This is a genomic window from Pseudoalteromonas sp. XMcav2-N, assembly GCF_024124545.1.
GTDB lineage: Bacteria > Pseudomonadota > Gammaproteobacteria > Enterobacterales > Alteromonadaceae > Pseudoalteromonas.
In genome coordinates, this window is record NZ_JAMXSF010000014.1 from 57,672 (window position 1) to 157,719 (window position 100,048).

Annotated in this window: 76 protein-coding genes (1 of these 76 running past the window's edge); 37 read left to right on the forward strand and 39 right to left on the reverse strand. The window is 49.2% G+C overall.

Going from position 1 to position 100,048, the window contains the following annotated elements; translation table 11 throughout:
• From NH568_RS17165 to NH568_RS17180, 4 genes are all read right to left on the reverse strand, one after another.
• Positions 1-1,253, reverse strand: the 5' portion of a protein-coding gene (locus NH568_RS17165) for an ABC transporter permease (RefSeq protein WP_253049174.1). Its footprint begins 1,141 nt before the window's first position; only the first 1,253 of its 2,394 coding nucleotides appear in the window; its start codon is at positions 1,251-1,253; its stop codon lies beyond the left edge, outside the window.
• A gap of 14 nt (positions 1,254-1,267) precedes the next feature.
• A complete protein-coding gene (locus tag NH568_RS17170) occupies positions 1,268-1,984 on the reverse strand; it encodes an ABC transporter ATP-binding protein (protein ID WP_253049177.1) in 717 nt (238 codons plus the stop codon).
• 55 nt (positions 1,985-2,039) lie between these two features.
• Positions 2,040-3,284, reverse strand: a complete 1,245-nt coding sequence (locus tag NH568_RS17175) for an HlyD family efflux transporter periplasmic adaptor subunit (RefSeq protein ID WP_253049180.1) — start codon at positions 3,282-3,284, stop codon at positions 2,040-2,042.
• 314 nt (positions 3,285-3,598) lie between these two features.
• On the reverse strand, positions 3,599-5,728 hold the full coding sequence (locus NH568_RS17180; protein ID WP_253049183.1) for a calcium-binding protein: 2,130 nt from the start codon (positions 5,726-5,728) through the stop codon (positions 3,599-3,601).
• Between the two features lie 595 nt (positions 5,729-6,323).
• Here NH568_RS17180 and NH568_RS17185 point away from each other — a divergent pair.
• From NH568_RS17185 to NH568_RS17195, 3 genes are all read left to right on the forward strand, one after another.
• Positions 6,324-6,656: a helix-turn-helix transcriptional regulator gene (locus NH568_RS17185; protein ID WP_253049185.1), complete on the forward strand. Its 333-nt coding sequence runs from the start codon at positions 6,324-6,326 to the stop codon at positions 6,654-6,656.
• 1,716 nt (positions 6,657-8,372) lie between these two features.
• Positions 8,373-8,531, forward strand: coding sequence for a hypothetical protein (locus tag NH568_RS17190; protein ID WP_253049187.1), 159 nt, complete (start codon positions 8,373-8,375; stop codon positions 8,529-8,531).
• 353 nt (positions 8,532-8,884) lie between these two features.
• Entirely contained in the window at positions 8,885-10,717 is a 1,833-nt protein-coding gene (locus tag NH568_RS17195; protein WP_253049189.1) for a PKD domain-containing protein, read from the forward strand.
• A gap of 113 nt (positions 10,718-10,830) precedes the next feature.
• Here NH568_RS17195 and NH568_RS17200 read toward each other — a convergent pair whose 3' ends face one another.
• The 6 genes from NH568_RS17200 to NH568_RS17225 form a co-directional block, all read right to left on the reverse strand.
• Positions 10,831-13,689, reverse strand: coding sequence for a hypothetical protein (locus NH568_RS17200; protein ID WP_253049192.1), 2,859 nt, complete (start codon positions 13,687-13,689; stop codon positions 10,831-10,833).
• Between the two features lie 104 nt (positions 13,690-13,793).
• Positions 13,794-14,033 carry a hypothetical protein gene (locus tag NH568_RS17205; protein ID WP_253049194.1) on the reverse strand — a complete coding sequence of 80 codons (240 nt, stop codon included), beginning with the start codon at positions 14,031-14,033 and terminating at the stop codon, positions 13,794-13,796.
• A gap of 97 nt (positions 14,034-14,130) precedes the next feature.
• Complete coding sequence (locus tag NH568_RS17210; RefSeq protein ID WP_253049196.1) at positions 14,131-15,426, reverse strand: ATP-binding protein; 1,296 nt, start codon at positions 15,424-15,426, stop codon at positions 14,131-14,133.
• A complete protein-coding gene (locus NH568_RS17215; protein ID WP_253049198.1) occupies positions 15,416-16,780 on the reverse strand; it encodes a sigma-54 dependent transcriptional regulator in 1,365 nt (454 codons plus the stop codon). Before NH568_RS17215 ends, NH568_RS17210 begins: the two co-directional genes overlap by 11 nt.
• 243 nt (positions 16,781-17,023) lie before the next feature.
• On the reverse strand, positions 17,024-17,875 hold the full coding sequence (locus tag NH568_RS17220) for a D-hexose-6-phosphate mutarotase (RefSeq protein ID WP_253049200.1): 852 nt from the start codon (positions 17,873-17,875) through the stop codon (positions 17,024-17,026).
• Positions 17,876-17,980: 105 nt separating this feature from the next.
• Positions 17,981-19,939, reverse strand: coding sequence for a methyl-accepting chemotaxis protein (locus NH568_RS17225; protein ID WP_253049201.1), 1,959 nt, complete (start codon positions 19,937-19,939; stop codon positions 17,981-17,983).
• Positions 19,940-20,179: 240 nt separating this feature from the next.
• On the opposite strand from NH568_RS17225, the gene NH568_RS17230 reads away from it, so the two are divergent.
• Positions 20,180-21,451 carry an OprO/OprP family phosphate-selective porin gene (locus tag NH568_RS17230; RefSeq protein WP_253049202.1) on the forward strand — a complete coding sequence of 424 codons (1,272 nt, stop codon included), beginning with the start codon at positions 20,180-20,182 and terminating at the stop codon, positions 21,449-21,451.
• 256 nt (positions 21,452-21,707) lie between these two features.
• Positions 21,708-22,103 carry a YbaN family protein gene (locus NH568_RS17235; RefSeq protein ID WP_253049204.1) on the forward strand — a complete coding sequence of 132 codons (396 nt, stop codon included), beginning with the start codon at positions 21,708-21,710 and terminating at the stop codon, positions 22,101-22,103.
• A 30-nt stretch (positions 22,104-22,133) separates the two neighbouring features.
• On the opposite strand, the gene lspA is transcribed toward NH568_RS17235, so the two are convergent.
• Complete coding sequence (gene lspA, locus NH568_RS17240; RefSeq protein WP_253049207.1) at positions 22,134-22,637, reverse strand: signal peptidase II; 504 nt, start codon at positions 22,635-22,637, stop codon at positions 22,134-22,136.
• 199 nt (positions 22,638-22,836) lie between these two features.
• Between lspA and NH568_RS17245 the strand changes: the two genes are divergently transcribed.
• From NH568_RS17245 to NH568_RS17275, 7 genes are all read left to right on the forward strand, one after another.
• Entirely contained in the window at positions 22,837-23,595 is a 759-nt protein-coding gene (locus NH568_RS17245; protein WP_253049209.1) for a transporter substrate-binding domain-containing protein, read from the forward strand.
• Positions 23,596-23,848: 253 nt separating this feature from the next.
• Complete coding sequence (locus NH568_RS17250; protein WP_253049211.1) at positions 23,849-25,159, forward strand: tetratricopeptide repeat protein; 1,311 nt, start codon at positions 23,849-23,851, stop codon at positions 25,157-25,159.
• Positions 25,149-26,414, forward strand: coding sequence for a FecR domain-containing protein (locus NH568_RS17255; RefSeq protein ID WP_253049213.1), 1,266 nt, complete (start codon positions 25,149-25,151; stop codon positions 26,412-26,414). Before NH568_RS17250 ends, NH568_RS17255 begins: the two co-directional genes overlap by 11 nt.
• Before the next feature lie 12 nt (positions 26,415-26,426).
• A complete protein-coding gene (locus NH568_RS17260; RefSeq protein WP_253049217.1) occupies positions 26,427-32,204 on the forward strand; it encodes an Ig-like domain-containing protein in 5,778 nt (1,925 codons plus the stop codon).
• 33 nt (positions 32,205-32,237) lie between these two features.
• Positions 32,238-33,056 carry an MBL fold metallo-hydrolase gene (locus NH568_RS17265; RefSeq protein WP_253049219.1) on the forward strand — a complete coding sequence of 273 codons (819 nt, stop codon included), beginning with the start codon at positions 32,238-32,240 and terminating at the stop codon, positions 33,054-33,056.
• Positions 33,053-35,278, forward strand: a complete 2,226-nt coding sequence (locus tag NH568_RS17270) for an adenylate/guanylate cyclase domain-containing protein (protein ID WP_253049221.1) — start codon at positions 33,053-33,055, stop codon at positions 35,276-35,278. Before NH568_RS17265 ends, NH568_RS17270 begins: the two co-directional genes overlap by 4 nt.
• Before the next feature lie 10 nt (positions 35,279-35,288).
• A complete protein-coding gene (locus tag NH568_RS17275) occupies positions 35,289-36,941 on the forward strand; it encodes an HD domain-containing phosphohydrolase (protein WP_253049223.1) in 1,653 nt (550 codons plus the stop codon).
• Positions 36,942-37,929: 988 nt separating this feature from the next.
• Here the strand turns inward: NH568_RS17275 and NH568_RS17280 are convergent.
• The 3 genes from NH568_RS17280 to NH568_RS17290 all read right to left on the reverse strand — a co-directional run bounded on the left by NH568_RS17280 (position 37,930) and on the right by NH568_RS17290 (position 42,765).
• Positions 37,930-40,116, reverse strand: coding sequence for a winged helix-turn-helix domain-containing protein (locus tag NH568_RS17280; protein ID WP_253049226.1), 2,187 nt, complete (start codon positions 40,114-40,116; stop codon positions 37,930-37,932).
• Between the two features lie 463 nt (positions 40,117-40,579).
• Positions 40,580-41,770, reverse strand: a complete 1,191-nt coding sequence (locus tag NH568_RS17285) for a hypothetical protein (RefSeq protein ID WP_253049228.1) — start codon at positions 41,768-41,770, stop codon at positions 40,580-40,582.
• Between the two features lie 95 nt (positions 41,771-41,865).
• Positions 41,866-42,765, reverse strand: coding sequence for a response regulator (locus NH568_RS17290; RefSeq protein ID WP_253049230.1), 900 nt, complete (start codon positions 42,763-42,765; stop codon positions 41,866-41,868).
• A 99-nt stretch (positions 42,766-42,864) separates the two neighbouring features.
• Here NH568_RS17290 and NH568_RS17295 point away from each other — a divergent pair, with 99 nt between their 5' ends.
• The 3 genes from NH568_RS17295 (at position 42,865) to NH568_RS17305 (ending at position 47,934) form a co-directional block, all read left to right on the forward strand.
• Positions 42,865-43,635 (forward strand): chromosome partitioning protein ParA, encoded by a 771-nt coding sequence (locus tag NH568_RS17295; protein WP_253049232.1) that lies wholly within the window; start codon positions 42,865-42,867, stop codon positions 43,633-43,635.
• Positions 43,636-43,720: 85 nt separating this feature from the next.
• Positions 43,721-47,635 carry a two-component regulator propeller domain-containing protein gene (locus tag NH568_RS17300; RefSeq protein ID WP_253049234.1) on the forward strand — a complete coding sequence of 1,305 codons (3,915 nt, stop codon included), beginning with the start codon at positions 43,721-43,723 and terminating at the stop codon, positions 47,633-47,635.
• 86 nt (positions 47,636-47,721) lie between these two features.
• The gene (locus NH568_RS17305) at positions 47,722-47,934 is read left to right on the forward strand and encodes a hypothetical protein (protein ID WP_253049236.1); all 213 of its coding nucleotides are present in this window, start codon (positions 47,722-47,724) and stop codon (positions 47,932-47,934) included.
• Positions 47,935-48,030: 96 nt separating this feature from the next.
• On the opposite strand, the gene NH568_RS17310 is transcribed toward NH568_RS17305, so the two are convergent.
• The gene (locus NH568_RS17310) at positions 48,031-48,726 is read right to left on the reverse strand and encodes an ERAP1-like C-terminal domain-containing protein (RefSeq protein ID WP_253049238.1); all 696 of its coding nucleotides are present in this window, start codon (positions 48,724-48,726) and stop codon (positions 48,031-48,033) included.
• A gap of 54 nt (positions 48,727-48,780) precedes the next feature.
• Entirely contained in the window at positions 48,781-50,541 is a 1,761-nt protein-coding gene (locus tag NH568_RS17315) for a M1 family aminopeptidase (RefSeq protein ID WP_253049240.1), read from the reverse strand.
• Between the two features lie 265 nt (positions 50,542-50,806).
• Between NH568_RS17315 and NH568_RS24055 the strand changes: the two genes are divergently transcribed.
• Positions 50,807-52,807, forward strand: coding sequence for a S8 family serine peptidase (locus NH568_RS24055; RefSeq protein WP_290444317.1), 2,001 nt, complete (start codon positions 50,807-50,809; stop codon positions 52,805-52,807).
• 43 nt (positions 52,808-52,850) lie between these two features.
• Here the strand turns inward: NH568_RS24055 and NH568_RS17335 are convergent, their stop codons facing one another.
• A complete protein-coding gene (locus NH568_RS17335) occupies positions 52,851-53,219 on the reverse strand; it encodes a helix-turn-helix domain-containing protein (protein WP_290444318.1) in 369 nt (122 codons plus the stop codon).
• A gap of 176 nt (positions 53,220-53,395) precedes the next feature.
• Here NH568_RS17335 and NH568_RS17340 point away from each other — a divergent pair, with 176 nt between their 5' ends.
• On the forward strand, positions 53,396-54,403 hold the full coding sequence (locus tag NH568_RS17340; RefSeq protein WP_253049242.1) for an MBL fold metallo-hydrolase: 1,008 nt from the start codon (positions 53,396-53,398) through the stop codon (positions 54,401-54,403).
• A gap of 66 nt (positions 54,404-54,469) precedes the next feature.
• On the opposite strand, the gene NH568_RS17345 is transcribed toward NH568_RS17340, so the two are convergent.
• Positions 54,470-54,973, reverse strand: a complete 504-nt coding sequence (locus NH568_RS17345) for a nuclear transport factor 2 family protein (RefSeq protein WP_253049244.1) — start codon at positions 54,971-54,973, stop codon at positions 54,470-54,472.
• Between the two features lie 53 nt (positions 54,974-55,026).
• Positions 55,027-56,001: an alpha/beta fold hydrolase gene (locus NH568_RS17350; protein ID WP_253049246.1), complete on the reverse strand. Its 975-nt coding sequence runs from the start codon at positions 55,999-56,001 to the stop codon at positions 55,027-55,029.
• 181 nt (positions 56,002-56,182) lie between these two features.
• Here NH568_RS17350 and NH568_RS17355 point away from each other — a divergent pair, with 181 nt between their 5' ends.
• A complete protein-coding gene (locus NH568_RS17355; protein WP_253049248.1) occupies positions 56,183-57,085 on the forward strand; it encodes an AraC family transcriptional regulator in 903 nt (300 codons plus the stop codon).
• A 13-nt stretch (positions 57,086-57,098) separates the two neighbouring features.
• Here NH568_RS17355 and NH568_RS17360 read toward each other — a convergent pair whose 3' ends face one another.
• Together NH568_RS17360 and NH568_RS17365 are read right to left on the reverse strand one after the other, a co-directional pair.
• Complete coding sequence (locus NH568_RS17360; protein ID WP_253049250.1) at positions 57,099-57,959, reverse strand: NAD-dependent epimerase/dehydratase family protein; 861 nt, start codon at positions 57,957-57,959, stop codon at positions 57,099-57,101.
• Between the two features lie 100 nt (positions 57,960-58,059).
• Positions 58,060-58,665 (reverse strand): hypothetical protein, encoded by a 606-nt coding sequence (locus NH568_RS17365; protein WP_253049251.1) that lies wholly within the window; start codon positions 58,663-58,665, stop codon positions 58,060-58,062.
• 361 nt (positions 58,666-59,026) lie between these two features.
• Here NH568_RS17365 and NH568_RS17370 point away from each other — a divergent pair, with 361 nt between their 5' ends.
• The gene (locus NH568_RS17370) at positions 59,027-59,569 is read left to right on the forward strand and encodes a nuclear transport factor 2 family protein (RefSeq protein WP_253049253.1); all 543 of its coding nucleotides are present in this window, start codon (positions 59,027-59,029) and stop codon (positions 59,567-59,569) included.
• A gap of 407 nt (positions 59,570-59,976) precedes the next feature.
• Here the strand turns inward: NH568_RS17370 and NH568_RS17375 are convergent, their stop codons facing one another.
• From NH568_RS17375 to NH568_RS17395, 5 genes are all read right to left on the reverse strand, one after another.
• Positions 59,977-60,774, reverse strand: coding sequence for a hypothetical protein (locus NH568_RS17375; protein ID WP_253049255.1), 798 nt, complete (start codon positions 60,772-60,774; stop codon positions 59,977-59,979).
• Positions 60,775-61,143: 369 nt separating this feature from the next.
• Complete coding sequence (locus NH568_RS17380) at positions 61,144-62,034, reverse strand: LysR family transcriptional regulator (protein WP_253049257.1); 891 nt, start codon at positions 62,032-62,034, stop codon at positions 61,144-61,146.
• Between the two features lie 197 nt (positions 62,035-62,231).
• Positions 62,232-62,804 carry a hypothetical protein gene (locus NH568_RS17385; protein WP_253049259.1) on the reverse strand — a complete coding sequence of 191 codons (573 nt, stop codon included), beginning with the start codon at positions 62,802-62,804 and terminating at the stop codon, positions 62,232-62,234.
• Positions 62,805-62,818: 14 nt separating this feature from the next.
• Positions 62,819-62,980: a hypothetical protein gene (locus NH568_RS17390; protein ID WP_253049261.1), complete on the reverse strand. Its 162-nt coding sequence runs from the start codon at positions 62,978-62,980 to the stop codon at positions 62,819-62,821.
• A gap of 69 nt (positions 62,981-63,049) precedes the next feature.
• Entirely contained in the window at positions 63,050-63,298 is a 249-nt protein-coding gene (locus NH568_RS17395; protein ID WP_290444319.1) for a helix-turn-helix transcriptional regulator, read from the reverse strand.
• A 234-nt stretch (positions 63,299-63,532) separates the two neighbouring features.
• Here NH568_RS17395 and NH568_RS17400 point away from each other — a divergent pair, with 234 nt between their 5' ends.
• The 7 genes from NH568_RS17400 to NH568_RS17430 all read left to right on the forward strand — a co-directional run bounded on the left by NH568_RS17400 (position 63,533) and on the right by NH568_RS17430 (position 70,055).
• Positions 63,533-63,754 carry a helix-turn-helix transcriptional regulator gene (locus tag NH568_RS17400; RefSeq protein WP_125718556.1) on the forward strand — a complete coding sequence of 74 codons (222 nt, stop codon included), beginning with the start codon at positions 63,533-63,535 and terminating at the stop codon, positions 63,752-63,754.
• 713 nt (positions 63,755-64,467) lie between these two features.
• Positions 64,468-65,619: a PfkB family carbohydrate kinase gene (locus NH568_RS17405; RefSeq protein ID WP_253049262.1), complete on the forward strand. Its 1,152-nt coding sequence runs from the start codon at positions 64,468-64,470 to the stop codon at positions 65,617-65,619.
• 1 nt (position 65,620) lies between these two features.
• Entirely contained in the window at positions 65,621-67,033 is a 1,413-nt protein-coding gene (locus NH568_RS17410) for a toll/interleukin-1 receptor domain-containing protein (protein ID WP_253049264.1), read from the forward strand.
• Positions 67,030-67,737 (forward strand): hypothetical protein, encoded by a 708-nt coding sequence (locus NH568_RS17415; protein WP_253049266.1) that lies wholly within the window; start codon positions 67,030-67,032, stop codon positions 67,735-67,737. Before NH568_RS17410 ends, NH568_RS17415 begins: the two co-directional genes overlap by 4 nt.
• Positions 67,728-68,315: a 7-cyano-7-deazaguanine synthase gene (locus tag NH568_RS17420; RefSeq protein WP_253049268.1), complete on the forward strand. Its 588-nt coding sequence runs from the start codon at positions 67,728-67,730 to the stop codon at positions 68,313-68,315. The genes NH568_RS17415 and NH568_RS17420 overlap by 10 nt, the downstream gene beginning before the upstream one ends.
• A gap of 2 nt (positions 68,316-68,317) precedes the next feature.
• Positions 68,318-68,779, forward strand: coding sequence for a TIR domain-containing protein (locus NH568_RS17425; protein WP_253049270.1), 462 nt, complete (start codon positions 68,318-68,320; stop codon positions 68,777-68,779).
• A gap of 13 nt (positions 68,780-68,792) precedes the next feature.
• Positions 68,793-70,055 carry a tetratricopeptide repeat-containing protein gene (locus NH568_RS17430; protein WP_253049273.1) on the forward strand — a complete coding sequence of 421 codons (1,263 nt, stop codon included), beginning with the start codon at positions 68,793-68,795 and terminating at the stop codon, positions 70,053-70,055.
• 158 nt (positions 70,056-70,213) lie between these two features.
• On the opposite strand, the gene glmS is transcribed toward NH568_RS17430, so the two are convergent.
• On the reverse strand, positions 70,214-72,034 hold the full coding sequence (glmS, locus tag NH568_RS17435) for a glutamine--fructose-6-phosphate transaminase (isomerizing) (protein WP_253049277.1): 1,821 nt from the start codon (positions 72,032-72,034) through the stop codon (positions 70,214-70,216).
• A gap of 31 nt (positions 72,035-72,065) precedes the next feature.
• Positions 72,066-72,836, reverse strand: coding sequence for a DeoR family transcriptional regulator (locus NH568_RS17440; RefSeq protein WP_253049279.1), 771 nt, complete (start codon positions 72,834-72,836; stop codon positions 72,066-72,068).
• 898 nt (positions 72,837-73,734) lie between these two features.
• On the opposite strand from NH568_RS17440, the gene NH568_RS17445 reads away from it, so the two are divergent.
• From NH568_RS17445 to NH568_RS17460, 4 genes are all read left to right on the forward strand, one after another.
• Positions 73,735-74,487 (forward strand): LytTR family DNA-binding domain-containing protein, encoded by a 753-nt coding sequence (locus NH568_RS17445; RefSeq protein WP_253049281.1) that lies wholly within the window; start codon positions 73,735-73,737, stop codon positions 74,485-74,487.
• A gap of 147 nt (positions 74,488-74,634) precedes the next feature.
• On the forward strand, positions 74,635-76,602 hold the full coding sequence (locus NH568_RS17450; protein WP_253049283.1) for a TonB-dependent receptor: 1,968 nt from the start codon (positions 74,635-74,637) through the stop codon (positions 76,600-76,602).
• An 85-nt stretch (positions 76,603-76,687) separates the two neighbouring features.
• Positions 76,688-77,587, forward strand: coding sequence for a retropepsin-like aspartic protease (locus tag NH568_RS17455; protein ID WP_253049285.1), 900 nt, complete (start codon positions 76,688-76,690; stop codon positions 77,585-77,587).
• A gap of 74 nt (positions 77,588-77,661) precedes the next feature.
• Positions 77,662-78,135, forward strand: coding sequence for a YbaK/EbsC family protein (locus NH568_RS17460; RefSeq protein WP_253049287.1), 474 nt, complete (start codon positions 77,662-77,664; stop codon positions 78,133-78,135).
• 44 nt (positions 78,136-78,179) lie between these two features.
• Here the strand turns inward: NH568_RS17460 and NH568_RS17465 are convergent, their stop codons facing one another.
• Complete coding sequence (locus NH568_RS17465) at positions 78,180-78,485, reverse strand: DUF6482 family protein (RefSeq protein WP_138552233.1); 306 nt, start codon at positions 78,483-78,485, stop codon at positions 78,180-78,182.
• Between the two features lie 171 nt (positions 78,486-78,656).
• Here NH568_RS17465 and NH568_RS17470 point away from each other — a divergent pair, with 171 nt between their 5' ends.
• From NH568_RS17470 to NH568_RS24235, 4 genes are read left to right on the forward strand one after another with little or no spacing between them, the layout of a single operon-like run.
• Positions 78,657-79,928, forward strand: a complete 1,272-nt coding sequence (locus NH568_RS17470) for a LysM peptidoglycan-binding domain-containing protein (RefSeq protein WP_253049289.1) — start codon at positions 78,657-78,659, stop codon at positions 79,926-79,928.
• Positions 79,929-79,952: 24 nt separating this feature from the next.
• Positions 79,953-80,744: a hypothetical protein gene (locus tag NH568_RS17475; RefSeq protein WP_253049291.1), complete on the forward strand. Its 792-nt coding sequence runs from the start codon at positions 79,953-79,955 to the stop codon at positions 80,742-80,744.
• A 4-nt stretch (positions 80,745-80,748) separates the two neighbouring features.
• The gene (locus tag NH568_RS17480; RefSeq protein WP_253049294.1) at positions 80,749-81,402 is read left to right on the forward strand and encodes a hypothetical protein; all 654 of its coding nucleotides are present in this window, start codon (positions 80,749-80,751) and stop codon (positions 81,400-81,402) included.
• Entirely contained in the window at positions 81,393-82,460 is a 1,068-nt protein-coding gene (locus NH568_RS24235; RefSeq protein WP_253049296.1) for a helix-turn-helix domain-containing protein, read from the forward strand. The genes NH568_RS17480 and NH568_RS24235 overlap by 10 nt, the downstream gene beginning before the upstream one ends.
• Here the strand turns inward: NH568_RS24235 and thpR are convergent.
• Together thpR and NH568_RS17495 are read right to left on the reverse strand one after the other, a co-directional pair.
• Positions 82,427-82,948, reverse strand: coding sequence for an RNA 2',3'-cyclic phosphodiesterase (thpR, locus tag NH568_RS17490; RefSeq protein WP_253049298.1), 522 nt, complete (start codon positions 82,946-82,948; stop codon positions 82,427-82,429). The two genes, NH568_RS24235 and thpR, sit on opposite strands and share 34 nt — an antisense overlap.
• 80 nt (positions 82,949-83,028) lie before the next feature.
• A complete protein-coding gene (locus tag NH568_RS17495; RefSeq protein WP_253049300.1) occupies positions 83,029-83,757 on the reverse strand; it encodes a helix-turn-helix transcriptional regulator in 729 nt (242 codons plus the stop codon).
• Positions 83,758-84,047: 290 nt separating this feature from the next.
• Between NH568_RS17495 and NH568_RS17500 the strand changes: the two genes are divergently transcribed.
• On the forward strand, positions 84,048-85,352 hold the full coding sequence (locus NH568_RS17500) for a serine hydrolase domain-containing protein (protein WP_253049302.1): 1,305 nt from the start codon (positions 84,048-84,050) through the stop codon (positions 85,350-85,352).
• Here the strand turns inward: NH568_RS17500 and NH568_RS17505 are convergent.
• The 8 genes from NH568_RS17505 to glmU all read right to left on the reverse strand — a co-directional run bounded on the left by NH568_RS17505 (position 85,286) and on the right by glmU (position 98,376).
• On the reverse strand, positions 85,286-87,052 hold the full coding sequence (locus tag NH568_RS17505; RefSeq protein ID WP_253049304.1) for a hypothetical protein: 1,767 nt from the start codon (positions 87,050-87,052) through the stop codon (positions 85,286-85,288). The two genes, NH568_RS17500 and NH568_RS17505, sit on opposite strands and share 67 nt — an antisense overlap.
• Positions 87,053-87,146: 94 nt before the next feature.
• Positions 87,147-88,205, reverse strand: coding sequence for an AraC family transcriptional regulator (locus NH568_RS24240; RefSeq protein ID WP_253049305.1), 1,059 nt, complete (start codon positions 88,203-88,205; stop codon positions 87,147-87,149).
• 41 nt (positions 88,206-88,246) lie between these two features.
• Complete coding sequence (locus NH568_RS17515; protein WP_253049330.1) at positions 88,247-88,756, reverse strand: hypothetical protein; 510 nt, start codon at positions 88,754-88,756, stop codon at positions 88,247-88,249.
• Positions 88,757-88,884: 128 nt separating this feature from the next.
• Positions 88,885-92,031 carry a lantibiotic dehydratase gene (locus NH568_RS17520; RefSeq protein WP_253049307.1) on the reverse strand — a complete coding sequence of 1,049 codons (3,147 nt, stop codon included), beginning with the start codon at positions 92,029-92,031 and terminating at the stop codon, positions 88,885-88,887.
• Between the two features lie 10 nt (positions 92,032-92,041).
• The gene (locus NH568_RS17525) at positions 92,042-93,256 is read right to left on the reverse strand and encodes a lanthionine synthetase C family protein (RefSeq protein ID WP_253049309.1); all 1,215 of its coding nucleotides are present in this window, start codon (positions 93,254-93,256) and stop codon (positions 92,042-92,044) included.
• A gap of 182 nt (positions 93,257-93,438) precedes the next feature.
• Positions 93,439-95,583, reverse strand: coding sequence for a peptidase domain-containing ABC transporter (locus tag NH568_RS17530; RefSeq protein WP_253049311.1), 2,145 nt, complete (start codon positions 95,581-95,583; stop codon positions 93,439-93,441).
• Positions 95,584-95,613: 30 nt separating this feature from the next.
• The gene (locus NH568_RS17535; RefSeq protein WP_253049312.1) at positions 95,614-96,858 is read right to left on the reverse strand and encodes an HlyD family efflux transporter periplasmic adaptor subunit; all 1,245 of its coding nucleotides are present in this window, start codon (positions 96,856-96,858) and stop codon (positions 95,614-95,616) included.
• 156 nt (positions 96,859-97,014) lie between these two features.
• The gene (gene glmU, locus NH568_RS17540; protein ID WP_253049314.1) at positions 97,015-98,376 is read right to left on the reverse strand and encodes a bifunctional UDP-N-acetylglucosamine diphosphorylase/glucosamine-1-phosphate N-acetyltransferase GlmU; all 1,362 of its coding nucleotides are present in this window, start codon (positions 98,374-98,376) and stop codon (positions 97,015-97,017) included.
• Positions 98,377-99,757: 1,381 nt separating this feature from the next.
• Between glmU and NH568_RS17545 the strand changes: the two genes are divergently transcribed.
• Positions 99,758-99,865, forward strand: coding sequence for a class III lanthipeptide (locus NH568_RS17545; protein ID WP_253049316.1), 108 nt, complete (start codon positions 99,758-99,760; stop codon positions 99,863-99,865).
• Between the two features lie 35 nt (positions 99,866-99,900).
• Positions 99,901-100,008, forward strand: a complete 108-nt coding sequence (locus NH568_RS17550; protein ID WP_253049316.1) for a class III lanthipeptide — start codon at positions 99,901-99,903, stop codon at positions 100,006-100,008.
• Positions 100,009-100,048 lie beyond the last annotated feature (40 nt).

Genomic DNA, 100,048 nt, shown 5'->3' on the forward strand with positions numbered 1-100,048 from the left:
TTGCCTGAGCCGCTGAGCTGCTGCCTCAGGCCTCGCAAATCGACAAAGAGAAATACACTGCGGACAAACCCCCAGGCCAGGCCTAAAGCCACCAGCCACATAGCCAGATACGCCGACCATGACACATTCAGCCAGGTAATGCTCCCTAATACGGCATGACCCCAGTATTGCACCAGTGCCAACAATACCGGCGCTAACGCTGTCGCCACCAGGGCAGACAGCGCAAATAAGACTATGGCATGCATCAGCACCTGACGAAATAAACGAGACTGGCGGGCACCTAGCGCCAAATGCAGCGCCAGTTGTGACTGACGGCTTTTAAAGTCTAATAGATATAGAGCGAACAAATTACACAGCGTCACTACAATGACACCGATCGCAGCGCCGAGCAGCCAGCGTCCGGTTTCCTGAAGCGCCCCTTTGAGCTTAATCGTGAGCGGACGAAGCGCCAGCGTCAGCTTTGTCTCCCCAAAACCATATTGCTTTGCCAGTTCATTGACCTGAGCGCTGAGTATCTGAGCCTGCTCCTGCAATGCTGCACTGGCCTGTGGCAAGGTCCGGCCAACCAACATCACATTATTGCGGATCGCCATATGCGCAAAGGGCGTCATATCCGTTGCGGTATGACTGAAAAAAGGTAAGAACACATCGCTTTGTTGCGCAGCCCGAAAGAGCTCAGGCTGCTGATTGGTTTCAGCGAGGATCCCCACCACCTGAAAACGCCGGTCATCGAATTGAAGTATCTGTCCCGTAGCTTGTTGCGTTGACAAATACTCGCGGGCAAAACGGGCACTGACAACGGCCTGGGCGACGCTCTGAGGCTGCTGGCCTTGTATGGTCGAGGCTGAAAAGTAGTGTCCGCTTTGCAGCGGCATCGTAAATAATGAAAAGTAACCGGGTTCAACCAAAGCCGCTGAAATACGAGGCTGCTCTGCGTGATTAAGGTACAACATATCGGTGTAAAATACCGGGGAAGACACCTCGAATAAATCCGGCGTCTGGTGCAAGACCCAGGCTGCGGGCGCCGACAAAGACGCACTCAACGTGATTTCACCCTGCTCATTAAACAGCGTCCCTTCTACCCAGGCTAGTCGCTCAGGCTCATCATAAGGTAAAGGGCCATGGGCCTGCCAGGCGACAACTCCGGCGACCAGCAAAGCCGTCATCGCACTGGATAGTAAGGTGACAAAGACCAGGGTCATTCGCCAGCGGTTATACAGTGCCTGCAGTGCATTCTGAAGATCTAACAACATCTCGCCGCGCTCCCTCAGGCAGTCGCAATATGTGCTGACTCGCGCGTATGGCTGCCACCCACGATTTCACCATCCAGCAAACGTATCTGCCGGGGCGCCATGTCTGCATATCTGGGATCATGCGTCACCATGCAAATGGTGGTGCCCTGTTGATGTAACTGCGCAATCAGCTGCATCACCGCATCACCACTTTTTGAGTCCAGGTTGCCCGTGGGTTCATCGACCAACAAAATACTGGGGTTGGCCACCAATGCACGGGCAATGGCCACCCGCTGCTGCTGACCACCAGAGAGCTGATCGGGCTTATGAGAAGCACGATGAGACAATCCGACTTTTTCCAGACAAGTGTGCACTGCGTGCTGCACCGCCTCACGCGACCTTTTCTCGCTGCTATAACGCAGTGGTAATGCAACATTATCGAATACCGACAACTCATCTATCAGATTAAAAGACTGAAAAATAAACCCGATATGACGGTTTCTTAACTCTGCACCCTGATCTGCGGTCAAGGTACTCACTTCGGTGCCCTGGATCAGGTATTGCCCGTCACTGGCTTCATCCAGCAAGCCCATGATAGACAATAAAGTGGATTTACCACACCCCGAAGGGCCTGATATTGAAACGAACTCTCCTTCATCTATCGTCAGGCTCACCTGTCTTAGCGCATGGGTTTGCAATTCTTCGGTTTCAAACACTTTGCTGATGTGCTTCATTTCTATTATATGTGTCATATTTTCCCCGCTGACAAACCGGCACCCCATTGTGCCATATTTGACCCTTAAAACCTTAATCCAGTGCGACTTGCACACCCTGCTGCGCCAGATTACTCAGATCGGAAATTATCAGACGTTCATCTTTTCCGACCCCCTGTTCAATCACCACAAAACGACCAGCCGTTGCGCCAAAACGCACGGTTTTCAGCTCGGTCGAACCATCCTGCGATAATCTGTACATCTGAGCTGTTTGTTGTTCACGCACATTTGCCGGACGGCGGATATACAGCGCCTGCTCGAGCTGCGCCACAGTAATGCTTGCATCTATGCTCAGCATCGGCCGGGCTGCTTTCGGCAGCGCCTGGGGCAACACCACTTCCACCTTGACACTGTTATCAATCACCACAGGATCGATACGACCTACCGTACCATTCACCTGCTGGTCGCGGATCCTCACCGTCACTGCCTGACCTGGTGCGACTTTTTGTACCTGGGATTGCGGCACTTGCAGCTCGGCGAGTAAATGCGTCTGGCTGCCAATCAACGCAGTTTCGTCGCCTACACTCAATCGCTGACCCACAGCCAGGGGCATACGCTCCAAAATACCCGCAACGGGCGCCGTGATCGTCAGTGCAGCTAACCTAGCACGGCTGCGCACCAGCTCCTGGCGTCGGATAACAATGCGCTGCGATGCCAGCTGCTGCGCACTGGCATGAAGCTTTTTTAGCTGCTCCAGACGCTGTTGGGCGCTGCGCATTTGACGGGCGAGATTGGCAACTCGCGACTGAGTCTGGGCAAACGCCAGTTGTGAAATGATCCCTTTTTCAGCCAGTCCCTGCTCAGCCTGCTGCCTTAGCTGGGCAGTTGCCAGATCCCCGGTTAGTTTATCCAGTAATGTCTGTTCACTGAGAAATTCCCGCTGCTGATTGAGTGTCAGCTGTTGCAGCGCCATATCACTGTCCTGCAAAGCCTGTTGTGCCTGCGCCACCGCCAATGACAGATCCGGGTTGTCGAGCGTTGCAATAACCTCTCCGACGGATACCGACGCCCCCGCTTTAAGGAGGATCCGTTTCACCACGGCATCACTGTCGGCAGTGATCAAGTGCTGCTCTGCACTGCGAAGCACACCAAAGCTGTCGACGCCAATCGCCAGCGGTCCATATTCCACTGTCGCTATCAGTACTTCGTGACGTCCCAGTCGGGTGATCTGATCGCTGGGGCCGACCAGCCACACACTCACTGCAAAAAAAACGCTCACCAGAGCCCACTTCCAGCGACGCCAGCGGCTGGTAGGTTTAGGCGGTTTAATTAGATCCATATTTCGCTCCGGATATCTTGATTCTATCCCCCTGGAGCCAATTTCATGCCAGAAATTTATCCATTAAATATCAGCACCTTACTGTTTGTGAGAGACGTATTTTGGCAGAACCGGACGGATTTTCCGGAATTGAAACGCAAACCGGCCAGATGTGGCACAATGAACTGAAACAAGTTGGGCGGGGCGGGAAAGTAAATAGGGAAGTCACGCAGACTTCCCTCGGTCTCGGGCTTAGATGGCCTTGTCACGGGCCATAAATGATTAAAACCGCTACCTGACGCCTACCCTCAGGTAAGTGTCAGGTAGCGGTGGATTTACTGTAAGTCGTACACACTCTTGCTGCGGTTGTTCAGCCAGGCTTCAAAGGTCGTTTTGTCTACCAGATCGGCAATTTGACCCTTAAAGGTGCTATAGCCACGCCGTTCATTGAAGTACCTTAATCTGAGCACTTCTTCATGGCGCGATGACATACCGCGGGCTGCTTTGCGTATTGCGGTGTCTAAATAGCCCGATTTATGATCCGCACTCGACAGATAACCACTGACATCTCGGTCACTCCACTCGTTGTACGCAAAATCTTTGCCGCTGCCGCCGCCACCCGACGGAATTTCATCGCCGCGAACAAACAGAATATCACCACCGCCACCACCATTGACGCTGATATCTGAAAAAGTAGAAATGGCCGCTAAAAAGTCTTTGCTACCGCCGCCATTGAGTTCACAATGGCCCCACTCACAGACAATGATATCCTGACCGCTGCCACCCCAGGCTTTGGCCCGGTTGCCCCACGACCCGCCGCCGGAATCAACCAGCAGATCGGCCCCTGAGTTACCGTACAAACGGTCTTTATTACCATCGTTGCCAAAAATAATATCGTCGCCGTTGCCGCCGCTCAGGTTATCACCATCTTTGTTGCCAAACAGCACATCGTTGCCATTACCGCCTTCGATCCTGTCCGCACCATCGCCATTGGTCCCACTGAGGTTTACTCTGTGTACCACGCCGTCATGATCGGTCTCAATCTCTGAGCCACCGGCAATCCAGTCGTTGCCATCGCCTGCTTTAATGGTATCTTTACCATCACCGCCAAAGATCAGATCATTGCCGCGTCCGGTATAAATCTTGTCATTACCATTGAGGCCATAGACGGTCATATCGCGACCAACCCCCGTCGCCAGCAGCGTATCGTTACCATTTGACAACTCAACCTCAACTTCTTCTACGGCGTTACTGAATGCGCAGTGCTGATAGCCTGCAGTGTAAGCAAACACATACTCATCGTGCTCTTCCACAAATAAAGCAAGATTGCTGTCCATTGCACGTACTTTCCACACGCCATTATTCAGTTCACTGTCAAAGCTGCCGGTTTGCATATGGCAGTGCTGGTAGGCCGCTGTCAGGCTGGCTGGCATATCACCAGTCGGCGTACACGAGTATTGCTCTATACCACTGATATTGCTTTGAATACTGCCACTGGAGCCTTCGGTCAGGCAATCCATACCTGTGCCACCATCTACTTTCTCGAAGTCGCCATACGTGTAAATGGTGTCATCGCCTTTACCGGCATAGACATAGTCCACTTTATTACCGGTTAAGATGGTGTCGTTACCATCGCCGCCATACACCAGCTGGTGCCAGTTCAGCGCTGTACCGTCGTATTCTTCACCGCTATCTGCCAGGTTAACCTGAAAACCATTGTGATTGCTGACATCAAAGGTCTCACAGCTGCCGGCATAATATACGGTTACCAGGGCATCATCCCCCTCGGCCGTGAGCTTCTCACCATTCACATTGGGTGACACCGCCAGGTAAGTCATATACGGATTAGCAGAGTTATCATCCGCGATGCCGATCTTGCTGCGGTCCAGGCCTTCACAGCTTGCTGGTGCGTAGCTGACACAGCTGGTTGCTTCTACATTGGCAATATTACTCTGGATCGCACCTTCGCTGCCCTGCTCTGCACAGTCTGCCCCTGCACCACCGTCTATACGCTCAAAGTCGCCAAACGAGAAGATCTGATCGTTACCGCCATTGCCGTAAATGTAGTCTACTTTGTTACCGGTGCGGATCTCGTCGTTCCCTTCACCACCGAATACCTGTTGGTGGAAGTCCAAGTTCATGCCATTGTAGGACTCACCGCTGTCCGGCAAATTAACGTGTAGTCCGTTGTAGTCGCTACCATCTAGCACTTCACAGCGGCCATTGTACGACACCACAACCGACGACTGGCTGCCGGATACGCTCAGCGCGGTATCGGCTAGTTTGGGGCTCAAAGCCAGATACGTCATAAATTCATTTTCGACATGCTCACCAACCTCTATTTGAGTCCGGTCCAAACCATTACAGAAGCTGCCAGGGGCAGCCAGACGTAGCGCCTGAGCATTGTTTGGCATCAGAGTCAGCGAAAGCGCCGCTGCCAGGAGTGCCTTTTGATAAACCACCATGTTAGTCTCCATGAGTTAAGTAAAGATTTGCGCAAAGAAATCTTGATCATGGAATTTATAAGCCACAATTGTGCAATGACTATGGACTCAGACTGGGTAATAAGGATGAGTTTTACTGCCAACAAAGCAGGTAAGAGCACAGACCAGCATACCGTATTGGCTAGATGAAACTGCCTGAATAATACAAACAAGCAAGCCAAAAGTGAAAAGCCAAATCCAAAAAATGTGACGTTTAATTCACACTGAGCCCCGACATACGGGGAGTTGAAAAAGCTTCATCGTAAAATAACGCACAACAAAAATCTGAATCTGTTTACATAATAATATCTATGCACTATGAATGCATTCATAAAGTTTCAATAATGTACCGGCTAATCTGGTAAGGCATTTATCCAGCAAAGCCTTTATAATTCATGATTTTTACCTATTAACATGCCACTTATACACACTTTCGTTGCGTCGCGATAAAAATTTTCGGGTACAAATCAACCCTTTAACACTTTACATTTTTTAAACAGCTGTTAAATTACACTGGGTAAAATAATAAGCAACAAAATGTAACTTCACTGTTTTAATATTCATATACGGATGTACAATGAATACACGTCAACGATTGAACTGGCTAAACAGCGCCCGACGGGACATTCAGGCGTCACTGCGTAGTCTGCGAATACAACAAAAAATGTCGCAAGCCGAGCTGGCCAAAAAAATGTCCGTTCCGGTAGACCAATCCACTATCTCAAACTGGGAAAGTGGTAAAACCATTATGGACCTGGAACAGCTGCTGGATATTCTGATGATCTTCGGCAAAGACTGGAAAAGCTTTTTTGGTTTTTTAGCCGATAACGCCGAAAAAAGAACAATAAAAAAACCGCAACAGAAAGAAACACATATGGAACCAAAAGCAGAAGACAAGGGAGAAGACTGATGCATTTTATTGAATTAGCACTTTCGTCAGTTACGCTATTTGGGCTCATCCTTACCTGGAAAAACCACAATGTTAGGTGGATGTTTCTATTGCTTGGAGCTGTTCAGATTTTTGAGTCTGCGGCCAAACCATACACCATCCAGTGGACCCAGCACTATTATCTGTGGTGCTCTTTTTTAAACATACTTTATTTTCTCGCGATACTATCTCGTGGAGTAATCGCCGACGTTCTATACTCTTTAACGAAGATTAACTTTTTTAAACAAGCAAGAAGCCAATACTCCTTAACTATTCCGGAATGTGCATTTTGTCTGCTTTTAGCTCTTTCGCTACTCTTAACATTATCTAGCTGGGTAGAAATTCAATTGTACGTCCATAAGGTAATAACTTACCCATTTATCTATCATCACTTATGGGTACCTGTGCAGTACACTGTCCATATTTTAGAATCCCTGGCGCTAGTTACTTTTATAAGCAAAATAATACGTTCAAATGGAGCTTTAATACATGAAAATAATTAACGACGACCTTCTAAAAAAAATAAATGGAGGGGGTATCGGTGATCCAGACCAACCACCTCTGCCTACATTCGCCTCACCAGACCCTAGTTTTGGGAAAAAAACTCCCCCTCCTGTTCAAGGATAAACAGGCTGATTTATTAATTTATTCATTGAAAATGAAGAGCACTATCGTTAACAGAGGCAACGCACCAAACTTACCAAGTTGCTCCACTAGCCTCTGCTAAAGTTAATAGCACAACATAGGCGCATTGCGATTTAAATGAGTAGTAAATCAGGTGATGTCAGAAATACATTAAAATAACTAAGTGCACTTTTTAGTTGTTTTAAATTATGAATTGATTCATAGATAAGATATTTCACAGCTCAGTGTTGCCGCTAAGTAGATCCCGTATCAAGTACGGGATGACGGCTCAGTGTTGTCGTCGAACTGTGCTTGAATAACGGCTCGGTGCTGTCGTCGGGCTGTGCTTGTATTAAATACGGATGACGACTCGGTATTGTCGTTGGGCTATGCTCGTATCAAATGTGGATAACAGCTCTGTGCTGGCGTTGGGCTAAGCTCGTCTTAAATATGGGATATTATCTCGGTGCTGGCGTAGGGCTATGCTCGTATCAATGCGGATAACGGCTCGATGTTGTCGCTGGACTGTGCTCGTATCAAATGCGGGATATTAACTCAGCGCTGACATCGGGCTATGCTCGTATCAATGCGGATAACGGCTCGATGTTGACGTCGGGCTGTACTCGTATCAAATGCGGGATATTATCTCGGTGCTGGCGTCGGGCTATGCTCGTATCAAATGCGGGATAATATCTCAGCGCTGGCGTCGGGCTATGTTCGTATCAATGCCGATAACAGCTCTGTGCTGGCGTTGGGCTGTACTCGTATCAAATGCGGGATATTATCTCGGTGCTGGCGTCGGGCTATGCTCGTATTAATGCGGATAACGGCTCGATGTTGTCGCCGGGCTATGCTCGTATCAAATGTGGGTAACAGCTCTGTGCTGGCGTTGGGCTAAGCTCGCCTCAAATGCGGATAACGGCTCGATGTTGTCGCCAGACTGTGCTCGTATCAAATACGGCATGTCGGTCTGGCATGCTTGCTATATAAACTTCCCTGCCGGACGGTGCGGGAGACTAGGTGGAACGAATTCGAAAGCACGCCCCGACGTTATCGTAAACGTATCCAACGTCAATGACAGCCACATCACAACAATCAGCATTAATGCGCTTTTTTCTCACTCATCTACCCAACAGCCAGGCTGGTGCCAGACGTGCAACCCTGGCAGATCTGCTCTCTTACGTTATTACCCCGGCATTACACCCTATTGGTCATCCACTGATGCACATGTAAATTAACCGTTAAACTTTATGCTTTGCACCTATGAGGCCCCGCTGACAGTGTGACTGAACGTTCAGAGCAGTAAAACTGCCAGCATAATGTAGAAAATTGACGGAAAATCAGTCCCTTTTTTAGCTAAAAGAGGGATAAATACGAAAAATACAGCCGCCAGGAATAAAAATTTTCGCCCTCGATTGTACGGGATAGCAGTGTTTAGCACCGCAGTGGAGACTCACTTGATTAAATTTTTATTATCACTTTCTTTACAAAAATAATATTTATGATTACCTTTGTACCTGTGCGAAATTTATTCAATAACTTTTTATTCTAAAAAATCATTCAACAACAAGTGAAAAGGAACAGCAATGAAACTAACCTATCTTGTCTCTGCGCTAGGCTTACTCTCAACCGCAGCACTGGCACAAAACACCGCGCCACTCACAGAAGCACAAATGCTGCAATATACCAGTAAGGCTAACAAAACCATCATTGGTGCACGTGCCGACGCAAACCTGTCTCTCTCTCAGGAATTTGCGACAATGAGCAGCACGGGCAGTGCAGTGATCACCCGCACCATTACGCACCCGGATGCCAGCTACATCAAACTACACTTTAAAAATGTGAACCTGGCAAATGGTGGTAAGTTGGTTGTACGTTCAAAAGACGGCAGCGAGCGTTACGAGTATACCGAAGCGAATATGCGTGCCGCGACGGTCAATGCCAAACTGGGCGATGACGGCGTTAGCAGCTTCTCTGCAATGTCAATTTCTGCAGATACCGCTGTCGTTGAATACACACCGGGTACAGCGTCAAACTCCACCCTGATGTCTGCACAAACCATTGCACCTGCTGTGATTGATTTTTATGACCATGGCATTGAAAACACGCCTATGCTGGAAACCATGAACGCATCAACAGATGTGGGCATTGAGTCAACTTGTGGTGTGAATGAGCGCCGCGACGTACAATGCTGGGCAGGTTCAAACCCAACTGAGTTTGAGCGTTCACGCCCGGTTGCCCGCCTGCTGATGAATGGTAGCGGCCTGTGTACTGGCTGGCGTGTTGGCCCGGACAACCGCATGTTCACCAACGAACACTGTGTGGGTTCTGCATCTGAACTGGCTAACACTGAGGTGTGGTTTAACTACCAGCACACCAGCTGTAATGGCTCAAACCTTGAGACAGTGGTCAAAGTAACCGGTAAAGACTTCCTGTCTTCTGACTACACGCTGGACTACACCCTGTTCACCATCAATGAATTCAACAAAGCACAGCCATTTGGCTACTTTGGTCTGGACGTACGTGACGCAACACAAGGCGAGCGTATCTACATTCCTCAGCACGGTGCAGGTAACCCGAAAGAGCTGGCTATCGAATCAGATCAGAACAGCAATGGCCTGTGTCAGGCAGATGTTGTTACAGCAAATGGTCGCGGCACAGGGACCGACATGGGCTACTACTGTGACACCATAGGTGGTTCTTCAGGTTCACCGGTTCTGGCAGCTGCCAGCAACAAAGTCATTGCCTTGCACCACTTTGGTGGCTGTACTAACCAGGGCGTTAAGATCAGCAAGATCTGGCCTGAGGTATCAAGCCACTTCAATGGCATCCCGGATGGCGACAACAACAGCGATCCCATGCCTACCGCTGACTTCACGTCCAGCTGTACAGAACTGGCTTGTAGCTTTGATGGCAGCGCCTCAAGCTCACCAAATGGGTCAATTTCTCAGTACGAGTGGAGCTATGGTGACAACGGCACTGGTTTCGGTGCGACCGCCAGCCACACCTATGCGGCTGCGGGTAACTACAGTGTTTCACTGACTGTCACCGACAACTCAGGTGCAACTGCAACCGTGACTAAGCAAGTGCCTGTATACGGCCCTGGTGGTGAAGATCAGCTGCAAAAAGGCGTTGCCAGAACAGACCTGTCTGGTGCTCGTGGCGAAATGACTTACTTCTACTTCGATGTACCAGCGGGTGCAACCAACATCACCTTCGATATTTCAGGTGGCAGCGGTGATGCGGATCTGTATGTACGTAAAGGTGAGCAACCAACCACCTCGACCTATGACTGTCGTCCTTACCGTTGGGGTAACACTGAAAACTGTACACGTAATGACGGTGCAGGCCGCTACTGGGTTGGCATTCGTGCCTACAACGCCTACTCAGGTCTGAGTCTGGTTGCGGATTACCAGTAATCCCAGTTACTATTTTTCTCCCTAAAAAGGCAGCGCAAGCTGCCTTTTTGTTTATCCGCGAGCAGCGCCTCAATGCCGCACACCTCGTCAGTCAGCCCATGCAATATATCCGTTTACAACGCATACCACAGTCCCAGCCAGGCTCGCAGATCATCCTCTGCCAAATCACTCTCAACCCGGGCAACACCCAAATCAAAGCGCAGATCGGTAACACCAGCCGGTGCGAACCAGTTTGCCCACCCAAGTGCCTGCTGGCTCAGATCAATTTGCCACTTCACACCATAACTGGTCGCGCTGCGCTGACCATCAAATCGGTGTTGCTTCATAAAGAACCTGGGCTGATTCAGCGCCCAGCTCGTCGCCAGCTCATAGCCGTAATAATGTCGGCCAGAGGCAAACTGGAACGGCAACTCAGGACTGAGCACCAGATCGCTGCGTATGCGGCCGCTCAAAATATTGTTATCGAATCCGCCCAAGCGCAGTAACTGTGACTCACGGTACTGAGACTGTACGCCAGCAAGCCAGGGCCAGTTCCAGACCTTACCAAACCCTTGCCAGTCATAGCCATGGCCCTTGGCATCGCCACTGAGGATGCCGGCTTTGACGCGATAACCAAGCGCAAAATCCTGTCGGTAGCTGTGCCACCCTTGTTCCAGTCCACTCCATTGCGTGGTTATGGCATCCCGGCCCTGATCATCGTAATGGATAAGGGCCACAAACGGCGACACCGACCAGGTATCGGAGCGCCATTCATAGGCCAAACGGCCACTCACCGCGCTACCTGTCAGCTTTATCTGTTCTGCCTGTACATGCTGTCGGCGACTGTCAAAGCGATAGTCGCTCAGATGGGCATCAAAGCGCCAGTCACCAGCGCGATAACGTAACGCAGCATAGCTGCCATCCAGCACGTTGTCGCCGCTTTGAGCCAGCCCCAACTGCCAGGACAAATGCTGAAGCAGATCGCTGCCTTTGACCCCGACACTCAGTAACTCGCTGACCGCACTGCTGGCCTGCAGCGATAATGTCGCGGAGGCATCTTGCGCCAGCCATTGGTACTCACTCTGCGTGATGTCCGCGCCCTCGGCCATATAAATTTGTGCATCAGGTAGCACAAAGGTATCGGTTTTACCCAGTGGCACGGCCGCGCTGCTGCTGAGTTTAGTCACACGCTGCTCACTGATCTGGTCATCCAGTTCATGCAACCGGGTACCTGAAGGTGCGGTATGCAAGTACAGCAGCGGTGCATTTTCACGCGGTAGTAGCTGCTCGAATACGGCCTGGCCGTGTGCAACCTGATATAAAGCATTTTGCTGCAAGTCGTAACGATACACGCCCACCTCACCGTGCAGACCGGCGATAAAATAAAGCCCCTGGCCTTGATGCTGCCAGGCAGGCGCTGTCAGATACTGATAACCCTCAGGCATAGGAACTGTGCGCACTTCAGCGCTTTGCAAGTCTTGTATATACAACTGCCAATTACCATTTAGCGTGGTTTTAAGGTACGCCAGCTGACGTTTATCGGGCGCCAGCTGCGGATAGTCATAGACAGTACCCAGGTCGCGGGCAAACAGCGGCGTTACCGTATTGCTGCTGATCTCCACCCGTACCAGTTCAGAAAACCCACTGCGCACTTGCTCTGCATACAGGGTGTCAGCATCCAGCAGTGTAAAACGCCTTATCCCAAGTGACTGGGTTAACCGGGTAACCGCACCACTTTGTATATGCCAGCGATACAGATCGTTAACCCGGTTATCCCGGGTTTCATCGACCCGGGCGCGCGCCACAAAGTATAAGGTGTCTTTATCGGCCCATTGCGGATACAGAATGCCGGAAAAATCGCTGGCTGCCAGCTGTGCTACCAGCTCACGGTTAAAAACCTCTGGCGGTTTATCGGCAATGTCTGCCGGATCAGCCGCCAGTATCGCCTGCTGAGCTTTCTCAAAGGCCTTTTTTGCTTCTTCATTGTCTTCTGTTTTATAGACTCTGAGCCAGGTCTCTCCCTCCCGATCGCGTTCAGTCATGGCAATTTGCTGTCCATCTGGCGACAGCACCGCATTACTCGCCGCAAAGTCAGGCTCAAACCACAACGGGCTGTTTAACAGGGCCAGGTCGCGCTCCTGCGTCATCGCCTGGTATGTGAACTCAGCAATAAAGCGCCGATACAGCTGACCTGCACTTTGTCCGAAAGCCCCTTTAAACGCCGATTCAAAATTGCGTTTTTGAACCCCGTGTACGCGGGTCCAGACGGCATCCAGCGTTTCTTTGCCGTGGTTGTCTTCAAGCCAGGCCAGAAACCGTACACCCAACAGATAAGCCATGGCACCGGAACGATAGCTGCCGTCGCCATTGCTCAGTGCGCCATACGATAGCAATGCGCCCTGACGGGCAAAAGCGCGCAGCAGTGCTTCGCTGTAGTTGTCATAGAGCCGCCCCCGGCCGGTCAGTCGTGACTCCAGCAACGTGGCATACCCTTCAGCGACCCAGCGCGGCAACACCGCACTGGATAGATCATAGATATCAAACCAGTCACGCAGATGCTGACGCCACCGGCTGCGACTGGGCTGGGATAGGTGCACCAGGTGAATGTATTCATGGAGGATAAGCAACTGCTGCCAGCCCGGGCTGTTTGCAATCACCGAGTCTGATTGAGGCGGTGTGGTAAATAACGCCATCAAAGGCGTGTCTGTACTCGGCAGTGCAAAACCATTGGCACCATTGATGGGATCAAACACCACGACATCGGCTATGCTGTCCAGTGCCCGGCCCTGTTGCTGCAAAACCAGCGTTCTGACCAGCTCTAACTCGACAGCGGCTGAGCGCGCCCAATCCTGTTGTGCAGGCGTATAGTGCACCCTGAAATGTTCAGTGTGCAGGGTCTGCCAGTCCCCGGCACGTACCAGTGTGGTATAAAAAAGCAGTAAAAACGCGCCGCACAGTAACGCAGCGGGTGAGTTCATCAATCGCACAGCCATTCTCATCCTCGATGAAGTGATCCGAATCAGGACCTAGTATGGCAAATAATGTGCTTGAAAATCAGCGGGTATTTATCTTTTGAAACACTTTTAAACAACAAGGTTCAGGTGTCGTGAGTGGGATCCAGAGCACTCACCAAATGCAAAATGCCTCCGGCCACAATGAACACAGCCAGTGCTGAAGCCAGGCTCAGACCTGCATAAACTTTTGCCAGTGCCAGTATACCTGCGCTACCCCAGGCCAGCACTATCCTGAGCCGGGCCGTCATCAGGCTTGCCAGCTTGAGTTGGCTGACGCACGCAGCCGCAATGATAAATACGATTAAGGGGATTAACACCAACATAGTCCACTCCCGGGTCACTGTTTGCCGCAAAAGATATACGGCCCCAGTGCCATTAGAGATCACGGTAATGAAGATTATACGCAAATGATAATTATTATCAACTGGGAAGGGTTACCTTAATCACCGCACCCATTCGCTCCCCAGATTCATCATTGCTCACTTCAAGCTGGCCATCGTGACTCTCGATCACATGCTGACTCAGTGTCAGCCCAATCCCCTGTCCGTCTGGCTTGGTGGAATAAAAGGGCGTTAGCACATTATCGAGGTTGGCAAACCCGCCACCTTCGTCGGCAACTTCAATCACCACCGCGGGACTAAGGTAGTAGCTTCGCAGCTCTACTCGCTGACCAGGTGGATCCGCCGCCTGATTGGCCTCAATGGCATTCTTAACCAGGTTGATCAATACCTGCTCAAGCAACTCGGGATCGCAATGGCATTGATGCGCCTGACAGTGCAATTCAATGTGTTGTGCCGGATGCTGTGATGCAAACAATTCCCGGACAGAGTCAAACAGCGCTAGCAACTGTGTGGGTTGGATCTGAGGCTCAATGGCCTTGCTGAGCTGACCATAACGTGCCACAAAATGCTGCAAATGCTGACAGCGCTGCTCTATCACCCCCAAAGCCTGACGTTCCCTGCTACTGGCCGCACGCTCGCCCAAACTCTGAGCAAGGGAGCTAACCGGTGTGAGCGAATTACGTATTTCATGGCTGATCACCCGGATCAGTTGTTGCCAGGCAGCCAGTTCTTTTTGCCGCAATGCTTTAGTGATATCCAGCGCGACCAGTAAACTGTGTCGCTGACCCTGTTCAAAAAAATAGCTGCTGTGGAGCTGCCAGCGTGCTGACTGTGCATTGCTGATAAACCGCCAGCCATGCGGTGTCTCTTCCAGCCCCAGAGAGGTTGCCAAGGCACCTTTGTAATGCTGCCAAGGTTGTCTATACAAGCTTTCAAACGCCTGATTTGCATAACTTAAACGTGTATCTTCGGTAAAGACCAGAATCGGTGTATTGAGTTTATCTATCAGCTGATAGATAACAAAAATTTGCGAATTGTAGCGCGATTTCTGACGATGAAGCTGCTCGCCCAGCGCTATCAGCTGCTGCTCAAAAGCGGCCACCTGACCCGAGGAAAAATGTGGCCGGATCTGCTGACTAAAATCAGCCTGCAGCATGGCTTCGAGCTGCCAGTGAGCACGGGAAAAAATGCTATGTAGCTGGGCCAGCCGCTGCTTTTGCAATCGCCACAATACCCAGCTGACGGCGCCACAGATCAGCCCTATCTGCCACCAGGGCAGAGCAAGTTGCCACAATACCCCCACCAGCAAAGCAATCACCAGACCAGCCAGCAGTGTAAAGTGGCAGCGTACCGTCCACTCAAAGTTAGTCTTCACTTCGCAGCCCGTACTTATCCAGCCGACGATATAATGAAGATTTAGTCAGCCCCAGCGCTTTAGCTGCCTCACTGACCTGGCCCTGGTGTAAAGCCAACGTCTGTTCAATCAGGTTTTTCTCCACTTCTGCGAGCGTCGTTCCCGCTGGCTGTGGTTTAGTGCCCGGTTGTTGCTCCGGTGCAGGGGCTGCCAGGCGTAATTGACAATCGGAAACGGTGATCTGCGCTCCTTCGCTCAGTAAGAGTGCTCGCTCCATCACATGACTGAGCTCACGAATATTGCCGGGCCAGCGGTATGCCAGTAAGGCAGCTTGTGCTTCACTATCCAAAGACTTAGCGGCCAACTTGTAACGTGCAGCATGACGCACCAGCAAGTGATTTGCCAGCGGCACAATGTCATCCAGTCGTGCACGCAGTGGAGGCAATTCAAACGTAAAAGTATTGATGCGATAAAACAAATCACTGCGGAAACGACCTGCCGTCACATCCTGCTCTAAATCACTGTTGGTGGCACAGATAAGGCGGATATCAGCATGCTCAGTTCGGCTACTGCCAACTCGCTCATACTCACCACTTTCCAGCACCCGCAGCAGTTTTGCTTGCTGCGTCAAAGGTATGGTTGCCACTTCATCGAGAAACAAGGTACCACCGCCAGCCAGCTCGAAGCGGCCACTGCGCTGAGACTTAGCATCGGTAAACGCGCCTTTGGTATGACCAAACATCTCACTTTCAAACAGGCTTTCAGGAATGGCACCCATATTGACGCTGACAAGGGGGCCAGTGCGCCTTGAAGACTGTCTGTGCAGTGCTTCAACCAAATGGCTTTTACCACAGCCACTTTCCCCACACAGCAGTACGCTGGCATCTGTGCTGGCAATGCGCGACAGCTTGTTCAGCAAGGTTTTCATGGCCGGGGAACGCCAGGTATAGCAAGGGATTTCAGTTTCTGTGCTCTGTACATCCCCCTGCTTTGCCTGCAGCAGGTTGAGCTTACTTTGCTTGCGAATAGCATCCAGTAGTTGCGCATTTTGCCAGGGCTTTTCTATGAAGTCTGCCGCTCCCAGACGCATCGCCTCAACGGCAAGCGACACACTACCCCAGCCGGTCAGGCAGATCACCGCAGGGGAACTGGACTGAGACTGCAACCAACGCAAAAAAGTCAGCCCCTCGCTACCTGAGGTTGTATCCCGGGTAAAATTCATATCCAGTAAGATCAGGTCAACAGATTTACAACTCAAAAATTGTTTTGCGACCTCAGGGTGTTCCGCTTCATATACTTCAAAGCCATGATCTTCTAGCAAAAAAGCGGCGCTTAACCGCACCTCAGGATTATCATCTACAACGAGTACTGCCATTTTGTTCCCTGTTCGTTTATCACTGCACTCAGAATACGGGAATTTGACGAAGACGAAAAGCGCGAGCGCGACGGTCATTCAAGCTAAACAGCGGAGTTCACGTCACGTAAAAGATACAGAAGCACCAGCTCATCGAGCTCTGCATAGCGTTCGGTCTGAGTTGAGGTACGAGTTGGCACGCATCTATGTGGAGGGCATCCGTGCCCTCACTTCAGTAAGCTGCGAAGCGTTGCTTCGGCCTTACTAAATCCAACGGATTTTGGTGGTGAGGGTATGGGATTCGCCTGGTGCCAGTGTGACGGCGTCGTCCATCACATTCGCTGCTTCCAGGCACAGCATCACGTGATACTCATCATCGCGGAAATTGCTCAGACGTTTGGATTTTTCTATCCAGGGGTTCCACAGGACACATGAAGCAGAGTGTTCACGGCCAACCTCAATTTTGCCATCTGGTGTATCGATGATTTGCACTTCAGGCGCCCGGGTATACACCATGTCCGTTTCACGGGCGAAAGAGACGACATCATCTTGCGTAAATGGCCCTTCGCCAAACTCAATATATTGCGCGCCTTGCAGACCATCCACTCGGGTCTGTTCAATTTCTGGCGTTGGAAAATACGTATGCAGCGCCTGGGTAAGCGAGAAAGTTTCTTTGCCGGTATTCACGTTGGTCAGCCTGACTTCTAGCTGATCACTCAATATAAACTCCACAGTCAGACCTGACTCATGTGGCCAGAAGGTGCGGTCAATACTGGTCATCGGCAAAGACAATACAATCCGGATTGCGGTCTCATCTTCCTCAACACGCTCCGCGCGCCAGACCAGTTTGCGCGCAAATCCGTGGGCTGGCCAATCCGCTTCGGCATGAACACCAAACCAGGGCCAGCAAATTGGAATGCCACCACGAATAGACTGGCCTTCGAGATAGGTTTCGTTCTGAGATACCCACAGCAGGTTCTTCTTGCCTGTGGGAATGAATTCGGTGATCTGAGCACCCTGGAGATAAATTTTAGCCTGACACTGTGGGCCGTTAACGTCAAAATACTCCAGGCCGGACTCGGTACGTGCCAATTTTACTGAGGCAGAAAGTTCCATATAACACCTATTTTTAAACTAAACTGGCACTACCTTACCTAAAATGCACTGACGGTGTAAGAGCCACCCACCGAATATGAGTGATCTTCATCAAGGGGGCGTTAATCACACTCTGAACTGACCCACTAATTTTGTCAGCTGCTCAGACAATCGCTGCATCTTATCGCCATTTTCGCTGGTGTTGTTTGCCACATCACTGACAGTGTCTGCCGCATGCTTTATTTCTATCACATTACGGTTAATATCCTCTGCAACATGCTGCTGTTCTTCTGCGGCGGTTGCTATTTGCGTATTCAAATCACTGATGGTCTGAATAGACTGAGTGATTTCGCTAAACTGACTTTGCGCAGATCCCGTAAGTTCTACCGTTTTGTCGGTACGGGTTAAGCTACTGCGCATATCCTGAGATACGCCTTCCGTCATTTTTCTCAACTTGTCGAGCTGCGATGCTATCTCTTCGGTCGATTCCGAGGTGCGCTGCGACAATGCCCTTACTTCGTCTGCCACCACCGCAAACCCCCGCCCATGTTCGCCTGCTCGGGCCGCTTCAATTGCCGCGTTCAGTGCCAGCAAATTGGTTTGCTCGGCGATCCCTCTGATCACACTGAGGATCGACATGATATTTTCACTTTCACTGTCGAGTTGATTGATATCTGAGGTCGCCCGTTTAATCACATCCGACAAGGCAGCCACACTGTCAACCGCCTCGGTCATAACAGACTGACCCAGCTCAGACGCCTGCTGGGTCTGAGTGGCTAAGTCGGCGGCATTGGCGCAGCTAGACGCCACCTCGTTCGCCGTGGCAGCCATTTCATTGATAGCCGTTGCGGCCATTTCAAGCGCCTGCTGCTGTTGTGCCGTCGAGCTGGTCAGCTCCTCAGACTCCGTGGCGGTTGCACAGGCCGTTTGATTCAGTTGCTGAGCACAGGCATTAATATCCATCACCAGTTGGGCAATGAGGTCTAAAAAGCTGTTAAAACTGTCCGCCAGTTTGCCCGTTTCGTCTTTGCTGTCGACCTCCAGCCGCTGGGTCAGGTCGCCTCCCCCCTGAGAGATGACTGTCAGCCCATCGCTCACCTCAACAATCGGCCCAGACAGTACATTGGCAATGTAATTCGCCAACACAACAAACAGCGCAACCAGTACCACGCTCAGGATCACCAGCGTCCAGGTCATCGCATTCGCCGCCGCCATCACCTCTCCCTGCTCCACAAAAGCAATGAATTTCCAGCCCAGTTTCTTCGACGTGTAGATACTGGCAAAGTAGTCCGTGTCATCAATCCGGATTTCATATAAGCCGGACTGATTACTGGCTACAGTACGATACAGGCCGTTGTCCACCTGGTTAACATCCTTAAACCGATAATCACTGTGCTTGGCATCGACCAAAATTTTACCTGTGTCTTCCACCAGCATCAGATAGCCGGTTTCACCGAGCTTAACCTCACGGATTATCTTGGTCAGGCCCTGTAAAGACACATCCATGCCTGTTACACCTATCTCTCGGCCATTCGACCTGACCGAGCGTACCGTGGAGACAATGGCCATATCATCCGGGGCCCAGTAATAAGCATCGGTCATCACAGTTTTGCCATTGGCTGCTTGTCCACTGCGATACCAGGGTCGGGGCCGTGGGTCATAATTAGCACTGACCTCACCCTGAGGCCATTGAACATAGCCTCCTTCGGTATTGCCGAAGTAGATATAGGCAATCCCCGGGTGGGTATCGCCAAAGCGTTCGAACAAATCGTATATCGCCTGCTCAGTCTCACTGCCTGAGCGTGAATTCAGCTGTGTGGCAGTGCCTTCATCGGTGTAAATCTTGACTTCGCTCTGGGCACGGGTCAGTTTGGGGTTAGTGGCCAGAAACTCAACATTCTTGGCTATTTCATCGAAAAACATGCCAATCCCGTTGTCGACCTGTAACGCCTCCCGGCCACTCATCTCGACAAACTTATCCAGCGCCAGCTGCCGGGTCTGGGACACTATCAGAACGGCAATGATCAAAATAGGCGAGACGATAGCAACGATAAAAGCCAGCCTGAGCTTTTGCGAAATAGTCATAGAGTGGATTCCTCACTGGACTGATTGACTGCGCCAACACGCTAAGACATCGGCTGCCTCGCGTTAGTATTCAAATTGCACGATACTGCTCAAAAATATAGTTGATAGTTGCGCAACTATCCAAAGGATCAAGAGAAATTACTGTTGTTCATGGCAGATTACTTGGAACCTGAGAATGGATGGTCTAGGCTGTTTAGAGATAATTTATTCTTACTAACTCAAACAAACGGGTGTTCTCCCATGCTAAAACTCTCTCGACTCATGACGGCTCTGTGCGGCGCTATGATGTTGTCTTCTGGCCCCGCCATTGCCAGTGAAGATGAACTGGCACAGCTGAAGAAGCAGCTTGAACTGCTCCAGCAGAAGGTTCATAAAATGGAACGTGAACAGGCACGTGAAAAGGCACAAGCCAAGGCCGATAAAAAGGCCAAACAAACGGCGCCTGCCAAACCCAGTATTAAGGTCGGCGGGGCGGTACGGACTAACCTCAGCCATACTTCCTACGATGACGACAACAAAAATCGCGGCGGCGACTTTGACTTTGACATTTTCCGCCTGAATTTCTCCGGCAACGTTGGCGGTTTTGGTCTCAATGCCGAAATCCGCTTTTTTGACTATATGACCGCCGTGAAATACGCGTATTTACACTACGACTTTGCCAAAGACTGGCAGGCACAGCTGGGCATGACAAAAGTGCCATTTGGCAACTGGCCATACAATTCACACAATTACTTTTTTAACACGACTTATTACATCGGGTTAGAAGACGATCACGACATGGGCGTGTTATTTAAGCGCAAAGTCGCGGATAACTGGCAGATAGATCTGGGTTTTTTCAAAAATGATGAACTCGGTGGCGTAGACGGCTATGTGGAAGATCGCAGCGACCGCTATTCCTACGATATTGTGGGCTTTCGTAAGGCCTCAGACGGGGTATACGATGATCCGGCTCAGCCCCTCGGTGAATATAACACCTTTGCCGGTCGCTATGCTTACCACTTTAAACACAAAGGCGGCACCACTGAGGTTGGGGTGTCTGGCTTGAGTGGCGGTCTGCACGATGGCGTTGATAAAGCGGGTGATTACATGGCCTGGGCCATCCATCTGAATGGCAACTATGGTCCATGGAACCTGCAACTACAGCATGGCGAATATGAATATGACGTCGATACCCCGGCAACACGAATGGCCGTTGGTGCTTATGCATTTTTCGACTCCATTGCAGCGGAAGCAACCATGAGCAACGCCAATATTGCCTACAGTTTACCCGTAGAATTTGGCCCAATCACGGGCTTACAATTCTACAATGACTACGGCATTATTTACGACAAATCGGATGATACCGAAGACACCTGGATGAATGTGACCGGCGTCTCGCTATCCGCGGGTGCTTTCTTTACGTACATTGATTATGTGCTCGCAAAAAACCAGCCTTTTGTGGGTGGCTCCATTGCGGGGAACAGCGATGAGACGGAGCGCCGCTTCAATATCAACATCGGCTACTATTTTTAGCACTGAGTCACGGGAGCGGCCAGTGCGCCGCTTACCGTCTATGAACAGCCCGGTTCAAGCCCCCTTTAAACAGCAGTTAAAACACCGCTCAAAAGTAAGTGCACACTTACACACAGTATTAGTTATCTTCCACAAAGAAATATTACAGATCACATAAAAATATTACGCCTGCTATTCGTCCGTCGGTTTTTGGCTATAATGAAAAAGTTAGCCAATGCAAAAACGATGACGTTGGATATTTCCGGGAAGGATAGCGATGAAAAAACACGCTCAAAAACTATTTAACCGCTGCTTCTGGCTGCACGTTGCAGGAATACTGTGTGTTGCGCTGGGGTTTATCGGAATGGCACTTCCGGTCATGCCGACGACGATCTTTTTTATCCTGGCACTGGCTTGTTTTACCCGCTCTAATCCCAAACTCGCAAACTGGTTGCTATCTCACCCGAAATTTGGCCCGTCATTGCACGCCTGGCAAACACACCAAGTTGTGCCAGTTAAAGGGAAATGGGGCGCAGGCCTGGGTATGCTACTTGGCTTTGTGATCCTTTGTACCACGTCTGCCCCCTGGTATGTGCTGATAGGTGTCGCCCTCACCGAGCTACTGGTTATGGCCTATTTACTCAGTAAACCCTCACACCTGCCGGTCAGCTAAGCACCTTCGCAGCAGCAGGAACGTCTCGCATCAGGTTTTCTGCGGTGCAGTAGTCTGGTTGTGGGTGGTATACACTATCAACATCACAGCCCCCAGCATAATCGCGACATCTGCAATATTAAATACACCCGTTCTAATCTCACCAATACCCAGATTTAGAAAGTCGATCACAGCACCATTATTAAGGAGCCGGTCAATCAGATTACTTACCCCTCCTGAGAGCACCAGAGACAAACCTGTGATCTGATGGCGGTTAAGATCCTCACTTTTCAATGTGTACACCAGTATTGCAATCAGCAACAGCGCAATGACACCTATAAACAACACACTCCTTAGCGGTGCAGGCAGATCGCTGCCCAGACTTAAGAAGGCGCCTGCATTTTCCCGGTAACCAATGCGCACCAAATCATGCCAGTAGCTGGTCATCTGCCAGCCGTGGAGATAGTTACCAGCAAACCACTTTGAGAGCTGATCCAGGCACATACCCACCACACAGATCATCAAGACCCAGTGTATACGTTGTTTTGTTGTCATAACTTGTCGTCGTTTCAGTTGGCCGTATATCACTATAAAACTGTCATTGTGACACCTGCATGACACTTTACTGAAAATGACATTGTTTAGCACAAACACGACAAAAGAGCACATTTGCGTTGCAGTGCGACCCAGGCATACCAATTCGGGTTTTCTAAACTAGACTTAAGCATGGTCGGTCATAAAGAGGGGGTGAGTTTTGCGCAAGTTGATGCCTATCATCTTAATTTATTGCCTGATGCTCACCCTGCCTCTGATGGCAAAACCCATGCTGCTTGGTAGCCACAGCGTCTGGCCGCCTTACGTACAGAATGACGATAGTGGCCTCAGCTACGATATTGTCGCTGCGGCATTTGCGCGCAGTGGCGAAACATTTGCATTGCAGACCGCACCATTTAGCAGAGCCATGCGTCTGGCACACAATGGCAGTATCGATATGATCCCCGCACTGTGGTTTACTCAGGCACGTGCAGAACACTTTTTGTTTAGCCAGCCCTATCTGCACAATGAACTCATTTTCATCTCTCAGGCCACTCAGCCGGTCTCTTTTTCTGGACTCGCATCACTGGCCGGAAAAAACGTCTGTATGATCCGTGGTTTTGCTTATCAAAACCTGCTGAGCGGGCACCCCACAGTCAACGTAATCACCCAACTACATTTGAGTGAATGCCTGCGACAGCTGGCACGAGGCCGGGTCGATGGCATGATCGCAGACAGGTTTGCAGCTGCGTACACCATCACCCATCATTTTCAGGCACAGACATTTACCTTGCATCCACAGGTCGTGGCCTCCTGGCCCCTGCACATCGGTATCATCAAAACCCATCCTCGCGCTCAGCAGCTTATTCAGCTATTTAATCAAGGACTGGCTGAGATTATCGAGGACGGCACCTACAACCACTTACTCTCACACTATCCTATGATTAGCTCTGACCTGAGAGCAATTCAGTCGCAGTAATCATTTGTACCCGTAACTTAGAGTGAAATATTGAAAGTGCTGACTATAATTTAATCACACTCTCTTGGTCCGTTAACTTAAAACTGATAGAGATTAGTCTGTTAGGCTGTTATCAGTGATATCACAGCGCCTTGAACTGCGCTCGTACTCATGCTGTATGAGCGCCCTGTAAAGATGTCTGGGTATGAAATAATGCTTACAAACAAAGTTGACTGGCAGTACCAGAGAATAATCGAACTTTGGGTGATCTGTTATGCAGCTATTACTTCAACGCGCGTTTATTCCGGTCGTTTTGCTCCTGGGCCTACACACCAGTACCGCCCTGGCATCAACGTCGCTTACACAACTCAAATCAGCACTGGATCAGGGCCAGTTTGAACAAGCTTATGCATTGGCACAGTCGCAGTTCGAAGATGCGGCAGGCGACCCCGAATTTGACTTTTTATATGCCAGAGCCGCATTGGAAACCAACCGCTTTAATGAAGCCGTTTTTGCGCTTGAACGCGTCCTCGCTGCAAAGCCAAACCACCAGCCCAGTTTGTTCTTATTGGGCCTGACCTATAACAAGCAAAAGAACTACCCTCAGGCCGCCAGCACCCTCAATAATTTGCTAGCCACACCACTCAGCGATGAGTTTCGTCAACGAGTAGAGCGCGCACTTGACGCGATTGAAGAAAACCTGGCCAGTTTGAAACAACAACTTAAGCACCGAGTATCACTGGCGCTGGGCCATGACAGCAATGTAAACAGTGGCACGACAGACGATCGCATTGTTATTGGCGGCTTGCCTCTGTTTATCGACGAGACCAGTCGCGAAACATCCGATGGCTTTGCCCGTGCCAGTTACCGCTTTGATGGTCGCTGGCAGCAAACTCAGCATCAGGCTTGGCGGGCAAATATTCAGTTGTCGAACCAGGTTCACCAGGACAGTGATGAGTTCGACAGAACGCAGCTCAGCGCCAACATCAGTTATATTCGGGATATAGACGCATTCCAGCTCCACCTGGGGACCCAGCTTGGCGTTATGTCTCTGGATTCAGGCACCTATCAACAAGATGCCGGCGTGTTTGGCGCGCTCCGTTACACCATCAGCTCGCACTGGTCTGCTACATTTAATATCAGTGCATTTAACCTCAATAACGTGCGTGACAGCGCACTGGACAGCCGGCTATATACATCCGGATTGGCACTCAGCAGAACCAGCCGCAACTGGCTAGTCCGCTTTACTGCAGGTTACACCTGGCAGCCTGCACAGGAGGCGTCGGGGGAGCACTATGCGCGCGATTACAGCCACTTAGGAGCTGCGCTGATTTATCGGCTGAACGACGCCCACCGACTCAGCGCCAGAGTACAATATCGAGATATAGCACACCGCGCTGCCCACCCCTTTTTCTTGCAGGTACGTGACGAAACACTCCACATCGCCCAGTTAGGCTGGCTCTATCAGATATCACCCGCCTGGGGCGTGGAAACAAAACTGGCTTATTACGACAAAGACAGCTCGCTGCAGCTGTACAGCTATGATCGCACTGAGTGGTCCTTAGGAGTACATTATGATTTCTAAATCCCGTACTGTTTGGCAGCTTTTCGGGCCACTCAGACAATCCGCACTCTCAGCAGTGTTACTGCCCTGTTTATTCGCAGCCCAGTCGAGCCTGGCCGCACCGGCAGGCAAAACCCTGATGTCACGGGGACAAGTGGTTGCGACGGCTAGTGATAGTGAGGCCCAGCGCGCGTTAAAACGGCGCAGCCCTGTCTTTGATGTTGATGTAGTGAACACAGGTCAACAAAGTAATGCGCAGCTGCGCATGCAAGATGGTGCACTTATCGCGTTGAAAGAAAATACTCAACTCATTATCAGTGAATACTCAGGCTCTTCTGAACAGGATGGCTCAGTTGTTATGGAGTTGGTTACAGGTGGTTTGCGTACCATTACCGGTAAAATCAAAGGCAATAAAGACAATTACCAGCTAAAAACACCTGTGGGCAGTATCGGGATCCGTGGCACCCACTACGAGGTCGAATGGCAAGGTGATACGCTGTTATTAGCGGTCTGGGATGGCACCATTGAAGTCAGTGTCAATGACCAGCCACTGTTACTCGGTCAGGAAGGTAACTATTCGTTTGCCAGCGTTAGCCAAAGCGGCGAAGTGACAACTTTACTTGCCCCACCACAACAACTGTCGCGACTTACCCCCCAAAGCCAGGCTTCCGGCAGCGATTCAGAGCCAGATACACAGGCTGATCAAGGCGACACATCATCCGAGTCCGGCGAAATAACCTCCGAATCGACATCTCTGGCCATCGCACAAGCCCCCGTTGCAACAGCTCCCGCTTCTCAGGCGGCCTTTGAAACAGCTTTGCCAGATGTTGGCCGTGATATCTCAGACAACGACTTTATTAGCGAGGAGAGTCTCGACACCTTTGGGGTGGAGCCAATTGAAGACCTGATCGCAGAGCGCACTGGTACCGCGCTTTACACCGTCCTTGAGCGCGCAGAATTTAGCGCTTCTGCTGGGGCAGTGAGTGATATTCAGATGCAAATCAGTGTCGATTTTGATAACGGTACAGTCCCTCAGGGGGTGCTGTCATTCAACGATCCACAAGGTGAATGGTTTGCAGCCTTTAACGGCTTGATAGACGCCAATGGCATGACCCTGGGCGTGAATTTTGCGTCTCATGGACAGAACCTGGCACAGGGGACCATAGAAACACTGTTTAGCGATGAGCTGAGCAAGTTACGTGGCAGCTTTAATTTGAATGAAATTGACGAGCCAGATGTAACCGCCTCGGGCTTGTTTACTTTGAGCCAACCTTAAGGGGGATGCGGGATGAAGCGCTCGCAATTACACCAACTGGGCTTACTGACGCTGATCTGTGGCGCGCTGATAACGGGTTGCTCAGGCGATGGTGACAACGCAACAACACCGAACAATGACAGCATAGGTGTACCACCCACGCAGGACCAAAACACGGATCAGCCTGACACACCGTCAGGACAAGCAACTCTGATCCCCTTTGACTATCAGCCCAAACTCGCCAGCCGCAACCTGGCCGCCCGACAGGTGGTGAATACAGAATTTGTAAACGGGACAGGTACCGTGCTGTTCCCCGATACACAGCGTACTTATCGGGGAAACATCACCGTGTCACTGGGATCCATTACCGATCCGGATGGGGTTAGCCGGGTCTTGCTGGGCTTTGAGAATGCCGAGCTGGCACAGGTGCTGTGCGATGGGAATTGCAGCGACCCCTTTGCCTTTACCGAAACCGGTATTAATCCAATGAATTTCGGACAGCAACCCGGAAGTGTGCAACTGCAAGTCTGGGTCGAAGACAACGGGGGCAATCTGAGCACAGTTGCCACCCAACAAATCACCTGGCTCCCACGCAGTGTCGTATTTAATAGTACACTGCGCAGCGACGGTACCGCTTCTCTCGATTGGCAGCCTCAGTCAAACTTTTTACGGTATAACGCCTACCTTGCCGAGTCGCCTATAGATGATGTACGAACCGTCACCACCTTACCAGGGGGTCAGCGGGCGATCGCCTTAACGGATTCAACCCATGTGTTTAACGGGCTCGACCCACAAAAGCACTATTACACCCGGATCTCAGCCATTGATGGCAGCGGTGAGAGTGCCTTCAGTGAGTCTCGCATGCTGGCGGCCTCGAACCTGGTCACACCGACAGCCGTCTCGGACAGCTTTAGTGGTATCCAGTTTGAGTCTGTCTCTGGCAATCTGCTGACCAATGACGACGCCAATGGCCTGCCCCCGTTGACTTTGGTAACTACACCTGTCAGATCACCACAAAATGGAACCCTGACGCTCTTTGCGGATGGTCGCTTTACCTATATCCCCAGAGACACCTTCTTTGGCTCAGACAGTTTTCGCTATCGGATAGTCAACAGCCAGGGCGCGACCGCCGAAGCCGAGGTTTCCCTGCTAATTGAGCAAGTCAATCAGGATCCCATTGCCTTTGATAACCGCTATGCGCTTGAACAAAATAGCGAATTAACCATCAGTGGGGCCGGACTTCTGGTCAATGATATTGATTTTGATGGCGATCCATTGACCGTCGACACAACCCCGGTAACCGACGTGCAGCACGGCATACTGACTCTCAGTTCAGACGGCAGCTTTAACTATCAGCCCGATACCGACTTTATTGGAACCGATAGCTTCGAATATCGGGTTGAAGATGGTAAGGGTGGCTCAAATACCGCCACCATCACCCTGAGCATAGAAGTTGAAGTCAGCAACTTTCCGCCTGTCGCCGTCAATGACAGTTACCAGACCAATGAAGATGAGCAGTTGTTTGTTGACATCCCGGGGGTACTGAGCAACGACAGTGACGCCGATGAAGACCCGCTTGCGCTTTCAATCATTGAACAACCAACCATGGGCACGTTAGAGCTCAGTGATACAGGCAGTTTCCGCTACACCCCACAACAGAACAGTTATGGGCAGGATTATTTTGTTTATCAGGTGAACGACGGGGCAGCCAGTGTACAAGCCTTTGTTGTAATAGACGTTATAGAAGTGAATGATGCACCTCTGGCCAATGATGACAGTATAGAGGCCACGCAGGGACAAGCTGTTAGCATCTTGGTAGCCGCCAATGATCAGGACATTGATGGCAGTTTGAATCTGACCAGTCTGGCCCTGGTCGAGGGGCCCAGCCATGGCACTGTAAACCTCAGTAATGACAATACGCACTTTATTTACCAAAGTGATGCGGATTATCGTGGCAGCGACAGCTTCACCTATCAAATAAAAGATGACAGGGGCGCCCTGTCCAATATCGCAAATGTGTTTATTGAAGTGACCGGAGACAATATCCCGCCGGTCGCGACCAATGACAGCGCAACAACACAGCAGAATGTGCCAGTCACCATTGATGTCCTGGCCAATGACAGTGACGTCGACGGTAGTCTGAATTACAACAGCTTAACCGTTGTCACGGCACCAACCAATGGCAGTGTCACGCTCGATCTCGTCGGTCTGGGTGGCTTTATCTATATGCCGCAAAGCAGCTTCTTTGGTGTCGATACTTTTTCCTATCAGGTGCAAGATACAGAAGGTGGTATTTCAAATACAGCGACAGTCACCATCACCGTTGAACGGCTCAATCTGGCTCCCGTGGCTGACAACGACACAGCCACACTGGAAATTGGTCAGTCCGTAACCATTGCGGTCCTGGAGAACGATAGCGATAGCGACGGAACATTACAAACTGACAGCATAGAGATAGTAGAGCCCGCTATGATGGGCTCCACAGAAGTAAACAGTGATGGTTCGATCAGCTATTTCCATACCGGCACTTCTGAAGGAGAAGACACTTTTACTTATCGCGTCAAAGACAACGACGGCGTCTTCTCCAATACCGCGACTGTGACAGTCACAATTACCGCTCCCGACACCACGCCGTTGGCCATTAATGACAGTGCTGAAACCGACAAAAATGTGGCCGTGAACATCGCCATTTTAAACAACGATCAGGCGAAAGGCCGAAGCCTGATCATCAGCAGTATCACTTTTGTAACGCCACCAAGTCATGGCAGCGTCTCGATTGACAGTGTGAGCGGTTCAGTCCAGTACACCCCGCAGTTTAATTTCGTTGGCGGCGATAGCTTTAGTTACACCGTGAACAACGACTTGGCTGAAACGTCGAATGTCGCGACGGTCACATTGACCGTAAACGACAAAAACTACGCGCCGACCGTGGAGCCTGGCTCGGCAGAAATCGACACAAATGTCAGCAATGGGACTGAGATAGTGCAGATCAGCGCTTCAGACCCCGATGGCGACACTCTGAGCTATGCGCTGTCCGGGACAAATTCAACCTTGTTCTCCGTTGATAGTAACGGCAAAGTGACCGTGGCAAACGCCGATCAGATTGCCAGCAATGGTGCACAAACCTACCCCCTGACCATCACGGTCTGTGATTCTGGCACCCCACCCTTGTGTGCTGAAAATGAGCTTAGTATTGTTGTTACACAAGCAACTCCAAGCTATGTGGCCAGTAAACGCAGTAACTTTGGTAACGACGGCAGCTTAATGGTGGCACTCAATGCCAGCCTGGAATTTCACAGCCCGGGGCAAACCGTCCTGCAAAGCGATGGCAAGCTGGTAAGTGTAGGGGCCGTTGGCCATTTTAATGACGCCGCTGGTCGCAACATCCACCGGGCCTATGTGAGCAGGCAACTCAGTGATGGTCGCCCGGATAATGGGTTTGCCGAGGCAGGGAACTTCCAAAGTGGCTTTAGTATAGAGATTGAAAGCATTCCACAGGATGTCTGGGCTAAGGTCGCTGCTGTTGATACACAAGGGCGCATTTATGTAGCCGGGTACGTTAATTTCACCAATTCACAGCAATTGCTGGTTTTCCGCCTGCTGGGCGATGGTTCTTTGGATACCAGCTATGCCAATGGCAATGGATATATGACCTTGCCCCTGGGCAGCGACGTCTTTGTGACGCCTGTCGCCATGGCACTGGAAGATAATGAGACAGTGACCGTACTGAGCAATATCAGGGCCACAAGCAGCGCAACCACGGGCACTGTCACCCTGTCCAGGATCACACCACAGGGAGAAATCTCCATTACTCAGGCGCTCGCAGACACCCCCACTAAAAATGCTCGGGGCATGGTCACTTTGCCTTCCGGTGACTACCTTGTGTACGGAGAGATCACTTCCAGCGAAACCGGTGAAGATATCATGCTGATGCGCCTCACACGAAGCTCACTGGCTCCGGATAGTGGCTTCCAGAATAATGGTCTGTTACAAATCAATATTACTCCGGTACCGGATGGTGCCAACGGTAACCAATTCAATGACACAACGCGTCATGTGCAGATCAAAGACAACAACACTCTCTTGGTTACTGGACTGACAACATTGGATGAGTCTGGGGAAGAGCGCTCGGTGTACTTGCTGCAAATGACTATGGATGGTGTATTAGACACCGCATTTGCAGGCACAGGTAAGCGCACTTATATGCTCAGTGAACTACCGACTGATTCTGCCAATGATATATCCGACTACTCTGCGACGGGTATCGGTATCGTCGCAGATAGTGATACCTACTATCTGGCTTTACAACGCAGCTTTTTTGGCAGTGAGCAGGTCGTACAGATAATAAAAGTAGGTCTCAATGGCGATGTAGACACCAACTGGTTGCCGGGCAACAATGGTTTCAGTGTTTATCATGGCACGGGGCTCAAGGTATCCGGCTTGCTTGAAACCCAAGGCGGGCTGCTGCTCAGTGGTCAGAAGTTTAATTATCTTGGCAATAACTATCTGTCTGAGCATTGGCTGGGCGAAGTAACCACAACCGCTGAGTTTAACCAGAACTTTGGTTCATTTGGCCAACGCACAGTCAGTGTCGGCCGTCGAGATGAAACATTTGTCGCTGGACACACTTCCGGTTTTAGCGCATCGGCGGGGCATTTGCTGCTCAGTGGCCAGGCTAACAACTGGCAAAGCACTCCGCAGGCGGTGCCGTATGTACTGAAACTGGATGGCGTTGGCCAGCGGACCAGTGCTTTCGCTAACCTGGGTTTAGTCTCCACAGTCCCTGTAACAACGATGGGGACTATGTCCAGTGCCACTGTAGGGGCCATTACTGAAGACAGTACCGGTGCTGTTTTGCTGAGCGCCTCGGGCACGGTATCCGTGTCTGCAGGTGATGAGCAAGCCATGGCAACGATTAGCAAACTGAGTAATTTGGGAACTCTGGATACCAGCTTTGCCAACAGTGGCGTATTCAGTCTGACCGCCAGTGAGTACAAAGCAGAGGCCTCAACTCTGGATTTAACACAGCTTACGGTGCTGCCCTCAGGGGATATTCTCGCTCTGGGGCAAGCGACAGCCAGCTGCTATACCCACAGTATGGCCTTCATCGTGTCCAGCTCAGGTACTTTGTCGAGTTTCTTCGAATACACGATTCCAGGTGAACCCAGTTGTAGCCCTAATGCACATAGAGTATCTATGATCCATACTGTAGGTACTAGTCTGGTTGGCATTGGTCAAAGTCAACCAGGCCCGGTTGCCCCTCAGTTACTACTGGCCAAAGCCAGTGCAACCGGCGTCCCGGATACCAGCTTTGGAACAGGTGGTTTGGCATTACTGGACATTGGGCTGAGTGCAGGCGACGACATCACCATTAAAGGGTCTATGGTTGATGCCAGTCAGGGCTTTATTGTCTTTGGCTACGCTGGCACCAATAACTTTGTCGTTCGGGTGACCAGTTCTGGTGCACTGGATACCAGCTTTGCAGACGGCGGTGTTTTGAAGTTTACACAGCTCGAAGGCGAAGCCGTGCTGATAAATCAGGCCTGGATTGAAAGCAATGGTAAGTTACTGCTATTTGCACAGGCAAGCAGCTCGAAATCCTTGTATGTCGGTCAGCTGTTGCTCAGCGAATCTCCCGGAAGCTGGGATAGTAGCTTTAATGACACCGGTGCACAGCTTTTCAGTAGTGCAGTGACAGGCAATTTGGTCACCGTACTAGCACAAAGCAGCAGTACTGAATTTGTCTTTGTGTTGCAGCAGTCGGCGCCAGCCAGAGTGAGTTTACAAGCCGGCCAGGTCGTTCAACAGTGATGGTAATCAGTATCCATCACCAAAGGGTTAGGTATGAAAATAAAGTTTTACGGTGTGCGGGGGTCGACCCCCACACCCGGTCCAACCACCGTGCACTATGGCGGCAATACGGTCTGTGTAACCCTTGAGAGTGACGAAGGAAAGCGCTTGATTCTGGATGCGGGGACTGGACTTAGAATACTAGGCCAGGAACTGATGCATACCCGTCAGCCCTTCTATATATTACTGAGTCACAATCATTGGGATCATATTCAGGGCTTTCCCTTTTTCATTCCTGCCTACATCGCCAAACGCCAGATAACCATAGTGCCGGGCGTAACAGAAGAACACGCCCCTGATGCCATCCTAAAACAAATGCTGGGCAGCTATTTTCCTGTGCCACATACGACCTTAGCTGCAGATATTCGAGTGGAGCCACAAACCCAGGATCAGTGGCAGTACGAAGACTTTGACATTCAACGCTGCGCCATGAACCATCCAGGTGGTGGCAGTGCTTATCGCATAAGTGCAGATGGTATAGACATTGTCTATGCCACAGACAATGAACTTAACCCACCAGGTTTGCCTGTTACCTCGTTTCAGCAATGGGTGGACTTTGTCAAAGGGGCAGATTATCTGATCCATGATGGCCAGTTTATTCCGGATGATTATCCATTAAAGCATGGCTGGGGACATTCACTTATTAAAGACGCTTTGCTGTTGGCAGATCAAGGAGCTGTGAAGCACCTGGTGCTGATAAGCCATGATCCGGATCGCAGCGATGCAGAACTTGACCAGATAGCCGCTGATATCAAAAGCCAAAACTGGTCATTTGCGACCATTTTAGCCAGAGAAGGGCTGACACTCCCATGAACCTCCCGCAACTATGGCGCAAATACTATCAGCAGTGGGTGTGCGGTTGCTTTTTGATTGTTCTGTTTATGGCTTTACAGCTGTTAACCCTATCCCCCGCCTCCCCCTACGGCGATGCGTTTAAACGACTCGAAGGCTTGGGCTATGACCTGCGCCTTAAATCAACACTCCCATTGCAATCACGTTCTTTTCTGCCCATTGTGATTGTCGATATCGATGAACCCAGTCTGAAGCAAGTAGGCCGCTTTCCCTGGAGTCGCCATGTTATGGCACGTTTACAGTCTCAACTAGCAGATGCCGGCGTGGCGGTTATTGCCTACGATATCCTGTTTTCAGAGCCAGAACTCAACCCCGCACAGCAAGTGCTCAGTCACCTCACTGACACTTTACCGGCCGTGTCTCAGACACTACAAACGCTGGCACCCACCATAGATGCCGATAGCGCATTCTCTGCCCGCTTGCAGGATACAGATACCGTACTGGGTCTGTTATTTGAGCATCAGCCGGATATCCGGGTCGGGACCTTGCCGGAAACGATTTTTTTCAGCACAGTGCCAGCCTCTTCATTACCAGTTCCAGCCTTTGCCGGACACGTTGCCAACGTGCCTGAACTGCAGCAGCAAAGCCCGGGAAGCGGCTTTATCAACAGTGCCCCGGACAGCGACGGCTTTATTCGTAATTCCATGTTACTGGCTAAACACCAGGGTCAGCTTTATCCGGCGCTGGCGCTGGAAGCGGCCCGACTCTACACCATGGCCGAACAAGTAGAAGTGGTCACCAAACCGTTTGGTGAGGGGCACAGTGTAGAAGGGATCCGCCTGGGAACCCAGCTGATCCCAGCGGATGATTACGGCCGGGTTAATGTTCCCTACAGGGGCCCCGCTTTTAGCTTTCCCTATGTTTCTGCCGGTGACGTATTGAGCGGCAATATCGATACTCAACTATTTGATCAGGCGATTGTTTTTGTTGGTACATCGGCGGTTGGTCATGCCGACTTGCGAACCACGCCTGTCGGCGTCCAGTACCCGGGTGTGGAAGTGCACGCCAATGTACTTGAGGGACTGGTATTCCCCGAACTGCTGCCTAGCCGGCCAAACTGGATGGATGGGGCGGTTATAATGCTATTGCTGATCTCAGGGTTACTCTGTGTGATTATCTTGCCTCGGCTTGAAGTCCTGGGGATCGCGGTATTTACACTGTGTCTGAGTGGGTTATTTATCACATTCAGTGTCTATTTGTGGGTCAAATTACGACTGGATTTGCCACAGGTTGCGATGCTGTCCATGTTGATCAGCCAGGCTATGATCCTGGGCAGCCTTGGCTTTGTTCGCGAGCATAAAGAGCGACTGCAGATAAAGTCGATTTTCGACCAATATGTACCACCGGCCCATATACAGGCAATGCTGGACAACCCGGACAGTGTGTCCATGGAGGGGGAAAAACGTGATATTACAGTGTTGTTTGCAGATATTCGCTCATTTACCACTATCTCTGAGTCATTGGATGCAGGACGGCTCAAGTCCTACCTCAACCAATATTTTTCACCCATTACACGCATTATTTTTGAACACCAGGGCACCATAGACAAATACGTTGGGGACATGGTGATGGCGTTCTGGAACGCTCCCTTACCCGTTGAGCACCATCCGGAGCTGGCAGTACGGTGTGCCATGGCCATGCAGGATCAGGTGGATGCGCTACAAGAACCAATGCGTCAACAAGCATTACCGCCTTTTAAAATTGGTATTGGGCTCAATACCGGAGACATGAACGTGGGCGACATGGGCTCAGAGTATCGCCGCGCTTATACCGTGCTGGGTGATGCCGTGAATCTGGGCTCACGTCTTGAGGGCCTGACAAAATACTATGGGGTCGGGATATTGATTAATGAAACCACACAGGCACAGTGCCCCGGGCTCGTTTGTCGCCCTATCGACAAGGTGAAAGTAAAAGGTAAAAACCAGGCCGTCACTGTGTATGAGCCCATATGTAGCAGTGATGCACTGACCCCGGCGCTGCGCATTGAATTAGAGTCACATCAACAAGCCTGGACACTATATTTATCACAACAATGGCAGCAGGCACTGGCAGCTTTTACTAAACTTAAAGAGCTGTCACCAGAGCGAAAAATCTATGCGCTAATGTACGAGCGCATCCTGACATTGCAGGCGCAACCGCCCGGTGAAGAATGGGATGGCAGCTACACCCATACATCGAAATAGCAGGTAAGTTATGGAACAGCATATTCGAAACATTGCAAATAAGTTTGAGCAGGCAGGCTCACAGGTGGCGTTACAACACTTGCTTAAGCTGGCCATTGAACTGGCGTCAGAACACGACACCAACAGACTACTTGAAAACATCCTGCTATCCGCCATGGAATTAAACGCCACAGACGGTGGCACGATATACTCAGTGTCTGAAGATATGCAGCTGCACTTTGCCACGCTCATCAACGGGCCCTTGGATCTTCATATGGGCGGCACATCAAATCAACCTATCCCGTTTGCACCAATCCCCATTTATCTCGAGAATGGTCAATGCAATGAAAGTGCTTTGGTAGCACTGGCAGCAGCAAAACGAGAGGTGATCCGGATTGATGATGTGTATCAGTGCAGTGAGTACGACTTATCCGCAGCGCGAGCCATGGATGCAAAAACGGGTTACCACACACAATCAGTGCTCACGATCCCATTACTCAATCACGAAAATGAACTCAATGGTGTGCTGCAGCTGATCAACCCGCATAGCAAAGGGGAAATTGTGCCTTTCTCTGCCCAACAGACCGATATGATCTGCTCGATCGGTGCACTCGCAGCCGTTGCATTAACTAACCGGCAGCTGATTGATGGCATGGAAATGCTGTTTCAGGCCTTTACCCGCTTGATTGCAAAAGCCATTGATGAAAAGTCTCCCTATACCGGCGGACATTGTCGACGAGTTCCGGAACTTACCATGATGATTGCAGAAGCTGTTCATGACGCAAAATCGGGCCCAATGGCTGAATTTTCAATGACAGAAGCCGATCGAGCCGAGCTGTCATTGGCCGGGTGGCTGCATGACTGTGGCAAAATCGCCATCCCTGAATATGTTATGGATAAAGCCACAAAGCTAGAATCCGTTAATGATCGTATTGCACTCATTGATGCCAGGATAGAAATCGCAAAGCGTGATCTCGAACTGGATTACACCAAGCGTATTTTACGCTTTGAACGAGATGGTGATGAGGCACAGGTATGTCACCTGAGCGCGGAACTGGACGAGAAACTGGCGCAATTAGAGCAAGATCGTCAATTTTTGCGCCACGCCAATATCGGCGGAGAGTTTATGCGCGAAGAGGATCAACAGCGTGTGAAACAAATTGCTGAACAAACCACGGTCAGGATTGGCACCGAATTACACCCCTTACTCAGCGAAAATGAGGTGTATAACCTCAGTATTGCACGCGGCACTTTGACTACAGAAGAAAGGCAAATCATTAATCGTCATATGGACATCACGCTGGAAATGTTAGAAGCATTGCCCTTTCCTAAGCACTTGCGTCGCGTTCCGGAATTTGCCGGGGGTCATCATGAAAAAATGGATGGCACAGGCTACCCAAGGGGACTGACCCGTGAGCAAATGTCCGTTCCAGCTCGTATCATGGCGATTGCTGATATTTTTGAAGCGCTGACGGCAGCAGATCGCCCCTACAAAGATGCAAAAAAGCTCAGTGAATGCTTGTTTATCATGGGGAAAATGAAGCTCGGAGATCATATAGACCCCGATTTATTCGATGTGTTTGTCAACTCTAAGGTGTATTTAAAGTACGCACAGCAATTCTTAAAGCCAGAACAAATCGATGAAGTGGTACACGAAAAGATCCCTGGATATGAGAAAAAATAGGGCCGAAAAATAACTGCCAATAATGGTGTGCATTGACAATGTAGCTGTGACGACTTGTTATCTCTGCGGCCCTATATCTAGGGGTAACATATTTGTTGTTATTATTATTTAGTACGGAATACAATCATCCTGTTACAGCACGGGTATCCTGTGAATGGTATTGATGAATCTAACCAGCGATGCAGCAGCAGTAGGACCACTGCATCGCTGGAACTCAGTCCTTGATAATCATCGACCTTTCCTTGTGAACGTCTGGGACACATAACTGCGGGTGGCAGGTGCTCACCCTATGCTTCCAACACTATTCCTGTTGCTCTCCTTGTGTTGGTCCAGACCTGTTTATTATTATTGTTATTATACCACCTGCTTGTTGCAAAATAAGCAACTAACGTACCCGAAACAACTACAAGATGATTTCGCAGTACATTCTGAGCTAACACCAGACATTCCTTTCTCGATCCTTCGGGGCCTGGTACCTACTCCTTCCTTTCCTTGCAAGCAGTATTGTCCGTCAATCACTTACCTCCCTTGGTTGTGCTGGCAAACTGCGCCAGATTACAGACTAAGTTACAACCATTCATCAGTCCTTGTCCGGTTGTTGTTAACTCGGTTGAAACTATAAAAATTTATCTCAAGTTTCGAAACAACTGTTACATCTCTTTTTTATAACCAAAAAAATAAGCCTTTATATCAAAGGCTTATTTCGTTTATCTGTTCAAAAATAATGATGATGCTATTTCTTCGCATTAACTATTTCAAAAGGCCATTCACAAAACGGCCCAACGCGACACTCTTTTACAGGGCCTATATCATCTTCCCTGGAGGCCTCAGCGGTAGACGATGTCATTGATACACACACCACAGTCAACGCATAGGCAATGCTTTTAATTGCTTTAGTCAAAATGATGATCCTTTTATTTGATTGGGTAAAGTACAAACAGAGGTCAATAATAATTATTAGAAAGAGGACCTCTTTCAGGGATCTATGTTAGTGGTTTATTGTCATTCCGACAACAGCGGTATCATTTATTTGTACAGATAAGGCTAAGACTTTGCTGCCAGTAGCATCTGTGGATATGGTGGGATAAAATGCGTAAAAGCGATGTGCATCTTGGCTATATTCGCCGGTACGCCAGTTAAGTGTGTGAAGGTAAGTTTTGCGGGCATCAAATGTACTCCAGATAACCACATCGCCCCTGACATACCAGCGGCAGATATATCTGAAGTCAATTTTATGATTAAGGGCAATTGCATCACTGTCCAAATCACTGAAGTAATAAAGTGAACCATCACCTGTGGTTGCTGCAGCTGCTATATATCCATCGCCAACCGGGCGGATAGAGCGGTACTTAGGCAACAGTAAAGCGCTCATTTTAGTCTCGATACTGTAACTCTGTATTTCCCATTCTCCGGCGACATTCACTCCATAGTAAATGTACTTGTTATCCATACTAAACACAGCATCACTGGTTATTTCTGATGAGGAAGTGATGTACTCGACCTGTCTGTCTTCCATCGATAAGAGTGCTAATTTTCCCCCTTGCTTCAGCAGTATGCCTTTAGCAGTGTGAGAAATGCTTAACAGCTCCAGCATTTCTTTACTGACCAAATAAGGTTCTACTTCACGTGTATCGAGTGACAGCCGGCCTATCGTAAATGTCTCATTGTGCAGGAGTAAAACCCATTTATGCGCTTCAGAACTGTCATCGTAGTACATGTTTACAATCTGAGGCTCCGCATCGATGACATTCAAAACCTGACTCTGTGCCCCAAGCGATTGCTCCAGATACAAACGATTGGCCCGAGTTAACGCCTGTTGAGTCAGTAAAATATCGGTCCCATTGTGCGAATCTAATGCGCGCAGCAACGTCTCGTTATCTTCAATTAGCCTGATTTCTTCCCCCGTCTCCAGATCGAGCTGGATCAGACTTGTTCTACCCAGTAGCAATATAGTTTGCAGGTTCTTCCATTCCACATGGCGAATTGGTGCCTTCCTGCTATATATCAGTGTTTGCTCTTTGTTTTCCAGGTTTAGCAGCACCACGTGATGATGCCCCTGGCCTTCTTTTAACAAGGCTAACTGTCGCAGGTCCGGAGAAATACTAACATCATACAAGATCTCATTAGGCTCACTGAGGGTGAATAACCGAGAATATTGGCGAGACTGCAGATCCAGTGCGTAAAGCATACTATCCTCTGCCCCAGCCTGGATCATGGGAAACAGCACTTCTGAAGGGTGTCGCCCCTCTGAAATGTAACCGATAGATTCGACACCTTCAAGCAGGGTTATCTGACCCTGTTCCGGTTCCGCCATGGTCAGTGGAAGCAAACGCAAGGCAGTGCTTCCGTTTACAAAATCAACATACACCAAGACCTTATCATTCTGAGCAAACTGTACAGCAAGAACATTTTCTGCATTATGTGTCAGCTGCCTGGTGGTACCATTTTGTCTGTCAAAAATATATACCTGACGATCTTCTTCTATCGATGTACGTCCGCTAAAAGCAATATAACGACCATCGCTGGAAACCGAAAGATCCAATTTTTCGCCATTAAAAGACGTAACCTGATCTAAATCGGCCACCTCCACCACTTGGGTTTCCTTAATAAAGGTGCTAATTGCATCATACTTTACCCAGCCCACAACCATCGCCAACACCATGGCAAACGCCAGCCAGGTCGCGAACCATCTGTCACCAGCGGATTTATCAGGCTCAGAGATTAATTCAGCAGCGCCAATACTTTGATCAGGTTGCGTTTGTGCACTATCACCTGTCTCTCCTGGTAATACATCATTGGTTCGTACGTCATTGGGTGGCACGTCGTCTGGCTCGAGGCTTTCCACAGGCGCAACCTCACAGACCAGTTTATAACCCCTTTTAGAAACCGATTTCACATAACGTGCGTTGGCAATATCGCTGTCACCCAGAATCAACCTGAGTTTTTTTACGGCACTACGCACGGCAGTATCAGAGACAATGCGATCTGACCAGACTTGCTGATGTAATTCTTCGATGCTCACATATCTGTCTCGATTTTCATACAGATACAGCAACAACGCCATGACCTTAGGCTCAATGGCAACCTCTACGGCATCACGGTATAGAACCTGATCGCCGAGATCCAGAACAAATGCCCCGAGTGTTGTCAGTTTAAGCTCTTTTAACGAAGACATGGCATCCAATCAAAGTGGTCAAAATTCCAATTATTGATAGGCGAGAAGGCCGCCTGGCCCAGTATTACAATAATACGTTGAGTGCTATTGCAGGCGCCACAGGCAAGCTTTACTTCAATGATAATAGTATTTTACGATTTCAAATCGTCACAATTGACAAGATTAGCAGGGAAGAGAAACCAAGTTCAACTAAAACCTGCCAAACACATTTCAGTGAACGTTAAAACTTGTTGCAAGTGTGTCTAATTATTTCGAAATATACAATTCTATAGATAGAAACTCATTTACACGCATAAATAATTCAATGTTCAACATTCTTTTCCCCTGTTAGTATTAACCTCTAATCAGCCAGTTTCCCAACCCCAAGCTCCTCAGGAAAGTCAGTCAAGAGGCAATACGATGAGGCAAACCCAACTGCGCAATAAATATCACTTTATGCTCTGTGCGAAACACAGTGTGATGATCAACCACAAATATTCGCATAGATATATATTGCGTCACTGCGGGCAAAGCTCAGTGCAACCTTGCCAGATGAGATAAATGCAACAGAGGTGGGCGCCTGTCTATTCTGCACATCAAGCTGAGATAAAAACTGCCATTGATCACCCCTTACCCGGGAAAATGTATAAACCTGACTGGAGGACTCCGACAAAGCCAGCATACATTGTCCTGTGGGATCAAAATCCAGACGAGAAATGGCGGCCAGTGACAGACCTTCAGGTCCTCTTAGTTCAACAGAGTGTTTATAATGACCCTGTGGATCAGGGCTATAAACCAATACCCCGTGTTTTTGTGCCACCAGCAACTCCTCGCTCTGTGGCACAAACGCCACGAACATAGGCGCTGTCAGCGCCACTTGATGGGCTAACGGCAATGTTTGTTGCAACACCAGCGACTGTGTATCAGAGCCATCAAAGATAGCCACCTGATTAGCCTGCATACCCGCAACCGCCACTTTGCGACCACTGCCGGAAAGCGCGACAGAAACGGCTCCGCCCAGTGCGCTCACCTGCTCAGCCCGAACGGTGTGACTGATCCGTAACAGCCCCTGTGAGCTCAGCTGCACTAAAGCCTGCGACACATTAGCAGCAACGTAACTGATCCCATCGGTACCACCTGCAATCGCATATGGACCCAACAGTGCCAGCTGGTCTTCGGCGGCAGTGATTGGCTCGCCCTGTCTGAATACCCGTTTCGCATCTATCCGATCGGATAAATAAGAGAGCAAAACCAGTTTATCATCATGCTGCAGGCGGAACTGCGCGACGGCACCGCTGTAGAAGCTGACCACCTGAATGTCCCGATTCATACCGGTAAACGTCATATCCGACGCCCCCACCAACATTCCCTCAGCCTCACTGCCTGAGATTATGTCCAGCATAGTCAGTGACCCGTCATCAGCCACACGATACGCAGCCAGAGCATCATCATCCGCACTGACCGCATATAGCACTTTTCGGGACTCATCGAATAGCAGGCGTCGTACATTATCCAGCCCGTCGATGCCATTTTGGTTGTCTACATAGCGATGTACCAAAGCAGTACCGGGCGAGCGCTCTTTGACTGCGGCGCACCCGGCTAACGCACAGCTCAAACCAGAGAATATAAAGAAGTGGTGCAGCCAGTGCCTTACTGCGACAGAGTTAAATATCATCGTCCCTCCTGCGGACAGTTGGTTATTCCGTTGCTTTGCGATAGCATCTTTGAAGACCTGCCCACATACATGATTGCGAATCGAATCACCCGGCATTAAACCCCGACAATCAGCATTTTTCCCTGAGCCATACCCTCGCGCTCACAGCTCAAGTCCAGGCGACTATCGAGTGGGTACTGATACAAACGTTCCAGCTTGGGGTGGCGCTGGTACAAAAATGTGCAACTTCGGACAAACAGGCTCATTTTGCTCTGTTTATCCAGAAATGCATAGGCCGTTTTAGACAATGCCTCTTTACAGGCCGTCATGATTTCCGGATTTACCTGATTTAAATGAATGGCATTGTGTGCCTCTTCTTCGGGGATCACTTGCAAACTACTGGCTAATACACAGGCTGCGTACACATCCAGCACCCCAATTACCCTGGGTTTTTGGCTGCCACGCTCTGCATACACCACCATCACACAGGGGACTTTGCTTTCATCCAACTGTTGCGCCTTGATGGGTTTTAAAATCAGAGAGTCGCTGATATTTTTCTGCATCAGGCGCTCCAGCATATCGGTTTTTGGTAATGCCAGCTCTTCTCGAAGTGGTACTGCCTCATCCTCAGCAATCACTTCATTGGCCTCTAGTTCTAGCACCAATGGCATAATCGCACTACGCAGCGCATCGTCACTAAAGGGTTTGGACAGAAAAAACGCACAGCCCAAAGAGTTCGCGTATTCTATCTGTGCTGTGTCATCAACGGTAGAAATCATCGCTACCGGCAGCTCTGGGTGACTAACGCGCAGAGTTTCAAGCAACTCGATGCCTGTTTTGTCCGGCATATGCCAGTCAGTCAGGATGATCTGCGGTTGCCAGCTATCAATCTGTTCCAGTGCATCATCCACACGACTGGCACAGCGCAAAAACAGCTTTCGGTATTCAAACTGTTGTAGAGCACGCCGGATGATTTCACAGGTCGCATGGCTATCGTCAACGATCAGAACTTTCACTCTTTACCCTAACGCAATTATTCTTGTTAAGTATAGGCAGAATTTTCAACGAAAACTAAACTTATCTTATTGATAAACAAAAGCGGCGTATCACAGCTTATGGTTCCTCTCGAAGTTTACCAATACGTAGCGCTGAATGTCGGGCTGCTGATCCTGGCAGCCTGGTTCTATATTTTATTATTGATTTTAAGAGAGTTTCGTCAGTTTGCCGGGACTTTTTTAAACCACAAACAAGCCGCACCAGACAACGACGAACTGCTTGCACAGTGCCGCGAATCGGTGACCCGGGCCAGTCAATTTACACAGCAGCACAGCAAAACCATTGCGGAACTTTTGCAGGTACAAATGACACTCGAAAATCAGCTCTCCCAGATCCGAGCATCAACTGCGGATCACATTACCAAAGAAGAGCAGGGGTCAATCAATGAGCTGAACAAAAAGCTCATCCGCTCTCATAAACTCATCAAGCGACTGAAAGGTGAACTGGATAACAGCGGTAAAAAACTGCGCCATGTCAGCTCCAAACTGGAACATCAATTCCAGTCTGCCGACACTCTGCGCCAGGCAAATACGCAGTTACAGGAAGAGCTGGAACAGCTTAAGCAGGACAAAACGGGCTCATCCGCTAACGTTATGAGCGACCAGCAAACCCAAACTTTACTTAATCAGTACAAGCGGCAAATCGAGGAACAAAATCAGCTGATAGATCAACTCTCTGTAGAACATGAGGGTGACGGCAGCAGCGCAGAAGTCGCGGCCCTCAAAGCGGAGCTGGAACAGACCCGACAAAAACTAACCCACCTGAGCAAAGAGAAAAACTTTGTAGAGAGCCGCTACCTTGAAGCCATCAAGCAAAATAAGCCGCAATAAACCCGGCGCACATCGTGTCGGGTTATCTATACTGGATAGGCATATACCGGTATTACCTCAGCGCACTCAATCTGGGGGAGCATAAGTGATTCGATTACCTGGCCTGCAGCGCGTAGCGGCTTTATTCTTAGTGTTATGTACTTATCTGATGACTGCTCATAGCTATGCAGCGGTTGCAGTAACTGAGATAAACGCACATCAGAGGCAACAACCACCGACTGGCGGCGCGTTTTTCGATCTCGGCGAATTGATTTTTCAAACCATAGGCGACAACGAACAAATTCCCCAGGGGGTGGTGACCGCACTGGCGCAGGACCGGGACGGGTTTATCTGGATCGGCACCCAGTTTGGTCTGCTGCGCTTTGATGGCTACCGCTTTGTGTCATTTCTGCATGACCCGAAGGATGATACCAGCCTGTCCGGCAGCTTTATCAGGTCCTTATGGGTAGCACCGGATGGCCGTATCTGGATAGGAACTTTCACTGATGGAATATCCGTCTACAATCCTGCAACAGAACGCTTTAAACGTTTTGAGCATAACCCCTCCGATAACAATAGCCTGTATAACAATACTGTCCGTGCGCTAAGCGGAGATGATCAGGGTAACATTTACGCCGCAACGGATAACGGCCTGAATCACATCGAGGCCACAACAGGTCGGGTCTCACGGCTCAAAATAACCGGCTGCGACCAGCCACTTGTACAACCACGCCTGCGTTCACTGTTACTCAGGGGTGCAAACACACTGTGGGTGGGCAGTAAAACGGGCCTCTGCCGCGTCACCTTACCAAACGGGCACGCCTCCGGGGAGGCCGATTGGCAGCAACCACTGAGTGGTGAAACCCTGGCAGCATTTAATCAACAAAATGTGTTTCGCCTGTTTCAGGACGCCAATCACGCTATCTGGGTTGGTACCACAGATCATGGGGCTGCTTTTTTCATGCCGGGTTCTGATCAGGTGACCCGTATTCTCCATCGTCCTGGCGATCCAACCAGCCTCAGCCACCACTGGGTGAATGGCATAATACAGCCAGATCCCGATCATATCTGGCTCAGCACCTCCGGAGGCGGGATCACTGTGGTGAATGCCAACAGCGGTGCGGTGATCCGACATATTCGCCATGATCCGCTTAACCCCTATAGTATCAACCTCGACTCTATGGGTGCCCTGCTTGTTGATGCCTCCGGGTTGATCTGGGCGGGCACCTGGGGCAACGGGCTGAATCGCCACAACCCGCACAACGGTGCGTTCAGAACGTTTGTCCGGCGATTATCCTACCCCCACTCGCTCAGTCATGAAGATGTTCGCAGCATCACGGAGCTGGACAATGGCCAGATCTGGGTTGGTAATGCGCAAACAGGGATCGACATCATAGATCCCAGCATTGGCGTTATAGCCGGTCACCGGCCTGATCCTGGCGATCCAGGCAAGCTTGCCGACGGCTATGTCCGGGTGATCCGGCAAACCTTTGATGGCAGCATCTGGACCGGCTCAGCCAATACCGGATTGCACCACTTCGATCCTCTGAGTCAGCAGTTTACACGTTACAGCAAAGCCGATGGTCTGCCCGGTTATCAGGTTGTGATGTTACAGGAAACCGCCAATGGACAGCTATGGGTTGGCACCGACGAAGGGTTAGCGCTGATGGACATTCAAACCCGCCAGCTACAGCCACTGAGCGCCTTTAAAAATCATACCCTGCTAGCAGGCAAGCCAGTCCTGACGATGGCCTATATGGCCCCGGACCTTCTGTGGGTCGGCACCCGCATTGGTTTATTGGTACTTGATCTGACGGCGAAAACCGTGACCGAGATCAGTACTCAGGCACTGACCACTGACACACTGTCAGACAGTTACATCAAAAGCTTACTGATTGATAACCAGGGCCGCCTGTTGGTCGCGACCCCGCACGGGCTCGACAGGCTGGTTCATTTCGATGGCCATCAGGCACAGTTCGAGTCACTGGATCAACTGGCAGGCAGACCGACTGGTACCGCGGGGAACCTGATGGAAGATGCGCAAGGACGGATCTGGAATGGCTATGGCTGGCTGGACCCGTCAGCGCAAAGCTTTGAAGATCTCGGCGTTGCTGATGACTGGGACACGGGGACCATGTGGACGGGTTCCTATACTAAACTGCGCGATGGCACCCTGGTGTTTGGTGGCACAAAAGGGATCCTGTTGCTGCGCCCTGAACGCTGGACGCATTGGACCTATCACCCGCCACTGGTGATAAGCGAGCTAGCTGTCAATAATCAGCCCGTCACAGTACCCAAACAACTGGTGCTGCCTCCTAGCACCCGCAGCTTTTCGGTCGAATTTGCCGCACTGGACTTTACTGCCCCACACAGCAATCGTTACGCCTATCAGCTGGCCGGTTATGACGAGCAGTGGATCCCGGTCGATGCCAGTAAACGCCATATTACCTACACCCGATTGCCGCCCGGTCGTTATCAACTCAAGATCAAAGGCAGCAACCGCAAGGGGCAATGGAGCCAGCATCAGTTAAACCTGGCAGTGATCCAGTTACCGGCCTGGTATGAGACCTGGTGGTTTCGCTTGGGGCTACTGCTGCTGATCACCACTTTGCTGTACCTGGCGTATTTATGGCGAATTAAAGAACTCAAACAGCAACAAGTCGGGCTCGACAACCTCGTGCAATCGCGCACCGCCAATATCTCGATGCTGGGCACCATAGGCAAAGACATCACCTCCACGTTAGATTTGTCATCGGTCCTGGAGCGTGTCTACAAGCACGTCAATGAGTTAATGGGCGCAGATGTCTTTGTGGTTGGGATATTGGATACCGAAAAGCAGCGTATCTCCTGTCGACTGGCGATTGAAAAAGGGCAAAAACTTCCGGAGTTTGAGTATGCTTTGTCCGACACTCAGCGCCCTGCCGTCTGGTGTGTCACCCACCAAAAAGAGCTCAGGGTCAATCAAATCAGCGAGCTGACGCGCTATGTCGGCCACATTGCACCGCCGGTCAGCGGTGCCGAAAGTGAGTCGCTGGTCTATCTGCCATTGATTATTGATACCCGGATAATAGGCTGCTTAACGGTGCAAAGTTTTCAGCCGCATGCCTTCAGCGACAACGACGTACAGATGTTACGCACCATAGCCAACTACACAGCCATCGCACTGGCCAACGCCGACTCCGTTGCCCAGCTGGAAAGCACCTTTAAGCAACTACAAACCGCCCATGAAGATCTCAAAGTAACCCAACAACAGTTAGTCCAGCAGGAGAAAATGGCGGGACTTGGCCGGCTGGTCTCTGGCGTTGCTCATGAAATCAATACGCCGCTGGGCATTGGCATTACCGCAGGTTCTTATGCCAGCAAGGCGCTCTCGGAATGCGAGCAAAAGCTGGCCACCGGTAAACTGACCAAAGACAACCTTGAGCAGTTTATGGCTTTGCTGAAAGAAAGTCTGCAACTGCTTGAGTCCAACCTGAATCGTGCGGCTCAGTTAGTAAAGAACTTCAAACAGGTGGCAGTCGACCAGTCCATTGAAGAACTAAGTACCATTAACCTGCCAGACTACCTGAACGACGTACTCACCAGTTTGCACCCTAAGTGGAAGCATACTCAGGTCTCAGTGCAAACCGACTTTCCCGGTGAAGCCAGGATGTCGACCTACCCGGGCGCGATTGCTCAGATCCTGACAAACCTGGTGGATAATGCCATTAAACATGGCTTTGATGAGGGCACCCAACCCGGTACGGTCACGATTTCGCTCAGTACCAGTGACGAACATATCACCTGGAGTGTGTCTGATGATGGCGCAGGCATGAGTGAAGACACCCTCAGCAAAGTCTTCGAGCCTTTTTATACCACCCGGCGCAGCAATGGGGGCACCGGACTGGGGATGCACATTGTCTTTAATATTGTGACGCAAAAGCTCAAAGGCACCATAGAATGTCACAGTGAAGCAGGACAAGGGTGCTGCTACACCATCGTGCTTCCAAACACGCTTGCACGCCCGGATGATAGCGCCTAAGCCAGCCTGATGACCCAAACGCAGCGCGTTTAAAAAGCAACAACTCTCTGACCGGGCTTAGGGATCCGGCAATAAATACCAAATTGATGTTGGCGTTTTCGCTATTACTCCCACTGACGCCATCAGCAATGGCGACCAAAGGTATGGGCATGGTTGCACGTCTCTACCCCAGTGATACAAGCGTCAACGCTCGACTGAAAGGAGCGGAGTGTAAAAGAGGCGCAAACAATGGCAACACTGACTGGTACTTCGAGCTGTCTGATGGTACCGCAGGCATCAATATCGCCGTGCTGCTGTGAGCTTGCTGCGAGCGGGACAATAATCAAAATTGGCTGTTTATCCTGCGATCCGGAACAAGCACAGCACCTCAGCACTTGCTCCGGCCCCAAGCTGCCCTACATAGCGGCAATCTCTTTTCTGGCTTGACGGGTATCTCGGTGACAATCGCGGATATGTGCCCCAGCTATCGCCAGTTTCTTTTCCAACCCGGGTACTGCCAGCCAGTCGGCAAAAGTGCGCTTGAGCAGGGCATGGTCTTGTTCTGAGCACCCCGTGATAAAGTTATACGGGAACCACTGTAGCTGGTCATCGGGGATCCGCGCCTGGATCTGTGCCTTGTGCTGTTGTATATACCGGGCAGCAACTGGCCTCAGTGCACTCTGAAATGCCGGAAACTGAAAGCGATAATCGATCACAAAACTACGTGTGGCCTCACTGAGCAAAAAGTCATAAAACAGTGATACTTGCTGTGCATTGGCTACATATCCCAGCGAATCCAGCAGATCTTCCTGAACCGGGCGACTATCCGTTTTGAACAGCTTTAATAAGGCCTGATATTCGTCGTTGGTGCTATTTCTGGCCAGTACCCGCAGCACACTGGCGCGATGCCGGAGCTGAGCAAGCGGTTTGCTGGCGGCATACTCACGGGCAAACCGGATCGCCTCGGGTGCGGCAAGATACATCCCATAGAGCTCAAGCCAGCTGCCACCTGTCCTTAGTGTGATCAGCTCCTGCCACGGACGCTGTACAGGCAAACGCTGCGCCAGAAAACCCGCAAACTGAGGCTGCAAATGCGCGGGGATCTGTGCCACAAACGCATCTTTGAGTATATCCAGCGCTTTACTGGCCTCCAGACTGTCGGCCGGCTAAGTGCGCAACAGCTCGGTCAGCCCCTGAATATATCGGGTATAGCCCAGCTGACCCATTTTGGTCAGCGCTTCCTGGTTGTCCATATCAGCGAGTCTGTCGGCCATTGTGCGCTGCTCTATGGGAAAGCGGGGGTTGGCGGAGCGGTCGATATAACGAAAGTATCCCACGCCTTCCGGGTCGATCAGCACGGCATCTTGGGCACCCACCTGTGGCAATAGCTGCGACGCTTCAGACAAGATAAGTCGCTGGATCCTGACTTTATGGCCATCCCAGATCTTAAGCTGCAAGGGGATCGTCCAGCGTCTGTCTGCATCGTCATGAAAGCTTTGCTGTGACAGTACTAACTTGTCATTTTGTTTGCTTAGCGTGATCAGCGGATAGCCCGGCTGAGTCAGAAAAGAATTGACTATCTCATCCACTCGCAGCGCGTTGGGAAACAACCCGGTAAAATCGGCCGTCGTCGCATGACCACCCTGATGCGCATCGATATACTGGCGCATCACCTGTTTAAGCATGGCGTCACCTACATGCGCTTCCAGCATGTGCAGCAGCGCCCGGCCTTTGGTGTAATACAGCCCACCGATGCCTTCATTATCTGCCCGGTCCATGATAATTCGTTTCAGAGCCGGGGCACTGTCATTATCACCGTCAAATGCGCTGATCTGAGGTGTATAGGTACAGGTATCGTTGTCCGGGTAATAATGCGTCACCACTTTCGCAGCAAAGAACTCACTAAACGATTCATTCAACCAGTAATCGTCGTACCATTGCATCGTGACATTATGGCCAAACCAGGTATGTGCCACTTCATGGGCAATCAACTTACGAAAACGACATAACGCCTCTGGGCTGGCATCTGTGCCGGGCAGCTGATTGGTATTCAGCGCGATCAGGCTGACATTTTCCATCCCAGCCAGCGTGCCTATTGGCGCGATAAAAAAATCGAGCCTGTCATAGGGAAACGGTGCATCCAGGTGCTCAGACAGGTAATTGATTGATTGGTGGATCAGGGTACCCAGCTCAGCCGGCACGCTCTGACGTACATTTTTTGGCATATACGCCGTGGCCGGCACGCCCGCCCCTCCAAGCTCAGTGGCATTAAACTCGCCGACCGCCAGTGCCAGCACATCGGTGTTGATCTTCGACGTTGGCGCAAACCGGATCAGCTGCCTGCTGCCCTGTTGCTGCGTTTCAATCGGGCGCGTATTGTGCAATGCCTGCAACCCGGCCGGGATATCTACAGTCAGGGTGAACTCAGTTTTGATACCCGGATCATCTACAGCCGGAAACACTCTGCGTGCTTCCATCTCCTGAAACTGGGTAAACAAAGTGGGTGGACCATCGTCCCCACCGACTTCATATAATCCCTGTACACTGTCCTGCTCCCCAACCAAGCCCGTGAAGCGTATGGTCAGCTCAGCGCTTTCTTCGAGCTTAAAAGGTAAATCATGGCGCACAATATCAAACTCATCCGCGGCGATCACAGGCAGTAAAACCTGCTTGTCCTGATACGTCAGCTCAACCTGCTCAAGCGTTAGCCCAAGGGAATGATAAGCAATATAATCAACAGGTTGAGAAATTTTATACGTTAATTTTGTTTCTCCGCTAAAGGTGTGCTCGCCCGGTGTAATGGTGAGTGTTATCTGCTGTTGAGGGACTGAAAGTGCCTTTGCGATACGATAGTCCGCAGCCAGTACAGAATGCGCAAACAGCACCATCAATAGCACAAGAGATGCCACGCCTGATTTATAAGTCATTGTTATTATTTGATCCTTCCATTGTGATGTATTGATACTACGCCAAACCATATCGTCATAAAAGCACCTGAGCATGAGCATGTACCCGAATTGTTCATCATTTTTACGTATTTGTGTCATTTACATTAACAATGGGTTGCAAATGAAAACACCAAGGGGTAATTTGATCCTTATTGGGGTACAAAATAAACAACAAGCAGGAAACCATTGCAACGGATGCAGCAAAAATAACAAGTAGCAACAATAAGAATCAGTAGGAAGTAACATGACCAAGACATTCAGACTCACCTCGTTAGCCCTTGCCTTATCGGCCCTGTCGTCAACCGCCGTCACCGCACAGGAAACCAAGCAGTACATTCTTAAGCAAAGTGATTTAGCCATTTTTGCACCGCAGACAAGTCGCTTTGCCCGCGCAGCTATTGCGCAGGACTTTGCCGCTGAGCCTGCAGCAGAAGTACTGTCAAACGATGACAATGGCACAGTAGTCACCATGGAGCTGACTGCTGAGCAGGTTGCGAAACTGAAAGCATCTGGCCAGTATGCCTACATTGAAGAAGATTATGAGTATGTACCTTTCTCTTCCACCAGCAGCGCGGAAGTATCACCATATGGCCTTGCTGAAGTTCAGGCACCGCTCCTGCAAGACACCAACGCAGATCTGTTTAAGGTCTGTGTGATTGACTCTGGCTATGATCTGGGCCACCCGGACCTGCCGCAAAACGCCACCGGCTTTACCGATCTGCCAGGCGGTCTGACCTGGTACCAGGATGGCTCCGGCCATGGTACCCACGTTGCTGGTACCATAGTGGCGCTGAAAAACGGCCAGGGTGTAGTGGGTGTGCTGCCCAATGATAAAATTGGCGTACATAACGTGCGCGTATTCGACAATGACGGCAAACAAGGTTTAACCTCTCGTATTGCCCGCGCCGTTGATAACTGTGTTGAAAATGGCGCTAAAGTCATCAATATGAGCTTAGGTGGTGGCAGCCCCAGTCAATATTTTCAGGAGCGTTTGCAGGCAGCCTACGACAAAGGCGTATTACTGATTGCAGCAGCCGGTAACGGCGGCGACGCGACCCTCAGCTACCCTGCCAGCTACGATACGGTGGTATCGGTGGCCAACATTGACGAAAACCGCGTTAAAAACAGCTCATCTCAGTACAATGCGCAGGTCGAGATTGCTGCACCTGGCACCAACGTTTTATCAACGGTACCGCGTGGCACCGGGGTTGCAGCAGGCGTCACCGCGAATGGGGTGTTTGTTAAAGGTGGCGGTATGACCAACTCGGTAGAAGGTAAGGTCAGTGCCGAACTCGTCGACTGTGGCCAGGGTCTGAGCGCCTGTGCGGCCACGCAAAGTGTGTGTTTAATTGAACGTGGTGGTGCATCCTTCAAAGATAAGGCGGCAAACTGCCAGGCCGGTGGTGGTGTGGCAGCCATAGTCTATAACAATGCCCCGGGCTCCTTTGGCGGTACGCTGGGTGACGGGGTACACGGTGTGACCATTCCGGTGATTTCTCTGTCTCAGGAAGACGGCACAGCCCTTCTGGCATCTGTGGGCAGCACGGTCGAAGTGCAGCTAGAAGCCATACTGGATTACGATGAAAAGTCGGGTACGTCTATGGCCAGCCCGCACGTAGCCGGTGTTGCCGCGCTGGTCTGGAGCCAACATCCAAGCTGTAGCAATGTCGATATCCGGAATGCCCTGAATGCCACCGCCATCGACTTAGGCTCAGCAGGTCGCGACCATAAATACGGCCATGGCTTAGTGCAGGCCAAAGCTGCATCTGATTATATTGCAGTCAATGGCTGTAGTGGCGCGCAGGACAACCAGCTTCCTGTTGCCAGCTTTACCGCCAGCTGTACCGACCTTGCATGTGGATTTAACGCCAGTGCCAGCCGCGATCCGGATGGACAGGTTGTTGCTTATGACTGGAATATTGACGGCTTCGCAACCACAGGTGTAAACGTGAACCACGCTTTTGCTAACGCCGGCAGCTATCAGGTATCACTGACGGTAACAGACGATGCAGGTGCTACACACACAGTGACTCAGTCGGTTTCCGTTACGGATGGCAATAATAATAGCGGCTGTACGGGTCTGGAAACCTGGTCTGCCAGCAAGATTTACCGCTCAGGTAATGAAGTTGCCTACAATGGTCGTAAATACCACAGCAACTGGTGGCACCGTGACAAAAACCCGGCACAAAACTCCAATGTGGGTAATGCCTGGAAAGTCTGGACAGATCTGGGTGCCTGTAACTAAGCACCCCATGATTTACTATTGAGAGCAAGCAGTCAGGCGGTACTTAGGTATCGCCTTTTTTATGAGCCAAATCTTGTTGCCGCTGCCCCCACTCACACAGCATATCCAGAATTGGCCTAAGCTCATCTGATAATGAAGTACTGGTGTATTCCACCCTGGGCGGCACCTCGGCATACACCTCACGAGAGACCAATCCGTCAGCCTCCAGCTCTCTCAACTGTTGGGTCAGCATCTTTTGCGTGATCTTTGGAATCCGCTTTTTCAGCTCACCAAAACGCAGCGTGTTGTCTCGCAGGTGAAACAGAATGATCACCTTCCACTTGCCGCCGATCACGTTCATGACTGAGGTCATCGGACAGCCACCTAAATTAATGTCATTTTCTTCTGTGCGTAACGCCTTGTTTTTTGTCATTGGTTACCCCGGCCATACTAGCTTACAAATTGGTGCTTACTTGATATGAGTATATCTGAACTCTATAGTTTCCAAAATATACTAAGGGCCATTTTGATACTCGTAAGTCTCGTTATAAGCACAGATTGTGCTGGCTGGCCCTGAGAAACGTAACACGACTGGATCAGGAAACCCCCATGAACACACCAAAATATGCTTTATTCGGCGCACTGGCGATGCTTTCAACCTTCACAACTCAGGCTGGTGAATTTATTTACAAGCCCGCCTCTGCCACTGAGATAGCAGTACACCATCAGAAAGTGGCAGGCAGCCACCGCGAGCGTTTTGTTAAACCTTATGAAGTGCAACGCCTGAGTCAGAACGTCTACTGGATATCGGTTGCCAACTACAACGTCACCGCAGTGGTTGGTCAGCGCAGTGTATTGCTGATCGATGCCCCGCATGGCACAGGCAAACAACTGCTGGCAGCCATCAAGTCTTTCACCAACAAACCGCTGCATGGCATCGTCTATTCTCATGCCCATGCTGATCACGTGGGCGACTCACGGCTTATCCAAAAAGCACTGGCCGATACCCCCATTGAGATTTACGCCGCTGCAGAGGTGCGCGATGCACTGCACTCGCACAAAGTCACGGCGCCCGCGCCGGTCACTCAGCTCATTGGCGACACGTTTAACTTTGAAGGCCACACATTTAAAACATTTAGCAACTTTAATGGCCATACTCAGGACAACACCGCGTTATTGATTCAGGATCAGGGACGCACCATCATTCACGCCATCGATCTGGTCCATCCGGATCAGCTGGAGTTTCGCAGCTTTTCAAACGTTGAAGACGCCATTGCCTATAAAAACGACATAGATACACTGATGGCACTGGACTGGGACGTGATGGTCACCGGCCACAGTAACCTGGGCTACAAAGCCGATGTACAGTTTGTTCAGGACTATATTCGGGATGTGCAAACCTTTATTCATGCAGGGCTGGCCAAAGCCCAGTTTGCCGAGCACTTTAAGGGCGAATCGCCATTTAGCTGGTACGCTGGCTACACCAATGAAATCATTGACTTTGCTCACGCCAAAATGGCTGAAAAATACCGTAAAGGCAGAGAAGAAGAGTTTGATATTGTGGCTAAATCGCACGTGCGCGTGATGTTTTGGGCGATGTTTGCCCGGGCGCTGTAATCTGGGCTCAGAGCGCGTTCAGCGCAAAACGACACACACGATTGCGCTGAACGCTGCCAGCTCACACTAATCCGTCACTTTTCGGGCTTCCCGCTCCAGCCAATTTTGCCGGGCATGCTGCGGGGCGATAGCCAGAATATCACGGCTCCCCTGCTCTGCTTTACGGATGAGCCTGATGGACGAAATTTGCCAATGCTGCGCAGCTTTGATCAGGCCAAATTCGTACTCCCCGGACACCGACCAGAACCCTGTTTCTCCCAGCCAGTGACGCGCGATAAACTCAGCCCTGGCACTCGCCTTGTCTCCCGTGACGGTCACAACCAGATTGCTGAGTTCATGCAAGGTTGCATCAAAGCCAGGCAGGAACCCGGCCCACTGCTGTAGTAATGCCCGCCGCTCTATCCGTTGCACCTCTGTGCCGAATAAATCGCTGTAATCAACCGTCAGCTGCGGGGCAAATACCCTGCCAAGGTAGTCGAATGCTCCCTGATCGGCAAAGACTGAAAAACTGTGTATCTGGCTGCGAATTTTTGCTTCATCCACCGTCATCGTGCGTGCATTGGCATTCATCGTCATGACTCCTATAAATAGTACTAACCAATATCTTGCTTGCATGCTGCCCCTCACAAGGTTGCCGCAAAATGTGTCACAACGGCATCCACCGCCTGACTGACCGCCTCGGGCTGATCGTAAAAATCAAACTGACTGATCCCCTCAAACCACACGGCACGCACGTTGCTGCCCGCGCTATCAAGATACTGGTGGGCACCTGCCGGCAAAGCCATGGCATCGGACGCCACCATCAGCACCGGTTTATCCTGAGCCGCGGCACCGGCCTGCGCATCGTAATTTAACCAGCCCGACCAGGAGGCAACATTAAACTGATTGTCGTACTGTGGTATCAATCCCCGATCGGTTTGCGTGTAATATGGGACCTGATACATCAATGACTGTGCATTGCTGTTGCTGGCCGCTTCGATATAAACAGGTTGCGCAGCCTTAGTCGCTTGTTCAGCCGCTGCGAGTAACGTCTGGACTTGCGCTTCGCCACCGTAAATGGCTGTCGCCATGGCTTTGTCATGCAACCAGGGGGCGACCACGGCAGCGCTTTTTACTTTGCCATGACCTGTAATGGCATCCAGCATATACCCGGCCGATGCACAGATCCCAAGACCTGCAATACGTGTGGTATCGACGCCCAGCAATTGGTCGAGCGAATCGATCACAGCACGAATATCCGCCGTTTTACGCGCCGGATCTTCGAGATAGAGCACCGCATCAGCACTTTCACCCCAACCACGAAAGTCAAAGGTCAGCGCAGCGAACCCTTGCTCTGCCAGTGCCTGTGCATAGACCGCGCTCATTTGCTCTTTCACCGTTGTCCAGGCACCGGTAACGATAACCAGCGGTGCATTGGGATGATTTTTGGGCAGATAAAGGTTGGCCGCAAGGGGGCCTATCTGAGTACTTAATTCAATCTTTTGCATAGTGATCTCCTGTGACGATAATTGATGCTGATGCGTGGTTGCAGACACAGTGGGTGGTAATACTGCGATGGTCAGACTCCCCAACAGGAGTAATAGTGATTGCTTAAACATGGCACCCTCTGTGTTGTATGTGAGCCGTTTGGCTAACCTGGGCATAGATTAGCGCTGAGGGGCCCCGCAAGATTGAAGATTCCTGCCCGGGTTTTGGTATTTTATTGCACACAAGCTGAGTTGACGGCGGACAGAAGGGTGGGCTAGATTCACTCTAAGAGTCATCAATGAACACCCCGCCATGCAATCAAAACTGAGGTTTTATAACTTTGAAACCAGCACCTTATCGGATTGTGGTGCGGTACTGGAGATTGCCTTTTCAAATCATGATCTGGCATGGCCTGGCATATTGGTTGAACAGGGCACGTCTCCCCATTTTTACCCCACCCATGTCTACACGCCTTACTTTTACTTTGCACTGGCGCTGGAAAGTGACTTGCACTGGCAGGCCGAACAAAACGGACACCTGGCCGACTTACACACCAGCCCAGGCAATATCTGGATCAATCCGCCGGGCACGCCCTTTACCCATGCAATTTCAGAGCCTTGCTATTTCGTGATCCTGGCCATCGAATCACAGCATTTTCTGGACCGCTGTCCACTCAGCCTGGATGGCATTGAATTGCAGTTTCTCAACAATTACAACGTGGTAGATGCCACCATCAAAGGCATCATTGACCTGTTTATGCTTGAGGCAAAAAACAAGGGCCGCAATGGCAAGGCCTATTTGGACAACCTCGTTGGGCTACTGGCCACCCATTACATTCATAACTACTCCAATTATCAGGATCAGAAAACGGCGCAGGTCGCGACCTCTAAGTTTGATCAGCAGCAAATTGCTAAAATTGATGACTATATTCAGGCACATATTGGTCAAAGCATTGCGGTAGACGAGCTGGCGGACTTACTGGGGTGCAGCAAGTTTTACTTTCTGAGGGAGTTTAAAAAGCACCAGGGGATCACCCCCTATCAGTACATTCTGGATAGGCGCCTGGCACAGGCCAAAGCGGCATTATTATCCGGGCGTGCCAATATCGCTGCGACCGCTTTAGAGCTGGGCTTTAACGATCAATCTCACTTTACCCGGGCATTTAAAAATCACTTTGGCATCACACCCGGGCAGTTTATTAAGCAACGCGACTAACCGGCGTTACCGATCACACACTCGGAGGTAAAAACAGCCTGGGTTGCCAGCCTAATTCGCGGATGGCTTTGTCGCTTGAGAACACCTGCTGCAGTGCATAGCCTTCTGTCCAGGTGCCATATATTTGCGCCCACTGCGCCGCTTGTCCGCACACAATCGGTTGCTCAGACAATGTCTGTAATAAGCTTGCCAGCGGAGCGCTTGGCTCTGCCGATCCTATGTACTCTTCACCTTGCTTGCCGCGCTCAAGTACCAGGCGATACAGCTCAGCCAGATTAGTGCGCTCAACCAGTGGCCAGGTTTGCGTTTCGTCCGCCGGTAACACGGGGTGGCCACAGCGCTCTATTTCCCAGCTCAGGATGGGTGGCAAATAGTGCTCTTCCTCGCACACCACATTGACCGGGCTGACAACACGTAAGTCGATGTTTTCTTTGTCCGATAACCAGGCGATGTTATCCAGCATCCACTGAAAATCGGCCACCGAATGCTTTGGCGTGGTTTCGGTGATCACCGCATCATGACTGCCATAGGCCCAGCATCCAGCGGTATAGACAAGTATAAGTGGCGTAGTGCGTGTTAAGGCATGGTCAGCCACAGCCTGCATCAACGTCGCATCCACCTCGCCCATCTTGTCATCAAAGGTACAGGCGGTATGGATAAACGCATCACAGCTCGCAAGCTCGCTGAGCCAGGATTGCGGCTCGGTCAGTGATCCAGTCACTGCCGTTGCGCCCAGTTGCACGGCTTTATCAGCGCTTGTTGCATTTCTGCATAACACCTTGACCTGATAACCATGTGTGACCAGTTCTCGCACTATGGCACTGCCAATATTGCCTGTTCCGCCAGTCACAAATACCGATTTGTGTATGCTCATCTGTTTCTCCTTTCAGATTTAAAAACATACACCCACAGTAGCGCAGTATGTACCCAAATTTCTACACTTTCGTATGAGTAAAAGCGCCCGCAGCGTTTGCTCACGCTACCTGAGATCCGGCCACCGTATCAGAGCGAATTACCCGGCTGGCCCACACAAACGCCAGCGCCAGCAACCCATTGGTATAAAAGTCCAGCGATAAGCCCACTTCTGCCCCATACAGCATGCCCGCCAGTAACATCAGGCTCCAGCATACAACGGGGATCGACAAAGCCAGGCCCAGAGCGCGCGAGGCAGGGTCCCGCAGGCTGGCAATCGCATTGCAAATAAAGGCACCGACCATCGCAATCATAAATACGCCTATCAGCGCCTGCATACCAACACCTCTGGTGGCATCGCCCAGCAGCGCACTGGCGATAACCCAGCAGGCGCCAATGCTCAGCGCGACCAAAGACGACAGAGCAAACCCGGCGCCCCACTTGGCCAGTTTCGGTGCTCGCGACGCAATTCGAGGGTGCAGTTTATACAACCCCAGGACACTGGATGCGAGTCCGATAATTGCCGGGATCGCGGGCCACAAAATGGACAGCTGATATCCGGAAAAGTGGCGTGCCCATAAACACAGGGTGTTGATTAACATAAAACCACCGGCAATCAGAAAAAATCGGGCATCCCAGGATGTAGGTGTGTGCTGAACGTTTTGCATTGTCTTCCTCGCATTGAATGTTATTAACCGTAAACAGGTGAGGTCATACAATGCAAAGAAATGGTCGGTAAGTCGTTTGAATGGGCCCGTTCGAACTTTTTATTTCAATTACTTTCATAACGTTATACCACTTTCTTCATCCTCTTTATCTCTGTGGCTTATTCAGCGGTGCTTGTCAGGGCGCAATACAATGCGCCATTACGCACGCTTTAACACCCTGATTGTCACAACCTACGTGCGACATGGGTTACCAAAAAGTACCCTGGTAAGTAATTTGTGCCTTCTTGCAAAGGTGGTTACTAATAATTACCATGGTTACCAGATGAGACTTAAACCTGAATTTACAACTAAGGAGCACCCCATGTTGAAAACCCTAAGTGCAGCATTACTTTTACTGGTCAGTACCGTGACATTTGCCGCAGGCAAAGACGCCCCTAAAATCCACTTTGATGAGTTAAAAAAACCAAGCTGGAGCGAACAGGAATTAAGCAATGCACGCCTGGTCACCGACTTTGTACAAAATCTGATGAACAACCACAACTTTGACTATGTGCTAAAACACTACAACGACAGCGCCTATGTGCAGCACAACCGCAACCTGCCGGATAAAATCCCCGGTCTGGTCGGCTTTTTACAAGAGTTTGTAGAGGATTACCCGGACTACAGCTATGACGTAAAACACATCTACGCCGACGGCGACTTCGTGATTTTTCACTCTCACGCCACGCTGGATAAAGATCACCGCGGCAATGACCAAAAAGGCATGAACATCATCGACACCTGGCGCATCGAAGACGGCCGCATTGTAGAACACTGGGACTCAATCCAGGCTCTGGATCTGTCAATGCGTATTTACTCACTTTTCAGCGGTGGCGACATTCAAAATGATAATGGCGTGTTTTAATGAAGAGTTTTGATGGGGTGAGTGTGGAGTAAGCACTGTCGTTTTATGTCAGCTTTAACGTTCAGAGTGAAATGACGCAGCCCGACAAAAGGCACTGACTTACAAATACAAAAAGCCGCTCACAATGGTTTTATCAGCCTGAGCGGTTCTTTGCGCTTAAAATTCGGGGATCCAGCAGCGTGCAATCTCGCCAAATAACGGTTTATATTTACTACCGCTGCCCCTCACCGACTATTGCCTTTAGAACAGAACCTGCGTACTTATAAAGCACGTTAACTCTCACCACCTTGTTGATAAAAATTATTGTTCTATATAACACCAGAATAGGCGCTGATTCTTTGTAGAATCTGCGCCAAAATAAACAAAGCGGTCGTATTAACTGTTTACCGTTCGAAGGCTAATAGACGTTAGTCCAACAATTTAGGAGTTTTGCCAGTAAAATCAATCCATGAGTTAGTGCCTAAGAGCTCTGCGCCTTCAACACTTGGATCTTCATATCGCATTACGAAGTTTTTTGGGCCATGCGCATAGGCTACTACAAGTCCATATTCAGAATCCAAGTAACCGCCATGTGGCACTAAACCAGGGTAACTAATTCTCCATGCTTGTCCGCCAATGCCTACGTGACCTAATGTTAATTTACCGACTACATTATCAGGTAGTAAGAAAAACCATGTCCACGGGCCACCCGAAACAATCGTCATAACTTCATCAATGCCAACGCCACTTTCTGAGCTATTTACGTGAAGCCTGCCAAATTTATCTTGCAGGAATGCCATAACCTCAGGTGTCATTGCTTTCATATCATAAACTTTTGGGTACGGCGCTACACCAACTTCAGATGTTGATAAAAAGCCACCCCGATGCATCTCAGGTTTACGACCTGCTTTCTCAATTTGCTCTAGCAATTGTCCCCGGTGTAATGAGAAAATAGAAAGTAGCTTTTCGCTTTCGGCGTCAGTAATTGCTCGTGTTCTTGACGCTTCAAGTATTGGAGTTGCTTCTTTTGGCAACGGTAAGGTACTGACACGCACTCCCGCAGATTTTAATACCGCATTTACCTTGTCTACGCCTGTCGTTGCTTTTCTGCCATCACTATAAGAAAGTGTCAGCTGACCTTGTGTTGAAACTGTATTTGCAACACTTTGGGCTGCCGCTCCAGTAGATATCACCGTAATAAATACCAGGTTAAGTAATTTTTTCATGACTCTCTTCTCCTCGGGCAGATTTTAATGTCTTCATTTGTCTAGCTTGATTAACGAAGCTAAGTCTACGGCACATAAGATAATTGAAAAACATCAACTCAGTGAACTTACTGTCTACTTTAAGTAAACAAATCAGTCAAAAATCAAACTAAAGAACACTAAATAAGAAACATTCATATGTAAGAGTGCTATCGCGTTTTGAATCAAAATATTGTTCATCAGCAGATAAAGGCAGGTTACACAAATCCCCTCAAGAAACGTTCAAGCTCCTCAGTAGGCCGTTCGATTACCCGAATATAAAGAAGGTTGTTTATGAAAAATTTAAAATACCATCTCTTATCATTACAGGTGACTTTCTTAGTGGCTGGCTCATTTAGCAAAGTAGTCGATTAGGAAGTCAATAAACGTGCGTACCTTTTGAGATTGCGCTTTGTGATAAGGGTAAATGGCATAAAGTGCATGCGTTTCTGCTTGCCATTGTGGTAATAGCTTAACCAACTCTCCTGATTTTAATTCTTCATCAACAAAAATCTCAGGGGTAAGCGCAATGCCAAGCCCTGCAATAACGGCCTGCTTTAAGGCGAGACCATTATTAACAACATAAGAGCCTGAAGTTAAGTCGATTGACTTCTTTTCATCATGTTGTCGAAATACCCAATGTCTGGGGGATGATGACAAGCTATAGATTAAGCAATTATGTTGGCTGAGATCGTCAGGGGATGATAACGCATCGGCTCGTTCAATATACTTTGGCGAGGCACACAGAACACGTTTCATATCGAGCAGTTTTCGCGATTTTAGACTAGAGTTTTGTAGCGCTCCTCCGCCACGAATGGCAACATCTAAACCTTGTTCAACAAGATCTACGTAGTGATCACTCAATATCACTTCAATAGAAATTTCTGGATGTAATTGCATAAAATCGCATATTGCAGGATTTAATTTCAAGATCCCCATAGACATGGGAACACTGACTTTAATTAAGCCACTGAGTTGGTGTGAAGACTCTATAATAGAGAGATCTGCGTGTGATAACTCATCTAAGATAGTACGCACATGATCATAATAGCGTTGCCCATTTTCAGTGATATGCATTCTTCTGGTGGTGCGATTGATTAAAGGGCTTTTAAGGTAGTCTTCTAATTCATTGATGTTTTTACTGATGGCGGCCTTGGACAGCCCCATATCTTCAGCAGCCGCTTTAAAGCTACCTAATTCAATAACACGACGAAAAACAGTGATAGCTCTTAATTTATCCATGCTTGCCTCACAACCATATAAAAGAAAACTATAGTTTACTTAAAGTAAATTATAGCATCACTAAAGCGACTTTTATCCACTAAGCAACGTCAACTATAGTTAGTGTAAGTTAAAACTAAAAAACCGCTCTAAGTGGCGACAACAGCCAGAGCGGTTTTTTGCTATTTAATTTTCTGAAAAACAACGATTAACTTTAATTACTGGCGCTGCCCTTCTCCCACCTTATCTTTTGAATAAAACCCGCGCACCGCGTCTATCGTCAAAGACATAATTGCCAGAACAGCAAACAGCGTAAGCACTAACTTAATGGGCTCGTATGCGTTGTAAATAAACATGGGGTTGAATTCGGTGAATTTTCTGATCTCACGTTCTATCAATGCCAAGATGTTTACCAGGACAGAAACTGACAAAATCAGCACATACATCAGCTCGTTCGACGTCATCTTAAAGTTAGACAGGCACTCTTTGGCAAACTGGCTCAACGCGCCCAGCCTGAGCCCAGCCACAACCGAAGCCACAGCGTGACGTTTTACAATCAACAGAATAAGTGCCGCATCCTGAACACTCATAATCAAGTAGAACCAGCCCTCGGTTGTCAGTGCCCAGCCATAAATTAATATACCAATAGTTCTGGCCAGCAAAATACTGCATGCCACCCATCTGACATTGGGGCTATTGCGACTGGCAAACACGGCTAAGACGAGCGAAAACCATATGAATATATTCATCAAGTGGTTATGGTCAACGACTATGTGAGATAAAACGTCCATATAAATCCAGGAAATTAGTTAGACTTTTTTTGCCCTTTCAGAATTTCAGGGTTGATAGGTGCAGCGGTTGGATCCACCTGACCACCGCCTCCGGCAACGCCACCCGCGCCTGTTACGGCTTTTAAACTCAGAGCATTAAGTGTCGTTAAGTGGCTTCTTTTGCTTATGTTTTTCATATTATTCCTTAATTGTCGAGTGAATTTACGTTTTGAGTGTAACAAGTGAATAACAGTGAAAGAAGTGCCTCATTCAGAAATACCTAAATCTTTACTCACCTCTTCCTCTTGCTGTTTCTTCTGAGGCAAAAGCGACCGCGGATTAAGGCCACAAACTATGTACATCCTGATGAGCTGCGGCAAATCTGGTGCTGTTTTCCCACTCTCCCAGTTATACACCGTTTGTTTTGACACACCCAATTTCTTTGCAAACTGTATCACACTGTAAGGCCCAGAAAGCCTTAGCTGCTGAACCAGATGTTTTGAATCGAGAGTCAATTTTCTATCCTTGGTTTTCTACCTCACGTACGCGCAGCACAAAGGTGCCCAATCTAAACAACCACAAATGTTAATGATAAGAAAAATAAAAGTATATTGTCAAACCTATTGGACTCGCATTCCGGTAGCATAACTTTGAATCATAAATAACCAGCTACCTTTATTAAACCGGTTGATCTAAAAGGGAAAGGAATGAAAAACAACGCGCATACTAGGAATCAAAAGGTCAACCGCATGCTAAGAGCGTTACAGGCAAACCTACGCAACCTAAGACGGGACCATAAACTCTCACAAGCCCAGCTGGCCGCCAAACTGAATGTGGACCAATCCACCATCAGCAACTTCGAATCCGGCAGATCCGTGATGACCATAGAGCAGATTTATCATCTTCACCTCATGTTCGGTGAAGACTTCAACTGCCCATGCATTGATTTTATTTTGGGGCGGGATGAGTGAAAAGGATACAAGCTACACTTGCTCGACTTCTACTTTTGTAAGTCGCTCATTCAGAGTCAAAAACTGCTCTTTAGTAATATGCATCGGCGCAGTTTCCTTCAGTATTGAACTAATTGAGTCTTATGCGACCAGTTCTCAAAAGCAAACACCAAAACTAAACTTTAAAAGTAAAACGTATCACTATTGGCGTGATTACATCAAGCCCTTATTGCCAAGAGGCAACATTCAGCTGCGATTTTACGAGGATGCAGCTGAGCAGTGGAACAGCACTCACATAACAGCAGTAAAGGGCGAGCTAATAGGTAGTAGTGAGTGGGAAAGTGTGTGAGATACCATCAACACTCACTCGCGGAAACAGCAATGTACAGGTACAAACAGGTAATGGGTGACAAGCTGGTCAGTCGTGGATTTAATCAATAGCATACTGAAGTGATGATCAAGTTGAAGTTCTCAATAAAGTCAATGCCAAGCATGCCCAAAGCTCAGAGAAACAGCTGAAGTCGCGGAATTGCCTAATCTATATGGATTTGTTCGGCAAAGCCGGATGCTATTGAACATTGGAGCAACGCACTAGATCATGCCTTTTTAAGAACCGGTCCTAAAAAGCTTGAGGATCGCTTTCATCAAAGCTCAAAAATATAGATTATACTAATCCGAGGTGGTTACAAATCAAATAATTTGTTATAAATGAAGAAAAAGAAAGGAAAATGTAAATGGATATTGTTGGTGGCTTCTACAGAGAAATATCTTTAGTCCCAGAAATTGATCAAATGTTTGGCTCTGGAGGCAGAGCTGCTGCTATATTAAGTGAAATAACAAATGATGTAACACTTCATACATATACTGACAATGATTCGGATATTGCTGAATTTGAAAAAAAGTACGTTATCAAAGTAAAAAAATATCGACGAGATGGTCCAATATCATTCTCATATTTTCATCCTTTATCTACACCACATATATCTAAAGGTGAAAATCTTCAGTCTTCAATCAAAGTTAGCGGTGAAGTTGTCCTTCGTTTCGGTCTAATTGAAGGTGATGCAGTCGTAGATGCAAATAGAGTTGTTTTTGACCCTCAGACATGGAAAAAAAAGGCTATTTATTCAATAAATGGCTCTAAAGCTAATCACCTCGTCATTGCTCTCAATGAGTTAGAGTTAGCCTACTCAACATCCGCCAACAGCATTATTGCACAAGCACAAGAATTGCTAGATCTAAATAAAGCGGAAGCCATCGTAGTAAAAAGAGGTGTTAAGGGATGTTTTGTTCTAGAAAAAAATGGAAGTAAATATTCAATACCATCATATTTATCAAACAAAGTAACCAAAGTAGGAACGGGGGATGTTTTTAGTGCTATTTTTGCTTTTTATTGGGGGGTGAAAAAGAAACGCCCTAGCCATGCAGCTGAATTAGCTTCAAAACATGTAGCATGTTTCTGCGAATCTGGAGGAATAGATCTAGATTATCAGAAAATAGATAAGTTGATTCCCATAAATTTTGAATCATTTCAACCTGTCACTATATTTGCTGATCAAACGGGCCTAGGTAAACGATATATTTTAGAAGAAGCAAAATATTTGCTTTTGCAATTTGGTATCGTTGCTCAGGTAGAAGATAATTTGGAAAATTTAGCGAACAACAAAAACCCAATTTTAATTTTAGGGGAAACTTTTCGAAATCTGATAGCAATAGAAAACCAACTAAGAAAGAATAAATCTAAAATCGTAGTGTATGATGTAAGCTGCGGTGATTGGTTTACGCGAAATTCAACACCAGAAAATATCACTTTTGCGCAAGATTTTACTTCTGCTATCTACCAGGTTGCATGGGCTTCAGCTCAACAAACAAATATAAAAGGAGTTTAATGTGGCAGATATCTTCATAGCCTATTCAAGTAAAAATGAAACAATTGCAAAAAAACTGTATGATTGCTTAAAGCATCAATGGAACGTAGTTTATGACTACTATTCAGTTGGAGATTTTACCGAATTTATTGAAAACGAGATAAAAACTTCCAAATGTTTGATCGCTATATTTTCAGAAAAATCAAAAGAGAGTAAAATATTTAAGAATGAGCTTTTATTCGCTCAGGACTGCGGCATACCTATTTTAGGAGTAAAAATAGATAAAAGTGAAATATCACTAATGTTTCGAAGCATCAGTTACTGTGAATTTATCAACTGGGACGGTGTTCTTACGTATCCAGAATTAAATAAATTAAGGGCTAGGATTTCAAAAGTAATATCACCAAAATCAACCCCACAGCGATTAAAGCATGTTATCAGCGATAAAATATCTCTTCCGATACTCTTTCAATCAGTTTCATCATTTGAAACCCAATTACCAACACATGAAGCGGTTGAGGCTTTAGATATTTTTAAATTTTCATCGATATTGATTTCTGCATACGATTTGGAAGAAAGAGAAGAATACAATCCAAAAAAACTTATTGAAAATATATTGAATTACAAAGAAAATGGTGGAGTCATATTATTAGACTCTGGCAGCTATGAAAAGCATAGAAACAACAATAAATCTTGGTGCAGAGAAAAGTTTCACAATTTAATAAGAACAATACCATTTGACTTAATATTTTGTTTTGATGAATACGACTTAAAGCAGGATATACCTGAACTTACAGCAGAAATTATTGATTCAGTTGCTAAAGACCAACAACAAACAACCGTGCCCGTTTTACCAATTATTCATGCAAGAACTAACAAAGATGGAGAATACTTATTTGATTCCTTACCTGAACTTGTTTTGGAGGTAACCAAAAGACTTAGCCCCCCATTAATAGCGATACCTGAAAGAGAGTTAGGTGATGGTTTGCAGGAACGCATTAAAAATATAGTTAAGATTAGGGCATTATTAAATACACTTTCTTATTACCAGCCAATTCATATTTTAGGAACCGGAGACCCTATTGTTATTCCATTTTTTATCGCAGCCGGTGCTGACAGTTTTGATGGATTGGAGTGGTGCAGAAAAGTAGTGGATAGAGATCAACATCGGCTTCATCATTTCCACCATTTTGATTTGTTTGCTTATCAGGCTGAATATGCTGATTCATCTGTAACTAGGAATGCAATAAATCAAGAAGGGGTAAAATTTATTGCCAAGGTCATTTTTCACAACTTAGATTTTTATACTGATTTCATGGCTAAACTGAAAAAATCAACTACAAATGGTAGTATAAGAGGATTTATTACTGAAAACTTACCTAAACCAATATGGAGTGAAATTATGAATAAGCTAAATGGAACTCTAAAAATATGAGGACAAATATTGAAAGGTTAAATGATGCAATTCAAGCAATTTACCCTGACATCGAAAATGAAGTCCAATCTGATTCTTCGACTTGTGAAATTCGTTTATGGTGGGAGCTATCGGCATGTGTACTAAGTAGCCAAGTCTCTTATGGTTTAGCAATTGCTATGGCAGATGAAATTACCAAAAGTAACTTATTTATCAAAAAACATTCGGACATTGAATTGTTATATGTGCAACTCAAAGAGTTGTTAATTACACCTGTTCGAGTGGGTGAAAAGTACATGCGACATCGCTTCTATGATGTAAAGGCTAAGCAGCTAGCAAAATGTAGTGAGCTAGTTTACAAACATGCAGGCTCTTTGCGCATGCTGCTTGATAGTTTTAATAATCATTTGGAAGCGCGAGAATGGCTAGTAAAAAATATGCCAGGGCTAGGACCAAAACAAGCAAGTATGTTTTTACGAAACTCAGGCACAACATATGAGTTAGCAATTCTTGATAGGCATGTACTCAACTATATGAGTCTACTCGGAATGTATAACGAACAAGAAAAATTTATATCTAGTAAAAAAAAGTATCTATATTACGAGAAACTATTAAGAGAATATGCTGATAGTTTGAATTGTAAAATAGGACTTTTGGACTGGGCAATATGGGTAGTTATGAGAGTTATTGAAAATAAAAAGGAGTTTACCCCGCAATGCGCGTAGTTATATTAGTTTCTGGAGGCCTTGATTCTACTTTGGTTGTCAAATTGGCAAAAGATGAAGGTGTCGAGACATATCCCTTATTTATCGATTACGGTCAAATTGCAAGGGAAGCGGAATTAAAATCTTGTGAAGAAGCTTTGGCCGCGGTTGGTGTCCATAAATTTGAAATTGCTAATTTATCAGGCTTTGGCAAACTTATCAAATCAGGGCTGACAGATCCCACTTTAGATATAGTTAATGATGCATTTACCCCTGGTCGAAACATGCTATTTCTATTAACGGCTGCGGCGTATGCATATCAAAATAACGCTGATGCTATATCAATCGGACTGCTCCATGAATCAACATCTTTATTTCCTGATCAATCCACTGAATTTCTTGAAAAAGCCGAAGAATTAATAGAATTAATAATGGGCTATAAGATAAGAGTTTTAGCTCCATTAAGAGAGTTTATGAAGCCCGACGTTATCGAGTTAGCAAAATTAAAGGGAGTAACTAAAACGTATTCATGCCATACAGGTAATTTAGAACCATGCGGTGAGTGTATTGCATGTAAAGAATTTGAGATGGAGGTATAGAGATGGGAGGCAGTTCATCAGGATCTTGGAGTAGGCTAGGCAATGTAAGAGCACTTGAAGAGAAAGCAAAGTTAGCGCTTCAGCCTAAAAAGAAAAATGTTTTCATTAGCTTTTCTTCCAAAGATATGAACGAAGTAAATTTACTTCGAGGCCAAGCAAAAAATGAAAATAGTGATATAGAATTTAACGATCACTCAGTGAAATCTGCATACAATAGTGAAGTAGCCGAATACATCAAGCGGAAAATTACAGAGCGCATAAACAGAACTTCAACAACCGTTGTTTACTTGACTGAAAACACTTCTAAGAGCCAATGGGTTAAGTGGGAAGTTGAAAAAAGCCATGCCCTGGGAAAGAAAGTAATTGCAGTCCATAAAGGCGATAATTTTAATGGGAATATCCCTAGCTGGCTCAACGCGTCAAAAATAGTCTCCTGGTCAAATTTATCAAACGCTCTAGATTGAGGAAAACAAATATATGGATCAAAAAGTTTGCTTTGTTGTAATGGGATTTGGTGAAAAGACAGACCATGAGTTAGGTAAGACTTTTGACCTAGATGCAACTTTTGAAGCTATTATTAAGCCTGCAGTAGAAGATGCTGGGTTAAAGTGCGTTCGTGCTGATGAAATATTACATTCAGGCATTATTGATGCAGAAATGTATATGATGCTTTATCAAGCTGACTTAGTTATAGCAGACATCAGCACTGGAAATGTAAATGCTGTATATGAGTTGGGGGTGAGACATGCATTAAAGCCAAGTTCAACAATAATCATGAAAGAACAGGATGGAAGATTTTCATTTGACCTAGATCATACTAGCACATTCCAGTATGAACATTTGGGTAAAGATATTGGCTCAAGAGAGGCTAAACGTGCTTGTTGCGCATTAAAAGATTTAATTTTGGCTGCCATTGATGATCAACAGAAAGTTGATAGCCCTGTATATACATACCTTCCAGCTCTTAAGTATCCCATGCTAACTGAGATGGAATTTCAAGAAAAAGTCGAAGAGTTAGAAGAAGAAAGTGATCGCCTACATTTATTCCTAGAGTCTGGTAAAAAAGCACTAAATGATAGCGAGTTTAGTTCAGCAATAACCTTTTATAAGGAAGCAGCTGAAATGACGCGTCAAGACCCAACTGTAATCCAAAAGTTAGTTTTAGCTACATACAAATCAGAAATACCCACTAAAGAAGAAGCTTTAGAAAATGCCTTGAATATTGCTCAGTCATTAACACCTTATCAGTCCAATGATCCTGAAACATGTGGGTTAACGGGAGCGATCCATAAAAGGTTATGGCAAATCCACCGTAATACTGATGATTTGGAGCTAGCAATAAAACAATACGGCCGAGGGTTCGAAATTAGGCGAGACTATTATAATGGAGAAAATTATGCAGCATGTTTAGATATGTTAGCGGATCATAGAAATGATTCAAATGAAATCATATACAACAGGATGAGAGCATATAAAGTCAGATTGATTATTATAGAATCGTTGGAAAAAGTAGCCGCCGACGGTGAAGAGCTCGCGGAAAGAAGTGATAGAAAGTGGATATTAGCTAGTTTATCCAACTGTTACTTAGCTGTAGGCAATGATAAAGAAGCTAACACTTATGAAAAGCGCTTTTTAGCAGAAAAACTCGCTGATTGGGAACAAGAAACCTTTATTGAAGGAAAAGCTAATGCTCAAGAAGCATTTGCAAAGTTTCAGCGGCAGAGCAGAGAAACTAATTGAATAATTTCAGTACTTCACTTACATAGCTTAATTTAAATAAAGTTGAAATAGTGGAAGCTAAATCAGAACTTCCACTTTCCAACTTAATTAAGAAATGAAAAAATGTGGTTGAGTGCTTTATTGCTCACCCACAAAACATTAAAAATCAATACCTTAAACTATTCCACAGTGACCGATTTTGCCAGGTTACGTGGCTGGTCGACGTCGGTGCCTTTGATCACGGCAACGTAGTACGACAGTAGCTGTAGCGGGATTGTATAGACAACGGGTGCGATGATGTCTTCTACGTGATTCACGTTCATTACGCGCATGGTGTCGTCTGATGCGAAGTTGGAGTCTTTGTCGGCGAAGACGTAGATGATGCCGCCGCGGGCGCGGACTTCTTCAACATTTGACTTCAGCTTTTCAAGCAGCTCGTTGTTTGGCGCTACGACTATGATCGGCATGTCGGCGTCGATCAGGGCCAGTGGGCCGTGCTTTAGCTCGCCTGCGGCGTAGGCTTCGGCGTGAATGTACGAGATTTCTTTAAGCTTAAGTGCGCCTTCCATTGCAATTGGGTATTGTGAACCACGGCCCAGGAACAATGAGTGGTGCTTGTCGGCGAATTCTTCTGCCAGCGCTTCGATGCCTTCGGCCATGTTCAGTGACTCTTCCAGTTTGTTTGGCAGGGTCTTGATGGCGTTAACAATTGTGCTCTGGTCGCGGCCTTTTTCTTGTGCAATTGACGCAGTTAGCATCAATAAGCCGACCAATTGCGTAGTAAATGCTTTAGTTGACGCAACACCAATTTCGGCACCGGCTTTGGTCATAAAGGCCAGATCGGATTCGCGTACCAGTGAAGAGCCCGGCACGTTACAGATGGTCATTGAGGCCATGTAGCCCTGCTCTTTCGCCAGGCGCAGTGCCGCCAGGGTATCGGCGGTTTCGCCAGACTGAGAAATGGTTACAAGTAGGCTATTTTCGTGCACAAACGACTCACGATAGCGGAATTCAGAGGCAATTTCGACATTACAGCTTACGCCTGCGTATTGCTCTAACCAGTAACGCGCCACCATGCCTGAGTGGTAAGAGGTACCACAGGCAATGATCTGCACGTGTTTAACGTCTTTGAAGATCTGGTTAGCCTGGTCGCCAAATGCATCTACTGCGACTCTGTCACCTTCCAAGCGGCCTTCCAGGGTATTGCGTACGGCCATTGGTTGCTCGTAGATTTCTTTGAGCATGTAGTGACGGTATTCGCCTTTGCCCGAGATATCCTGAGAAATGTTAGATTCAACCACTTCACGCTCAACCGGTTCGCCGTTGATGTCGTAAATTTCGACCGTTTCGCGGGTGATGCGTGCTACATCGCCTTCTTCTAAGAAGATAAAGTTGCGTGTTACCGCAAGCAGTGCCAGCTGATCAGACGCGATGAAGTTTTCGCCCAGACCTAAGCCGATAACCAGCGGGCTGCCAGAACGTGCTACGATGATTTCGTTGTCGTTGGCTTTGTCGAATACCACTGTACCGTAAGCGCCTTCGAGCTGCTTAACCGCGGCTTTAACCGAGTCCAGCAGAGAGTCGTGCTGCTGACGTAGTTGGTGGATAAGGTGTACCATGACTTCGGTGTCGGTATCAGACAGGAAGGTATAGCCATCGTCTTTTAATACAGAACGCAGTGACTCATGGTTTTCAATAATGCCGTTGTGGACCAGCGCGATTTCGCTATTTGAAATGTGAGGGTGAGCATTCACTTCGGTTACACCACCATGTGTAGCCCAACGCGTGTGCGCAATACCTGTGTGTCCGCTGACGCCGGCTTCGGCCACGGCCGCTTCCAGGTTGGCCACTTTACCCACAGCCTTGACCGTATCCAGGGTACCAGCCTGACTTAAAGCCACACCCGCTGAATCGTATCCACGGTATTCAAGACGTTTTAAACCTTCGATCAAAATACGGTTAACAGGACGTTCTGCTACCGCACCAACTATACCACACATAAATTCTCCATTATTTGCACGTTGTGTGTTGTCACTCTACCTCTGCACAGATCAGCTGCACGCCACGGGCCTCGATCGCCTGGCGCAAGTCGGCGGCCAGGTTGTTGTCGGTGATCAAGGTCGTGACCTGATCCCAGGGCAATTCTAAATTCGGTATTCTGCGGCCGATCTTTTCAGATTCGACCAGTACAACCACGTCACGAGCCGCTTCGGCCATGACCTGGCTTAACCCCACCAGCTCATTGAACGTGGTGGTGCCCCTTGCTACATCAATGCCATCAGCACCGATGAACAAGGTATCAAAATCGTAAGAGCGCAAAACCTGCTCGGCAACCTGCCCCTGAAAGGATTCCGAATGCGGGTCCCAGGTGCCACCGGTCATCAATAAGGTCGGCTCGTTTTCCAGTGCCAACAAGCGGTTGGCAATATTAATGGCATTGGTCATCACCACCAGCCCGCGCTTTTGCGCCAGCTCCGGGATCATGGCGGCTGTTGTACGGCCACTATCGATAATGATGCGATGGTGATCTTTTATCAGCGTAGCAGCGGCTTTAGCAATGGCCACTTTACGTAGCGTATCGCGCTCATCATTGCCTTTGGCAACAATTTCTTGCGGCAGTGCCACAGCGCCACCATAGCGGCGTAATAGCAGGCCGCTTTTTTCTAATGCGGTTAAATCCTTTCGAATCGTAACTTCTGATGTGGCAAATTCACTGGCTAAGGTTTCTACGCTCACTTCGCCCTGCTCGTTTACCATGGCAAGGATTGTATGTCTGCGTTGCTGTGTATTGCGTTTTGTCATCGTCGTTTTATATATAGTTGTAAGTTTCGTTTCGAACGTTACGAAATTATAGTCGAAACTTACGGTTCGAAACAAGTTAAATTTTGAGCATGGCTTTTTTCTTATGGAAGTGCCCTTTTTTGGTGGGGTTGTTAAAGACGGGGATAGTGGAGGCAACGGACTGGATGACAGCAAAAAGGTCGGGTGACGGGAGCTGCTCGCCTTCGGCTTCGTGGCCGTTTTTGGTACCTGACGGCACTATTATGGTTCCCGGCTCGGGGGCCGGGATGACGGAGGAAGGAGCTGGGTGACGGAAGGAGAAGCTGGGTGACGGAGGGAGAATAGGCATAAACTGGTACCCTACACTCGTCATCCCGCACTTGATGCGGGATCTACTCGCCTTCAGTTTCGTAGCTGTTTTTTGGCACCTGACGGCGCTTTTATGGTTCCCGGCTCGGGGGCCGGGATGACGGAGGAAGGAGCTGAGTGACGGAAGGAGAAGCTGGGTGTCGAAGGGAGAATAGGCATAAACTGGTACCCTACACTCGTCATCCCGCACTTGATGCGGGATCTACTCGCCTTCAGTTTCGTAGCCGTTTTGGCACCTGACGGCGCTTTTATGGTTCCCGGCTCGGGGGCCGGGATGACGGAGGGAGAAGCTGGATGACGGAGGGAGAAGCTGGATGACGGAGGGAGAAGCTGGATGACGGAGGGAGAAGCTGGATGACGGAAGGAGAAGCTGGATGATGGAAGGAGAAGCTGGGCAGCGAAGGTGAGAGGCGAAATTGCGAAGGAAAGAGGTGGAGGCGGGGTATCGGGGTGTATGTTGATGACGCTTGAGTGATAGCGGAATTGTTTGGCTTCACATCCGTTAGCAGAATGCTAAAATACGCCGGTGTATCAAATATGGGGAAGTGTGGTGTCGGCTCGGATCAGACAAGAATGGCTGCTGTCGTTGTGCGGGTGGACGCTGGTGATTGCCTTTCTGACCCTTATAGATTTAATACACGACTGGTCGGTGCCCGAAGAGGAGCGCCTCAATAATCCGCTCTGGTGGGCGGGGCAGGAATGGGGCCTGTGGTATTTACTGTCTCCAATGGTTTTTCGTGCCCTTTCCCGGCTTGAGCCTGCGCCTAAGGTGAACGTGACCCATTACCTCACGCTCATGAGTGGTGCCTATTGCTGTACCATGCTGTTGCAGGCGGTGTTCGACCTGGTGGCACTGGACGACCCTATTGCTTATACCTTGTATTATTTTGCGCCGGCACACCTGCTGGTGCTGTTTGTGATCACCATTTTATGGCATACCCAGTTACGCGTCATTGCCGAGCCAAATCACGAGCATCCGGTGCTGTGGGCAGATCAGGGGAAAGACAAAGCCCCGGTCCCCTTTGATGACATTACCCATGTTACTGCCGCCAGCAATTATATGGAGATCCATACCAGTACCCGGCAATACCTTAAGCGTGGCACTTTAAAAGAGCTGATGGCTCAGCTGCCACCTCAGTTTATCCGTACTCATCGTTCTCATGTGGTCAACCTGTACGCCATTGACAGGATCCAGAATAAACCTTCTGGCAGTGCCATTATTCAGCTGAAAAGCGGCGCTCAGATTGCCCTGAGCAAAGGCTACAAGCAGGAAGTGAAAACCCAGCTGGCGCAAAGTGTCTAAATTCGCGCCAGTCTGTTCGTCCCACCTCCATCGGGACCAGTAAACAACCCAGGTTCATTCGTCCCAGTCAGCCACATCTTACCCCTAAGCTTTTGTTTATCTTGATTTGAAACTCGTATCATAGGACAACTTTTCAAGGAGTGTTGTATGAATCGATTTAAACCTGCCTTACTGGCCTCATCGCTGTTTTGCGCTGTCGTAGCGCCGGTATACGCGCAGGACCAGGCCGATAGCGTGTTTAACGAAGCGGCCCTTGCCCAGTTCAGCGCCCAGCATGCACTGGATCTGCTTAATCAGCTGCCCACCTTTGTGCTCACCGAAGGCAGTAACGAGCGCGGCCTCAGTGGTGCCAGCAGTAATGTGCTGATCGATGGCATAGTCCCGTTATCCAAATCCGACTCAATTGAAACCCTGCTGCGCCAACTGCCGACGAACCAGATAGCCGGGCTGGAGTTATATACCGGCCAGCATCCGTTCAGCCAGCTCAGTGAGTACACGCAGATCGTCAACATCCTGATCAAAGATCAGGGCACCTCATTGGACTGGCGTGCCGAGCTGCACTCTCAACACAGCGACCATGAACTGAGTGAAGCGATGGTGAGTATGCAAACTCACCATGCTGACTGGCATCATAGCGCCAGCGTAAAGTGGGTAAACAACCATGCCTACTCATCAGGCGAACTGATGCAATATACCGATGTACAATCAGATCAGGTTGCCAATTCCGAACGAGAGCATTTTGCTGAGCGTGAGCAAGGCGTACAGCTGGCGCTGATCAGCAGAACCCCGCTGCACAATGGTACCCTGCAACTCAATGCATCGGCACAGCAAACCGACTGGCTGACTCGTTATCGCTGGACTCCTGCTCTGCCTGCGCCGGTCAACGGCACCAAAGACATAGAACAGGTAGACGAGTATGAACTGGGCTTTGACTGGCAAAGACAAACTGCCACAGACTGGCAAATGCAACTGACAGGCCTTGCCAGACGAGAGCAGTCCGACTTGTCTATACAAGAGTGGTTCGGCCAATCGGCGGCACAAACTACCTTTGAGCAACGCGAACACGCCCGCGAACAGGTGCTCAGGCTGGCGTATAGTGATCCATCACATGATTTGCAGCCGAGTATCGGCATAGAAGGGAGCTACAACTCAGTCAGCGCCGACACCAGGCATGCAGACGAAGCCGAAAACAGCAAGGTCACTGAAACACGGTTTGAGCCTTTTGTGGCCGCCAGCTGGCAAGTGGCGCCACAGTGGCAGCTGTCGGGTAAGCTTGCGCTGGAGCAGGCCACCCTGAAATCCGGCCACAACGGCGCGCAATCACAGCAGCATCGCCTGTTAAAGCCACAGCTCAAACTGGGCTATGACCTGAGTGCAGACTCACAGCTGACTTTCAGCGCCCTGCACCAGGTTGAACAGCTGGACTTTGGGTTGTTTCAAAGCTCTCAAAGCAGCGGCTTTGCGCGTACGCAGAATGGCAGCACACAGTTAAAGCCCATGCAGTACACCGAGCTGATGCTCACCTGGCAATATGCCCGGGCCGACTGGTTTGAGTTTACGCTTAGCCCGTTTTATCAGTGGCAGCAGGATATCCACGAGTATCAGGTGCAAAATAATGGCAATGGCGCCATCGTCAACGCAGGAAGGGCCCGTTATTTTGGCCTGGATACCGAGTGGAGTATTAATACCCGCTTTTTGCTTAGTGACAGCCGAGTTGAGCTGAGTTATGCCTGGCGGGACGCGCGCTTTGCAGATCCACTGAGCGGTCCCCGTCCCATCACGGAATTAACACCGCACGAGTTAATCATAGGGTTTCGACGTGATCAGGCCCGCTTATCCTGGGGTTTCGAAGCGTTTCTGCCTACCCGTTTTCGCGAGTATTATCATGACGAAATACTGACTGAGCGGGCCAACACTGAGCTCAGTGCCTTTGTGCAGACTCAGATTGGCGGCGGATTATCGCTCACCGTGGAGCTGGATACCCTCAATAACGCCCGCTATCAGTATCATCGTGCTATTTATGAGACAGACAGAAGCAGCTCCTTGCAAAGCCGGGAGCAGTTATCTGAATCGATAAAGCCGAAGCTGTCTGTCACATTGAGCGGCAACCTATGATAAAAACAGTAAATACAACAGGTTAAACTTATGTTAAAGTTCCGTCGACAGGCAATGGTGCCTGCTTACACGGAGTGTTTAATCTATGATGAAACTTGTATTGCTGAGTTTGTCAGCTTTGCTCAGCTTCACAGCTGGTGCGGGCGCAACGGCCTGGTTGTCGCTCAATATCGAAAATGGCCACGCCAAGGTACCCGCAAAAGTGGCGGGTATTGAGGGCATGGCAATTTTAGACACAGGCGCACACATCAATGCCATTAATCAGCGCTTTATTAATCACAATAATTTGGAATTTGCACATCGTGGGCACGTTGATATCGAGGGCATGCATGGGCAACAACGCCAAAAGCTCTACGCCAATATAGAAACAGAAGTGTTCGGCATTCAGTCCAGCATGAATGGGCTCGCGGCGGCCACGCTTGGCCATCACACCAATGCCTTATTACTGGGTGCAGGCTTCTTTAGCCAGTCAGTGGTACAGCTCGACTACCCTAACCAACGTGTTCGTATGCTCACGCGTGACGCTGTCAATGTCGGTAAGCACGAGAACATTAAAACATACGCACATTTAGGCACAGGCATGCCAATTGTGGAGGTCGAGATCGCAGGAAAACCAATCTGGCTGCTTCTGGATACTGGGTACACGGGCGGTATCCTGATCTCCCGTCGTCTGGCAGAGGGGCTGGACCTGGTAACACCGGATGCAAAACACGTTACGTCTGCCGGGGTTAACGAGTTTGCCGTCATGCGCGAAACACAGCTTGCAGAAATGCGGCTGGGACCGTTTACCCTGGCCAATGTCGCCATTGCTTATCCCGACGAAGGACATCGTATTAAAACGCTCACTCAGTACCAGCATACCTCCAGCAAGATTAGAGGCCGAAAAGTCAGAGGCGTGATCGGTTACGACGCCCTCAAGCATTTTTTACTTACGCTGGATTATGCTAAAGGTGATCTACACCTCAGCGTACCCGAGAAGGTATAAACCGATATTTCCTGCCTATTCGGACCTGCTCGTCTATACTTAACGATCACAGTAAGTAAACACGAGGAGGTCCCATGACTCATCGTATCAGTGCCTACTTAGACACACACCTCATTCCGTACCGCGTTATCGAGCACGTCGAAAGTCAGTCCTCATTCGCTTCCGCTTATCTCAGCCAGATCCCATTGCCACAACTGGCAAAAGCGGTGATGCTGGAAGACCACGAGAGCAAGCGCCTGATGGCAGTGCTGCCCGCAAATTACAAAATCAGCCTGAGCAGCCTGAACGACGCACTTAAACGGCGCTTTCATCTGATGAAAGAGCGTCAGGTATATCGATTGTTTTCTGATTGCAGCCCCGGGGCTGTGCCACCCATCGCCAACGCTTATCACCTGGACACAGTCTTTGATGATTTGCTCCTCAACCAGCCGCATGTCTATATCGAGTCGGGCGACCACCGCCATTTACTGCAGCTGGCTCAGACGGATTTTCGGCAACTGATGGAAGATGCCAAGCATTTGCGTTTCAGTCACGAGACATTTCATTAACTGCTGGTGCTCTGTGTGCCTTGCACTATCGGCAAGGCACGCACTTAAAGAGATGCTTTATTCAACGGCATCACAAACCGGCAGTGTCCGTCGCTGACATTGCCTATCATCTCATCGTAGGCTGTTTCCATATCAAAGGTGGCTTGTGTGGCACCCAGCTCAGCCAATACCAGCTCGGCTTCGCGCAATGAATTGTAGGTCAGGGTTTTACCCTGGCGGTCGGTCAGTAAATGATAATTACCTAATGGGTCGAGCCCACCGGCGAGATAATGATTTGAATCCGCATAGCTCAGGATAACTGCATCCATATGGTCCTGATCAAGCTCGTTTTTCAGTTCGGAACGTAACATAAAAGCCCCCTGACGGTACTCAGTAAGCACAGCGCAATGCCCTGCTTAACATTGCAAGTTTAGCTCAATTTACGTACAGATTGGAGCAAACGATCAACCCTGTCCGACAAGAGTGGTAAAATTCCCCAACTTATATACAATCAAAACAAACAAGAATAAGCCGAAAACCACATGCCAGCCAGAAAGTTGCCTTTGCTGATGATGCTGTTATTGCTCACAGGGTGTAATACCACGCCCCAGGACAGCACATCAGACGATGCGGGTGTAACCACCCGGAGTACTCCACCCCAGCACACCTATGTCGCAGACCAACCCTTGCCTGCACTGCCAACCCCGCATACCAGTGATGATGTCTGGCAACGTATTCGCATGCAGCTGAGTTTTGCCAGCTCAACACACCCCCGAGTGCTGAAACGTGTGAACTGGTACCTGCAACATCCAAATTATATGCACACCATCAGCAACAGGGCCGAGCCTTACTTGTATTATCTGGTGAGCGAAGTGGAACGTCGTGGTCTGCCCATAGAGCTGGCACTGATGCCGCTGATTGAAAGTGACTTCAACGCGCAGGCTTACTCCGAAAAACACGCATCGGGCTTGTGGCAACTGACGCCTTTAATAGCCAAACACTATGGTGTCACTATCAACCCCTGGTTTGACGGACGTCAGGACTTGATCCAATCCACCGGCGCTGCGCTCGATTTTTTAACCTATTTGCATCAACGCTTCGACGGTGACTGGTATCACGCCATTGCAGCTTATAATACCGGCGAGGGTCGTGTTGCCACAGCCATTGCGAATAATCGCAAAGCGGGTAAACCAACCGACTTTTTCTCACTAAAGCTGCCCAGGCAAACCCGACACTATGTCCCCAAATTGCTGGCCGCTGCAGCGTTACTAAAACAACAGCGTATGCACTTTCCGGCCATAGACAACCAACCCGCTTTTATCCAGCTGACAATGGACCAAGCCGTGATCTTGCCCAATACACATGACTGGGCTGAGCTGGCGGTTCTGAACCCGGGCTTTCGCCGTTTTCCGGTGTTACTGAGCGGCCCGGGCCATCTGCTGGTTCCCCGGGACAGAGAGCAGGAGTGGCTGCAGGCAGCAGCGCAGTTTCAGGCACTGCCAGATACACGCTGGCAGCAAGTGACTGTGCGCCGAGGTGACAGCCTCAGCCGGATCGCCCGGCAACATGGCATCACGGTCAGCGAGATGCGCCAGTTCAATCAGCTGAACAGTAACCTGATCCGAATTGGTCAGACATTGTTGTTGCCATCGCGCTCAGAAAAGCTCGACTACGTGGTAAAACGCGGTGACAGCTTGTGGCGTATCGCCCGACAGTTTGGCGTCTCAGTCAAAGATTTAAAACGCTGGAACCAGCGCGACAGCAATCAGCTCAGGCTGGGTGAAACCCTCGCCATTCATCTCACGGCCCCATAAAACTATACCAACAGGACTTGCCGTATGACACAACAGGACACCACATTACCCGACATCGATGACAGTCACGCGCACCCGCCCGGACATGAAGTTGACAGGCCAGAACCTGCCCCTCACGTCAAACCCAAGCGGTTGTTTCGACCTCTGCAACTGAAGCTGTCACGCTCTAAAATGAACACAGTACTGGCTTTGTGCGCGATGCTGATCTCGGCGGCATCTTTCTATGCCACATATATGCAGGCCAAAGCCGCTCAGGAACAAGTTGCCGCGGCAGAACGCCAGCTTGAGGCCGAAACCTGGCCCTGGCTGCAGTTCAATTACAGTAACTTCGATTTGGAGTCCGAGCGCCCCCGGATCACCATTGGTATCCTCAATTCAGGCACCGGTCCCGCTCTGATTGAGTGGGTGGAATTCCACTACCGTGGTCAGGTTTACGACTCGATCATCGCGCTGTTCGATGCCTGCTGCAATATCAGCGCCTATCGCGAAGCCCTTGAGAATGCGCAGCAAGACGACAACGAGGTCAATGTGCTGGCCAAGTTTGGCTGGTACATTACCAGTCGTGCTGAGCACTCACTGCTCGCCGATGGTGCCTCCTTACCCCTATTCACCATGCAAAAAAGCAATTTTAATAACCGTCTGTGGGATAAGATAGACAGTATGGCTGAGCGGGTTGAGGTCTATACTTGTTATTGTTCGCTGCTGAAACAATGTTATATTTCTACGGTGGATTCGCATGTGTCGCCGGTGTCTGACTGCACCTCGGGCAGGCAAACGCTCACGCAACACAACGACCCACCTGATCCGGAGCATTAACTGTGTGCTAAAACGTATTTTCTCTCACGCTGTTTCGCCCTCGCCGGCTGTCAGGCACATATGCCACTTTGAAGGGGTGATCGACCATCTTTACCTCGATACCCGAGGTAATCCAACCATAGGCGTCGGCTTTCATGTCAGCAGTAAAGAGGCGTTTACCCGCCTGAGCTTGAGAGACAAGCGTACTAATAAGCCGGCCAGCCGAGCGCAAAAGCAGCAGGAATACAACACCCTGACACGCCTGCCTGCGGGTAAAACTGCCCGCTGGTATGCCGAGCACTGCTCCTTGCACCTGCCACACAGCGAAAGTATGCGTTTGCTGCAGCAACAGATCAGCAATTTTGAGCAGGAGCTTGCGCGCCTGATCTGCCCCGCCAATGGTTATACCCGGCCGTATAACAAGCTGCCTCCCAGTGCTCGGCTCGCATTACTGGATCTGGCTTATAACCTGGGCATCACCAATCTGAGTAGTCGCTGGCCAAAACTCCAGACAGCCTTAAAACGCGAAGACTGGCAGCAGGTGGCAAACGAATGCACCCGCAAACACGTCAGTAAAGCCCGCAATCAGGCCACCTATGCACTGTTTATGCAGGCGTCAAAAAGTGACAATCTGATAGCACGGCTGCTGCGGCGGTTTTGGAGTAAACTGTGGCGCTAATCACCCTGGCAGATCTGTTCTTTCGCTTTAGTGCCCTCGGGTTACTCCTTGCCCTGGTGCTGTTTAACTGGCCCCGCCTGACTCACTTTGAGCGCCTGCTGGCGGTTGCCCTGGCCACCAGCCTGACGTTTTTTCTGCTACTCACTCAGCCTTTGCCTGAGTGGCGCTTTAACCCATTACGCAACCTGTTTCTTGCAGGTACAGAACTGCTGCCGCTGGTGTTGTGTGCCTGCGCCTGGTATCTGATCAAACTGCGTGTGCCGCACTGGCTGACGCTTCACTGGGGGCGCTGGCTACTGGGGTGTGCCCTGCTGGCCAGTAGCTGCGTGTTCTTGGTCTATGGGGGCAATACACACTGGCATACACTGATGCACGTATTTTCGGCGTTAGCTATGTGTGCCGCCTTATACTATTGTCTGGCAAATTTTAATGATGATCTGGTACATAGCCGACGTCGTCTGCGACTGATCCTGGCCACGTTTGCCCTGCTACACTGCCTGGTGCTGGTCGGGTTTGAGCTCAGTGCCAGTCTTATTCGGCGGGATCCCGTTTATCTGCTGGCTAATGCGGTGTTTGTTTTTTGCCTGTTGTTACTGCTTACCGGAATGTCACGACCTGCCGCAAGGCGCAACGGCAACCGCAATCAGGCCACCCAACAAACACTGCCGGTGCCTGCCCACTGGCTAACCACTTATGAGGCTTTGCAAACCCTGCTGGCACAGGGCATTTATCGTGAACCCGAGCTCACCATTGGCAAGCTGGCCGAGCACCTTGATATACCGGCTCATCAGCTGCGCGCCCTGATCAACCAGCAGCTCGGTTTTAAAAACTTCTCACATTTCATCAATCAATATCGACTGGCGTATGCCGCCGAACAATTGTGCGACCTGGCGCATGCGCGCACCGCTATTCTGAGCATCGCTTATGATGCCGGGTTTAACTCTATTGGTCCGTTTAACCGCGCCTTCAAACGAGTTTATACCCTGACGCCCGGTGATTACCGCAAGCAGCACCTGAGTGGTGTTCAGACCAGGTCAAAAGATTGCACGGGTTCATAAATGAGCCCACGGCTGTCGCATCGGTAAGAGTGGTAGAGGTGAAACTGCGTCACCGAAAGGGTAAACGGCGTAATGGATGAGCGTACCTCAGGTTCGCCTTTGTGCCCTCTCAGCAGAGTAATATGAGGGGCAAAAGGTAACCGGTCACAATGCAAACCCTGTGCGGCCCCCATGTCGCGTAATGGCTCTGCAAGTGCACTTAACTCCGGAGGTTCGGGCTCCGGACGTAAAAAGAAAATCCCATTACCTGACCAGTAACCGGTGTGTGCAAAGTTCAGCGTAAAGGCGGGCACTTTAAGCTGGCGGGCAAACGCCACCATGTCTGCTTCCTGTGACGCTTCTACCTGACCAAGAAAAGCCAGTGTCAGGTGCCAGTTCTCCATTTTGGTCGGTGCTTTACGGGCACGTACCTCAGTGCGTAACCAGGCATCAATATGTGCCTGGCTGTGTTCATTCATCCCAATGCCAAAAAATAAGCGCTTTGCCATAACTCACTCCTGCTGCAGATACGCTGAGTATATCGCGCCACGCACGTATTTTCCCGCCAGAACAGTATAGGACGACCAGGCTAGTGAGCCCGGGCGTAGCGGCGCTCAAGTAAAAGGGCCAGTAAACCTGCGACAAACAGCACGATACCGATAAACTGCATCCAGGCATTACCCGGACGAGACACATGATGCACACGCTCTGGCTGCACTTCAAAATACCGGCGACCGTTATCGACCTGTACCACAAAAGCACTGCCGCGATAGTCAAAACTGTACAATAGCTCCGGCGCCTGGCGCTTCTGATACATTAGTCGCAGCGCATCATAGTCGGCCCGGTTCTGTTTATCCGCGTCACTCACGTAACGATGCCAGCGAGTGTACAAATCGAGAGGCTCATCGTCTCGTAACTCTCCATAAGAGTGGTATTCATACTGGCGCTCAGGCAAAAAGAGCGCGCGATAGCCACTGTAAAATAGTGCACACCCCAAAGAGATACACACCAGTGCCATGAGTATCCAGCTGCGCCGCCGTGCCAGCTTATGTTTATCGAGGTTTTGATACCAGGCTTCAATGTCCGGGATCTGTGTCAGACTCTGCTTGTCCCCCTGCTCAGCAACCCCTTGCATAAAGCTCCCTAAATCCAGATCCAGTGCGGCCAACAGTTTCCTGAATACCTCATTAGAAGGAATTGAATGATCGTTCTCCAGTTTAGACAGGTAGCTCTGCTCAACCGTCATTTGCGAGGCCAGTTGCGGCTGGCTCAATGCCCTTTGTTGTCTGAGTTGTTTGATGTATTGCCCAAGTGTCATGACTAGGTCCTTGTGTTGTTTATCTTGCGGCCAGTCTTGGTAAGTCATGGATTAATAACAAGATGAATATTCAAGCATACGCAGGAATATTACGCCATACCAGCCTCAGACAAGATTAAGCCGCTGCAAAACAGGTCGTGTTGTTGCCCACATGGCCTGACCGGACCCACCTGTTTAGCCACTGATTTAGTCACCTTTTCAGAATCGGCCAGCATTTTTCACTTTAGACAAGATTTAAAAGCTTAAATCTCAGATAGTTAAGTCAGTTTATAGAGAATTAAGGATCGCCAATGAAACGCCTGTTCAGTCTGCTGACATTACTGCTCATAATCACGCTGGCCTATTTAGGCTGGCCCGTCTATCAGTTTTATGCTTTCAACCTGGAAAAAGTGCCGGTACTGGCCAGCGCAGATCCGCTCCCCGGAGGCCCTTTGCCACACCAGTCGCGTTATTCGCCAATGCTCACTGCATTCAACGTCCGGGCCAGTGACATTCTCCATACCACCAGAGCCACCAGCAAGGCGCCCGGTATTTCCGCGGCCATTGCACATCACGGCAAAATCGTATGGCAGGGCACGCTCGGCTATGCCGACATCGCAACAAAAACTGCGCTCACACCGGAACATCAGTTTCGTATTGGCAGCACTTCCAAAGCCTTGACCGCCACGCTGATGGCAAAACTGATGCAGGCGCAAAACTTCAACCTGGATACACCGCTGAAAGACAGCCTGACACCACTGCCCAATCCTGCATGGCAGAATATTACCCCTCGCCAGCTGGCATCACACAGCGCAGGTTTGCCTCATTATAAAGGCAATCAGGATTTAATCGGGCTGTACCATTCATTGAGCCTGAATACCCAGTTTGATCGGGTGCAGGATGCCGTTGCGCAGTTTGATGAAGGGCCGCTGCGCACCAAGCCGGGCGACGCATTTTATTACTCCAGCTATGGTACTGTGCTACTGAGTGCGGTCCTGGCGCAGCATGGTCAGCGCCCCTATCTCGACTTGCTCCAGCAGCACGTACTCACGCCGCTGGGCATGAACCAAAGTGGCGCAGAGTCACAGGCCGACAAGCTGGTCACTTTTTATTTCAATCGTCGGGGGCAGGACGCCCAGTACATTCCCTGGCGCACTGTTAACCTCAGCCATCGTCTGGCAGGAGGTGGCCTTGTCAGCACACCCAGTGATCTGGTCCGACTCGGTAGCGGTTATCTGGATACCCGTTATTTGCATATTGAGGTGCGCGAGCAAGTCTGGACACCACAGCAGCTCAATCATGGCGAGGTCAACCCGCAAAACTATGCGCTGGGATGGCGTCGCCATGAGTACCGGCATAACGACAAGCCCGTGTTTACTTACTATCACCATGGCGGCGTATCGCGGGGTTCTCAGAGCATGCTGATTGTCGTGCCAAAATACCAGCTCAGTGTCGCAGTAAACATCAACAGTAAAACCAAACCCTTTTGGATCTTCGGCGAAGCTGCACTTAAGCTGGCACATGCTTATGTGCAGCAGACAGAACAGGCTCAGCGTGATCCGCTGGACAGTAAGATCAGCGCCGCATCCAGCACCACATCTGTACCGGCAAAGTAGTCCTTTGCCGTCAGGGCCACCGGCAGGTCCGGCGCCAGCCACACCCGGCTGTCTTCTGCCGCTCCTTGTTGGTGAAATTGAGATGAAATCACCCCAATCTGGCCACTGTAGGGTAAAGTAAACCAACCCGCCTCACCAATGGCGTTGGGCCGGGTGCCCGAAGGCTCGCCAACCACTATGGCGCTGGTCAGTTTGCTGATCCCCATCAGTAGATCATGGCCAGCCGAAAAAGTATTTCGCCCTGTCAGGATCATCAGCTTACCGTCTGGTACCAAGGCCTCAAACAAAACCGCGGTGGCTATGGTACTGGGCAGCAAGAAGCCATTCCCGCCACTGTTATCACGCAGATCCACAATAAAGTGCTTCGCCTGCCCGGCCAGCAGGGTTTCACGCAACTGCTGATTAAAAGCATCCAGCGACACATCCTTGCGCTCACGTACGGCATTAAAGTTCACATAAAGTGCCTTGTGTTCAGGCAGCAATTTGGACCAGTAAGGCTCTGACTGTGGGTGCTGGCGCGGCAATTTAGGAAAACCATTAAACTGCATAGCACGCGGCGTCAGCGTCAGTTGCTGTGTTTGCAGATCATCACCCCGGATAGTCACAACGACTTCATGGCTATGTTCAATGATCCCCAGTCCCTGCAATACACTGGCAAGACTCAAATAGTAAGGTCCAAGCCACGCTTGCTGCATATTATTATCGCGAGGATTGACCACACCCGTTTTTTCCAACGCCCGTAAAGCCGGAGTGTTTCCTATTGATAAAACCTGCTTACCGATGAGATGCCGATAGTCTGAGTCGGCCGCCACAATAAACAACCCCTCCTCAAACAGATAAAACTGCACGGGTAACTGTTGAGTGTTACCCGCCTTACCCCAGGCCGGAACAATAAAATTGTGGCCATTTTCCAGCATGCCGAGCAGCTGCATCAGCTCAAACACAACCTGCTGATCGTTCAGGGCAGGAATGCGCTTGTCTATTTGTGCTACCTTGCGCTCAAAAGCCTGCTCACTCATACGGTGAAAGGCCGACACATGTAAACGTCTGATCTCCTCAGCCAAATAATGCAAATCATAGCGCCAGCGTGCATCTCTGTGCGCCTCAGATTCGGGCTCTGCGCCCACTAACTGACGAAAGTCATCATCCTGTGCAAACGCCACAAAATGCGGATTTGGCTTACGACTAAACAGACTGCGACCCGTCAGTGCGGGTTTATCGTCCCAGCGTGCTTGCAGTGCCCGCTCCAGCCACAACATGGCATTGCGCTTGTCATTTAGCTCGCCATACAGCTCAGCCAGTGTCACCATCATGTCGTTGGGGTTATCATGCCATTTCGGCAAGCGCTGTAACCGCACGCCCAACTGTAATGCCCGCTTAAGTGGGGCAATGGCTGCCTGCCATTGCTGTTGCTGCCGATACCCCAGGCTCAGCAGGTACCAGGTAACGCCATCGTTTTGATAGTCTCTGGTCAGCTCGGTGGCCAATTTGACGACCGCAGGCCAGTCTTCGCTTTCAACCAGGGTAAAAAGCTGCGTTTTGCGGTGGTAATAACCAACCGGATCGCTTACCTGATTAGGCAACACTGGAATTTGATATGCATCGTTATGATGCCCGGGTGTACCACGCAACGGGGTTGCATGTGACTGCTGACAGCTCAAAATGATGAGTCCGAGTAGTCCAAGAACGGCTTTATACATTTGGTTCTCCTCCTAAGTTGAGAAACAATGTATTGAAAAAATTACTTTTATTCGTCCAGATTCCGGATTCTGAACGGCACAACGCGGTAGATAGTTAATTTAACTGCTGACTGAGCGTGGAACGCATGCGATAACGTGTCGGCGTCATCCCAGTGCGGGCCTTAAAGGCCTGATTAAAGGTCGACTTGGCATTAAAGCCATTGTTCATCGCAATATCGAGTACCGAAGTCTGAGCATAAGCCGGATCAACCAATTGCTTCTCAATCTGCTCAAGCCTTATTTCATTGATATAGTTAGAGAAGTTATTCCCCGACACCGAGTTGATAGCCCAGGAAACCTGCTTTACTCCCAGTGACAGCTGGTCAGCGATATGCTGAATACTCAATCGCGGCTGACAAAACAACCCCAGCTCGCGAACCTGTGCATCCACCGACGCAAATATCGACTGCGCCAGCTGTTTGTCCTGCGTGGCCGCTTCGCACTGACTGAGCGCTTGGTACTGTGCCAGGCGATTGAATAACAGCGGCTGCTTTATGATGCCAATCAGCAACACAGACAAAATACCAAAGAAACCCACTTCATGGGCAAAATACCAGTAGGCTTTCCAGGGCATTGGCGTCATGGGTTGCACATTCATGCGTACAAAATCCACAACACTCAGCACAGCATACACGCCGAGCAATCTGGTCAGCCAGGTCAGGTCTATCGTAGATGCGTCGGCGTGTACCTGACACACCGTATCGCGATAATCACGCAGCAGCTTTAAAGACGCAATCAGGTAGCACAACAGCATGATACTGCCCAGCGCGATGAGCGGCTGAACATAGTGGGTCAGGCTCAGCGACACCAGGGGTAACAGCAAATGGCGAGCAGACTTTACGCCGCCTGTTGATGCGCCAACCAAATTGCTGACACTCAAATACCACACCGGCCCCATGGCCACGGTAAAAGCGGGTGTAATGACGTATCCAGCCAGTGTAACGCCGGCACTTTCAAATACGTTGGCAAGACTGAGTAAGGCCTGGAAGACAAAAAATAGCACCAGGCAGCGACTGTGTGGGTTTTGCCAGACGAGTATCGCGGCAAAGCACATCTGCCAGGCAAAAATCAGCTGAAACAGGGTCAGCCCTGACATACTGAACGAGGTGAACACGTTTAACTCTTTATTGTTGTTATTATGGTTGGCTGTAACGGCTATTTAAACTGCACCGTTTCATTACTGCGCACATAGGTGCGCTGCTCCGGCTCTGTCCATTTCCCTTGCTTTAGATACTGAGTTGACACCTCAAAGCGATCGTCCTTAAAGCGGCTGATAGATTTCACCTGAGTGATGCCGTCTTTATTGCCGGTTACGTCCTCAAAAGCGACAAATTCGGTGGGGCTCAGCACCTCTATGGTGCCTTGGGTGTAAAATCCGGCGGTAGTGAAATAATAAAAAACCAGCGCATTTTTGCTCTTATCCCAGAAAATCAGCGACTCGCCACCATACATACCCGCATTGATAGAATGTAAAGTACGCACTGCGGTGCCATTGAGCGCCCGCTCCCAGCGACTGATATCCCGCATGGGCGGTTTGCCAGCGGGGACAGCAAAATCCGCCTGCCAGGTCCCCAAAAAAGGTTGAAATACGGCAAGTGCCTCAGCAAGCGGCGCTGATTTTTTGTCGTCTGCCTGCACCTGCACATGCCACACAAGCAACACCATAAAACTAAGCCAGAGAGATACAGTTCGGATCATAATGCCACCCTTCATTTTGTTTTTACTCAAGGGTAGCCAATGGACCCCAGAAACACAAAAAGCGCACCACAGGTGCGCTTTTCTTACTCAGTCACTTAGTCGGCTTTTTTATCCGCCGAGAAGTACTTACGACGGAGCATATCGTGAATAACCAGCTCCTGCTCGCGGCCATAGGCTTTGAACATACGGTTATTGTGCATGTGCAACAAAGATCCCATCAGCGTATCTTTGGTACAGTTGAGTTTGCCTTCGTCGAGCATCCGGTTCAGAACCCCAACTACAGGCTCTGCCGCCATGTACCATTGTGACAGGATCTCAAACAGCGCCTGTTGTGCTTCGTCGGCTTGCGCATCCGTTTGTTTGGTCAACAGTGCAAAGTCCTTGTCCAGTTGCGCTTCATAGTCACGGTAACGATTGCCCAACTGCTTACGCAAGACACTGGTTTCATTGAACTCTCTGCCAAAGCCATCACGTAACTGACTGACCAGCGTAAAGCGAGTGGCGGCATCGTATTCAAACAGGTCCAGTAATTTATGGGTCTGAGCCAGAGCCATACGCCAGCGCACGTCTTCACCGTATTCGTCCACCAGCGCACAGGTTTTTGCAATGAGCGCACTGTCGTACATAAACAGTGATTCAACCAGGGCCATCGACTCTGGACCACCATAGCGTTCAACTTCACGCTCATAGGTCATCAGTTCGACTTTGTGTAGTTCACCACTTTCCACTTTCGGGTCGAGTAACGCATTCAATTTTGGTAGCAGCTGACCACATAACAACCCGGGATCGCCATGGAAACGCAGGCGCAGGTGCCAGTCAGGATCACCATAACGAATGAAGAACCACTTGTCGTACAACTCGCCATTTTGCTCAATCAGCGGCAGCAGCTCTTCGGTCAGCAATTGCTCGACCAGTGAGTTACCTGAATAAATCTTCAGACTCAGCCATTCTGAGCCAGCACTAAAGCGACGCTTCAATGGTGCAGCCGTGATGTTCCCCAAAGGGTCATCACTGAAATGGCGATGCACATTCGCATGCTCATTGATAAATGGAATAATCACTTCGTTGCTGTAATGATTGCCCTGTGCATCCACCACCCGCGACGGGTAATGATTGCTGAGCACTTCTTTGAGCTCGACCCGGCGATGACCTTTGGTTTCTGCAAGTAAGATTGCAAACATATCCGGGTTACGCAGGTCCAGCTGGAGGACATTATCAGCCATTGCAAAGCTGACTTGCGGGTCAAGCTGATAAGTCTCGAGTAACGTCTCCAGTTTAGCGCGATCAAACTGACCTTTTTTACTGATGGCTTCAAGTTCTGTTCGGTCAATGCGCCAGATTTTTTCACTCAGGATCAGGTTATCCAGCATCAGGCGTGGCACAAAGGTAGCTCGCTCCAGGCTGGATGGCAGCTTAAACTGTGGTGGTCTGCCATCCTGATGCTGCAACATACATAAGAACTTATAGGCACTCAGGCTGCGTGCAGAGTAGTTATGAGCACTGGACAAACGCGGCACCACTTGCTTGTTCAGTCGTTTACTCCACAACTTCACTTTTTGTCCTTCAACCCAGACATACAGGTCGCTCAATGGGATCTGATACTCGTCATCCAGCGCGCTGTCGGCCAGGAAGACAATTTCGTACTGACGCAGATGTGGGCGTGCAATCACATTCCCCGGACGCCCCTCTGGCATGTGAACGACTTCAGCAAAAATCACGTCATCGCTGTGTGCCTGTTCAGACGCCAAATGCGCCACCACATTGTCTTTAAGTCCTTCATCCAGGTGACAAAAACGACCCAACAGGTTGGCAGCAGACGGGCCGTAACAGCCATTGAATTTATAAACCGGGTTGCCGCGATCATCCTGATACAGGCTCACCATAGTCGCGAAAGAGAATGGGAACTTAGTAACCGCTTCTTTATTGGTAATTTTTTGCTTCAGCTCTTTACCACGCAACACAACACAGTCTTTGGTGCGGTTTTCAGGCTGACTCAGTGCATCCTCAACAATGCCGTCCAGTACGCTGATTTCAGGCGCCGTCTGTTGACTGCCACCGCTGCGTGCAAGGTTAAGACCCGCAACCAGAGGTGCCTCGTACCCGGTTTCTGTTGAAATGCCAATGCCGGATTCATCATCCAGAATTTTATCGAGCGGTACAAATTGCCCCTCAAAACGTGTATTGAACTTAGTCATAAACTGACTCAGTGAACTACCCTGCTCAGACACGCTCAGTCCAGCGATCAGCTCAAGCTGCTTTTGCAGACGCAAAACTTCCTGCCCTGACAACTGACAATCATTAAACTGACGATAAATGTCGCTCTGGAACAGCTTATTTTCCTGCACCTTCACCGGCAGGCTTTGCAGGTGCTCCAGCAATTGTTTATAAGGCTTGATTTCACCGGTTTTTTGGCTATCCAGAGTGTCTATCTGCGTCAGTGCCGTCGCCAGTTTATCAGCCGTATCCAGTTCTTTGATGGCAGTGATCGACTTCAGTAAAGCGCGATCCGGTGACTCACCGGTCAGTGGCAGCGGAATGTCGGCCAGCAGCACGCCTTCGTCAATCAGGTCCTGAATATAAGCTTCCACTTCTTCGAGTTCAGCTTCAGCATACTGCTCACGGAATTGCGCCACCAGGGCATTGAAACTCTTACCATCACGGGCCGCTTCCAGCACAAAACGGAAATACTCGTCACTTTCTACCGCACTCAGACGATACTGCATCGTCTCTTCTGATAAATATGTCTCGATATATCGACACTGCTCGGCGATGAAGTAATGCGAGGTATTCGGTTTGTAGGTCAGTGTATCTGAGCGGGAAGCATGTTTGATAAAGTGCTCTTTCAGTGCGTTCAGATAGAACATATCGAGGCGGGTTTTGCGGTTGTCTTCGGCAAGATCCGCAACGCTCAGTTCAGTGCGATCTGTAATGCTACCCTGATGGATCCCGGAAAACAGGCCAAATGGCGTTGGCCGCGAGCACATACGTACCATATATTTAATCAGGGCATGTGCCACTTTTTTGCCCTGCTTAGAGTCTGGCTTAGTGCGCCACTGATCGATCCGCTCAAGTAATGACGGGCTCGCAAGGTAAATGGCTTCTTCAACGCCCGGCGTAGCTAGCCAGGCGGCCAGCAACACATTGGTGTCAGCATTTTCTTCGCCAAACTGAGCCAATTGCTCTAGCCCCAGACGGGGCGTACGAATTACAAAAAAATCTTCATTTTTTAGCTGTTTAGACATCACTTACTCCCTATGCCATTAACAAACAATCAACCCAGCCAGTATCATCATCAAACAGAGAAGTCAGAGCTGCACCAATACCGGCATAACCCATCAGGAAGCCAAAGTCTTCATGGTACTCTTTGTCTATGCCGTTAAAGGAGTAGAGAGACTCAACCCCGCGTTCTGCATACTGCGCTAACGAGTAATCAACCCAATACTGCATTGCCTGTACAAAACGAGGATGCGGCATTAACTGGTTCAGGATTTGATAGATCAGTGCCATACCATAATAGCCATGACATACGCCCGCATCGGTGATGTGACCGGATTTTTCATCGCGCCCAGCGGCATGCAGGCCAATTTCCAGTGCCCGCTCAATATAGCTTGGGCGGTCCAGTGCCTGACCAACACGTGCTAATGTCATCGCAATGGTGAGGTCGCCATAACACCACCCCAGACGAGACTGATGGTCGTTACCTGCACATGAACCAAAACATGAATGTGAGTCGCTGTCCGGGCTTTGCTGTTCCAACAACCAGTCACAGCCCCCGAGCAGCAGCTTGGTCACACGCTCCTTCAGGGATGGAATATGAACCGCCGGCAATAACGCTGCAATAATACCGGGCACGCCATGCGCAAGACCGAGGTTGTACTCCGGCTCTTTGGGCTCATCTTTATTAAAACGGTAGACCGACTCTTCAGGCTGAGACCAGGCAATATGGCCATTGTCAAAATGAGTTGCGGTGCTTTCTAATCCGTTGACAATCACTTCATACAGCGCGCTCTGGTCAGACTGCCTGCTGCGACGAGCCGCGTACGGCGCAAATCCGGAAAGTCCCAGCACCATTTCAATTTCGCCACGCCAGGGCTGATGATCCAGAGACTGACGGAATAGTTCGTCAATTTCCTCGAGTAGCTCAGGGTCGTAATTTTCTTGATCAGACTGGTTCAGGTACTCAAGCAACCACGCTTGCCCCGCCAGACCGTTACTTAATTCAAAACTTTGCTGGTCCAGGCCTTCTTGCAGTTCCTCTAACTTTTGAGCAAACAGCGCTTCATCGACCAGGCTCGCGTCATATTCATACGCTTTATACAAAAACAGTAGCTGACCTGCTAAGCCGCTGAGCAGGCCATGAGGCAACTCCGTATCACGGATGTGTGCACTGACTTTGTCAGCCATAATGGACAGAATGGTGTGGATAGTGTCGCGCTGCTGCGTCGACAATGAAAATTGCTCCGGCATGTTCATCCTTAATCTAATCGTCATTCGTTATTGTTATCGTGTCGTTGACGCAGTACGCGCATCATCGATGCACGTATTGTCATCTGTACCTTTGTTATCTTTCCGACGTTAACCCAAATTCTTCGCCTGCTCAACCATCGCCAATCATATTTTTTACAAAATAAAAACAATCAGACGGGCTGTTACTCACAAACAGACTCTTCCTCCTGCTCCTGGGCATCGGGCAAATCGGCCTTTTTCAGCCGAACTTCCCGGTCAGCGGAGGCAATGGTTTCTTTACGGTGCGCAATAATCACCCGGGTGATATCCAAACGTGACACCGCTTCATTGATGTCAGACTCCAGGTTGGTGTCCAGGTGACTGGTTGCCTCATCCATAAACAAAATCTTAGGCTGTTTGTACAAGGCACGGGCCAGAATGATACGTTGCTTCTGACCGCCAGAAAGGCTCGACCCCATGTCGCCAATCAAGCTATCGTAGTTCATCGGCATCTGGCTGATATCATCGTGGATTGCGGCTAATTGCGCACAATACACAACGCGTTCCATATCAATTGGCGTATCGAAAAATGCGATATTGTCGGCAACTGAGCCCGACAACAACTCATCGTCCTGCATCACCGCCGCAATTTGCTGACGATACTGGCGCGCACCGATCTGCTCCATCGGGACGCCGTCGATGAGCACTTCACCGCTTTTTGGTTGGTTCAGACCCAGCATAATTTTCAGTAAGGTTGATTTACCACAGCCAGAAGGGCCTGTGATTGCCACTGATTCACCGGCAGATATGGTCAGATTCAGATTATTCAGAACATTGGGTGTGGCATCGGAATAAGCGAAACAGATGTTACGTAACTCAATGTGGCCCTCAACCTGGTGCTGCTTAACTTGATCCGGCTGCAGAATTTCTTTGTCGGTCAGTGCGATATCCGCAATACGATCAAAGTGCAGACCCACCATTTTAAACTCAATCAACTTTTCAATCAGGTTGGCCGTTTTGTCCATAAACTGACGTTTATACGACATAAATGCGAACAGCATACCGGTACTGAACCCGCCATCCAGAACCAGGTGCGCAGCCAAAAACACCACCAGTATGTTTTCGATACCAAATAAAGCCCGGTTAATGGCATCGTAGCCGATCTGGAAATTCCCCAGACGAATACTCTGGTTAATGGCATTGGCATAGCGATTTTGCCACTGGCCCTCGCGCTTCACCTCTGAACCAAACAGTTTGATGGTCTGAATGCCCCGCACGGTTTCCATGAAGTTGGAGTTTTCTTCTGCCCGCGCCATGATTTCCTGTTCGCTGATATTACGAAACGGTTTGTACATGGCAATGCGAACCATGGCATACGCCACCACAGCCGTTAGTACCACCGCCGACAGCGTTGGGCTGTAAAAGAAGATCATGGCCAGCGTAATGATCGCCATCAAACCATCTATGATGGCTTCGATCACCCCGGTAGTGAGGATTTGTTTTACCTGCTGCAATGAACCAAAGCGGGAAACCACGTCACCCATATGGCGTTTTTCGAAATAGGAAATCGGCAGTCGAACCAGATGGTGGAACAGGTTAGCCCCCAGCTGAATGTTCATCTGGTTGCCAAAGTGCAGCAAAGTGAAGCCTCGCAACGCATTAGTAGCTATTTCAAATACCAGCACCAAAAAGAAACCGGTGGCGAGCACCGTCAAGAGGTTGGTATCCCCCGTCAGGATCACATCATCGATCACCAGCTGGATGTAATAAGGCGCCGCAAGGGTAAAGACCTGAAGGATGATGGACAGTAAGAAGATCAGGGTCAGCGAGCGTTTCAGCCCTGTGATACGACTCCAGAAATCCGAAAAGTGCAGACTGGGTTTCTTCTCTTTCTTTTCAAAACTTTTGGTGGGTGTCAGCTCAAGGGCAACGCCCGTAAAGTGTTTTGACGCCTCCGCCATGGTGAAGGTTTTTTCACCCGACGCGGGGTCGTGGATCACGATACGCTTTTCATTGGCCTTTTTCAGGACCACAAAGTGATTCATATCCCAATGCAAAATACACGGCGTTTGCAGTGCATCCAGATCTTCCAGCTCGATGCGCAAAGGCCGCGAACTCATCTCCAGCTTTTCTGCAAAGTGCATTATATCCAGCAGGGTCGCCCCTTCGATAGATATGCTGAACTTTTGTCTTAATGTGGTCAGATCGCTGTGGTAACCGTGATACGCCGCGACCATGGCCAGGCTGGCGAGGCCGCATTCAGCCGCCTCAGATTGTAAAATAATAGGCAGTGACTTCCTTGACCAGAACTCTAACTGCTGTACCGGTGATTCGTCTTCAACGTGCATAAAAAGCCTTTTTATTCTTGTAGTTGCAGCCTACAGCTGTCCTTTAATACTAAACACGGGATCAAATAACCAACGCAATAAGGAGCGTTCTTCAACGATGATGTCTGCATCGAGCATCATCCCCGCCCGCAGCGGTGTTGCCTTGCCGTAGGCCGTGATCTGCTGTTCTTCAAGAGAAACGACCACCCGATAAGCCGGTTGCTGTATCACCCCGGGTGTACTGGTTTCTTCTGGCAGGATCACACTGTTACTGACTTGCTGGATAGTGCCGTTATAAATACCAAACTTCTCATACGGAAAAGCGTGATACCGCAGTTTGGCTTCCTGACCCAGGTTAATAAAGCCAAAAGACGACGTTGGCACATAAATGATGGCTTGCATCTGGCTGCCCTGCGGCAAAATGCTGAGCAGGTTTTGTCCGGCATTAACGCTCTTGCCCACTTTACCCAACAGGCCAGTGACCACACCTGCTTTGGGCGCGCGCAGCTCACCGAGGCGTTGCTGTTCAACGGACGATAATTGGATTTGCAAATCGGCCTGCTGCGATTCCAGCTGGCTTAAGCGCTCATCGTGTTGCAGCGGAAGTTTTTCCAGATCGGTGTCGTACTGCTGAATTTGCGCAGCCAACGTCAGCCGTTCTGACTGGATACTGGACGACTGTTGCTGCAACGACAGCAAGGTGTCTTTTTGTCTTTGCAGCTCTAGCTCAGAAATATAGCCCGTGCCTTTTAGCGTACTGATCTGACCGACCATCTGCTGATTCAGCTGTAATCGCTTTTCAAAGGTACTGGCCTGACTGTCCAGCTCTTTCAGACGTGCTTCTGCCGTGGCTCTCTGTTGTCTCAGTTCAGTGAGTTCCAGCACATGCTGGCGTTTTTGTTGACTGATCTGCTGCTGTAGATTGCGCAACTGAAAACTATACTGATTGAGTAGTGCCTGGTTGAGCTCTAGTGACTGAGTACTGTGCTTAGCAGATGCCACCCGTAACAATGGCTGATCGGCTTCGACATAGTCTCCCTCAGAAACCAGCACTTCAGCAATGATCCCCGTCTGAGGCGCAACCAGTTTTAACACCCCTGTATTAGGTTCAATCACTCCGGATACGCGCTCTTTGCGCGCATAGCTACCGCTGGCAAGAAAAATGATACTTACAATTACGACGATCAGGATAAGTAAAGTCAGTGTCTTGAACACGGGTGGTTGAACTAAACTTACAGCTCCTTCTAGTCGGTGTCTTTTACTCTCTAATACTTCTTTTCTAAAGAGATTTTCCATAATTACCTAACACCCGATTGTTTGAGTTTTTATTGTTAAATTTTAATTAACCCTCAGTAATGTATCACTTTGGTCATCAGAAAGGAACTCACAGTGCGATGTCTTAACAAAACAACGACCCCAAATAAGAAACGGGAGCCTAAGCTCCCGTTTTTATTAACTCTTTTTTACTGGTCTTTGCCAGCTATCAATGTTGCGCTGCTTGCTTCTTGCCACTGCAAGTGTCTCATCACCCACTTTTGTCGTGATCACTGACCCCGCACCAACAGTAGCAGTCTTGCCAATCTCTACCGGTGCAACCAGTGAAGAATTGGAACCAATAAACGCGTCGTCGCCAATGATGGTTTTCGATTTATTCACGCCATCATAGTTGCACGTAATGGTACCGGCGCCAATATTCACTTTTTCACCGATCTCAGCATCACCCAGATACGTCAGGTGATTGGCTTTTGACCCTTTACCCAGGCGAGACTTTTTCATTTCGACAAAGTTGCCAATATGCGAATCCGTTTCCATGACGGCACCTGGACGTAATCTGGCAAATGGACCTAAGGTACACGCATCGCCTACAACGGCTTCTTCTATCAAGGTGTTGGCTTTGATGACAACGCCACTGCCAATCTTACAGTTTTTCAGCACGCAGTTTGGACCAATCACTACATCGTCACCCAGCTCAACCTGACCTTCGAAAACCACGTTCACATCAATTTGTACGTCCTGACCGGTTGTTACTTCACCACGTACATCAATACGCATCGGATCTGCAAGGCTAGCACCGTTGAGCATCAAGGTTTCTGCCTGCCATGCCTGATAAGCGCGCTCCAACCCGGCAAGCTGCACACGGTTGTTTGCTCCTTCCACTTCCATGGCATCATCCGGCTGTGCTGAGCTAATCTCCACGCCATCCTGATGGGCCATCGCGACGATATCAGTGAGATAGTATTCGCCCTGAGCATTATTATTGGAGAGCTGACCCAGCCATTTTTTCAATAGCCCACCATTCACCGCCATAATACCAGTATTGATCTCTTGGATTGCCAGCTGGGCTTCAGTCGCATCTTTTTGTTCAACAATACCAACCAGCTTGCCATTTTCACGGATCATACGACCGTAACCCGCGGGATTGTCGAGATTGACCGTTAATACCGCCAGACCTTTCTCAGGCGTAGCATCTAACAGACGCTGCAGAGTAGACAAGCGAGTCAGTGGTACATCGCCATACAAAACAAGCACCATATCATCATCTGCAATATGGTCTTTCGCAACGGCAACAGCGTGACCCGTGCCCAATTGCTCAGCCTGATGCACCCAATTTACTGCATTGTGCTTTAGTGCCTGTTGTAGCTGCTGAGCACCATGACCATATACAAGGTTAGTCGTACTCGCACCCAAAGCCATTGCATTATCAATGACGTGTTGCACCATCGGGCGACCTGCAACAGGGTGTAATACCTTAGGTAAGTTAGAACGCATACGAGTTCCCTTGCCCGCGGCGAGTATAACTGTAGTCAAAGCCATAACATTATTCTCTTCTAATTTATTGTCTACCACGAAGAGCATAGGAGTGCCTTTCCATTGCGTGGGCAACCCGCTCCATTTATGTGGCGACATTGTAGCGCTTAATTCTGCTTATTGTCAGTAATGAAAGCCCTCTTTCTGATTGCGCCCACACCATGCTCACTCTGCATAGACTACCAAACACAGATCACCGGCCATTGTTCAGGCTAAGAATAAGGCTACCTGTCATATTCTACAGCTAGACAATAAAAATAATACCTGAGTCAGAAATAATACCAATAAAAAGTAAAACCTGTAATAAAAGCCAGCTTATAAAAACATCAATCAACGCTATTATTTAATCACTGGCTAACGCCAAGAAGATAAAACCTAGTTTGTTACAAAAACCACCCTTGGAGATAAAAATGATTATATCAAGCGACATTAAAACAGCTGAAAAAATTAGTGACGGCTTGAATTTTGATAAAACAACAAACTTATCAAGTCATTTTTGTGAAACCAGGGTAAATCGAGCAATTTAATAAATCGGAGAGTCATTATGAACAACGTATTAAAACTTCAAGCAGTTCAGTCTGGTAACAATAACGGTGAAATCCAGGAATGGAGCACTATTTCTAACCACTGCGGTGGTGACAGCCTGCAGAAATCACTTTAATTAAAAATAACTGGATAATAATCATGAACAACGTATTAAAACTTCAAGCAGTTCAGTCTGGTAACAACAACGGTGAAATCCAGGAATGGAGCACTATTTCTAACCACTGCGGTGGTGACAGCCTGCAAAAATCACTTTAATTAAAAATAACTGGAGAATAATCATGAACAACGTATTAAAGCTTCAAGCAGTTCAGTCTGGTAACAACAACGGTGAAATCCAGGAGTGGAGCACTATTTCTAACCACTGCGGTGGTGACAGCCTGCAAAAATCACTTTAATTAAAAACAACGGGAAAATAATCATGAACAACGTATTAAAACTTCAAGCAGTTCAGTCTGGTAACAACAACGGTGAAATCCAGGATTGGAGCACTATTTCTAACCACTGCGGTGGTGACAGCCTGCAGAAATCACTTTAATTAAAAACAACGGGAAAATAATCATGAACAACGTATTAAAACTTCAAGCAGTTCAGTCTGGTAACAATAACGGTGAAATCCAGGACTGGAGCACGATTTCTAACCACTGCGGTGGCGACAGTCTGCAAAAATCACTTTAATTAAAAATAACTGGAGAATAATCATGAACAACGTATTAAAACTTCAAGCAGTTCAGTCTGGTAACAATAACGGTGAAATCCAGGATTGGAGCACTATTTCTAACCACTGTGGCGGCTCAGCGCTTAAATAAGCCTGACAACGATAACTTTATATCGGAGATAAAAAATGAACAACGTATTGAAACTACAAGCAGTAGCAGCCGGCAAAGACAGTGCAGAAATCCAAGAGTGGAGCACTATTTCTAACCACTGTGGCGGCTCAGCGCTTAAATAAGCCTGACAACTATCAATTTATATCGGAGATAAAAAATGAACAACGTATTGAAACTTCAAGCAGTAGCAGCCGGCAAAGACAGTGCAGAAATCCAAGAGTGGAGCACTATTTCTAACCACTGTGGCGGCTCAGCGCTTAAATAAGCCTGACAACTATCAATTTATATCGGAGATAAAAAATGAA

What these genes read in the sequence shown, in the direction of transcription:
- NH568_RS17170 (WP_253049177.1), bottom strand. Translation starts at nt 1,984, where the DNA reads ATGACACATATAATAGAAATGAAGCACATCAGCAAAGTGTTTGAAACC.
- NH568_RS17175 (WP_253049180.1), bottom strand. Translation starts at nt 3,284, where the DNA reads ATGGATCTAATTAAACCGCCTAAACCTACCAGCCGCTGGCGTCGCTGG.
- NH568_RS17180 (WP_253049183.1), bottom strand. Translation starts at nt 5,728, where the DNA reads ATGGTGGTTTATCAAAAGGCACTCCTGGCAGCGGCGCTTTCGCTGACT.
- NH568_RS17185 (WP_253049185.1), top strand. Translation starts at nt 6,324, where the DNA reads ATGAATACACGTCAACGATTGAACTGGCTAAACAGCGCCCGACGGGAC.
- NH568_RS17190 (WP_253049187.1), top strand. Translation starts at nt 8,373, where the DNA reads ATGACAGCCACATCACAACAATCAGCATTAATGCGCTTTTTTCTCACT.
- NH568_RS17195 (WP_253049189.1), top strand. Translation starts at nt 8,885, where the DNA reads ATGAAACTAACCTATCTTGTCTCTGCGCTAGGCTTACTCTCAACCGCA.
- NH568_RS17200 (WP_253049192.1), bottom strand. Translation starts at nt 13,689, where the DNA reads ATGGCTGTGCGATTGATGAACTCACCCGCTGCGTTACTGTGCGGCGCG.
- NH568_RS17205 (WP_253049194.1), bottom strand. Translation starts at nt 14,033, where the DNA reads ATGTTGGTGTTAATCCCCTTAATCGTATTTATCATTGCGGCTGCGTGC.
- NH568_RS17215 (WP_253049198.1), bottom strand. Translation starts at nt 16,780, where the DNA reads ATGGCAGTACTCGTTGTAGATGATAATCCTGAGGTGCGGTTAAGCGCC.
- NH568_RS17220 (WP_253049200.1), bottom strand. Translation starts at nt 17,875, where the DNA reads ATGGAACTTTCTGCCTCAGTAAAATTGGCACGTACCGAGTCCGGCCTG.
- NH568_RS17225 (WP_253049201.1), bottom strand. Translation starts at nt 19,939, where the DNA reads ATGACTATTTCGCAAAAGCTCAGGCTGGCTTTTATCGTTGCTATCGTC.
- NH568_RS17230 (WP_253049202.1), top strand. Translation starts at nt 20,180, where the DNA reads ATGCTAAAACTCTCTCGACTCATGACGGCTCTGTGCGGCGCTATGATG.
- NH568_RS17235 (WP_253049204.1), top strand. Translation starts at nt 21,708, where the DNA reads ATGAAAAAACACGCTCAAAAACTATTTAACCGCTGCTTCTGGCTGCAC.
- lspA (WP_253049207.1), bottom strand. Translation starts at nt 22,637, where the DNA reads ATGACAACAAAACAACGTATACACTGGGTCTTGATGATCTGTGTGGTG.
- NH568_RS17250 (WP_253049211.1), top strand. Translation starts at nt 23,849, where the DNA reads ATGCAGCTATTACTTCAACGCGCGTTTATTCCGGTCGTTTTGCTCCTG.
- NH568_RS17255 (WP_253049213.1), top strand. Translation starts at nt 25,149, where the DNA reads ATGATTTCTAAATCCCGTACTGTTTGGCAGCTTTTCGGGCCACTCAGA.
- NH568_RS17260 (WP_253049217.1), top strand. Translation starts at nt 26,427, where the DNA reads ATGAAGCGCTCGCAATTACACCAACTGGGCTTACTGACGCTGATCTGT.
- NH568_RS17265 (WP_253049219.1), top strand. Translation starts at nt 32,238, where the DNA reads ATGAAAATAAAGTTTTACGGTGTGCGGGGGTCGACCCCCACACCCGGT.
- NH568_RS17270 (WP_253049221.1), top strand. Translation starts at nt 33,053, where the DNA reads ATGAACCTCCCGCAACTATGGCGCAAATACTATCAGCAGTGGGTGTGC.
- NH568_RS17275 (WP_253049223.1), top strand. Translation starts at nt 35,289, where the DNA reads ATGGAACAGCATATTCGAAACATTGCAAATAAGTTTGAGCAGGCAGGC.
- NH568_RS17280 (WP_253049226.1), bottom strand. Translation starts at nt 40,116, where the DNA reads ATGTCTTCGTTAAAAGAGCTTAAACTGACAACACTCGGGGCATTTGTT.
- NH568_RS17285 (WP_253049228.1), bottom strand. Translation starts at nt 41,770, where the DNA reads ATGATATTTAACTCTGTCGCAGTAAGGCACTGGCTGCACCACTTCTTT.
- NH568_RS17295 (WP_253049232.1), top strand. Translation starts at nt 42,865, where the DNA reads ATGGTTCCTCTCGAAGTTTACCAATACGTAGCGCTGAATGTCGGGCTG.
- NH568_RS17305 (WP_253049236.1), top strand. Translation starts at nt 47,722, where the DNA reads ATGTTGGCGTTTTCGCTATTACTCCCACTGACGCCATCAGCAATGGCG.
- NH568_RS17315 (WP_253049240.1), bottom strand. Translation starts at nt 50,541, where the DNA reads ATGACTTATAAATCAGGCGTGGCATCTCTTGTGCTATTGATGGTGCTG.
- NH568_RS24055 (WP_290444317.1), top strand. Translation starts at nt 50,807, where the DNA reads ATGACCAAGACATTCAGACTCACCTCGTTAGCCCTTGCCTTATCGGCC.
- NH568_RS17335 (WP_290444318.1), bottom strand. Translation starts at nt 53,219, where the DNA reads ATGACAAAAAACAAGGCGTTACGCACAGAAGAAAATGACATTAATTTA.
- NH568_RS17340 (WP_253049242.1), top strand. Translation starts at nt 53,396, where the DNA reads ATGAACACACCAAAATATGCTTTATTCGGCGCACTGGCGATGCTTTCA.
- NH568_RS17345 (WP_253049244.1), bottom strand. Translation starts at nt 54,973, where the DNA reads ATGAATGCCAATGCACGCACGATGACGGTGGATGAAGCAAAAATTCGC.
- NH568_RS17350 (WP_253049246.1), bottom strand. Translation starts at nt 56,001, where the DNA reads ATGTTTAAGCAATCACTATTACTCCTGTTGGGGAGTCTGACCATCGCA.
- NH568_RS17355 (WP_253049248.1), top strand. Translation starts at nt 56,183, where the DNA reads ATGCAATCAAAACTGAGGTTTTATAACTTTGAAACCAGCACCTTATCG.
- NH568_RS17360 (WP_253049250.1), bottom strand. Translation starts at nt 57,959, where the DNA reads ATGAGCATACACAAATCGGTATTTGTGACTGGCGGAACAGGCAATATT.
- NH568_RS17365 (WP_253049251.1), bottom strand. Translation starts at nt 58,665, where the DNA reads ATGCAAAACGTTCAGCACACACCTACATCCTGGGATGCCCGATTTTTT.
- NH568_RS17370 (WP_253049253.1), top strand. Translation starts at nt 59,027, where the DNA reads ATGTTGAAAACCCTAAGTGCAGCATTACTTTTACTGGTCAGTACCGTG.
- NH568_RS17375 (WP_253049255.1), bottom strand. Translation starts at nt 60,774, where the DNA reads ATGAAAAAATTACTTAACCTGGTATTTATTACGGTGATATCTACTGGA.
- NH568_RS17380 (WP_253049257.1), bottom strand. Translation starts at nt 62,034, where the DNA reads ATGGATAAATTAAGAGCTATCACTGTTTTTCGTCGTGTTATTGAATTA.
- NH568_RS17385 (WP_253049259.1), bottom strand. Translation starts at nt 62,804, where the DNA reads ATGGACGTTTTATCTCACATAGTCGTTGACCATAACCACTTGATGAAT.
- NH568_RS17390 (WP_253049261.1), bottom strand. Translation starts at nt 62,980, where the DNA reads ATGAAAAACATAAGCAAAAGAAGCCACTTAACGACACTTAATGCTCTG.
- NH568_RS17400 (WP_125718556.1), top strand. Translation starts at nt 63,533, where the DNA reads ATGCTAAGAGCGTTACAGGCAAACCTACGCAACCTAAGACGGGACCAT.
- NH568_RS17405 (WP_253049262.1), top strand. Translation starts at nt 64,468, where the DNA reads ATGGATATTGTTGGTGGCTTCTACAGAGAAATATCTTTAGTCCCAGAA.
- NH568_RS17415 (WP_253049266.1), top strand. Translation starts at nt 67,030, where the DNA reads ATGAGGACAAATATTGAAAGGTTAAATGATGCAATTCAAGCAATTTAC.
- NH568_RS17420 (WP_253049268.1), top strand. Translation starts at nt 67,728, where the DNA reads ATGCGCGTAGTTATATTAGTTTCTGGAGGCCTTGATTCTACTTTGGTT.
- NH568_RS17425 (WP_253049270.1), top strand. Translation starts at nt 68,318, where the DNA reads ATGGGAGGCAGTTCATCAGGATCTTGGAGTAGGCTAGGCAATGTAAGA.
- NH568_RS17430 (WP_253049273.1), top strand. Translation starts at nt 68,793, where the DNA reads ATGGATCAAAAAGTTTGCTTTGTTGTAATGGGATTTGGTGAAAAGACA.
- glmS (WP_253049277.1), bottom strand. Translation starts at nt 72,034, where the DNA reads ATGTGTGGTATAGTTGGTGCGGTAGCAGAACGTCCTGTTAACCGTATT.
- NH568_RS17440 (WP_253049279.1), bottom strand. Translation starts at nt 72,836, where the DNA reads ATGACAAAACGCAATACACAGCAACGCAGACATACAATCCTTGCCATG.
- NH568_RS17450 (WP_253049283.1), top strand. Translation starts at nt 74,635, where the DNA reads ATGAATCGATTTAAACCTGCCTTACTGGCCTCATCGCTGTTTTGCGCT.
- NH568_RS17455 (WP_253049285.1), top strand. Translation starts at nt 76,688, where the DNA reads ATGATGAAACTTGTATTGCTGAGTTTGTCAGCTTTGCTCAGCTTCACA.
- NH568_RS17460 (WP_253049287.1), top strand. Translation starts at nt 77,662, where the DNA reads ATGACTCATCGTATCAGTGCCTACTTAGACACACACCTCATTCCGTAC.
- NH568_RS17465 (WP_138552233.1), bottom strand. Translation starts at nt 78,485, where the DNA reads ATGTTACGTTCCGAACTGAAAAACGAGCTTGATCAGGACCATATGGAT.
- NH568_RS17470 (WP_253049289.1), top strand. Translation starts at nt 78,657, where the DNA reads ATGCCAGCCAGAAAGTTGCCTTTGCTGATGATGCTGTTATTGCTCACA.
- NH568_RS17475 (WP_253049291.1), top strand. Translation starts at nt 79,953, where the DNA reads ATGACACAACAGGACACCACATTACCCGACATCGATGACAGTCACGCG.
- thpR (WP_253049298.1), bottom strand. Translation starts at nt 82,948, where the DNA reads ATGGCAAAGCGCTTATTTTTTGGCATTGGGATGAATGAACACAGCCAG.
- NH568_RS17495 (WP_253049300.1), bottom strand. Translation starts at nt 83,757, where the DNA reads ATGACACTTGGGCAATACATCAAACAACTCAGACAACAAAGGGCATTG.
- NH568_RS17500 (WP_253049302.1), top strand. Translation starts at nt 84,048, where the DNA reads ATGAAACGCCTGTTCAGTCTGCTGACATTACTGCTCATAATCACGCTG.
- NH568_RS17505 (WP_253049304.1), bottom strand. Translation starts at nt 87,052, where the DNA reads ATGTATAAAGCCGTTCTTGGACTACTCGGACTCATCATTTTGAGCTGT.
- NH568_RS17515 (WP_253049330.1), bottom strand. Translation starts at nt 88,756, where the DNA reads ATGGTGTTGCTTGTGTGGCATGTGCAGGTGCAGGCAGACGACAAAAAA.
- NH568_RS17520 (WP_253049307.1), bottom strand. Translation starts at nt 92,031, where the DNA reads ATGTCTAAACAGCTAAAAAATGAAGATTTTTTTGTAATTCGTACGCCC.
- NH568_RS17525 (WP_253049309.1), bottom strand. Translation starts at nt 93,256, where the DNA reads ATGCCGGAGCAATTTTCATTGTCGACGCAGCAGCGCGACACTATCCAC.
- NH568_RS17530 (WP_253049311.1), bottom strand. Translation starts at nt 95,583, where the DNA reads ATGCACGTTGAAGACGAATCACCGGTACAGCAGTTAGAGTTCTGGTCA.
- NH568_RS17535 (WP_253049312.1), bottom strand. Translation starts at nt 96,858, where the DNA reads ATGGAAAATCTCTTTAGAAAAGAAGTATTAGAGAGTAAAAGACACCGA.
- glmU (WP_253049314.1), bottom strand. Translation starts at nt 98,376, where the DNA reads ATGGCTTTGACTACAGTTATACTCGCCGCGGGCAAGGGAACTCGTATG.
- NH568_RS17545 (WP_253049316.1), top strand. Translation starts at nt 99,758, where the DNA reads ATGAACAACGTATTGAAACTACAAGCAGTAGCAGCCGGCAAAGACAGT.
- NH568_RS17550 (WP_253049316.1), top strand. Translation starts at nt 99,901, where the DNA reads ATGAACAACGTATTGAAACTTCAAGCAGTAGCAGCCGGCAAAGACAGT.